The organism is Bacteroides sp. AM10-21B (assembly GCF_003472565.1).
GTDB lineage: Bacteria > Bacteroidota > Bacteroidia > Bacteroidales > Bacteroidaceae > Bacteroides > Bacteroides propionicigenes.
Map to the genome: position 1 here is coordinate 1 of NZ_QRME01000001.1, position 115343 is coordinate 115343.

Consider the following 115343-nt stretch of genomic DNA (forward strand, 5'->3'; position numbering starts at 1 on the left):
AAAACGAATAAAGCCCCCGTATCATCCGATACGGAGGCTTCTTCTAAAACGGCGACTACCTACTCTCCCACTGTTACGCAGTACCATCGGCGTGACCGGGCTTAACTTCTCTGTTCGGAATGGGAAGAGGTGGAACCCCGGTGCTATAGTCACCTGAATAAGGCAGACATGATGTAAAAAAAGAAAAGGAACTGAATGTATATATCCCCCATACAGGGGCAAGACTGAAAGTGAACGGGCAATTAGTAATGCTCGGCTATGACATCGCTGCCTTTACACCTGCATCCTATCAACGTCATCGTCTTTGACGACCCTGAGAAATCTAATCTTGTGGCTGGCTTCGTACTTAGATGCTTTCAGCACTTATCCAATCCCGACTTAGATACCCGGCAATGCACCTGGCGGCACAACCGGTAAACCAGAGGTCAGTCCAACACGGTCCTCTCGTACTAGTGTCAGAGCCACGCAAATTTCATACGCCCACGATAGATAGAGACCGAACTGTCTCACGACGTTCTGAACCCAGCTCGCGTGCCACTTTAATGGGCGAACAGCCCAACCCTTGGGACCTTCTCCAGCCCCAGGATGTGACGAGCCGACATCGAGGTGCCAAACCCCTCCGTCGATATGAGCTCTTGGGAGGGATCAGCCTGTTATCCCCGGAGTACCTTTTATCCTTTGAGCGATGTCCTTTCCATACAGAAACACCGGATCACTATGCTCTAGTTTCCTACCTGATCGACTTGTAAGTCTCCCAGTCAAGCGCCCTTATGCCATTACACTCTACCGACGGTTACCAATCGTCGTGAGGGCACCTTTAGAAGCCTCCGTTACGCTTTTGGAGGCGACCACCCCAGTCAAACTACCCACCAAACAGTGTCCCCGCATCAGCGGGTTAGAACTCAAATAATCAAAGGGCCGTATTTCAACAGCGGCTCCACAAATACTGGCGTACCTGCTTCGAAGCCTCCGGCCTATCCTACACATCAATTACCCAAATTCAATGTTAAGCTATAGTAAAGGTTCACGGGGTCTTTTCGTCCCATCGCGGGTAATCGGCATCTTCACCGATACTACAATTTCACTGAGCTCACGGTTGAGACAGCGTCCAGATCATTACACCATTCGTGCAGGTCGGAACTTACCCGACAAGGAATTTCGCTACCTTAGGACCGTTATAGTTACGGCCGCCGTTTACTGGGGCTTCAATTCAATGCTTCTCTTGCGATGACATCTCCTCTTAACCTTCCAGCACCGGGCAGGTGTCAGGCTGTATACTTCATGTTTCCATTTCGCACAGCCCTGTGTTTTTGTTAAACAGTTGCCTGGACCTATTCTCTGCGCCTCGCCGTTAAACGAGGACCCTTTATCCCGAAGTTACAGGGTCAATTTGCCTAGTTCCTTAACCGTGAATCACTCAAGCGCCTTAGTATATTCAACCCGACTACGTGTGTCCGTTTACGGTACGGGTACCTGAAGGATTAAGTTTAGCGGATTTTCTCGGGAGTATGCTTACATGCACTATCGGATTGTTCTGAAGAACGCTCCGTACTGTCAGGTTCGACTCTGTCTGCGGATTTGCCTGCAAACATCAACATCTACACCCTTTAACCATCTATTCCGTCAGATGGCGGCATTGTCACTGCTCCGTCTCCACGTCACTCCTAAAGGTAGTACCGGAATATTAACCGGTTCTGCCATCGGCCTCGCCGTTCGGCTGAGCCTTAGGACCCGACTAACCCTGATCCGATTAGCGTTGATCAGGAAACCTTAGTCTTTCGGCGAGGGGGTTTCCCACCCCCTTTATCGTTACTTATACCTACATTTGCTTTTCCACACGCTCCAGCAAGGCTCACGCCTCACCTTCAACGCCGAGTGGAATGCTCCCCTACCGATGTTTACACATCCCAAAGCTTCGGTAGAATACTTAATGCCCGATTATTATCCACGCCAAACTCCTCGACTAGTGAGCTGTTACGCACTCTTTAAATGAATGGCTGCTTCCAAGCCAACATCCTAGCTGTCTTAGCAATCTGACTTCGTTAGTTCAACTTAGTATTCATTTCGGGACCTTAGCTGTTGGTCCGGATTGTTCTCCTTTAGGACATGGACCTTAGCACCCATGCCCTCACTCCTGACATAGAACTGACACGCATTCGGAGTTTGTCAAGACTTGATAGGCGGTGAAGCCCTCGCATCTTATCAGTCGCTCTACCTCATGTCAGTATAAGTCAAGGCTGCACCTAAATGCATTTCGGGGAGTACGAGCTATCTCCAAGTTTGATTAGCCTTTCACCCCCACCCTCAAGTCATCCAGAAGCTTTTCAACGCTTATTGGTTCGGTCCTCCAGATGGTGTTACCCATCCTTCAACCTGCTCAAGGGTAGATCACTTGGTTTCGCGTCTACTCCTTCCGACTATACGCCCTGTTCAGACTCGCTTTCGCTTCGGATCCGAATCTGAGATTCTTAACCTTGCCGGAAAAAGTAACTCGTAGGTTCATTATGCAAAAGGCACGCCGTCACCCCAAAAAGGGGCTCCGACCGCTTGTAGGCGCATGGTTTCAGGAACTATTTCACTCTTCTGTTCGAAGTGCTTTTCACCTTTCCTTCACAGTACTGGTTCACTATCGGTCTCTCGGGAGTATTTAGCCTTACCGGATGGTCCCGGCAGATTCACGCAGAATTCCTCGTGCTCCGCGCTACTCAGGATACCACTAGGCTTCGGTTGGCTTCGCATACGCAGCTATCATGCTCTATGGCTGTACTTTCCAGAACATTCTGCTCACCAACTTTCTTGCCACAACGTGGTCCTACAACCCCAACTATGCCGTAACATAGGTGGTTTGGGCTAATCCCCGTTCGCTCGCCACTACTAGGGGAATCATTATTTATTTTCTTTTCCTGCAGGTACTAAGATGTTTCAGTTCCCTGCGTTAGCCTCCAACTTGGTTGGATGATTGGTCTTCAACCAATCGGGTTGTCCCATTCGGAAATCTCCGGATCAAAGGTCATTTGCACCTACCCGAAGCTTATCGCAGCTTATCACGTCCTTCATCGCCTCCGAGAGCCAAGGCATCCGCCATGCGCCCTTGCTTACTTTTAGTCTTACCGACAACGTATGGTCGATATATACTTTCAGCTTTAACTTTACTTTTTTTCAGTTACATCATGTCAAAGATCGTTTTCAATTGGCAATTGGGAATATACAATTGGCAATTAATAGAGTGGAGAATAACGGATTCGAACCGTTGACCCCCTGCGTGCAAAGCAGGTGCTCTAGCCAGCTGAGCTAATCCCCCCTCGTTCGGAGTAGTCCCAGGCAGAGTTGAACTGCCGACCTCTACATTATCAGTGTAGCGCTCTAACCAACTGAGCTATAGGACTGTCAGTCAAACCCTCGCCTTGCGGCTCGGCTTCTTCTTTCTCTTTATATATACAAACAAGTACTCGCAGTACAAGAGGTTCCGATGGAAGTAATTTCTAAAAGAACCAACTTTTTTTTCCGTAGCGTCGCTCCAGAAAGGAGGTGTTCCAGCCGCACCTTCCGGTACGGCTACCTTGTTACGACTTAGCCCCAATCACCAGTTTTACCCTAGGACGCTCCTTGCGGTTACGTACTTCAGGTACCCCCGGCTTTCATGGCTTGACGGGCGGTGTGTACAAGGCCCGGGAACGTATTCACCGCGCCGTGGCTGATGCGCGATTACTAGCGAATCCAGCTTCATGGAGTCGGGTTGCAGACTCCAATCCGAACTGAGAGAGGTTTTTGGGATTAGCATCACATCGCTGTGTAGCTGCCTTCTGTACCCCCCATTGTAACACGTGTGTAGCCCCGGACGTAAGGGCCGTGCTGATTTGACGTCATCCCCACCTTCCTCACATCTTACGACGGCAGTCTCCATAGAGTCCCCAGCATCACCTGATGGTAACTATAGATAAGGGTTGCGCTCGTTATGGCACTTAAGCCGACACCTCACGGCACGAGCTGACGACAACCATGCAGCACCTTCACAGCGGCCCGAAGGCTGGGATGTTTCCACCACATTCCGCTGCAATTCAAGCCCGGGTAAGGTTCCTCGCGTATCATCGAATTAAACCACATGTTCCTCCGCTTGTGCGGGCCCCCGTCAATTCCTTTGAGTTTCACCGTTGCCGGCGTACTCCCCAGGTGGAATACTTAATGCTTTCGCTTGGCCGCTGACATTGTATCGCCAACAGCGAGTATTCATCGTTTACTGTGTGGACTACCAGGGTATCTAATCCTGTTTGATACCCACACTTTCGAGCATCAGCGTCAGTTACACTCCAGTGAGCTGCCTTCGCAATCGGAGTTCTTCGTGATATCTAAGCATTTCACCGCTACACCACGAATTCCGCCCACCTATGCTGCACTCAAGGATACCAGTATCAACTGCAATTTTACGGTTGAGCCGCAAACTTTCACAACTGACTTAATACCCCGCCTACGCTCCCTTTAAACCCAATAAATCCGGATAACGCTCGGATCCTCCGTATTACCGCGGCTGCTGGCACGGAGTTAGCCGATCCTTATTCATACGGTACATGCAAAAAGCCACACGTGGCAAACTTTATTCCCGTATAAAAGAAGTTTACAACCCATAGGGCAGTCATCCTTCACGCTACTTGGCTGGTTCAGACTCTCGTCCATTGACCAATATTCCTCACTGCTGCCTCCCGTAGGAGTTTGGACCGTGTCTCAGTTCCAATGTGGGGGACCTTCCTCTCAGAACCCCTATCCATCGTGGGTTTGGTGGGCCGTTACCCCGCCAACTGCCTAATGGAACGCATCCCCATCGATAACCGGAATCCTTTAATAGTAACCCCATGCGGGGAAACTATGCTATCGGGTATTAATCTTTCTTTCGAAAGGCTATCCCCGAGTTATCGGCAGGTTGGATACGTGTTACTCACCCGTGCGCCGGTCGCCATCGATTGAAGCAAGCTTCAATCATGCTGCCCCTCGACTTGCATGTGTTAAGCCTGTAGCTAGCGTTCATCCTGAGCCAGGATCAAACTCTTCATTGTAAAAGTATTGTTAATCATTCCCGAAGGAATGGTTCTTGCTCTGTTCAGGACGCTCGAATTTAAAAAAGGTTTCAATTACCTGTCTTCATAACCATCTATTGACAATTACAAACAGGTATTGACGGTTCTTTTTATTTTACCCAAGTCTTTCTTGTCGCCAAGAAGACTTGCTCTTGTACTACTTGTATTGTTTATGTAAATCTCTTCAAAGATCGCTTCTTTTTCGGTTGCTCTTCTTTTTCAAAAGCGGATGCAAAGGTAAAGACTTTTAAGTATATCTTCCAAATATTTCCGGAAGTTTTTTTTCTTTTTCTTTTTCTCGTCGTCTCTCTTGCGAAAGGGAGAACAAAGAAAAAGGAATGCCGTTACCGCCCGCTTTGTAAAAAGTGTTTCAATCAACGCTTGCTTTCTTTTTTGAAAGCGGGTGCAAAGGTAAGAACTTTATTTCATATCTTCCAAATAAATCGGAAGTTTTTTTCATTTTTCTTTTCAAAGGAGGAAGTTTCGAAAGAAACAGCCTCAAAGGAAAAGAAAAAAGTAAGGGTTCTTACTCCGTTTCTGTCAGAATGTCAATCTATCGCCGCTCTCGTTCTCGAAAGCGGATGCAAAAGTAGGGGATTTAAAGATATGAGCCAAATATATCTGTCTCTTTTTACAATAAAAAATGAAACTTTTTCGTAACTCGCTGATTGATAAATGTGTTGTAAAGCATATTTTTTTAACGCTGACGGCAACCGAAGAAAGGGCGGCACATTATAATATATGCGGGCGCGTACACATACGCGTACAAACACTAAAATTACGCCTTCACATAGACCACAGACCTGCCGGCGCCACGCATACGTATAACACCGAAACGGACGAACGCTTGCAAATCGGATATTGCACGTCGGTTGGCTACACGGACAAGACGGGCATACTCGGCACGAGTGATGCAGATATTGATATCCAAAAAATCCAGCAGACATTGTTTCCGAGTATCCATATCTCCCACCGCTTTCGGTTTTTCCGAGAAAAAACGTTTATCGGCACGTTCAAGTTTCATCTTGTTGGCTACATAACGTTTGAACTCAACGCTGGGACGAAACTTCACCGTAGACATCTTGATTGACTCAGCACGAATATCTTTCTTCGTCATGGCAGACCGAGTACATTTCAGCGAAGTGCTAAAGAAGCCAAGCCCTTCTATTTCTACCGTATAACCATTGGCCAACTTATCGCCAAGCGCAGTGGAGACGGCCTGCATAATACCCACAATCATGGCATGGGGCATATGTTCCTCACGAAAGACTTGGTCTATGAAGTCCTTACCGGAAATAGTTCCTTTGGAACAGACGCGCGCATGAAGCGGTTTCGGTTCTTCACCCTCCGGGACCGGCGTCTCATAAAAATCATAGTAAACACTCATAAGATTCTATATTTTAGTGATTTATCGAGAACCGGGAAAGACTAACCGCGAATATCGGGAAGACAAACTCTGAAATCGACAGAAATAAAAGACAAAGGTACTAATAATTATCCGTACCACAGCTGTGTTACTTAATTACTTCACCTGTGTTCTTTTCATACAACAGTTGTTGTATGAAAAGAACACAGGTGAAGTAAAATCAGCTTTCTGCATAATGACAATGACTGAACAATACATATAAATAAAGGATAAACATGGCGGTATAAATAAAATTTTAAAACCTTCGTGTGACAAAACCGAAAAACCTTGCGACAGATAGGGAAAATATCAACCTAATTATTTATCTTTGTTAGCTTGAAAAGTTAGCATACAAAAAAGCAATAAGACAATGAAAGATTTCTTGAAATTTACGCTCGCCACCGTAACAGGTATTATCGTATCGAGTGTCGTTTTGTTTTTCATCAGCATTCTCGTAGTTTTCAGTATGGTATCATCTTCGGAATCGGAAACGTTAGTACGTAAAAATTCCGTCATGATGCTGGATTTGAACGGCGCACTGACCGAACGCAGTCAAGAAAACCCGCTGGACTTCCTTATGAAGAATGATTACAAAACCTACGGACTGGACGATATCCTCTCCTCTATCAAAAAAGCAAAGGAGAACGAAGACATAAAAGGCATTTACCTCCAAGCAACCTCACTGAGTGCAGGATTCGCTTCGTTGGAAGAAATCCGCAATGCACTGAAAGATTTCAAGGAATCGGGCAAATTCATCGTGGCTTACGGCGACGCCTATACACAGAGCCTTTATTACCTGTCCAGCGTGGCAGACAAAGTGATGCTGAACCCGAAAGGTATGCTTGAATGGAGAGGACTGGCAGCCACCCCGATGTTTGTCAAGGATTTATTGGAGAAAATAGGCGTGGAGATGCAAGTATTCAAAGTGGGTACATACAAATCCGCAGTAGAACCGTATATCTCTACTGAAATGAGCCCCGCCAACCGCGAGCAAATAAATGCATACCTGTCTTCCATCTGGGGAGAGATTACGGGAGCCGTTGCCGAATCGCGCAACTTGTCCGTAGAGACACTGAACAAGGAAGCCGACCGTATGCTGATGTTCTATCCTGCAGAGGAGAGCGTGAAAAGCGGGTTGGTGGACACCTTAATATATAAGAATGATGTACGTGATTATCTGAAAAGCCGGTTGGGCATTGACAAAGACGACAAGATGCCGGTACTGGGTATTCAAGATATGATAAACGTGAAGAAGAATGTACCCAAAGACAAGAGCGGAAACATAATTGCCGTATATTATGCCTATGGTGAGATTGACGGCGGTTCATCCGCCTCTACCGAAGAGGGCATCAACTCCGAAAAGGTCATCAGAGACTTGCGCAAACTGAAAGATGACGAAAATGTAAAAGCCGTAGTACTGCGTGTGAACTCTCCGGGCGGAAGCGCTTACGGTTCAGAGCAGATATGGTATGCCGTAGAGCAACTGAAAAAAGAGAAGCCGGTAATCGCATCTATGGGCGATTATGCTGCATCAGGCGGTTATTACATTTCCTGCAACGCCGACACCATCGTTGCCGAACCTACCACGCTAACCGGTTCTATCGGCATCTTCGGCATGATGCCCAATGCCAAAGGTCTGACCGGAAAACTCGGTGTGAACTTCGACGTAGTAAAGACAAACCCCTATGCCGACTTCGGCAACCTGACCCGCCCGATGAACGACGGCGAAAAGGGATTGATGCAAATGTACGTAAACAACGGTTATGAACTCTTCCTGACCCGCTGTTCCGACGGACGCGGCATCAGCATGGAAGAGCTGGACAAGATAGCGCAAGGCCGTGTATGGACCGGCAGCACCGCTAAGGAACTGGGACTGGTGGACGAACTGGGCGGTTTGGACAAGGCGCTGGAAATAGCCATCGCCCAATCGGGTGTGGACGCTTACACCATAATGAACTATCCGAAAAAAGAGGGTTTCTTGGAGAACCTGATGAATACAAATCCGGGAAATTACATCAAAGCACGTATGCTGAACGGCAAAATGGGCGATGTGTACCGCCAGTTCAGCATCATTGAGAATTTCGACAAGATAGACCGTATACAGGCACGTGTACCGTTTGAACTGAACATACAATAACTTTAGATGAGAGATGCATCCGTAAAAATACATCATTGGCTATATCCCCTGTCCTGGCTTTACGGGACAGGGGTGTGCTTGCGAAACAAACTCTTTGACTGGGGCTGGCTCCGGTCAAGGAGTTTTGACGTTCCTGTGATATGCGTCGGCAACCTTGCCGTAGGCGGAACGGGCAAGACGCCGCATACGGAGTATCTGATAAAGCTATTACAGAATGAGGGCATAAATGTAGCTACACTGAGCCGCGGCTACAAACGAAAAAGCAAAGGCTACGTACTGGCAACCGCCGAGAGCAGTGTGCGGAAAATCGGTGACGAACCGTATCAGATAAAGAGCAAGTTTCCCAACATACGGGTAGCGGTAGACGAAGACCGCTGTCACGGCATTGAACAGCTACTGAAATTGGAAAATCCCCCTGTGAACGCCATACTGCTGGATGATGCTTTCCAGCATCGCCACGTAAAGGCGGGAATGAATATTCTGCTGACCGACTACCACCGTCTGCTGTGCGATGACGTATTGCTTCCTGCAGGCAGGCTTCGCGAGCCTGCAAGCGGTAAGAACCGCGCACAAATAGTTATCGTCACAAAATGCCCTGACGACATCAAGCCGATAGACTTCAACATCATCACCAAACGGCTGCACCTGTATCCGTATCAGCAATTGTATTTCTCCAGATTCCGCTACGGCTCACTGATGCCGTTGTTCCCCGAGAAGGCGAAAGAAAGATTTTCGTGCACAGGAGACGAGCAGGTACTGCTTGTAACAGGTATCGCCTCCCCTGCCCCACTGGCGGAGGAGGTGAAATCATATACCCCCAACGTCAACCTATTGGAGTTCGGCGACCATCATGATTTCAGCACGAAAGACTTACAACTGATAAAAGAACGGTTTGTACAGTTGGAGGGAAGTAAGAGACTGATTATCACGACAGAGAAGGATGCTACACGATTAAAGGAGCATCCCGCCCTGAACGAGGAGCTGAAACCGTATATTTATGTGCTCCCCATTGAGATTGAGTTTTTGCAAAATCAACAATATATATTTAACCAAAACATTATTGGCTATGTTAGAACGTATTCAAGAAACTGCAACTTATCTGAAAGGTAAGATGCACACGCAGCCTGAGACAGCAATTATCCTCGGAACCGGACTTGGCAGCCTTGCAAGCGAGATTACCGAGAAGTATGAAATAAAATATGAGGATATTCCCAACTTCCCCGTTTCGACGGTAGAGGGACATAGCGGCAAACTGATTTTCGGCAAGCTGGGTGATAAAGATATTTTGGCCATGCAGGGGCGTTTCCATTTCTACGAGGGATATTCCATGAAGGAAGTAACTTTCCCCGTACGTGTGATGCGCGAATTGGGTATCAAAACCTTGTTCGTTTCTAACGCCAGCGGTGGCACGAATCCTGATTTTGAAATCGGCGACTTGATGATTATCACCGATCACATTAACTTCTTCCCCGAACATCCGTTGCACGGCAGGAACATTCCATACGGCCCGCGCTTTCCGGATATGAGCGAAGCATACGACAAAGAACTTATCCGCAAGGCGGATGCCATCGCTGCTGAAAAAGATATCAAGGTGCAGCACGGCGTGTACATCGGCACGCAAGGCCCTACGTTTGAAACTCCGGCGGAATACAAGATGTTCCGTATTCTGGGTGCGGATGCAGTGGGTATGTCTACTGTTCCCGAAGTAATCGTAGCGAACCATTGCGGCATCAAAGTATTCGGCGTATCGGTAATCACGGACTTGGGCGTGGAAGGCAAGATTGTAGAAGTCTCTCACGAAGAGGTGCAGAAAGCCGCAGATGCCGCACAGCCGAAAATGACGGAGATTATGAGGGAATTGATTAACAGAGCGTAAATAAACAGTTGAAAGTTGCTATGCAGTGTAAAGCACGTAATAGCTATTAACTTTCAACTATCAACTAATAAAGAATGGGAACAGAAATAGCAACTCTCGGTGAGTTCGGTCTCATCCGCCATCTGACCGAGGGTATTGAATTAAAGAACAAATCAAGTCAATACGGTATCGGCGACGATGCTGCTGTCCTCTCCTACCCGGCGGACAAAGAGGTGCTGGTCACCACCGATTTATTGTTGGAGGGTGTACATTTCGATTTAACGTATGTACCTTTAAAACATTTGGGATATAAATCTGCCATCGTAAACTTTTCCGATATATATGCCATGAATGGTACACCTCGGCAAATCACCGTTTCGTTGGGTCTGTCCAAGCGTTTCAGCGTAGAAGATATGGAAGAATTGTATGCCGGAGTCCGTCTCGCCTGTGAGGAATATGGAGTGGATATTGTAGGCGGCGACACGTCTTCTTCCTATACAGGGCTCACTATCAGCATCACTTGCATTGGTGAAGGTGAGAAAGGAAAAATTGTTTACCGCAACGGTGCCAAAGAGACTGACCTTATCTGCGTTTCCGGTGACTTAGGCGCAGCCTATATGGGATTACAATTATTGGAACGGGAAAAAAGTGTCCTCAAAGGCGGTGATAAAGATTTACAACCCGACTTCGCAGGCAAAGAGTATCTGCTGGAACGACAACTGAAGCCGGAAGCCCGTCGTGACATTATTCAAAAGTTGGCAGAAGAGGGTATTCTGCCTACTTCCATGATGGACGTTTCCGACGGCCTGTCATCGGAATTGCTGCATATCTGCACGCAAAGCAAAGTTGGTTGCCGCATTTATGAGGAGCATATCCCTATCGACTACCAAACGGCTGTTATGGCAGAGGAATTCAATATGAATCTGACAACTTGCGCCCTCAACGGTGGCGAAGATTACGAGCTCCTGTTCACCGTCCCCATTGCCGACCACGAAAAAGTATCTGAAATAGAAGGTATCAAGCTGATAGGACATATCACTAAACCGGAATTGGGATGCGCCCTTATCACCCGTGACGGACAGGAATTTGAACTGAAAGCACAAGGATGGAATCCACTCAAAGAGGAAACTGAAAATCCGAGTGAGGAACTGTAAAAGTTAGTGCTTACAAATTTTTTCTGCATTTTTTCTAAAGTAATAAACGCTGATACTTAGCTATATAAGCTTTTATCAGCGTTTTTTATTCCTAAACCGCTTGCATAGTCCAAAACTTTCACTACCTTTGCAACCGCAAAAGAGATAGAAATGGTGCCATAGCTCAGTTGGTAGAGCAAAGGACTGAAAATCCTTGTGTCCCCGGTTCGATTCCTGGTGGCACCACTTAGAAGAAAAGCAATTCACAGCAAACTCCTGATTTCCAAACGAAATCGGGAGTTTTTGTTTTCCGGCGGGACGCAAAAAACGGCAATATATTACCGTTTCTGGTGTTCCAAAAGGTGGAGCAAGAAAGGTGGAGCGCGAATCTCCACCGAACAGGATTATTTCTCTCTGATTTGCAGCATTTTGCGTATCAAGAAAGCGTGTATGGTTTTCTACTTTTGTACCACGAATAAAACTGTAGGAACATGAAACGAGACTCATTCAAAGTGCTTTTCTTCATCAAGAAAGCCAAGTTGCTGAAAAACGGAGAAGCCTCCGTGTGTATGCGCATCACGATAAACGGTGCGCGAGTGGAAACCAACATCCGCAAGAGCATCGACCCTGCTCTGTGGAATCAACCGAAGGAGTGTGCCAAAGGCAAGAGCCGCAAGTCCTGCGACTTGAATGCCTATATTGAAGAGGCCAGAATCAAACTGCATGGCATCTTCAACGAATTGGAAAGCGAAGGCATTCCCATCCATGCACGTCTGTTGCAGGAAAAGTTCTTCGGGCAGGACAAAGAGCCGGAGGTTGTCCGCACTCTCATTCAAACCATCCAAGAACATAACGACCAATGCCGTGAACTTGTAGGTAAGGACTATGCCCTGATTACCGTTCGCCGTTATGAAAGCTGCAAACGCTATCTGGCAGAACTTATTAGACTGAAATATGACAAGGAGGATTTGCCGTTGTCAGAGGTCAATAGTGAATTGGTACGTGCCTTTGAGTTCTACCTCAAAACGGAAAAGTCTTGTCAGCAGAATACGGTTATCCGTTATATGAAGTGTCTGAAGAAGATAACCAACCTCGCCCTTGCCAACGAATGGATAACCAAAGACCCGTTCATCGGCATCAAGTTTCATGAGAAAGAGGTTATCCGTGAGTTCTTGACAATGGATGAACTACTCACTATCTATCACAAGGAATTTCCGTTAGAGCGTATCACCATTGTCCGTGATGTCTTTATCTTTGCAGCGTTCACCGGATTAGCATTCATAGACGTGCAACAACTGGCACCGGAACATATCGTGGAAGATTCTAATGGCAACCTATGGATTCGCAAACCTCGCCAAAAGACGAAGAACATGTGTAACATTCCCTTGCTTGACATTCCGATGAAGATTTTGGAGAAATACAAAAGCCATCCTACTTGTCAAAAGAAAAATGTATTGCTCCCAGTCCCATGCAATCAGAAGATGAACAGCTACCTAAAAGAGATTGCTGATTTGTGCATGATAAACAAGACCTTGACCACACATGTAGCCCGGCATTCGTATGCAACTTCTGTTTGCCTTGCCAATGGTGTGAGTATTGAGAATGTGGCGAAAATGCTCGGTCATTCTAACATCAAAATGACACAGCACTATGCTCGTGTACTTGATTCCTCCATTCTGCGTGATATGAATAATGTTAAGTCCGTGATGTCAAAAGTAATGCAATAGGTATGGAAAGAGGAATAATCACAATCAGTAAAAACGGAGTGGTGGGTGCTCCCTCTGCACCTATATGGATGACCCAATTCGAGATAGCCGACTTTTTCGGAGTATTTTCAAGTGTTGTTCGCAAGGCGATTCAGTCAATCTACAAGAACAAGGAACTGAATGAGGTTGAAACGCAGAAGTATATTGGGCAACCGGACGGCATCAGTTATGATGTTTACAACCTTGAAATGGTTGTCGCCGTTGCGTTCAGGATATGCAGTCGAGAAAGTATCCTGTTCAGAAAGTTTGTAGTAAATGAAATCTGCATCACCAAGAAAGAGGCTTCGATAACATTGTTTCTTCCCTGTGGCAGAGGTAACAACCGATGGTATAGTTGAGGTTCATCCCGTCAGGCACTTGTTCCCGATGCTCGGATGCAAAGGTAGCGCATGGTTCAGATGGTAGCGACAAGGTCAAGCGGCAGAGCCGTTTCGGGCAGAATCTTCCTCCTGCGGAGCGTATTCAGCCCGAAAACCTTGCCTCTGCCAACCATACGCAGAAAGGGCATCCAGCAACGGAAACAAGCGACTGACGGGAAATCAGAAGAACGAGAAAAGGAACAGCTTACAGACGAAGCGGAATCTTGATGCTTCATCCGTAAGCCGTTCCTTTTTCTTTTTGTTGTAAGTCCATTGCTGCCGCAAATTATAGGGCAGACGGCAAACTGCGCTCCTTCAAGAAAATCAGATAGCTAATCAAGTTGCCCTCTGTCGGAAGGCGGAGCGGTAGCCGTCATTCAACATCCGTTCGATGTCCGATTCACGGTAAAGGATTTTGCCGCCCAACTGAATATAGGCTATCCTTCCTTCGTTGCGGTAGTATTGAAGCGTTCTTCGGCTTACCTTCAACCGTGCTGACACTTCCTTGTCAGTAAAGAAACGCTCACCGCCCAATGTCTGACGATAGTTGGCGGTCAGACGCTCGTAGCTGTCCAGCAGTCGGTCAAGACTGCCCATGAAGTGGATTATCCACTCGTTGTCTTTATTGATTAACTCATTCATGTTACTTGGATTTAGTGGGATTACTATAGATGGTGGTTAATTTGTCTTGCCCTTGAACTTCGCCTCCTTACGTCTGTCCTCCACAACGGAAACGATACGTTGCACATCTTCGGGACGGTAAAATATCTTGTGGTTTATCTGCGAGTAGGCAAGCGTACCGTTATCCCGCAGTGTTTGCAATGTGCGGGGACTGATGTTGAGCATCTGGCACACATCTTGATTGTCCATCCACTCACTCATTTTCTTTTCGCCGTGCCGCTGGCAGATGGCTTCCATACGGTGGACGAAGCGGTCGAACTTGGCGACCATCGCCTCAAATGTCTTTCTTTCGATAGATACGATTTCCATATACATCATTCTTTACTGTTATTGTTTCTTTTGCCGCAAAGGAATATATAATCCGTTATCCGACAATGGATTTTCCAAAAGTGGCAGCATATTGCGCTGATGTTGTAGTCATTGTCCTATATCGCATTTGAATGGTTCGACAACTTTGTGTATTAAAATGTATATATCAATCTTATCAGTCATACGTCATATCGATTATACATACGTCTGATAAAGCATATTACTGGTCACATATTATTATGGTCAGTTGTATTAACGTATGACCATACATACGTGTTATTATCTAAACTCAAAGGCGACTTTGTAAGGTGTAGTTCTCTTATGAAAGCTTTTTTATCAATCCGTTTCTTACGGATTCTTGTGTTCACTTGAACACAGCAAGGTATGTTTTGGGCAGCTCAAAATACTTCGAGCAGCTCAAAACGCCTTGCCCTTGCAGGAGGCTGAGTTTTCCTCCGAAGTCGGAAAACTTTTCAAACCTGCGGTGCTGCTTTTACGATTTAGATGAATCGGTATTATTCTTTAACCACTCTTTAGCCGCTTCCGTGAGCCTATATTTTTGCTTTGGGTGCTTTGGCTGTTCTGGATACTGCAGTTCAATTGCACCGTCCTCCAACGCAGGGAGGAAATAATTTTCTCGGAATGATGTACGATGTTTGAATCCCATATTTGACATTATTTCATTCATCGTTAGATAGTCTTCACTCATTGAAAAAATTATTTCTTGAACTTGTGCGGTACTTGTCCTGTTTACTTGTCCTGTTATCCTCTCTGTCAGTTTTAAGAGTGTTTGTCTTGAAGTAAGGTCGCTTGAAGGTGACGGTCACGAAACCGCCATCAGAAGCCCAAGTGGGTGCATCCACTCCTTGTGCCCTGCAAGTATTCTCATATAATCATTATCGCAGATTTTTGAAAATACAGCATAATCATGTAAACCGTTCGTTTTTTATATGTGATAAGAAATAATGGCATTTTGTGTATGTGTGTCTTGACATTTTTTGTCAATTTTATTGTCTGAATGAAATATTAGAAGTAACTTTGCACCATAAAATTATTCTACCATGCTTTTCCAAGATAAACTGAAAGAACTGCGAGAATCACATAATCTGCTGCAACGACAGGTTGCAGCAGGAATAAATATGGATACTGCCGTATATTGCAAGATTGAGAAGGGTGACAGACAAGCACGAGAAGAACAGGTGCGTCAACTGGCTCTTTTCTATGGTATTCCATATGAAGAGTTACGTCGTTACTGGCTTGCGGGGAAAGTCTATAGCCTTGTTGAGGAGGAGAAAGACGCAAACGGCATCCTTTATATGGTAGCAGAAGAAATGGGGGAATATGGCAATCATCCTACAAAAATAGAGAATAAATATGGCAAGGATTGAAGATTTTAAGGCATTCGTAGCAAGCTATAAAGAGGCTTGTGAACGTGGGGAGCTTGAAATGGCTTCGGAAGAAACCACACGTACTTGGATTAACCAAATGCTTGCTGTGTTTGGCTGGGATGTAAGAAATACCAATCAAGTATTGCAAGAAGTTCCACTTGAGATTATGGAGCGAGCGGCATTAAATGATATCGGTTCTACAAATACACGTCCTGACTATACGCTAATGAACGGGCGAGTTCGCTTGTTTTTCCTTGATGCGAAAAAACGAACTGTCAATATAAAAGAAGACAAGAGCGTTGCTTTCCAGATTCGTTCATATGGCTGGTCTATCGGTGCAAGTTATTCAGTGGTGACAAACATGGACGAACTGGCGATTTACGATTGTACGACCATGCCTCGCCACACGGATAATGCCGATTTTGCTCGTTTGGTTTACCTGAAAGCGGAAAACTATACGGATAATTTTGATTGTTTCAATCGCTTTTTGGGGCGTGAGGAAACGATAAACAATAGGCTTCGTATGAGATTTGTCGGTAAGGATTCCATCGACAAAAATTTTTCCAAGGCTTTGAATGGCGTGCGGCTCAAACTTGCACAGGCAATCATTGATGGTAACCACCGCACAATCAGTATTGTCGACATTAACCTTTGGACTCAGATAATTCTGAATCGCATATTGTTCATCCGTGTCTGTGAGGCTCGCGGGTTGGAACATGACGGGCTATTGAGGGATTTTGCCGCAACAGACTTTTGGTTACAGTTCAAAAAATCGTCTTATATCGATTTTTACGAGCATTATGATGGCCCGATGTTTACTCGGATTAGGCAGATTCAAGATTTAATTATTGACAATGCTGTCTTTGATGAGCTGTTGTCTTATTTTTACTATCCATCGCCTTATTGCTTTGATGTGATTCCGTTGAGAAGCATCAGTGACATTTACGACCTTTTTCTTGGTTATCATCTGGAATATGATGGCAATGGAATGCTTAAGAATGTATTGAAGTCGGAGTTCAGAAAAAGTAATGGAGCGGTAACAACTCCCGAGTCTATCGTCCATAACACGATAGATTGCACTATTCCCCCCGAATATCTGCAATCGCTTACCAATAAGCAAGTTCTTGACTTGAAATTCTTAGACCCTGCTTGTGGCAGTGGCGTGTTCCTTGTGAACCTTTACGATTATTTGGCAACGCAGATAGAAAACAACATAGAAGGACGAAAAGATGTTTTACCAAATCAATATCTTTATGAAAAGGACGGAAGGAAATACTTGAATATAGAAGGACGAAAACTGATAGTAAACCAATGTTTATATGGAGTTGACATTAATCAGGAGTGCGTTGAAGTGGCAAAGCTCTCGCTATCACTGAAAATAATTGATGGCTTCGAACCGAGCGATTTCGGCAATGCCGGTCTTTATGGTTCACAGATTCTGCACGGAGTGGGGGTGAACATTAAGTGTGGCAATTCACTCGTTGAGCCTGATATTCTGGAGCGCGTTTCTGATATAGCAGAAAATCTTGAAGAATTAGTAGCAACTAATGTTTTCGACTATCAGGCGGCTTTTAGCAATGTTTTCAATCGCGGTGGTTTTGACTACGTTATCGGCAATCCTCCATACGTTGAAGTAAAAAATTACAATGTCGCTTTGCCTTGTATGTCCGCATACATCAAGCAGCGTTATGCTTCGAGTAGGAATGGGAAAATAGACCTTGCCATTCCATTTATTGAACGTGGAATAGAATTGCTGAATGCTCATGGTAGTCTTGGCTACATTGTACAAAAGCGATTCTTCAAGACAGATTACGGCAATGGTATTCGCAAACTGTTGAGCGAAAGACGTTTGCTCCGCACAGTCTATGACTACGCGGAAACAGATTTGTTTGAGGACAGAATAACCTACATTGCCATTGTTGTGTGCGACAAGTCTGCTACAGACAACGATATGATTAAGTACATTAACAGCACCAATAACGAATGTATTGAAATAGCCAAAGAGACGATTACAGAAACTCCATGGTCGTTTGAAAACTACCAGACCACGGCACTGCGGGTAAGACTCGCAAACGAACTGGGAACGTTAGGAGAGGTCTGCAACATCAAGGTTGGTGTGCAAGTGTTATGGGACGAGGCTTTCCACATAGCAGTTGACCACATTGATGAGAATTATATCTACGGAAGTACAGCACTTTGCGGGAAACTGCAAGTGGAGCGTGGAGCTTGCAGGGTGTTGCTTTGCAACGAACACTTTGTGCCGTTGTCTGTTCGTGAAAACATGACCTGCATATTGTTTCCGTATGATGTGACGGATGGCAATGTCCAGCCTGTCCTGTTCTCTGATTACGAACGCCGCTATCCTTTGGCTGGTCGTTATCTGCGAGAGAACCGCACTCTGATTGAAGAGAATGTGCAAACCGTACCTGACCGTTTCCCGACATTAGACCGCGATGAAAACTGGCATTTGTTCACCCGCGCCAATAACCACAACGCTGTTTACAAGAAGCTTTGCATACCCATGACCACGCAGAACCCACAAGCAGCGGTCGTAATGCAAGAGGATGCTTATTGTGACAATGCCAATATGTTCTTTGTGCAGATACCGGAAGTGACAGACGATAAACTGTACGCAATGGCGGCTGTAATCAACTCTACACCGTTTGCCTATTTTGCCAAGTCAATAGCCAATCCACAGCAAGGAGGTTTCTATAAGTTCAATAAACAGTTCCTCGCTCCAGTTCCATTTCCGCGCATGGAATTTATCATGTTCAGAGAACGAATGCAGCAACTCGCAAGAGTGGCACGACGTATTGAAGAAACTAATACGGCAATCACAACCAACATTTCTTCCGCCTCTCGCCTATATCCGTTATTGAACAACCTTTGGAACGAGGTTGATTGTCTGTGTTGTGAGCTCTACGGATTGAACGATTCTGAGAAAGAAATCATCATGTCAACCCCTCGTACCGACCATCACTATGAATAAAGAACTGCAAAACATAATCTCACGCTATACCGAGCAACAACTTTGCTTGGACAGTATTGTTGTTTCGTCTTTCGTCAAGAATAATGCTTTGATTGTCCGTGGCGGATTGCTTGCCAATTACTATCGCAACGATGTGCCGAGCGTTGGCATCAAGTCGATAGAGGATGTTATCAACGTGTTCGAGTTGGCAATCCCCAAAGAAGAGAAAACAAAAAACGGTGCGGTTTATACTCCGAAATACATTCGCGATTACATTCTGGAGAGAGTTGTAGCCACACATAGAAAACCATTGCAAGACTGTCTTGCAATCGATATTGCTTGCGGTTGCGGCTCATTCCTATTTTCACTTGCCGACTATCTGCACACCCATTGCGAATTGTCATATCGTGAAGCAGTACATCGTCTTTACGGTGTGGACGTAAGTGAATTAAGTGTAACGCGCTGCAAAATTCTTCTTTCGTTGGCTGCGTTGCAGAATGACGAGATACTGACGGATGAGGATTTTTGCATCTGTCAGGGCAATTCACTTGATTTTGATTTTGCGGCAATGCCGGGAGTGGCAGAAAACGGTGGTTTTGACATCGTTGTAGGTAATCCGCCGTATGTCCGTGCAAAGCATATTGACGCAGAGTCAAAGGTGTTGCTTTCTCGTTGGCAAGTGGCTCGGTGTGGAAACGCAGACCTCTATCTGCCGTTTTTCGAGATTGCTTGCAACATTCTTCGAGAGGACGGGGTATTGGGCTACATCACGCTCAATTCGTTCTTCAAAAGTGTGAACGCAAGACTATTGCGTGGTTATTTTCGCAGTACGAACGCAGCTCTTGAAGTCGTTGATTTCGGAGACCAACTCATCTTTGGCAAAACGCTTGCCTATACCTGCATTGTTTTAATTGACAAACTGGGTGAGCCTGGAGTATGCTATACAAAAGGACAGATAAACGTTAATGACTTTGCTGAAACACCGGCACACTTCAACCTCATACCATACAGCGACCTTGATGACCATAAAGGTTGGAATCTTAACAACGCTGAAATCCTGCAAAACATTCGCAGGATAGAGAGTGTGGGGCGTCCGCTCGGCGAATTATTCCAAATAAAGAACGGCATTGCAACCCTCGCCAACAATGTTTATATATTCCGTCCTACGCACGAGGACGAGATGTTTTTCTATCTACAGGTTGGAGATATGGAGTTTCCTATTGAAAGAGGAATTTGCCGAGACATCATAAAACCGAACATTCTGCACACAGAAGAAGAAATACCCGACATCATAGAAAAGGTGATATTTCCATACGATGAGAATAATAAAGTTATAGCCGAAGCAGTATTTATGAGCAAATACCCGGAAGCGTACAAGTATCTGTCACTTAATAAAATAAAATTGTCGCAGCGTGATAAAGGAGAAAAGACCTACGAGGCATGGTATGCTTTCGGACGTTCGCAAGCTACTTGTGATCGTGGCCGTAAGCTATTGTTTCCTTACATGACCGACCATCCGCGTTTTGTCTATACTGATAACGAGAATATGCTCATTTATTGTGGCTATGCCATTTTCAGCGAAAACGAAGAAGAGCTCCTTGTGCTGAAACGCATTCTCGAGTCTTCAATTTTTGACTACTATATGCAACACACCGCCAAACCCTATGCCACAGGATACTATTCCTATGCAAAAAATTATGTAAAAGGGTTTGGAATACCTGTACTGAGCAGCAAACAACGTGTAAGTTTGCTTTCGTTACAAGACTCAAAGGACATAAATACTTATGTTAAAGGGTTATATAGCATAAACTATTAAATTCACAAAATATACTACAATAAGAATATTAGATATGGAACAAAAGTCTAATGTACAATATAGAGCAGAAAAAGAATACAAGAACAGCCGTGAAAAGTTCTTTCTTTTGCTGCGTGAGATTATCTCAAATGCTATACATGCTGTATTAATTAGAAAAACTAAAGAGGAAGATTATATTCCCAAACTGAATTTAAACATAGCATTTGATGATTCTCAATGTAAAATTGAGTTATCAGATAATGGCGAAGGGTTCAACGAAAAGAATCGAAAATACTTTGAAGAGTTAGATCGAAGGAATCCAGAAAAGGAAAAACTTAACTTTCATCCTTTAGGGCAAGGACGTTTAGCGATTATTTTTTTTGCTGATTCTGCTGAATACGAAACTGTGTATAAAGATGAAAATGGTAAATTTAACAAGAGAACTATACCGTACCCAAGTACATCAGAAGGTCTTTTTAGTTTTTCTGAATTTGAGGAAGAAAAATCGGGTAATAGTACCTATACAAAATTGACAATTCTAATTAATAAACAACAAACATTTGGTAGAGCTAAAACTTTCTTTAAAAATTATTCAGATTCTAAATCGTTTAAACAATGGTTTATAGAAACATTTTTCCCTTTCATAATAAACAATGAAACACTTGTTGTAAACATCTCCTTAAATGGAGATGAGGTTACTATTAGGAAAAGTAATATAGTAGCAGAAACGATAAGGAAGCCATTTGAATTAACACTTTCAGATGATAATAGGCATTCTTTTTCATTATGGTTGATTAAGAATGATGGAATAATGCATGGTGACAATCCGATTACATGTTTTGCTAGAAATCTAAGGGCAAACTTATCTATAGGCAAATTGAACTATTCTATAGATAATAGAGAGGGTTATACGTTGTATTTAACATCTGATTTTTTTGATGAGTATGTTGATACAAAAGGGGAAAGAATAGATGTCTCATGCGATGATATTACAAGTATCCAGAATAAGATAAATGAAATTCTGAATGAACAATTCAAAATTGTAATCGCGAACAATCAAAAAGTATCTAAGAAGAATTTAAAAGCATTCCAAAAGAAATATCCTTCACTTGAAGCATTTGTCACCGAGGACAGTATTATTGGAGATAAAAATATTGTAAATGAACGAGAAATTATACAATCGGCGATAGATGAAAAAAGCAGAATTGAAAAAAAGTTTTGGAATCAAATTGATAAATCTCCAATAAACGAAGAAGACGAGCGATTTAGTGATTCGGATGAATGCCATAAACTTTTAAATTCAAGTTTGCACATCTATGTAAAACATCGCGAAAGCGTACTTAAGCGATTACATTCACTAATTCAAAAATTTGATAAAAATGGTGAAAGCAAACCAGAATTAGAAAGTACCGTTCACGAGTTATTTATTAATAGAGGAACAACTTTAAGTGATTCTTCTAACATTAACCATTTGCATAATTTGTGGATTCTTGACGATAAATTTACAACTTTCTCAAATAATTTTAAGGCGAAAAGTACTAAATCAGGACAAGCCTTATCCGATGTGTATATTTGGGCAGATGATCCAGAAAAGACAAAACAAATTTTGATATTTGAATTAAAATCAACTACCAAAGCCCATAACGCCGGCGATAAAGAGGAAGGCATGATAGCGCAAGTAAAAAGATATGCGCAAGATTTTTATAATAATCCCGTAAAGGTTATCAATTGGAAGGTAGAGACAAAGCGAGTACAGTATACAGGTATTATATTGGCAAGAAAGACTGATATAGATAAAGAATTAAGTTCCAACAATGTGAGTCGTGGATATTATCAGATTCCGTTTTTAGAAGATTCTTGGTACGGTGATGATGATTTTTCAATAAATAATAGTCCTAAGAACAAAATACCAATAAGAATTGAATTGTATTCTTTTGAGGACATTTACAATTTAGCTAAAAGTAGAAATGATGTATTCTTTAGATTATTAAAGCGAGAATTTGAGTTCCTTGAAGATGACAACTAAAAGATGTAACTATGACAGTAGAAAACAAAATAATACTCTATCAGGACGATGATGAGATAACTCGTGTGTCTGTGCGTTTTACCGATGAAGATTTGTGGTTGACACAAAATCAGTTGGCGGAGATATATTGTACGACAAAGCAGAATATCAGTCAGCACATAGACAACATCCTAAATGATGGAGAATTAGACCCAAATCGAACTGTAAAGGATTTCTTGACAGTTCGGCAAGAAGGTAAACGCCAAGTGCAACGCAGTGTTCTACACTACAACCTTGACATGGTCATCGCTTTGGGCTATCGTGTCCAGTCTCAGGTGGCGACTCGCTTTCGCCGTTGGGCCACCCAACGGCTTCATGAGTATATTCAGAAAGGATTTGTGATGGATGATGAGCGGTTAAAGCAAGGCGGTAATCGGTATTTCCGTGAGTTGCTGCAACGCATCAGGGATATTCGTAGTAGTGAACGCAACTTCTATCAACAGGTTACGGATATTTATGCAACTGCCACGGACTATGACCCACGCGATGAGATGACAAAGATGTTTTTTGCCACTGTGCAGAACAAATTGCATTATGCCGTTCACGAGAATACGGCAGCGGAAGTTATCTACAATCGCGTGGACAATGAAAAGCCATTTGTGGGCATGACGAACTTCAAGGGTAACTATGTGACCAAGGATGACGTGAAGATTGCCAAGAATTATCTGTCGGAGATTGAACTTCAACGTTTGAACTTGCTTGTCTCCGGCTTCTTGGACTTTGCAGAGTTCCAAGCATTGGAAATGAATCCCATGACCATGAAAGATTGGATAGAGGCACTTGACAATCAGATTATCGCTCACAAACGAAAGGTCTTAATTGGCAAGGGGAACATTTCGCATAAGCAAGCGGTTGAGAAGGCAGAAAAGGAGTTTGAAATCTACCGCAAACGTGAAATGGAACTGCTTGAAAGCGATTTTGATAGGGAAATCAAAAGATTGAAAGATAGTAACGACTATGGCTCAAAATAATATTATTATCTTTGAACCAGAAGTCATTCTTTGGCAGAGACGGTTCACGGAATACAATCGTTAAAAAGTGGAAGTATAGGAAGACATGACTCTATACTAATGTTAGGCAGGAATACAATAACCGTCGATTGCGGAAATTAAGTTTCAATAGAATTGCAATGAACATTAAGAGCATATATAATTAAGTATTGCATCTTTTGTTCAAACTGTATTCCACACTTGCTCTGCCTGTTTTAGATGGTATATGAAAATGAAACAGAAATTACAAAGTTAAAAACAATGACGATATCATTTTTACGAGCAAAACATGGTGACTGTATAAACATCCGTCATAATGATAAGAATGTAATTATAGATTCAGGCACGCCAGATTCCGATGCATATTCTTGTTTGATTGATGAAGTAAGAGCACAAGGTCAGCGAGTTGATCTTCTTGTTATAACCCATTATGATTATGACCACATCGGAGGAGTGTTTGCTATGGATTCAGATAATTGGGAAATAGTTGACAACGTGTGGTTCAATTCCGCACAAATGGTAATGCCGACTGTAAATAAAGAAAATTATCTATCTATTCGTCAAGCCAATTCAGTACAGAGCGCTTTGGAAGATTTTCATGTAAAATGGGACAGAGAATTAACACGAGGCAAAGTATTTGAACTAGGGAATAACTGGTTGCTGAAAATCCTATATGGTGGTTGTGACAAAATATTGGATGGGGTGGGAGAATTTCTGTCGTCTCCCAAATGCGACTGGAATGCTACGTTTGAAGAGCTGGAACACTATCTGAATGACAATGTATTAGATACTACAGAAGTCAACGCTTCTTCAATTGTATTGTTACTTACTGATGGCGAGCACAACTATCTATTTCCTGGCGATAGTACGCCCCAAGTCTTATTAGATGCATTATCCGACTATTCTGAGACCAATCCCCTGCGTCTTGATTTGCTAAAGCTCCCTCATCATGGCAGTTACAAGAACATCACACACGAGATTTTGAAAAAAATTATATGCTCGGATTACGTAGTACTCACGAACGGTAAGGTTCATTTTCATCCGAATAAAAAAATGATGCTTAAGGTATTGAACTGGGGACGTCGTACAGATGATAAAATCCGTTTTCATCTTAATTATCACCAAGAGCTAAGTGAAAAGCTAAAAATATCCGAAGCAGAACAGAAAAAGTATAAATTTGAGCTGGATGGACAAACTGAATTTAAAATATAATGCCTGCAAAATAGATGCGAGGGTAGCGGGCCAAGATAGTCATGGGTCAGGATTTTTATACGTCACATCTCCCGGTAGTAAATATAATTATGTTGTCACAGCTAAACACATCCTGTCAGAAGACTCTACTGTAAATCCACAACTATCAGATATCACTGATTTGTCAATTATGGTCGCAGCAGAGGAAGGCTTTGTTACTTTAGAGGTGTATTCTGAAAGTTTGGATGAAAATATATTTTTCCATCCTCGTTGGGATGTTGCCATAATCCGTGTACGAAAATCCTATCTGCCACGAGTTGTCAAGGTCTGGATGAAAAACTATAGCGAGATAAATAAGGAGTGTCTTCTTAAATGTCACGCTTGTCCTAATTTTGGGCGAGATCATTCTATACCTTTTGAGCTAAATTATCATCCTGACGATAAGCATTTGGTACATTGCAATAGCGAGATTAAAAATATCCATCATTATCATGGAATTTCAGGCGGTGGCGTATATCTTGCAGATGCTCCCTATATGGTGAGTGTTATTTCAAAGTATCCCTTTGTTGATTTTGAAATGAACCAGCTTATGCTCGCCCAAGTAGATTGGGACGAGATAAATGAAATGCTTTATGAAAGGAAGTGGCAGAAATTAGGAAGAGGAGCTTCTACTAAAACTCGAATAGCACAGGACAAAACCATCATTGACCTACGAGAGATGAGTGTTAATGGAACGAGATTGAATCTTGATACTGCACTAAAGAATTTGCGCCGCGATATGATTGACGATTGGTTTTTCGACCCATTGCAATATGTGGATTTATGCAATCAAGATTTTGTCCTCGACTATTTTTCGAGCCAAGATGTTCGTGAACATTACAAATTCCAGAAAATGGAAGTGTTATATATTCCTAAGGAATCTTTGGTGCAGCGTAAGGCCATGGTCGGTAATTTTGTTGATCGTTTGCTTTACATTGCTATTGTAAAAAAATTGGCACCGTTGATGGAGGAATATATCTCCTCTCGTGTTTATGCAGCTCGTCTTAATCGTTCTGAGGATAATTCACTTATAGCAAACGGTGTAAATCAGTGGATAAAGATGAATTATCTAATTGACGAATGGCTCGAAAAAGGAGAGGGATGCCTATTCAAGTGCGATGTGGTGAATTATTTTGATAACATATCGCATGCGACGCTTATAGGCTTCTTACGTGAAATTGCAACTGATGCGGATGCTCTCAACGCAATAAAATTGCTTGAGCAAATGTTTTCAGAAATTTCGGACTCCCAAACGAACTGTGGACTTCCACAAAACAGTGACGCATCCTCATTATTGGCGACCTTCTATCTCAGTCATGTTGATATCCAGATTCAGGCACAAGCTATAGAATACTGTCGCTTTATGGATGACATTTATTTTATGGCACCAGATTATTTTAGTGCCCGCAATGTGTTGCAATCGCTCGAAGGTGAATTGCGTCGTCTTAATCTTTGCCTAAACTCCTCTAAGGTGGTTTGTATAACCCTCGAAAACAAAAAGGAGGTCGACGAATTTCGTGAAGGACTGAGTCTATATAATCACACTAATCAAAAGATAAAACAACTCATCAGGAGCGAAGATCTCGGACGACGCGAAAACGGCATCGCTTTATTAGTAAACACTCTTCACGAAATCATGGATTCGTTAAAAAGAAATTCTAAAGAGCATACAAAAGATATACAACGTAAAAAGAAATTCCTTCTCTACATACTTTGTAACTATCCAATTACGCTTGTGTCATATTGGGATTATTTCTATAGGAATATGCTTTTCTTCCTTGACACCTTAAAGGTTGCACCTGTTGATACACCTTTAATTTGTAGGTTGATTTCTTGTGTAAAGCATGATCGGGATTTAGACGATGCCAAACGCATGATTGCAAACATGCTTATGCGTAAGGAGTGCGACATCTATCCTTGGCAGGCATATCATTTTTGGCTGCTCATGGCTCATCTGAAATACAATGATGAACAGTTGGTGAGATATGCTGCTGTAGAATTAGAGCGAAACGACGCCACGCATCGCATAGAAAATGCAGCGATAATAATTTATTTGTGCTCGGTGCGTCCTGCCTACGTGCGAGTTATCATGAATATGCTTGGCAAGCAAAGATTCCATGGTTATATGCAGATAAGGGCGGCATTGATAGCATGTCGTTCCCTTAATCCGGAATCTGTGTCAGGTATGCTACCCGTGAACCTTAAGCCCCTTGCTTCGATGTCAGTGTTCCTGCATCGGAATAAAGAAAAAGAACTCACTCTGATGGGACAAGTTTCATCCTATCTTTTCAAATCCCCCAATAAGAACCTATACACCGATATGTACTCTGGCTTATGAGAAAAGAAAAAGAATATGTGGTAATCTATCTTGATTGTTGTCTTTATGGCTGTGACGTAGCAGACGATCAGCGCATAGTAATCAATTTGACAAGAAATGGGCTCTTCTATCACGACAGAATCATTACGTGTCAGATAACGGAAGTTATCCATTTGCTTTGTAATAATTATGGTGGTATCAGTAGATTTGATTTGCTTGATTTTGAATGTCTAGACCTGCAAATTCGCCAATCCGTGGAGTATTGTGAAGAACAGAATGAGTGCTGGTCTCCACATGAAATGGTTTTGTATTATACTGGTCGGGAACTGCCGTTGCGACCCGAGGAACAACATGAAGAAGCACTTAGACTTATGATAGACTGTTATCAGGAAATGAAAAGGCGAGGAGAAGAAGAATGGCCACGTATTGAGAAAATAGAAATACCCGTAAATCGTGTGCTGTATGATTTAGTCGCTCGTGGCATAGAGTTTCGGAATGATCAACTTGAGGAGTTTTGTCAGGTGCAGCATAAAAAGCTCTATCGTGCCCTAAATCGAATTCAGCTTGATTCCGGTCAGGTGCAGCCGAATTTGGAGGCTTTGTATAATCAATTGAATCTTCCAATTCATTATCTGAAATATGGGAGATTAAAGGCTTTATGTAAGAAATACCCTGAGCTTCAACCATTTCGTGATGCGGAAAAAGCGGAGCGCAATCTTAGGATACTTACATATTTGAGTGCTATAAGGAAGAATCTGAATATAGTCACGCCTGTAGTAAAACCCGTGGGTAGTCGCACATCGCGTATTATTTTGCGTAATCCGTCATTACAAAATATGAGCAAAGAATTTCGTGGACTATTTAACTGCTCCCATCAGACCTTTGTCAATCATAGATATTTGTATGTGGACTACAGTCAGTTTGAAGCAGGTATACTTGCGGGTCTTACGAATAGGAAAGAATTGATATCCCTTTATGAAAAAAACAGGATTTATTCAGAAATTGAGAGAATCGCTAATTGCGATAGATCAGAGGCTAAGATTCTCTTTTACTGTTTTATCTATGGAGGGGTATGCGCTAAGAAACTTAAAGGATTCTTTAATCGTTATTGCTCTGAAGGCGATTTAGAATCACTGGTAAACGCTCCTAAAGTTTCTTCCTTTTTGGGAAACAGCAGAATTCTTAATATGGATACTGATTGCCATAAAATACTTAATCACAGGATTCAAAGCATAGGGTCACTTATATTCAAGCAGGCTTTAATCGATGTCTATAATCGCTATCGTTGGAAAGTAGATCTCGTTCTTCCGCTTCATGATGGAGCTCTGTATAAAATCATAGATGATGAAATTACTGATGAGGATATTTGTCGTATCTATCGTGAGGCATTTCGGAAATATTTTCCCGGCTTATCTCCCTTGGTAAAACCTCAACAATTCTTTCCAGAAGGGGAATAATTACATCATCGCTTAATTCTTTTGGTTTTTCAATCAGAATCACTACCTTTGCTGCGTGAAACCACATGCAGCGATGCGCAGAACGCAGAAGTCCAACGGTGGAGCAATAGGAGGAGATTGCTGTTGAGGCGATTCTGAAAAGTGATGATATAGAGCCGCTTGGGCGTAGATTACGATTCCTGGTGGCACCACTTTTCAAGAAAGAAAAACGATGTAAATCCCTGAATTTCAAAGAAGTTCAGGGATTTTTCTTTTCCAAGAATAGGCAAAATTAGGGATCAACGTAAAAACCTGAGGGATTTTCTTTTTTATGCATACAACATAGTCAGTCTATATAAAAAGAAAATCCCTCAGGTTTTTACGTTGATCCGATAATCTTTATACATATACCGCAAGAAATATCCGATTCACAACAAAGAAAAGACTCATTCATTGAATATAAACGTTCAATGAATGAGTCCTTTTTACCGGTGGAGCTGGAGGGAATCGAACCCTCGTCCAAACGAGGAAATCATAAGCTTTCTACATGCTTATCTTTGCCTAAATTTTCGTGTAACGACAGAACCAAAGCCATCAACCGTTACCTTATCCTCTAAAGTTTCATCCGCACTCCGAGGCAAGTACGAACTATCCCCGATGTAACTGCACCACTTTGCCGGAACGCTTCGGAGCAACAGCTTCCGAGTGATGTCTCGTCCCAACACCTTGTGTCGGGATTAAGCTAATCTACTATGATTCGATTAAGCAGCAAGAGCAAATTGTCTTTCGCCAGATAAAATTTTGAAGACTGAGATTTAAGTGCAAATCAACGACGCACTGCATGCTTACTTACCATTTCTGCCCGCTGTCAAATCCAGTCAACCCCGGATATTTATAACCTGCAGCAGTTATGTGGCGGCAAAGATACGAATTAATTTCCGTATTATAATTCCTGTCCGGCAAATTATTTGTTTCAACGCACGAAACCGATAGTTTCAACCGTATGGAACAAAACTCTCCCATGTCATGGACAATAAATGTCCGTAGTCCGGACAATTTTGTCCTCCTCTGTTTCCGAAAATCCATATCTTTGACACCCGAAGAAAACTATTAAAAGCATACCATACCATGAAGAGATTGATTGTAGCCGCCTTGCTATTGGGCAGTGGCGCATTACTGTCGGCACAGAAAACCATAAAGCTACCGGCACATTACAAGCCGGTGAGAAACGAAATGTACCATAAGGGTTGGATAGACTTCAACAAAAACGGTATCAAAGATACATACGAAGATCCCGCTGCAACGCTCGAAGCCCGCATAGAAAACCTCTTGGAGCAGATGACACTCGAAGAAAAGACCTGTCAAATGGTTACCCTCTACGGCTACAAACGAGTGCTGAAAGACGACCTCCCTACCCCCGAATGGAAACAGATGCTTTGGAAGGACGGCATCGGCGCTATCGACGAGCATCTGAACGGCTTCCGGCAATGGGGACTGCCGCCTTCGGACAATGAAAACGTCTGGCCCGCCTCACGCCATGCCTGGGCACTGAACGAGGTACAACGCTTCTTTGTCGAAGACACCCGCCTCGGTATTCCCGTAGACTTCACCAATGAGGGTATACGCGGCATAGAGAGTTACAAAGCCACCAACTTCCCCACCCAGCTGGGCTTAGGGCACACATGGAACCGAGAACTAATCCGCCAAGTAGGACTTATCACCGGACGAGAGGCACGTATGCTGGGCTATACCAACGTCTACGCTCCCATTCTCGATGTAGGTCGGGACCAACGCTGGGGACGCTACGAAGAAGTCTACGGTGAATCTCCCTACCTCGTTGCCGAACTGGGCATCGAAATGGTACGCGGACTGCAACACAATCATCAGGTAGCCGCCACCGCCAAGCACTTTGCCGCATACAGCAACAACAAGGGAGCGCGTGAAGGTATGTCACGCGTAGATCCGCAAATGTCACCGCGCGAAGTAGAGAATATCCACATCTACCCCTTCAAGCGGGTAATCCGCGAAGCCGGATTATTGGGCGTAATGAGTTCCTACAACGACTACGACGGCATTCCCATACAAGGCAGCTACTACTGGCTGATGACCCGCCTGCGTCAGGAAATGGGATTCCGCGGATATGTAGTTTCGGACAGTGATGCGGTGGAATATCTCTACACCAAGCACAACACCGCCAAAGACATGAAAGAGGCCGTACGCCAAAGTGTGGAGGCAGGACTCAACGTGCGCTGTACATTCCGCTCGCCCGACTCTTTCGTACTTCCGCTACGCGAACTCGTAAAAGAAGGCGGACTGAGCGAAGAGGTTATCAACGACCGCGTGCGCGACATTCTTCGGGTGAAATTCCTTATCGGACTGTTCGACACTCCCTACCAAACCAATCTTGCCGGAGCGGACGAAGAAGTGGAAAAAGAAGCCAATGAAGCCGTTGCCCTGCAGGCATCCCGCGAGTCCGTTGTATTACTGAAAAATGCAGACGGCACACTTCCGTTGAACATCGACCGAATAAAGAAGATTGCCGTTTGCGGTCCGAATGCCGATGAAGAAGGTTATGCTCTGACCCACTACGGGCCACTTGCCGTAGAGGTCACCACGGTTCTCGAAGGAATACGCGAGAAAGTGCAAGGCAAGGCAGAGGTGCTTTACACCAAAGGCTGCGACCTCGTAGATGGACACTGGCCTGAGAGTGAAATTATAGAATACCCCCTCACCCCTGCCGAACAGGCCGAGATAGACCGTGCCGCAGCCAATGCCCGCCAAGCTGATGTGGCAGTAGTGGTATTGGGCGGCGGTCAGCGTACCTGCGGCGAGAACAAGTCACGCACAAGTCTGGAACTTCCGGGACACCAATTAAAGCTACTCCAAGCGGTACAAGCCGTGGGAAAGCCCGTGGTATTGGTATTGATTAACGGCCGTCCGCAGTCCATAAACTGGGCAGACAAGTTTGTACCCGCCATTCTCGAAGCTTGGTATCCGGGGTCCAAAGGCGGCACGGCAATAGCCGACATCCTCTTTGGCGACTATAACCCGGGCGGCAAGCTGACGGTCACTTTTCCCAAGACTGTAGGCCAGATACCGTTCAACTTCCCCTGCAAACCGGCTTCACAGATTGATGGCGGCAAGAATCCCGGACCGGACGGCAATATGTCGCGCGTCAACGGTGCGCTATACCCCTTCGGCTATGGTCTGAGCTACACTGACTTTAAGTATTCCGACCTCGAAATTACTCCCAAAGTAATCACTCCCGATCAGAAAGCCACCGTACGGCTAAAAGTAACCAATACCGGCAAACGTGCAGGCGATGAAGTGGTACAGCTCTATATCCGTGATATCCTAAGCAGCGTCACCACCTACGAAAAGAACCTTGCCGGCTTTGAGCGCATCCACCTGAACCCCGGAGAAACCAAAGAGGTGACTTTCACACTGGACCGCAAGCACCTCGAACTACTGAACGCCGACATGAAGTGGACAGTAGAACCGGGAGAATTCGCCCTTATGGCAGGCGCTTCTTCCGAAGACATCCGCCTGAACGGCATACTCACCGTAGAAGATTATCAAAGCCGTCTGCAAGCACTCGAAAGCCGGAAACCCGTCAGCCCCGTAACGGCAAGTACCGATATGGAAAACGCATCGAAGGTGCTCGACGGAGAAATCAACACCGCTTGGCAAGGCAACAAGGGAGACTATATCACCTTTGCCCTGAAGAACGGAGCCAAAATAGACGAAATATCCATCGCCTTCAAACGTGAGAACAAGCTGCCCGCAGAATTTGAAATACAGCTTTCGGGCGGTGGCGGACAATTCCTGACGGTTTACTCGGGTACTGTCAGCCGGTACGACCAACTCATCTCCTACTCTTTCAAAGGAACGACTGCCAGTGACTTGCGTATTGTAGTGAATGACGACCGCGTAGGAATAGCGGAGGTACTCATTCCAACATTCAACTATTAGTTAATCTTTCGTAAATGGGTTCCGGGAATAAAGAACTTCGTTAACTTTGTTTTTTAATTCACAGTTATAAACAGACAGAGAAATATGAAGAAAAAGATGATATGGCTTGCCGGGCTTTTAATAGCCACAAGCACCTATGCCCAAACGGATGTCAGCACCGGCATAATGCGCGGTAAGGACTACGGAGTAACTTATCTCCTGCCCAAAACCGAAATAGAGATTGTAGTGGAAGCTACCAAACACACGTATATGCCCGGAGAGTTCTGCAAGTATGCAGACCGCTACCTGCGCATGAGCAATGTGTCTGCCGACCCGGATATCTATTGGACCATCGATAAGTTGCAAACACGTGTTACAGGCGTGCCCGACAAAGATAATGTCTACTTCGTCAAGCTGAAAGACAAGACCGTAGCCCCGCTAATGGAACTTACCGAAGACGGCATCGTACGTTCCATCAATATGCCGCTCAGCAACCGCACAATACCGGCAACCAAGATAACCGCTGCCGCACAAGAGATTATAGACCCGCGTAAGTTTCTGACGGAAGAGATACTCATGGCAAGCTCCAGAGCTAAAATGGCGGAGTTGGTAGCCAAAGAAATCTACAACATCCGCGAAAGCAAGAACGCCCTTCTTCGTGGCGAAGCCGACAATATGCCGCAGGACGGAGCACAACTCAGAATCATGCTCGACAACCTGAACCTGCAGGAGCGTGCCATGACAGAAATGTTCTCCGGTACCTTGAAAGAAGAACCTCAGACGTTCACTATCCGTATCACACCTAAAGAAATGAACAACGAAGTGGCTTTCCGCTTTTCCAAGCGATTAGGCGTAGTAGCCAATGATGATTTGGCAGGCGAACCGTATTATATTTCCGTAACTGATATGAAAACTCCCGCCATTCCCGAAGACGACGGTAAAAAGAAAGTAGACGGAATCGCCTACAACGTTCCGGGACGTGCCCATATCACACTGACAGGCAACAACAAAAAATTATTTGACGGTGAACTGCCCATCACGCAGTTCGGTACGATAGAATACCTTGCGCCCGTATTATTCAACAAAAATTCCACTGTGAAAGTGCTGTTCGATACAGCTACAGGCGGGCTGATAAAAGTAGACAGAGAAAACAATTAAAGGGTTAAAAGTTGAGAGTTGAAAGTTTCAACTCTCAACTTTTAACTTTCAACTGCACAAACCCATCCTTCTGCAACTGCGTAATATAAGTCGTGACGCGGGAAGGGTAATCAGATTCATTTTGAAAATGTTCGGCAAGCAGAGTGATTATTTCCTGCACAGTCCGCTGTCCGTCTATCAAAGCCCATACGGCAGTTCCATGCTCTTCCAGTTTCACATGAATATCAGCCGACATACTTTTCGGCAATAAGAAACGCCGCATCCAGTCATATTTAAACCGGGGAAAGGAGAGCACTGCGCACTCCCCTTCCCATTCGGTTGTGATGTGTCCGCACCGGGCGGGAACAACATCCAATAAGTTTACTTTTCCGTTTGTCCCTGACATTATCGTTATCAATCTTTGATGTTGGGTTCTTCCAAACCAAGTCCTTTCTTCTTATCGACAATCTTGAGGATAAATCCCAGCACCAAAGCAGCAACGCCAAGACAGGCAAGCATCACAAGCGGTGCGGTGTAGTCATACGATACGGCAGCCTCTTCCGGAGTAATCACGCCATTCTTCAAGTCAGCAACAAGCTGCGTATTGGTTTTGTCGAGCACCTTTCCGATAAGAAGCGGGAAGAGCCAAAGACCGATATTCTGAACCCAGAAGATAAGCGCATAAGCACTACCTATAATCTTGGCATCAACCAGTTTGGGTACGCTGGGCCATAAAGAAGCGGGAACCAGTGAGAAACTTGCTCCAAGCACCAAGATAGTAAGATAAGCTATCATGACACCTCCTACCGCATTGTCTTTGAATTCCGGAAGTACAAATGCAAAAGTAAGATGGCAAAGCACAAGCAGCATGGAACCAATCATCAGCATCGAAGCCGCCTTACCTTTATGGTCAACATAGTTACCAAGTATCGGGGTTATACCCACAGCCAGCAAGGGGAATACGGCAAACACCGTTTCTGCACTTTGGCGCATATAGCCCATGTAGCAGAAGACAACCAACAATACCCCGGCAAGGGTAAGCAAGCCGTACTTCATGCTTACTTTCTTCATAAAATTACTTGCAAAAGAAGCGCCTGCAACAACCAGCATGATGCAATACTGGAGAATCGTCACCGTATTGGTGGCCCAGAAAGAATCGGAAGGTACTTCCTTGAATACCAGATTGCATTGCAACATATTCACGGCATACTTCTGGAACGGGAATATGGCTGAATAATAGAGCACGCAAAGCAACGCCACCAACCAGAATCCGCTACTTGACAGAATAGTACCGAGGTCGCTTATCTTAAACGGATCGTCCTTCTCCTCAGCCTCACCGGTCTGCGCATCCAGCTTTTTATCCATGAAGAAATAGACAATGAACATGATAAGTGCAATCAGCAACAATACAACGCCAAATGCCACCGAACGGGAAACATCGATAACGCCCCCTAACTTGGCAAATACCGGAGAGAATATCATGCAAGTGGCAACTCCCAAACGGGCAAGGGCCATTTCCGAACCCATGGCAAGAGCCATCTCACGGCCTTTGAACCACTTAACGATACCACGGGATACAGTAATACCCGCCATTTCGACACCACAGCCAAAAATCATGAAACCTATTGCTGCAAACTTGGCTGATGCCGGCATACCTTTATAGAATGGTGAAATGCCCAGTTCGTCAAAACCGGGGATATAGTTCAGATTGTTGGTAAACCAAGTCTGAAGTCCGCTTGTCTGAAAAGCGTCTGTCACCGCATACCAGTTAATGGTGGCACCGACAAGCATCACAGCTCCGGAAAGGATTGCAGTGAAGCGTACTCCCATTTTGTCGAGGATAATACCTGCGAAAATAAGGAAGAACACAAATACATTAAGAAAAGTCTCAGAACCCTGCATCGTACCGAATGCCGTTGAATCCCAACCGCGTGTAGACTGCATCAGGTCTTTAATAGGTGAAAGTATGTCCATAAAGATATATGAACAAAACATGGCGAATGCTAAAAGCAGTAGCACAAACCAGCGCATACCTGCCGAATCGCGTAGCGTCTGGTGAATCTTGTCAGTAGTTGTCATTACAATATTATAATAAATGATTGATTAAATTCGGTTTATATATCATGATGCTATCCGTCATTCAGAGCGTAGCGAAGAATCTCTTCCCTGTGTAAACATCAAGAGAGTAGATTCTTCGCTACGCTCTGAATGACAGATGGTATAATAAATATTAGCTTTTAATAAGTATCCGGTTACAAAAGTAACTAAATATAAAAGACAATAAATAAAAACAGGCAGAATTGCACAATATAAATTGTACAATCCCACCTGTCAAGAAACGAAATAATTTCTCGAATATTAGTTGGCAGCCGGTTCTGCAGCATCCGTAGCCGCCGGAGCTGTTGTTGCAGGAGCCGTTTCAGCCGGTTGTTCAGCTTGCGGAGCAGCCGTACCTACGGGCATATTGTACGGGTTTGTTTTTTCTTCTTGCTGTGCCTGTTCCAGAATTACATCACCGCCCTTGTGAGAAATCGAAGGAATGACGTAAGCGGAAGCAACACTCATCACCACCAAAAATACAGCGAGACCCCATGTTGCCTTTTCCAGAAAGTCAGTAGTCTTGCGTACACCCATGATTTGATTGGATGATGAGAAGCCCGAAGCCAGACCACCGCCTTTGGAATTCTGAATCAACACAATGAAACACATCAGCACGGATGCAATCACCATTAAGATAACTAATAATAAATACATTTTGTTATTTTGATTTAGCGTTAATAATCAATTTCTCCAAAAATCTGATTTGGTCTGCAAAGTAAGCATTTTTTTTTGGATAATTCAAACTTAATTTTTTAATAATTTCAAGTGCTTTATCATATCTTCGCTGTTTAATGTAGATTTTTGCCAAAGTTTCTGTAAAACAGCTGTCATCCATGCCTTCTTCTACGACCTCTTCTTCAAACGATGTTTCTTCTTCCTCGTCCGAAGTTTCCGGTTCTTCCTCAAGACATACCGGTCTTTCAAGCACAGGCATTTCCGTCGATTCGCTCTTATTGATAAAACCGTCTATCAGTTCGTGTCCGCGCAATTTAGGAATTTCTTGCCCATCGGCCGATTCCGAATCAGCCTGTCCGTTGTCTTGCAGCAGATAGGTAGTGTAGTCCATTGCATAATTCAGTTCGGTGGTTTGCGAATGTTCTTCGGGAACAGTTGCCAGAAAAGCATCTATCAAGGAGAGCGTACGGTCTACGCTGGGCTCTTCTTCCAGCACTTTGGAAGAAAGCAACGACGGCTTCCGGGATTTCAGGGTGTAGCGGTCTCCTTCTATCAGATAGAACAATACACGTCTGTCGGCCACATACAATACAGCTTTACGCAGTTCCGCACCGAATGTAATGTCGTGCAGCAAATAGAGGTTCTTGAGGTATAACAGCCGGAGCGACTGGAAATAAGGATAGCGGACCACCAATGTGCGAAGTTCGTACAAGGTGTCCTTATTCAATATTTCAGGATGCTGTATCCATTGTTGCAAATAGGCAGAAGTCATTCCTCGGTTACCAGTTAGCTACGGTTGAATTAAATATTTGTTCCGTGATATCTTTTATCATCTTGCTTATCAAGTCATCCTGTACGTCAGTCAGCAGCAAGGACGAATCGTAAGTCTGGAAGGCGGAGAACTGTTGTTCAAAGTCTTCCTCGTGGTTCGTGTTGTTCACATAACGCACGTTGACAGTCATGGTCAGCTTCACTTTAGAAGAAAAGCCGTCGGCAGCTACAGCCTCGTTATATTGGTTATAACCGGTTATCTCACCATCTATTTCCAAATCACCGTTAGCGTTCACCAGTTGCAGACGCGTCTGTTGGATAAACATATCCTTAAGCTTCTGGTTGAACTCCGTAGTCATGGGAGCGTACACAAATTCAGCACGGTTAGGAAATTCGGCAATCGTGATGGTCTTTACTTTACTGTAATCAATAGAACTTATCGGGGCAAGTCCCATGGAGATGCGGCAGGAAGCTACCACGCACACCAAACCCGCTAACGCTGATACCAGTGTTATTTTCTTAATCCAATCCATATTCTTTTATCTTTCTGTATAGCGTGCGCTCCGATATGTTCAAATCCTTAGCCGCACTTTTGCGTTTTCCGTGATGTTTTTCAAGAGCCTTGCGTATCATCTCCTTCTCCACTTCGTCCAATGAAAGAGACTCTTCTACGTATTCTTCCGTATCCTGAATATCATCATCCACTTCAGAAGCCGGCTTTACGGAAGGATGTATTATGGTAGGCACACCGGCAGCAGGCACAGAAGCCACCACCGCAGGGGCAGGCGTATAGTAAGCGGCAGGCGTTACAGCCTGATTTCCCACAGCCGCCCGTTCGGTCATAATCTCGTGTACCAGTTTCTTCAGTTCGGTTACATCCTGACGCATATCGAAAAGCACCTGATACAATATTTCTCGTTCGCTCTCAAAGCTCTTGCTTTCGTTCTTCACACCAAACAGTGCCGGCAAACGCTGTGCATTGTTTTGTTCGGGCAGATAGTTCTTCAAAATAGAAGCGTTGATTTCACGGTTGGTTTCGATGATGGAAATCTGTTCCGTTATATTCTTCAGCTGACGTACGTTACCGGGCCATGAATATGCCAGCAGCAGTTGCTTGGCATCCTCCGTCAACTGGATGGCAGGCATACGGTACTTCTCGGCGAAGTCCGATGCAAACTTGCGGAACAACAGCACCACGTCCTCTCCACGTTCGCGCAAAGCCGGAACCTGAATGGGCACTGTGTTGAGACGGTAGTACAAATCTTCGCGGAAACGTCCGTCGGCAATAGCCTGCGTAAGATTCACATTGGTAGCGGCTACGATGCGTACATTCGTCTTTTCCACCTTCGACGAACCTACCTTGATAAACTCGCCCGTCTCGAGCACACGAAGCAAACGGGCTTGCGTAGGCATGGGAAGTTCGCCCACTTCATCAAGGAAAATCGTTCCGCCGTCCGCTTCACCGAAGTAACCTTTCCGCTCACCGATGGCACCTGTAAAAGCACCTTTCTCATGACCGAAGAGTTCCGAATCAATCGTACCTTCGGGAATGGCGCCACAGTTTACGGCAATGTATTGTCCATGCTTTCTCCGGCTGTATTGGTGGATTATCTGCGGGAAGCTCTCCTTACCCACACCACTCTCTCCGGTAATCAGCACCGACAAGTCGGTAGGGGCTACCTGAATGGCAATATCAATGGCACGCATCAGTGCCTCGTTATTACCGATGATGCCAAAACGTAATTTTACTTGTTGTATTTCCGCTTTCGTCATACTACAAATCTTCTTCTACACTATCGAGTTTCAGTTTGTCACTGTCGTCACGTCTTTCGTAATATTGTTTCCGCAGAGGGTTGGCGTGTGCTTCCTTCTCGCGCAAGCGGTTACGGAACACGTCGATTGCCACATAGACAGCCTGACGGAAAGAATCTTCGGAAGCGAGTCCCTTTCCCGCAATGTCATAGGCTGTGCCATGCGCAGGTGAAGTACGCACCACCGGAAGTCCCGCTGTATAGTTCACGCCTTCGTCCATTGCCAATGCCTTGAACGGGGCAAGTCCCTGGTCATGGTACATCGCCAGTACGCCGTCAAAATGGGTAAAGTTACCGGAACCCATAAAACCGTCAGCCGGATATGGACCGTAGCACAACATACCTTTGTCCGCCAGTTCTTTAATGGCAGGACTGATTATTTCCTGTTCCTCCGTACCCAGCAGACCTTCATCGCCTGCATGCGGATTCAGAGAAAGTACGGCAATGCGCGGCGCTCCGATACCGAAGTCCTGTTTCAACGAACGGTTGAAGATTACCAGTTTCTCTTGTATCAATTCTTTGGTAATAGTCGATGCAATCTCTCTTACGGGAATATGACCTGTCACCAGCGCCACCCGGAAGTCATCTTTCATCAGAATCATCAAAGCCTTTCTGCCGTCACCCAACTTCTCCTCGATATACTCCGTATGTCCGGGGAAGGAAAACTCTTCCGACTGGATAGTATGCTTGTTGATAGGTGCTGTGACAATAACGTCAATCAGTCCCGCCTTATACTCTTCAATGGCTTTTTCCAAAGCGCCAAGTGCAGCTTTGCCCGCCTCAAGGTCAGGCTTGGAGAACTCCACCTTCACTTCATCGTCCGTACAGTTCACCACGCTCAGACGCTCAGGCGCAGCTTCAGATGCCGAGTTTACAATACTGAAATTGGTCGGCAAATCCAGCGATTTGCGGTGATAGGCGGCTACTTTGGGCGAGCCGTAAATAATCGGAGTGCATAGTTCCAGCATCGTAGGGTCTGAGAACGTTTTCAAAATCACCTCATACCCTACTCCGTTTATGTCTCCCTGAGTGATGCCGACTCTTATTTTATTATCTTCCATTCTTATTTTTCTGTTTTAGTAGAATCTTCTTTTGTTACTGCCAAAGGCATTTCGTTTCCTTCCTGTTTGCTTCCGGGCAACTTAAGCGTATACAATGACGCTTCCATCTGGCGCACCAAGTTACGCTTCAGCTTGTCGGGTGAGTATACAAATATTTCAGATACGATAATACGCTGATTAGCCTTGTCCAAACGGACATGGGAAACGTACGGGCCACCCATAAAGTCACCCTTCACACGCCACAGGCCGCGGGCCTCCAAAGCATATTCGCCTTGCACATTGATAGGACGCACATCCGTCATCAACGAGTCGGTTTCCATGTACATACCTTCTCTCGCACCGGGGATATTGATTTTCATCACAGAGTCGCGCTTATGCACAAAGTACTCTTTCGTAAATGTATCTTTGTCCGTATATGGGTAAGAGTAGATAACGAAGTTCTGGTCTCCGGTAGCCGCATTCGTACCTGCCCAGAAGAAATTTTCTCCCTGTTTGGTTGCGGTCAGTTCACCGGGAACCCATACGTCACAGTCGAACATACTCTTTACTTTCGTAGAAACATAGTCATTATGCTTGTTCTCCAACACTGAAATCTGACGGTTCATCTCGGCACGGGTAAAGAAGTCTACGATTACCTGTCTGTTTTCTTCGACAAACTTCTCGAAAGAGGCTTCGTCCGGTGCTTGGATAGTCAAGATGGATTGCGGAGCGGCATATACGTTTTTCGCATACTTGAACTTGGGCTGCGTGTACAAATCCTTGTTCACCTCCACAATAATAATATTACGGATGAGCTTCAATGTAGAGTCATAATTTGCCGGAGAAGTATACATTATACGGAATGAACGTTCCGACTGGGGCAAGCCCGGTACATCAGAATCAAGTACATTGTAAAGGGCACGACCCGCAGGACGCTCCCACAACCCTTGATCAACCACTACCAAAATTTCATACGCCCGACCGCTGGATGTCGGAGTAAACACACCCTTCTTGCCGTTACCGCACGCCGAAAACAGTGCAAGTATCAGGGCCATACTCAAATAAAACAGGTGTTTCTTCATATATCTATGTATTTTAGTTTTTACAAAGCTACGAAAAAGCCATATAAGCTTGACGCCAAAGTTAATAATTTATATTAATTCTTCTTTATTCTCTTCCTGTTTGGCCGTTGAAAGCATACCGCACGCAGCAAATATATCTTCACCGCGGGAAGCCCGAATCGTAGTAAACAATCCATGCGATGTCAGATAATCGCGAAGCGTCGTCATCGTCTCCATATCGGCGCCCTCCAAATCAACTCCGGGGATAGCATGGAAACGAATCAGGTTGATGCGACAGTCCAACCCGCGCAACAGCTTCAGCAACTCCTTGGCATACAACAACGAATCGTTCACTCCCTTGAAAACAATATACTCGAAGGATAGTCTGCGCTGTTTGCTAAAATCATAGTTTCTTAACAGTTCTACAATCTCGGTAATGGAGAAGGCTTTCTCGGCAGGCATCAGTTCGCGTCGTTGCAAGGGTACGGGCGAGTGCAGGCTGATTGCCAAATGGCAGTCCGATTCTTCAATGAAACGCTGCAACCCCTTACGAAGCCCTACGGAAGAGAGTGTAATCCGTTTCGGGCTCCAACCGTAACCGTAGGAGGCCGTCATCACCTCCAATGCTTTCAGCACCTCGTCAAGATTATCCAGCGGCTCTCCCATACCCATCATAACCACATTGGTCAGCTTGTCGCGTTCGGGCAAAGAATTTATTTGGTTGACAATCTGATTGGCGGTCAAGTTAGCGGTAAAGCCTTGCTTGCCTGTCATGCAGAACTTACAATTCATCTTACACCCCACTTGGGAAGATACGCACAGCGTAGCCCTATCCTCGTCCGGGATGTAAACAGCCTCTACATAATGCCCGTCTCCCACACGATACAGATACTTCACCGTACCGTCTGCAGAGCGCATGGCATCTACCGGCGCTTCACCTCCCACCTCATAGATTTCTTTCAGCAACTCCCTGTGTTTCAACGACAGATTCGTCATTTCGTCTATGGAAGCCACCTTCTTGTCATATAGCCATGAAGCAATCTGTTTGGCCGCAAATCCGGGCATTCCCAGATTCTTCACCACTGTCTTCAGTTCGGTTAATGTAAGCCCTAATAGAGGTTGTTTCATTCTGATTGTCTTTTTACTGATTCAAATACGCTGATGTAACTAATCACATTAAGTTATCTTTTGCAAAGGTAGGAATAAAGTTGCACAAATGAAAAAGCCGTTCGACATTTATCGAACGGCTCTCCCAAGTATTATAACTTTATTCTTCCTTTCTTAGAAATACAGATAGCGATTATCTTTCACATCGGCATTCAGATACAAATCATTGATGAACTGGCCTGCCATACGTGCATGCATATTCTCCAATGTAGCTTCTTCTGTCTTCTGGTCGTAAGTTTCGTTCAGTTTTTCCTTAGCGTAAGGCTGCAGAACGAATACGCCTCCGTTACCCTTAATAGGAGCACTCAGCTTATTCAATTCAGCGATTGAAGCGTAAGCGCCTACCAGCGGTTCGCTACTGCGCAATGCCGGAACGTAAGCCGGAGCAGCAAAAGTTACGTGCTTTACAGAGTCGCTAACGGCGTTCGCCATATTCTTATATTGGTCGAAAGAAGTCGCACCGGCAGCTTTCATTTCAGCCATAATTTTCTCGGCTTTCTTATCACGGAGGATTTCGCTTCTCAGCTGGTCTTTTACCATAGACAACGGACGGTAACCTTCCGGAACAATGCTCGTAACGGCTACTACCATCATATGGTCGCTTTCGCCGCATTCGTACAGACCGGAAACTTCACCGGCTTTCGCTCCAAACGCCCATTTCAAGGCTTCTTTTGTTCCTTTCACACCACCGATGGTATGTTCCGAGCTATACAAATCAGCTCTGTCCAACAGTCTGTAACCGGCATCTTCGGCATTGGCAGCCAGCTTTTCCAACGTATTGTTGGTAGCGATGAACTGGCTGAAGTCATTGTATGCCTTGCTATAAGTTTCCTTGCTGAACTCAACCGGACGCTTGATAACGGCTACTTTATATTTATCTTTCACAGCCTTCTTGTTCATAACTTGAATAATAACGTTTGCCTGACCTAAAGCAAGGTTAGCCAACTCGTTCTGACCCAAAGTCGTGATAGCTGTGATATACTTCAGGTTGTCACCGTCCACCTGAGCGCCTTCGTAGTTGGCAGAAGAAATCCAAGTCGATTCACCTGTCTGACCGTACTTCTTGGCAATTTCCGCAAAGTCAGCTCCACCCTTGATGGCTGTATAGATACTGTCCGCCAAAGTCTTGGTCTTGTCAGCGTCTTCAGCTGCAATCTGAATCTGACGGTACTGGATAGAGTCGGCCATAGCGGTAGCAGCCAATTTCTTGAAAGAGTTGATTGTATTGTCCGATGCATTATAGTAAGGACCGTAAACACCGCCTACCTTCACAGAATCCAAACGGGCAACAACATCAGAAGGCAGCGCTTTGTCTGTATAATACAAGTCAACATATTGCTGGGTAGAACCGGTTGAGCGGATAAAGTTTGCATAGTCGGAAGAAGTCTCTACCAATTGTGCAGTGTATTCTTCCACTTCTTTTTGAATATCCGCTTTGTCTTCCGGACTTGCAGTAACCTGTACATCGATATACTTGATACTGCGGGTTTCCACATATTGTCTGAATTGTTCTTTCTTCTTGTCATAGGCCTCTTTCAGGTCAGATTCCTTGATAACGATTGTAGAATCTACAATAGAGGAATAAGGAACGGCTGCCAGCAACAGGTCAGACTGGTCTGCGCGTGCATTGAAAGCATCTTCCGCTTCAACGGGGTTAGAGAAGAGAGACTTTGTAATCAAAGCCTGGTATTTTTCTTGCAGGCGAGCCTGTACGAGCGACTTCTCTACAAAAGCCCAGAAGTTGTACATAGAGTTGTAGTACTCTGCATATTGAGCCGGCATTTGAGCCTTGTTCATTTTAGAGTAATCCACCAAGAACTTCTTCAGCATATCTTTGTCGAAAGCGCCGGTCTGCGGATTGCGGAACGGAGTCTGTTGCAGCATCGGATGTACACCGGCATCAATAATAGCCTGAAGTTCAGCCTTAGAAACAGTCAAGCCCAGTTTTGCAGCTTCGTTCTCAATTAATTTATTGTTTACGTATGCTCTCCATACTTCGTCTTTAATCTGATTGGTTTGTTCATCGCTCAAAGCGTTCAAGCCACTGGAAAATTTCACGACTTCCGTATATTCCTCTACCAATGCTTGAAAATCCTGAGCGGAAATTGTTTCCCCGTTCACTTCACCTACATCTTGTGACTGGTGCGGCTGAAGTACTTTCCACGCGTCTCCCGCGATGAAGGCAAACAGCGCCAAACCAATAACAATCACCAATAAGGGCCCTTTAGACCGAATGTTTTGTAATGTTGCCATTTTAGTTAATATGAATTATTTGTTTATTATTATTTTCTTTCCAAAGTTCATTTTAGCGCACGAAGATACAAAAAATGCTAATACGCATCTATTTATTCTTTAAAAATTTACGCTGAAACGAAATTATTCCGTGACTTTCAACCGCACTAACTCTATTTTAGTGGCTGTCACCTTAATTATCTTGAACTGATATTCGTCGATAACGACCACTTCATGCAACTTCGGGAAGCTTTGATAACGGTTCAGTATCAGCCCGCCTATCGTAAGGTATTCATCCGATTCCGGCAGTTCGAGATTGAATGTTTCGTTTACTTTCTCTATTTCAAGGCGTGCGGACAATACATATTCATGTTCGTCTATTTGCTTGCAGATGTAAGAAGTGTTATCGTGCTCGTCCTCAATATCGCCGAATATTTCCTCCACCAAGTCTTCCAAAGAGACGATGCCGGATGTACCGCCGAATTCATCTACAACGACAGCAATCGTCTTCTTCTGTTGCATAAAGAGTTTCATCAGCTTGTGCGCCGCCATCGTTTCGGGCACAATGGGTACTTCCTTGACGTTGTTTCTCCAGTCTGCCGGGTTTCTGAACATCTCGGAGGAGTGGATATAGCCGATTACATTATCTATATTGCCGTCATATACAATAATCTTGGAGATGCCCGATTCCACAAACAAGTTTCTCAAGTCCTCAAGCGAAGCGGTCACATCCACAGCCACCACTTCCGTACGGGGAACTATGCAGTCGCGTATCTTTATGTTGGAAAAATCAAGCGCATTCTGAAATATTTTCACTTCCGCATCCAGTTCCTCCTCATTGGTGGCGTTCTCTATGCCCGACTGGACAAAATAGTCCAAATCCACTTTACCGAATGCCTTGTCGGACGCTTCCTTGTTTATCTTCATGCCAAACAGGCGCAAGAAGAGATAGGACAACCCGGAAGCGAACTTTGATACAGGAAACAAAACGACGTAACAGATAAACAAAGGAACCGCAAAGACCCGCAACATCAGGTTCGGATTAATCTTGAACAAGGTCTTTGGCAGGAACTCACCCGTCACAAGGATGATAAGCGTGGATATGACAGTCTGCACCAACACCATAATAAAATGATTCTCAATCATTCCTGCCAGCAGACTCACCTCAATAATCTGTGCCATGAGGATACCGTAGATGACCAGTGCTATGTTATTCCCCACCAGCATGGTGGAGATAAAATTATTCGGGTTGCGGAAGAAGCAAGAAAGGATGCTCGACGTGACACCCGGCTTCCGTTCCATTTCAAAACGAAGCTTATCCACGGAAACAAAAGCAATCTCCATACCCGAGAAGAAGGCGGAGAAAGCCATGGTTATTAACAGGTAAATAATAGTATCCATTATATCATTTGATGCTGTCTGTTCTCAACGTATCGGAAGGAGCGGCGCTATCCTCGTCTACATAAAAGATGCCTTCCGTCTTAAAGAAACGGTATTTTGTCAATTGTTCATTCGATTCAAAGCCAATGGCATAGATTATCTGGTCGGGTTGTTCTATGCGCACCCGCCTGTCGGAGTACACGCGCTTTTTGTTCTGGTCCCAGTACAACAGTTCGGTGTCAAACTTCTCGCCTTTCAGGTTTTGTATGTGCACATTCCCCATCAGTTTCCACAGCTCTTTCTTATTATAATAATAGGCCGTATCGGCTTTGATGCTGGCTTCCGTATGGAATACGGAATCGAATTTCTCCAAATAAATACCTTTCTCGAACGCCCAATAAGGCGGGTTCTTACGGTCGTAAATCAGCCATTCCGCCGTGTTGACACGATAACGGGTGATACCCGAGTCGGAAATCAGTGTTGTAACCCCCTTGGTATCCATAACCGGCAACGAATCACGCTCGGTAATGGCAGCTCCCATTTCTTTTTTGCGTCCGGAACAGGAAGAAAATAAAAGAAGCATAACCATCACCCCAAGGGCAATGGTTATGCTCATATGCTTATGTTCGACAACGTTGGGTTGTAGCGACATATTCTTATCTGATGGTTGTAGACTCACCAATCCAACCGCCAATCGTGATACGGTCACCGGCTTTGTAACCCAACATAAAGAGGTCTTTGGCCTGCGGAGTATGACGTGCATAGGTTGAAATCAGTTCATTTACTTTATCTGTAACGCTCGGGTCTACGGCTTTGGCGCGTTGCAGTTTGTCGATAACTACATAGTAAGTACATCTGTTCAATGCAGGTTCGTCACTCCAGTTGGGGTTTGAACCATACATTTGAGCCAACAAGATATAAGGTTCACCGTAGCTTTCGTTGAAGCTGATAGCCTTCTGGGCATAAGTTCTTGCCTGAGACAGTTTCTTTGCCTGCCACAAAGCGGCTGCGGTAGCATAAGCCATTTCAGCTTTCTTCGAGTTGTCGGTTTCCATACCCAGCGCTTCATCGAAGTACTTCACGGCAGTATCATAGTCGCCTTTCTTATAGTACATATAGGCTACACCTACAGCTGCATCGGCACTCGGATTAACGCGATACAAATAGTCGGAAGCCTTAAAGTATGCTTCGCTTTCATTACACTTCATCATCTTCAAGATAGTGATAGTTTTCTTCAAGAAAGCGGAGTCTGATTTGTTTTCTTCAACTTTCGGACCATAAATATTCTGCAAAGACTCACAATCGGCTACACCGCTGTTTACGAACATAGCTACCAAGTTATCCTTGATTGTTTGCAGAACCGCCTTTTTCTTAGGATTGTTTTCGGCTGCGATAGCATCGTCAGCATACTGTGAAGCGTTGATATAATCCTGGAAGAATTGGTCTGTATGGTTTGTATCCGCCTTTACTTTCTGCATGGACACATCAATGAAATAGTGCAGTACGGCACCGTCCGATTCACCCTTGGCAGTCTCAGCCGATTCTTTCAGCCAAGCATAAGCCTGATTCAAATCCGGAGCCGGTGAATATTGCAGATAATCCACAGCTTTCGTACCCAGTGCAGAAGCTACACTCGGCACACCCTTCATTTTCGTAGCAAACTCAGGAATGTACTTCATTTTCTGGTCATGTACAGCCATCAGCTCATCAAACAGCTTCTTATACTCGGCAGAATTACGATCCTTAATCTGGCTCATCAAGCCTACGAGGATCTTCTGCGCATCGGTATAAGTGTAATATCTCAGCGTCGGACAATCTTTCAGAACTTCCATACAAGGAGCGTAGGCGTCCTTATAGTTTTTCGCTCTTACCGCCTCATGCGAGATACTACTGTTGGCATTACAATCACTTTGTGCGAAAGTGCTGGTTGCTCCACCCGAAAGGAGCAAAACAGCGACAAGCGTTTTAATTTTCATTGTATTTAATTTTTAGTTGTTATATTGTCTATTTTCACCACTCAACATCAATCAACTTTCCGTTTGAAGAACCAGCGTTCATTAAAGGTCACCCCTACACAGACGCGCAATGTATTTTCATTGAGAAATGCAGCTGTCTTCCCTTCGGTTCTTACGTATTGGGCCGAGAGGCTCAATACGGAGCGCGTACGCGGAATAGGAAGTCCGAAACCGGCAGTCACTCCATATTCGCTGGCAGCACGCATACCGTTTATTTTGTAATAGGGTTGGGAATAATAAGCTCCCAAACGATATTTCACATGAGCCAGATAGCTTCTTCCCAACGGATTAGGAAGGAACTCAGCTCCCAAAGCTATCTTTGTACGATTGCAGAAAGCGTTTTTCGCATTCATGTAAGTCACCGAACTCCATTTCTGGAAAGTAAAATCGGCTCCTACCGTCAGACGCTTATCATACACATAGCTAAGACCCACGCCCAAACTCATCGGACTACCGAAAGTTGCAACCGTATCCCGGCTGTTTATCGTCATACCCGTATTGCTGTCGCCCAACTGGTCTTGCACATACGAGTCGTTGCTCAAATCGTGTCCCGGAGAGAACACCACTCCCAATGTAGCTTCATGCTTCTTGCCGAACGACTGCGTGTACTGTGCCCCGATGTCCAGCTTATAGCTTTGTATGGACGTGCCCGTCTGCGTAGTCAGCGGCAAAGTGGACGAGTTATTCGGGAATGTCATAGCCCTTGTGTGTGTTATATCTCCCCAAAGATACGAAATGTTCGCACCAACGGAAAGATTTTTAAATATTTTAAATCCGGCTCCCAAATATAACTGGTGCAATCCGCCGTCTCCATAATACTGCAATGCGCTGGATTGGGAAGGATATTCAGAATCTTCCCTGTACTCCGCCATACTATATCCCACATTCGAATAAGGCAGCAATCCCAAGCTCATGGCTGCCCATTTGCCCAAGCGAAATTGCATTGTAATGTAGTCGAAACTGGAGTTTTTGGCATTTTGTTTCACCGTACCGTTACTAAAGTTCGTATTCTGCAGGGAGATACCGCCGTCAAAAATAAAAGTAAGCGAATCTATCGCCGTATAGGATGCCGGATTTGCGAAATTTACTTGGTATTTATCCCGTAATCCGTATGCAATACCACCCATGGCTTTGCTATTACCTGAACCTTGGTCTGCCAATTGTCCGTATCCATATCGTGTATAGGGAGAATTCGTATTATTTTGAGCGATTGCCGCTCCGGACAACATCATGAGCAAGAACACCAAGAGTGTTTGTCTATATCCTATCATTATTATAGTTTAAAATTCGATTTAATCCTTTCAATACTAAAAATCTGTCTGCAAAGATGATACTTTTTAAGTTTGTATCAAAAGAAAATTCATCACCGCCCGTTAAAAAAACCAAAAGTTCAGGATATTTATGCTTCATAGCCATTATGTAGCCCGAAATTTCATACTCCATACCTTTCAGTACTCCTTCGCGCATTGCCGTATCGGTATCCTTACCCAACGACAGGCGTCGTCCTTCGCGGCACACCAGCGGAAGCCTTCCCGTAAACTCGTGGAGTGCCTTGAAGCGCATTTGCACACCCGGCGAGATGTTTCCGCCGTGATAGCGGCCGGCGGCATCAATGAACTCGTAGGTGATGCAGGTTCCGGCGTCTATCACCAGAATATCCTTCCCCGGAAATTGTTCATAAGCCCCCACCACAGCTGCCATACGGTCGTACCCCAATGTCTCGGGAGTTTCGTAAAGATTATCTACCGGAAGCGGCGTTTTTTCATTCAGCCGCAACAAGGGGATGGAGAGCTGTTCCAATCGCGCTGACACCCGTTCGTTCAAGTCTATAACGGTAGCTACAATCGCCTTTTCCACCGTATACTCGGCACAGATACCCGGCAGACTGTCAAGCGTTTGATTGGAATCATAGAACACTTCTACGATGTCCTTATTTTTAAATACCGCCACCTTTGCAACGGTATTTCCTATATCGATAATAAGGTTCATTCAGCATGTTTTTAAAGCGATGCAAAGATAGTGTTTTTTTTCGTTTATTTTCCCTTATGTTTACATACTTTTCCCCTTTATTTACAAAGCATTCATCTATATTTACAAAGCATTCATCTATATTTACAAGCATTTTCCTTATATATAATCGCGCATAAATAATAAACCACGCTCAATATTCAGGATTCGGGCGCACGCGCTAAATCTTTTCTTTTTTTATCGAAAAATCGCCGTTATTATAAAGAGGGGGGTATACCCTCCCCGTACACACGGCGATTTTTATCGAAAAGAAATAAGTTTTTCCGTTAGATTGGAAAAAGATTTCCACCACAGTGAAAATCTTTTTTGATGTACATTAAAAAACTTTTTGAACATAGTAAAGAAACAGGCTGAACCCGGCACAAAAAAAACAAAAGGAGCTTCCGTAATAATTGCCATTCTAAGATTTTAAGCGTATCTTTGTAACGAATTACAAGATACAAACTCGATTCAAATCAGTGGTAATAAGTAAGTGTTGAAATTTAATTTATATCAAGAGCATCTGTCATTCAGAGCGTAGAGAAGAATCTCTTCTCTGTGTATACATCAAGAGAGTAGATTCTTCGCTACGCTCTGAATGACAGATAGTATAAACTAATTATGCGAATTCACTTTAAAACAAAAACAAATGAAATTGTACTCGCTAACTTTCTGTTTTTCCATCTTCCTTCTCCTCTGCCCGCCTGCCGCCCGGGCACAGGAATCCACGAAAAACGCCCCTGACTCCATACGCATCAGCCTGCTGACGTGCGCTTCGGGCGAAGAAATATATTCCCTTTTCGGACATACAGCCATACGATACGAGAACTATACACGCGGTATCGACGCCGTATTCAACTACGGCATATTCAACTTCAACGCACCGAACTTTATTCTCCGCTTTGCCCTCGGCGAAACAGACTACCAGCTGGGTGCCGGCAATTACGAACGTTTTGCCGCAGAATATTATTACCTGGAGCGCGATGTCTGGCAGCAAGAACTGAATCTCACCTCCAAGGAGAAAGAGAAACTGGTGGCCTTGCTCGAAGAGAATTACCGCCCCGAAAACCGGGTATATCGCTACAACTTCTTTTACGACAACTGCGCCACGCGTCCTCGCGACCTGATAGAGAAATCCATTGACGGCACGCTGCAATATGCTGACAATATGACCGATGCAAACACCGGAACATCCTTTCGCGACTTATTGCACAAATACAGCGAAGGACATCCCTGGTCACGCTTCGGCATGGATTTATGTATGGGCAGCCAAGCTGACAAAGCCATCAACCGCAGACTGATGATGTTTGTCCCTTTCTATGTACAAGAGTACTTCAACCGGGCCCGAATTACAGACAACGGAGGACAGTCGCGCCCACTGGTGCTCAACGAGGAGAAGATTATAACAACCGGAAGCGGAGAAGCCGAACAACCCCTCAACGATTTCACCCCCATGCAGGCCGCCTTGTTCCTGTTCATACTGACCGCAGCCGCCACCATCTACGGCATACGCCGGAGAAAGACGCTTTGGGGAATTGACCTCGTCCTGTTCTTCGCCGCCGGAGTGGCGGGATGTATTTTGGCATTCCTCGCCTTGTTTTCCCAGCACCCTGCCGTCAGCCCCAATTATCTGCTGTTTGTATTCCACCCGCTTCACCTTTTATGCCTGCCATGTATGCTAAACAGGGTGCGAAAAAGGAAAAGAAGCCGCTATATGCTGGCAAACTTCATAGTTTTAACACTTTTTATATTGCTTTGGCTCGTAATACCGCAAAGATTTCCGTTAGCTGTGTTACCTTTGGCACTTTGTTTGCTGATACGTTCTGCAAGCAACCTAATTCTCACATACGATAAGAAAAAATAATGAAAAAAGGACTGATAACTTCCATACTCGCACTGACATTCAGCAGCCTGCAAGCCCAGCCGCTACCACCCTCTCCCAAGTTGGTGGTGACGCTGACTATTGACCAACTGCGCACGGACTATATGGAAGCGTTCTCGTCATTGTATGGAGAAAAAGGCTTCAAACGGCTGTTACGGGAGGGCAGGGTCTTCCGCCAAGCGGAATATTCCTTCAATGTTGCTGACCGCGCTTCGGCCATTGCCGCTTTGTACACGGGCACTACACCATCCATGAACGGCATCATTGCCGAACGCTGGTTTGACCCGAAAACCCTGCGCCCGAAGAATTGTGTAGACGACTCCGCCTTCATGGGTAACTATACCGACCAGAACACCGCTCCTACACAACTGCTGACTTCCACCTTTGCCGACGAGCTTAAAATAGCCACTAAAAACGCCGCATTGGTGTATGCCGTCGCCCCTTTCCGCGATGCCGCCGTACTATCGGCAGGACATAGCGGCAACGGCGCCTTCTGGCTGAACCACAAGACCGGCAAATGGTGCGGAACCACCTATTACGGCGAATATCCCTGGTGGCTGAGCCAGTACAACGACGGGCAGTCACCCGACTTCCGCATCAAGGAAATGGAGTGGAATCCCCTCCACCCCATCACAAGCTATACATTCCTGCCCGAATGGCGCACTATCCCTTTCAAATATAAATTTGAATTGGAAAAAGACAACAAATACCGCCGTCTGATAACCAGCCCGCTCATCAACGATGAGGTAAACCGTGTGACAGAGGATTTGCTGGATAAAAGCAATATCGGCAAGGATGAAATAACCGACTTGCTTGCAATCACCTACTACGCAGGAAACTACAACCACCGCAGCACGCAAGAGTGCGCCATGGAGATGCAAGACACCTATGCACGCTTAGACCGCAGCATCGCTCGTCTGCTGGATATGCTGGAAAGCAAGGTGGGTCTGCAGAACGTGCTCCTGTGCATCGTCTCTACGGGATATACCGACCCGGACGGGGCGGACATCGGCATCTACCGCATCCCCGGCGGCGAATTCTACCTGAACCGCTGCGCCACTTTGCTGAATATGTATCTGATGGCTACTTACGGCGAAGGGCAATATGTAGAGGGTTTTTATAACCAACAGATATATCTCAATCGTAAATTAATAGAAGAGAAGCAGTTGAACCTTGCCGAAGTTCAGCAAAAGTCGGCAGAGTTTCTGGTACAATTCAGCGGGGTAAACAAAGTATATTCCGCTTATCATCTGCTTTTGGGTTCTTGGTCGCCACAGATAGACCGCATACGCAACGGTTTTCACCGCCATCGCTCCGGCGACTTGATTATCGAAGTCCTTCCGGGATGGACTGTCATGCAGGAAAACGGCAATGACAACCGTGTGGTGCGCGCTGCCGCCGTACCCGCCCCCCTTATTCTTCTTAGCAAAGGAATAAAGCCGGAAACCATCCGCATACCGGTCACCGTAGACCGTGTCGCCCCTACCCTGTCGAGTGCGATGCGCATCCGCGCCCCCAACGCGTGCACAGCCACTCCCCTCAATTACTGATAAAGGCTCGCTACAGAGGGCGCAAAGTTTTACAAAGCCCCTAAAATAATCTGTGTAACTTTACGTTATCTGTTGCAAAATCAGTAACTTTGCACGTCTTTTAAACTTAGTAAATAATAATAAAACAAATACATAATGGGATTTAATGAAATTTTAAGCTCGATTTTCGGCAACAAAGCCACCCGCGACATGAAGGAAATAAAACCGTGGGTAGACAAAGTAAAAGCCGCTTATCCGGAAGTAGCCGCATTGGACAACGATGCCCTGCGTGCCAAGACAGAAGAACTGAAAGCATACATCCGCAACTCGGCAACAGAACAACGCGCCAAAGTAGAAGAACTGAAAGCAAGCGTTGAAAGCACCGAACTGGAAGAACGCGAAGAACTCTTCGCCCAGATAGACAAGATAGAAAAGGAAATACTGGATATTTACGAAAAGGCATTGGACGAGGTTCTGCCCGTCGCCTTCTCTATCGTGAAGGAAACAGCCAAGCGTTTCTCCGAAAATGAGGAAATCATAGTAACCGCTACGGACTTTGACCGCCATCTGGCCGCTACCAAAGACTTTGTACGCATCGAGGGTGACAAAGCCATTTACCAGAACCACTGGATGGCAGGCGGCAACGATACTTTGTGGAACATGGTACACTACGACGTACAGTTGTTCGGTGGCGTGGTACTGCACAAAGGCAAGATTGCGGAAATGGCAACCGGTGAAGGTAAGACCCTGGTGGCCACCCTGCCCGTATTCCTCAACGCACTGACCGGAAACGGCGTGCACGTAGTAACCGTGAACGACTATCTGGCAAAACGTGACTCCGAATGGATGGGCCCGCTCTATATGTTCCACGGCTTGAGCGTGGATTGCATCGACAGACACCAACCCAACTCCGACGCACGCCGCCAGGCTTATCTTGCCGACATCACTTTCGGTACGAACAACGAATTCGGTTTCGACTACCTGCGTGACAATATGGCTATCAGCCCGAAAGACCTTGTACAGCGTCAGCACAATTATGCCATCGTCGATGAGGTAGACTCGGTATTGATTGACGACGCCCGTACTCCGCTGATTATCTCCGGTCCGGTTCCCAAAGGCGACGACCAGCTCTTCGAGCAACTCCGTCCGCAAGTGGAACGTCTGGTAGAAGCACAAAAGAAGCTGGCTACGCAATACCTTGCCGATGCCAAACGCCTGATTGCTTCGGATGACAAGAAAGAACAGGAAGAGGGCTTCCTTGCCCTGTACCGCAGCCACAAGTGCTTGCCCAAGAACAAGGCGCTGATTAAGTTCCTCAGCGAGCAAGGCATCAAAGCCGGTATGCTCAAGACCGAGGAAATCTACATGGAGCAGAACAACAAGCGTATGCACGAGGTTACCGACCCGCTGTATTTCGTGATTGAAGAAAAACTGAACAGCGTAGACCTGACCGACAAGGGCGTAGACCTGATTAGCGGCAACTCTGAAGACCCCACGTTCTTCGTGCTTCCCGACATCACCGCCCAACTCTCCGAACTGGAAAATGAAAAGGAACTGACAGACGAGGAACGCCTTGCCAAGAAAGATGCCCTTATGACAAACTTCGCCATCAAGAGCGAGCGTGTACATACCATCAACCAGTTGCTGAAGGCTTACACCATGTTCGAGAAAGACGACGAATATGTAGTAATCGACGGCCAGGTGAAGATTGTGGACGAACAGACCGGACGTATCATGGAGGGCCGCCGCTACTCCGACGGTTTGCACCAGGCCATCGAAGCCAAAGAAGGCGTGAAGGTGGAAGCCGCCACACAGACCTTTGCCACGATTACCTTGCAGAATTACTTCCGTATGTATCACAAGCTGTCCGGTATGACCGGTACCGCCGAAACGGAAGCGGGCGAACTTTGGGACATCTACAAACTGGATGTAGTCGTTATCCCGACCAACCGCCCCATTGCCCGTAATGACATGAACGACCGCGTTTACAAAACCAAACGCGAAAAATATAAAGCCGTCATCGAAGAGATTGAGAAGATGGTAGAAGCCGGACGCCCCGTCTTGGTGGGTACTACTTCCGTTGAAATCTCCGAAATGCTGAGTAAGATGTTGACCATGCGCAAGATTGAGCACAACGTGCTGAATGCGAAGCTGCACCAGAAAGAAGCCGACATCGTCGCCAAAGCCGGTTTGAGCTGCGCCGTAACCATCGCCACCAACATGGCGGGCCGTGGTACGGACATCAAGCTGAGCCCGGAAGTAAAAGCTGCGGGCGGTCTTGCCATTATCGGTACGGAGCGTCACGAGTCACGTCGTGTAGACCGCCAGTTGCGTGGTCGTGCCGGACGTCAGGGCGACCCCGGTTCATCCGTATTCTTCGTATCATTGGAAGACGACCTGATGCGTCTGTTCTCTTCCGACCGTATTGCCGGCGTCATGGACAAGCTCGGTTTCAAGGAAGGCGAAATGATTGAGCACAGCATGATTTCCAAGTCTATCGAACGCGCACAGAAGAAAGTGGAGGAAAACAACTTCGGTATCCGTAAACGTTTGTTGGAGTACGATGACGTCATGAACAAACAGCGTACCGTAGTCTACACCAAACGTCGCCACGCTCTGATGGGCGAACGTATCGGTATGGATATCGTGAACATGATTTGGGACCGCTGCGTCAACGCCATCGAAGCTCCCACTTACGAGGACTGCAAAATGGATCTTCTCCAGACGCTTGCCATGGAAACTCCGTTCACCGAAGAGGGATTCCGCAACGAGAAGAAAGAGAAGCTGGCCGACAAGGCTTTCGACGCCGCCATGGAACTCTTCAAACGCAAGACCGAACGTATGGCGCAAATCGCTTACCCGGTTATCAAGCAAGTGTACGAGAACCAAGGACATATGTACGAAAACATCCTGATTCCCATCACGGACGGCAAACGTATGTACAACATATCCTGCAACCTGAAAGCCGCTTATGACAGCGAATGCAAGGAAGTGGTGAAAGCCTTCGAGAAGTCTATCCTGCTACACGTCATCGACGAAGCATGGAAGGAAAACCTGCGCGAGCTGGACGACTTGAAGCACTCCGTACAGAACGCCAGCTACGAACAGAAAGACCCGTTGTTGATTTACAAGCTGGAGTCAGTGAACCTGTTCGATACGATGGTAGACAAGATAAACAATCAGACCGTTTCTATCCTGATGCGAGGACAGATTCCTGTACAGGAACCGCAGGAAGTTCGCCAAGCCGCTCCCGAACAACGGCAGGACTTAAGCAAGTACCGCGAACAAAAGCAAGACTTGAACGATCCGAACCAACAGGCCGCCGCCCAACAGGATACGCGCGAACAACAGAAGCGCGAGCCTATCCGTGTTGAAAAGACAGTGGGACGTAATGACCCTTGTCCTTGCGGAAGCGGCAAGAAGTACAAGAATTGCCACGGAAGAAATGCGTAAGATAGCTGTTAGAATCTCTTCTCTGCATACAAGAGAAGAGATTCTTCGTCACAAGCTCCTCTGAATGACTGAATGATAGGGCTTTTACATTTTGGCACATCCTCTTTTATTTATTCAAGTAAAAGATTACTTTTGTTTTCAGAACAAAGAATTAAGGCTATGACTAAATACTCTCATTATCTGTTACTGTCTTGCCTGCTACTTCTGGCAGGCTGCCAAAGCGTTGAACAGCTTTCCATCGACTATATGATGCCCGCAGACGTCAGCTTCCCGGCAAGCCTGAAACGAGTGGCCATCGTAAACAATATGCCCGAAGTACCCGAAAACAAGCCCATCCTTGCCAAAGAAAAGAAGAAAGACGACTTTGAAATAGCCCGGAAGGTAGACTATTACAACGGTGATGCAGCTATCACCACCGAGTCGCTCGCCCAGTCCCTTGCCAACGAGAACTACTTCAACGAAGTGGTTATCTGTGACTCCGCCCTGCGCGCCCGCGACATAACTCCGCGTGAAGGAGTGTTATCGCAGGAAGAAGTGAACCGGTTGATACATAATCTGGATGTGGACTTCCTCATCGCGCTGGAAAACGTACAGATATGCACAACCCGCAAAATAAAATATATGCGCGACTGGGGCATCTACTACGGAACAGTGGACGCCAAGATATACCCCACCGTCAGAGTCTATCTGCCCAACCGTAGCACTCCTATGGTTACTATCAGTAGCAAGGACAGCATCTTTTGGGAAGAAACCGGGAACGGACCGTTTGTACAGACCCACCTCATCAGCGAGGAAGATGTAATAAAACAAGCCTCCGAGTTTGCCGGAACCATACCCGTAAAGAAGTTGCTGCCTTATTGGAAAACAGCCAACCGATACCTCTTTTGCGGCGGTTCTGTAAATATGCGTGACGCCGCTGTGTACGTCAGGGAAAATAAATGGGACACAGCCATTGAATTGTGGAAACAGACCTATGCCTCCAAGAAAGGAAAGAAAAAGATGCAGGCGGCTTATAATCTGGCAGTGGGCTACGAAATGCAGGACAACATAATCGAAGCTGCCGACTGGGCGCTGAAAGCCCAAGCCGAAGCTCGCATTGTGGACGGCGTGGATAAAAAAGATTTGACTCACCTCACCCAGTCCGACCTCCCCTACTACGTCCTTACAACCCTCTACGTATCCGAATTAGAGAAACGAAAAGAAGGCTTATCCCGCCTAAATATGCAAATGCAGCGATTCAATAATGACTAAATAGACGGTGTTCTCTTTTTTTTCAGTATTAATTAATCAATTATTAATTATTTTCTCTACCTTTGAACATCCATTTAGTAAAGAAAAGCAATTATGAAACTCAGTCAATCGGCATTATCTCTCCTCGAAGAAACTATCAAGCGGGCAATCGGCAAATACACTTGCGGTTGTGAACAAACCATCGTTACGGATATTCATCTGCAAGCCAACCAAAATTCGGGCGAATTCTTCCTATTCGATGATGATGACCAAGAACTTGCCAATGCCACCATTGAAGAATGGATGACTTACGAAAACGATGATTTCTACGAAAATATAGAGCGTATCTTAAGTAGCCTGCTCTGCAACATGAAGAATCAAGGCATCTTCGACAAGCTGACCATCATGAAACCTTTCTCCTTCGTACTGGTAGATGACGACAAAGAAACCATAGCCGAACTTTTACTGTTGGATGATGACACCTTGCTGGTAAACGAAGAATTACTGAAAGGATTGGATGAGGAGTTGGACGCTTTCCTGAAAGATTTATTGGAGAAATAACGAATAATACAACCCAAATAAAAAAGGTCCGGACTTTGATTGAAGTCCGGACCTTTTCTTTTATATCAGAGGTGTGTGTTACGCTTTCTTCAAAGCGGCGATACTTTCCTTCAGTGAGTTGATGATGCTCTCTGCATCCGCCTGCTTCTTGCGTTCCATCTCAATAACGGCAGCGGGAGCATTATTCACAAACTTCTCGTTGCCGAGCTTCTTCAAGACACCTTGCAAGAAACCTTCCTTATGCTTCAGTTCGGCTTCCATACGGGCTATCTCGGCTTCTACATCAATCATATTGCCCAAAGGAACGGCGTATTCCGTTGTACCCACCATGAAAGCGGCGGCACCGTCAGCCTTAGCCTCAACTACGGTTACGGCAGAGAGGTTACACATCTTCATAATGACAGCATCGAAAGCCGCTACCGGGTTCTCACCGACAATCTGCAGCTCCAAAGCCTCTTTTTGGGCAATGTTCTTCTGCAAACGGATGGAGCGTACGTTACTGATAACTTCTTTCACCACTTCAAAACGAACAAGCAAATCTTTGCAAACCGCAGTGTCTATCGTCATTCTGTCCACCATCAGACTGATGTGTTCTTCTTCAATCTCCTCCTCCGTACGGTCATAGAGATGTTGCCAGATTTCCTCTGTAATGAATGGCATAAAGGGGTGCAACAAGTGCAGCAAGTTATCGAAGAAACGCAATGTACAGTCATGGATGTAACCGGAGATACCCTCACCATAGGCCGGCTTGATGATTTCCAAATACCAAGAAGAAAACTCATCCCAGAACAGCTTATAGATTGCCATCAAGGCCTCACTCAGGCGATATTTGCTGAAAAGGTCGGCCACTTCGGCAGCCACTTCATTCTGTTTGGATTCAAACCATTCGGCAGCTAAGCGCGCAGCTTCGGGAACCGGCTTGGTATCGTCTACCCTCCAACCCTTCACCAGACGGAAAGCGTTCCATATCTTATTGTTGAAGTTACGTCCCTGTTCGCAAAGCGCATCGTCAAAAAGGATGTCATTGCCGGCAGGAGCCGAAAGCATCATACCCATACGTACACCGTCGGCACCGTAGGTAGCTATCAAGTCCAGCGGGTCGGGTGAGTTGCCGAGCGACTTGGACATCTTGCGTCCCAGTTTGTCACGAACGATACCCGTGAAGTAGACGTTCTTGAACGGCATCTTGCCTTCGTATTCATAACCCGCCATAATCATGCGCGCCACCCAGAAGAAAATGATGTCCGGACCCGTCACGAGGTCACTGGTGGGATAATAATAGTTGATTTCTTCGTTACCCGGATTCAGGATACCGTCGAACAAAGAGATGGGCCACAGCCAAGAAGAGAACCAAGTGTCGAGACAGTCCTCGTCCTGACGCAAATCCTCCGGTTTAAGGGCAGGATTTCCGGTCTTTTCCCGTGCCAGCTTCAAAGCCTCTTCGGGAGTGGCGGCTACCACATATCCGCCTTCCGGCAGGAAGTAAGCGGGAATACGGTGTCCCCACCATAACTGGCGGCTGATGCACCAGTCTTTGATGTTCTCCAACCAGTTCTTATACGTGTTCTTATATTTGGCAGGATAGAATTTCAACTCATCGTTCATTACCGGAGGCAGGGCCATATCGGCAAAGTGCTGCATCTTGAGGAACCATTGCATGGAGAGCTTCGGCTCGATTGCCACGTTGGTACGTTCGGAGAAGCCCACCTTGTTGGTGTAGGCTTCCACCTTTTCCAACAGTCCGGCACTCTGCAAGTCTTTCTCTATCTGTTCGCGTACATCGAAGCGATCCATACCGACATAGAGTTCGGCAGCTTCGCTCAGTGTACCGTTGTCATTGAAAATGTCGATAGTAGGCAGGTTGTATTTCTCGCCCAGCATATAGTCATTGACGTCGTGTGCAGGGGTTACCTTCAGACAACCCGTACCGAACTCCACGTCTACATAATCATCCTGAATAACGGGGATAACACGGTTCACCAACGGCACAATCACTTTCTTGCCCTTCAACCACTGGTTCTTCGGGTCGGCAGGATTGATGCACATCGCCGTATCGCCCATGATTGTTTCGGGGCGTGTAGTAGCCACTACGGCATAACGCTTACCGGAAGCATCGCGGTGAACGACTTCTCCCTCGACTCCCGTCTCACCGGACATATCATCATCGGCAACGTAATATCTCAGGTAATACAGCTTGCTATGTTCTTCCTTGTAGACAACCTCCTCGTCGCTGAGGGCGGTAAGGGCTTTCGGGTCCCAGTTCACCATACGCACGCCGCGATAAATCAGCCCTTTGTTGTAGAGGTCTACAAATACTTTGAGCACGCTTTCGCTGCGTTTCTCGTCCATGGTAAAGGCAGTACGGTCCCAGTCGCAGGAAGCACCCAGCTTGCGAAGCTGTTTCAGGATGATGCCGCCGTGCTCGTCCGTCCATTCCCAAGCGTGCTTGAGGAATTCATCGCGGGTCAGGTCTGTTTTCTTGATGCCCTGTGCGGCAAGTTTGTTCACAACTTTGGCCTCAGTGGCAATGGAAGCGTGGTCCGTACCCGGAACCCAACAGGCATTTTTGCCTTCCATACGGGCACGACGTACAAGGATATCTTGAATGGTATTATTAAGCATGTGTCCCATGTGGAGCACACCGGTGACGTTGGGGGGCGGGATGACGATGGTGTAGGGCTCACGACCATCGGGTTTAGAACTGAATAATTTGTGGTCCAACCAATACTGGTACCACTTTCCCTCTACGTCAGCGGGATTGTACTTACTTGCTAATTCCATGTTTCTAAAATCTATATTTTGTTATAATGGGCGCAAAATTAATAAATTAATAGCTTTATCCGGCAAAAGCAATGAAAAGAATTGTATACCTTTGCTCTACAAATGATGATTTTACACGGAGTTTCCGGAACAAGCACGCAGTACCGCACGAGTTTCAACAAACAAAACCGGGAGTTTCAACGCATGAAACTGAAAGTACCAAAGGCTTGTACCCGGAATGAAGTCCTAAGAACATAGAGAATGATGAAACGCAGCCTAACAATATCGGGAATAAGAATCAAGAGCAGTTCATTGCTTTTGATATTTTTTTTGCTGCTTGTGTGGTGTGTACAGATGGTGCCCGGCTGGGGAGACATCTATGCCAAGCACGTATATCCGTTTATCGCGCAAGGGCTTTCTTCTTTCTCATGCCTTGTCCCGTTTGCCATCGGCGACCTGTTCATTGCGCTAAGCATTGCCGGTGTACTTCTCTACCCCGTCTATGCGCGTTGCATCCGCAAACAGAAGTGGAAACACATCTTGCTGGAAGATGTAAAGTACCTTTTGTGGGTGTACGTATGGTTCTATCTGGCATGGGGGCTGAACTACTCGCAAAAGAACTTTTACGAACGGACACACATCCCTTATACCGCCTACACCCCTGATATTTTTCAAAAATTTACGGACAATTATATCGAGAACCTGAATAATTCCTACACCGGCCTTACGTCTATCAACAAGGAATCGGTTCGTAGCGAAAGCGTACGGGCATACCATCAAATCAGTGATTCCTTAGGTGTGCATCGCCCCTTTCATCCATCGCCCCGCGTAAAGACCATGTTGTTCACTCCGTTGATTTCCATGGTAGGCGTCACAGGCAGCATGGGACCTTTCTTCTGCGAGTTTACCTTGAACGGAGATTTACTTCCCGTACAATATCCCGCTACCTATGCCCATGAACTTGCCCACTTGTTAGGTATCACCAGTGAGGCGGAAGCTAACTTCTATGCCTACCAAGTATGTACACGTTCGCAGATACAAGGTATCCGCTTCAGCGGTTATCTCTCTATACTGCCGCACGTGCTGGGCAATGCCCGCCGACTTATGGACGAAGAAAAATACACACAACTCCTCCGGCGCATACGTCCGGAGATTATCGAACTGGCTAAGAAGAACAGTGAGTACTGGATGAAGAAGTATAACCCCATAATCGGTGACATCCAGAACCTTATATATGACTTATACCTGAAAGGGAACAAGATAGAAAGCGGACGGAAAAACTATTCGGAAGTGATAGGACTGCTGATTTCGTATGACAACAAACCTGTAAACAATAAGAGTCGGGAGTTAACTCCTGATTCACTTTAATACTTAAACTGTAATATCAAAATAATGTCTACAAGAAAAGAACAAATGGAAGCCTTCGGCCGCTTCCTCGACATACTCGACGAACTGCGGGTAAAATGTCCTTGGGACAAGAAGCAGACGAATGAAAGCCTGCGTCCCAACACCATTGAAGAGACTTATGAACTTTGTGACGCCCTGATGCGCGATGACAAGCAGGACATCTGCAAGGAGTTGGGAGACGTACTGCTCCACGTAGCTTTCTATGCCAAGATTGGTTCGGAAACCGGAGATTTTGACATAAAAGATGTCTGCGACCGCCTTTGCGAGAAACTCATCTTCCGCCATCCCCACGTATTTGGCGATGTGAAAGCTGAGACTGCCGGACAAGTATCCGAGAACTGGGAACAGCTGAAGCTCAAAGAGAAAGGCGGCAACAAAACCGTGCTAAGCGGTGTGCCAGCCGCCCTTCCCTCGCTCATCAAGGCATACCGCATTCAGGATAAAGCCCGCAATGTCGGGTTCGACTGGGAAGAACGCGAACAGGTATGGGATAAGGTGAAAGAAGAAATACAGGAATTCCAAGCAGAAGTAGCCCATATGGACAAGCAGAAAGCGGAAGAAGAGTTCGGAGATGTGATGTTCAGTCTCATCAACGCCGCACGCCTGTACAAAATAAATCCGGACAATGCACTGGAACATACCAATCAGAAGTTTATCCGCCGCTTCAACTATGTAGAAGCGCACAGCATCAAAGAAGGAAAAAACCTGCACGATATGACGCTGGCAGAAATGGACAAACTATGGGAAGAAGCCAAAGCATTGGAGAATAAAAAATAGACTATCTGTTTGACCCAAACAGATAGTCTATCAGACCTCAACACATCATCCGTTTCATGCAAACAGATGATGTGTTTTTATTTCTTGCCCGATTGGCGTTTCGGAGCCCTGTCTTTATTGTCGCCGTTATGGCGCATACCTTTCAGCAAGTCCCGATGGAAACGCATTTCAGCCTTCTGCACCAGATAGAGTTTCTTGGCGGACAATATCTTCTTGAACCTTCCAAAATAAGATTTGTCCAAATGGTCGGAAGCGATACGCGCATCGTACACTCCTTCCATTATTGCGTTATATTGGGCTTCAGTAGTCTTTTCGTCTTTTCCCTGACGAATCAAACTCCATGCTTTATCGTTTTGTTCTTTCTTCTTGTCCTGCAATTCAAAGTAAAGGGGGAAAAACTTAGCCGCCTCTTCCTTTGTCAGCCCGGCTTTCTCTGTAATATATGCTTTCTGCTTGGCACGAAACTCGGTGGGAGACAAATGTTGGTCGCATCCGTCCGCAGCCCGGAGTACCGGTGCGAAACTGCACATCATAACTAATAAAACAATCAGCTTTTTCATTTATTTTTCAATCAGTTAAAGTTGTCCATAAGTCATTCTGCACCGGAATCGGCCAGATAGACATACAATGAATAATCATCAAGCATGGAGTTGTCCACCGCCATATTGATATATTCCATTTCTGTTTCCGCTTCATCGGCAGCCATACGGTCTGTTTCATCCGGCGTATGGTTGGAGGAAGCCACGCGGATTATCAACGCCGCGCCTACAAACATAGCCGCCATATACACCCACGGTTTTACTCTTTCCCACATCGTAACCTCTTTCTTCTCGAAAGCGGGTTTCTCCTTTTCGGGAAGCCGGTTCATAACCTCCGAAGTGAAGCTCTCAAAATACCCTTCGGGAACGTGGAAAGCATTTTCCCTCCCTATCTTCCTGAGTATGTTATCTTCTTCTTTCATAAGCTCTTCTCCTCTCTGTTTGGTTAGACATTTTTTCACGTTAAAGGTTTAATCATCTTCTCCCAATATCTTCTCTATTTTTTTCACCGCATGATGATAGGATGCTTTCAAAGCCCCCACCGAAGTACCGAAGATATCGGACATTTGCTCGTATTTCATTTCTTGGTAGTACTTCAGGTTGAACACCATACGCTGCTTTTCGGGCAATGTGAGCAAAGCCTTCTGCAAAGCCATTTGAACCTTGTCGCCCGAGAAGTAAGGATCGCTCTCCAACTTCTGAAGAGCATCGGCTTCGGGGTCGTCCAACGAAACGGTATTGGCAGCCCTCTGTTTGTTCAGGAAAGTGAGGCACTCGTTCAGGGCAATACGATAGAGCCAGGTAGAAAGCTTGGCCTCTGCCCGGAAGTAATCAATATTGACCCATGCCTTGATAAAGGTATTCTGAAGCAAGTCGTTGGCATCCTCATGTGAAAGTACCATGCGCCGGATTTGCCAGTATAACTGTTCACTGTATTGTGCAACAATCATCTCGAATCCCCGCTTCTGCGTACTCTCCTCTTGAAGAAGCGCCAACACTTCGCGTTCATTATAAGAAGAATTCATATATTCTATTCACATTTATAGCTTTCGGGAAGCAAAGATAGTAAAAGTTTAATTCACACCGATATGCAAAGCGTTTCTTTAGCAAGCTGCGTATCCGGAAAGACTGCGCGAGCCTCATCCAGCAATACCTGCTCATCATCATAGCGGGCCGAGAAATGACCTATCAGCAATTTCTTCACTTCCGCGTCACGGGCTATTTGCGCGGCTTGCGAGGCAGTGGTATGGAATGTTTCTTTGGCGCGCGGGGCGGCATCTTCGGCAAAAGTGGCTTCATGGAAAAGCAAATCCACCCCCTTTATCTGCTCCGTTATAGAGGGAAGATAAATCGTGTCCGAACAATAGGCATAGCGACGCGGAGCTGCCGAAGGACGGGTGAGACGGGCATTGGGTATTACCTCTCCTTCCGGTGTGATGTAGTCTGCACCGTTCTTAATGCGGTTCAGTTCGTACACCGGCACGTGGTAGAAGTCTGCCATATCACGCAGGATATGGTTGGGACGCGGCTTCTCGGCAAACAGGAACCCGCAACAAGGCAAGCGGTGACGCAAAGGAATGGTGGTCACCGTCAGCGAACGGTCTTCGTAAATCAAGGCAGCTTCTTTCGTTCCGAACTCATGGAAGAATATCTTGTAAGTCATCTGATGGTTGAAAAAAGCAAGCATCGGAGTAAGAAGCTCTTCCAGTCCTTTAGGGGAATGGATATGCAAGTCCGCCGTACGTCCCAAGAGATTAAGCGTAGATATAAGTCCCAGCAACCCGAAACAGTGATCACCATGCAGGTGGGAAATAAAGATACGGTTCAGACGCGAGAACTTGAGACGTGACTTCCTGAATTGCAGCTGTGCACCTTCACCGCAGTCTATCATAAACAATTTATCACGTAAGTTCACTACCTGCGAAGTAGGAAAATGGCGGGTGGTGGGCAATGCCGAACCGGAGCCAAGAATATGTAGTTCAAATTTCTCCATGATGATGCAAAGATAAGGGTATTCATCACAACTCCCAAAAAGAAAGGGTACTTGTGTTTACCACAAGTACCCTTCATCTTATTTATATATAGAAGTAATTACTTCTTTCCGGCTTCCATTTGCTCTTTCAAAGCTGCCAGAGCATCGATGTCACCCAGAGTTGTAGAAGCGGCCTGGTTTTGGATTGAAGCGGGAGCTTCTTCTCTCTTACCGGTAGACTTCTTAGCTGCCTTCTTCTCAGCTCTTTCTTCCGCCTTGGCTACATCTTCGAAAATACGGCTGTGAGACAGGATGATACGCTTAGCGTCCTTGTTGAACTCGATAACTTTGAATTCGAGTTTCTCGTCCAACTGAGCTTGTGAGCCATCTTCCTTAACGAGGTGTTTCGGAGTAGCGAAACCTTCTACACCATAAGGCAGAGCAACTACTGCACCCTTATCCAACATTTCGATGATAGTACCTTCGTGTACTGAACCTACTGTAAATACAGTTTCGAATACATCCCAAGGATTCTCTTCGAGCTGCTTGTGACCCAAGCTCAAACGACGGTTTTCTTTGTCGATTTCCAGAACCTGTACGTCGATGTCTGCACCAATCTGAGTGAATTCAGAAGGATGTTTAACCTTCTTAGTCCAAGACAGGTCAGAGATGTGAATCAATCCGTCAACACCTTCTTCGATTTCTACGAATACACCGAAGTTAGTGAAGTTGCGAACCTTAGCTGTGTGCTTAGAAGCGATAGGATATTTTTCTTCGATAGTTTCCCAAGGATCAGCTTTCAGCTGCTTGATACCCAAAGACATCTTACGTTCTTCGCGGTCCAAAGTCAGAACTACTGCTTCAACTTCGTCACCTACCTTCATGAAGTCTTGTGCAGAACGCAAGTGTTGTGACCAAGACATTTCAGATACGTGAATCAAACCTTCAACGCCCGGAGCGATTTCGATGAATGCACCGTAGTCAGCCATAACGACTACTTTGCCCTTCACGTGGTCGCCTACCTTCAAGTTCGGGTCGAGAGCGTCCCAAGGATGCGGAGTAAGCTGTTTCAAGCCGAGAGCGATACGCTTCTTCTCATCGTCGAAGTCAAGGATAACAACGTTGAGCTTCTGGTCGAGTTCAACCACTTCTTTCGGATCGCTAACGCGGCCCCAAGAAAGGTCTGTGATGTGAATCAAACCGTCTACGCCGCCCAGGTCGATAAATACGCCATAGGAAGTGATATTCTTAACGGTACCTTCGAGAACTTGTCCTTTTTCGAGTTTACCGATGATTTCTTTCTTCTGTTGTTCCAGTTCAGCTTCGATAAGAGCCTTGTGAGATACAACGACATTCTTGAATTCCTGATTGATTTTAACAACCTTGAATTCCATAGTTTTGCCAACGAATACATCGTAGTCGCGGATAGGCTTAACGTCGATTTGAGAACCCGGCAAGAATGCTTCGATACCGAATACGTCAACAATCATACCACCCTTAGTGCGGCACTTGATGTAACCCTTGATAATTTCTTCATTTTCCAAAGCTGCGTTAACGCGATCCCAAGAACGGGTAGCACGAGCTTTGCGGTGAGACAGAACCAACTGTCCTTTTTTGTCTTCCTGATTTTCGATGTATACTTCTACAGTATCACCAATTTTCAAATCAGGATTGTAGCGGAATTCATTCAAAGGAATGATACCGTCTGATTTGTAACCGATGTTCACAACTACTTCACGCTTGTTCATTGCGATTACGGTTCCGTCAACTACCTCGCGGTCGTTAACTTTGTTCAGCGTGTTGTCATACGCTTGTTCCAGTTCTTCGTGGCTTGCACTGGCTACTGATTCGCCGTTTTCGTAAGCATCCCAGTTGAAGTCTTCAATGGGAGCGACATTTTTTAAATTTTCCATTAATAAATAAATTGTTTAACTCGTTAATTAAGTGAGACTTTATGTTTACTCATATTAAATCGGGCGCAAAGATAGGAGTATTTTCTTGAATGACAAAAAGTTCTTTCTGAAAATATCCGTTCTTTACGCCCGATTTCCAAAGATTTATACCTTATATATATTAGGAATTCTCTTTGATATATGCCAAAGCCGCTCCGATAGCCGTGCGATATTCCGCATAGGGCGGGATGTGGAAACGGACATGGTAGATGCTTTCCATTTTCGGGAACACTTCCCTACATTGCGGCAGTTGGGTAAGATTGCCTATCAGCACAAAGTCCTTCACCGGACTGTTCAAAGCGGAAAGGACAGCCGCACCGCCTATCGTCTGGAGTACGGTATAAATGATGCCGCAGGCTATGTCTTCCTGCGAAGCATTACTGTCGGCCTTTCCGAACAATGAGGCAGTGGCAGACACGGGTAAATCGGGCAATGCATTGTTGCAGATGTCACCGATTTGCAGATTGACACGGGTCACATCGCCTTTTGCAGCCAAATCAGCCACCTGATGAATGTCGTGCGTTTTGAGCAACAAGCGCGAAAGTCCTTGCAAAGTTCCTCCGCCGATGCCCATACCGCCGATATGCTGGATTTCATCCCCGTTGATTTTCACAAAGGATGTACCTGTTCCCATGCTGACAACCATCAATTGGTCTATGTCCGTAGCATGGCGCGCACCCAGCCCGTTGGCTATGAACTCATCCGTCTTGCGGGTGGGAAGCCCGTAAAGCGGACTGTCCACAAATGCACTGCCCACACCGGTCAGCATCACCTGCTCTACATCAGACAACTGAATTCCGTTATCATAGATATACTTGCCGAACGCTCCGAACAGGGAAGTCACCGGGTCTGCCGCCGTTATGAACATCGGAGACTGTATCTGCCCCTTATTGATTCCAACGATTTTAGTGGTACTTCCACCTACGTCTATACCTATTACGATTCCCATAACCTTAAATTTTTGCGACAAAGATAAAGTATAAATTCCTATAATCTCCCATTTCTGTTTACCTATTGAATAACTCAAACGTAAACTTGACTCCTACTTCCTGATACTTCCAGTTTGCAAAGCTCGCAAAAACGCCAAAGTCGAAGATATGCGTACCGATGCCATATCCGACTTCAAGATAGGGATTCAAGTGAGGAACAACCAAAGCATTCAGATACAAACGCTCATTCAGTACATACTGGGTATACTTCTTCAAGTGACGCAGCAAGAGGAAGGGCGCTTCGTACGTGAAATGCCCGCGAACATACTTACGGGACGAGTTGTACCAGCGTCCGTCGAGCAACTGAAATACTCCGCCGATTTCATCATTCCAACCGACAGGAAGATTGGAGCGTGCCAAATTGGCGAAATCCACAAAATAGAGTTCCTTCTGATTCGTAAAAGCTCCCCAACCAAAGCGGTAATAAATGTCACGCATCAGTCCCAAAGGAATGTTGTGCTGGAAGTCCACTTCTATGCGTTCGTACTTTCCGGTGCTGTTCATAACCCCACTGATACCACGTTCCCAGTCCACAGAAACTGTAGGGTATTTGGAATGAAGATTAATTTTACGATCACCACTCATGTAATAATACTGACCGGGAGTCCACGTGACTCGTACACGAGGTGCAAAGCTGTTATAACTGTGACGGAACTTTTTCAGAATTGAAGGGTCAAAACCCGGATAAATGGGCGAGATGCCTGTTGACATCACATTCGGAGTATCGGGATAGACAAGAACAAACTTTGAACGCTCCACTTCCGTACGCCGATGCAAAGAAAGTCCCACGTCCAAGGTCAGCCCGTTTACAATCTCCCAGCTATGGCGTATCTGTAAATATAAATCCTTGAAATAATCCAAATGAATCTGGTCAAAATCGAAGATGCTGTCGGGAATAGCTTTCAGGTCATCCAGCACATCACTGCTATAAATACGGTTACCATTACCCACACTGACGTGCAGGGCCGCGCGTTTGCGAGGCCAGTAATCGAAATCAGAATTGATTGACCAATAAAACTCTTTCCGCTTGAAGTTATAACCTAACTTGGGGACGACACGCAACAAGCGATCTCCCGTAAACAAACGGTTGTATTTAAACTCCTGGCGATAGGAGAAACCGTTGCTACCGCTATAACTTAACAACAAAGGGTTGATGATAGGCGAGCAACGCACACTTCCCATCTTGGCAAGGTCTACGGTATACCGGCTGACCAACGCATCCCCTATCTGCCCCCAAAACTCCAGCCGCTTGTTTTTGGGCTTCCGCTTATAAAGAAGTGTATCACGGCGCAAAAAGAAATCCTCATACAACTTCTGCTCATGCGAAGTCAACGGAATGGGACGCAAAGTATTGAAATAGGCCGTGTCACGCTGATAGGCGTTCGTATCCGTCAAAAGGGTATAAGACTCGGACAAATCGTATTTGCTCTTAAGCCTATTCCGCTTGACTGCAGCTGCAGGAGCATGCTGACGAATATCTTTATAGTTGAGCATTGCCGTATAGCTGCCGTCCACCACATTACCCAGCAAACGGAAAGTGGCATCGACATTGAAATGAACGGGCAAGAACTCGTCGCTGCTTCCCACCTTGCCCAACTTCACCAGATTATTAAAGCGAAGCAATTCGGAACGCCCCGAAAAACGTATTTCACGCACGCTCCATACGTTATCACTGACAATCATATAGCCACCCACAAGCTGAAAACTCTTACTCTTCGGCATAAAACGAATACGAAACTCACGGTTATGCACTTCACCCATTATGGAGTCTACATAATAAGTGTAGTACTTCTTGGCATTGGCTGCCAACGGAGACAGAAGTTTATCATATAATAAGGTGGAAGAATAAATATTGATATGAAAGTATTCGAGCAAACGACCGTCTAACTCCCAAAGTTCGGAAGTAGTACCTACACTTGCCTTCACCTTCTGGTCGTAAATATCAGGGGCGGTATAGTGCAGTTCGCTGTGTGTTTCCATCATATACTCCCGCACACCTTTCTTCATGCGAAACATGGAAGGGATAAAGCGAAGCAAACGATTCTTCTTACGGATATTCGCCCAACCCTTTATATAGAGCTCCGCCTTATACTCATCGACAATGCGCTCATAAAAAGGCGCAAAGAAGATGACTTTGTCCATAATGGAATCCGCATAAGCTCTCTGCCCTGCATACGACCGGGGAACAGCTGTAGCACCCGCCTTCTGCAAACTTGCACACAAGAGACAGACTCCTATCCATATGCATATTAGATGTTTCAACCGCAATATCGTCTTATGTGGGAACAAATATAGAAAAAAAGTAATAACTTCCACTTAAATTCTATTTTCATTTTACGAAGCTAAAAAAGGCCCTAAAAAGCATAATTTCGAAGCACACCCCTCTTTTTTAGGGGGTAATTCTTCAAAAAACATATAAAAATCCAAGATTACCCCCTAAAGAATAGGGGGTAATTCAGAAAAAACATATAATTTTGCACCCAACAACCAACAAAAGAAGAGACTAATATGTCAAAAATGAGATTTTTTGCTTTGCAAGAGCTCGCCAATCGTCGCCCTCTTGAAGTCATCACCCCTTCAAACAAGTTGTCCGATTACTACGGCAGCCACGTTTTCGACCGTAAAAAGATGCAGGAATACCTGCCTAAAGAAGCTTTCAAAGCCGTTACAGACGCTATTGAAAAAGGCACTCCCATCAGCCGGGAAATGGCCGACTTAATAGCAAACGGAATGAAAAGCTGGGCCAAGTCCCTGAATGTTACTCACTACACGCATTGGTTCCAACCCCTGACGGACGGAACAGCCGAAAAACATGACGGCTTCATCGAGTTCGGAGAAGACGGAGATGTCATTGAACGCTTTTCCGGGAAGTTGCTTATCCAGCAAGAACCGGACGCCTCTTCTTTCCCCAACGGTGGTATCCGTAATACATTCGAAGCACGCGGATATACGGCATGGGACGTGTCTTCACCGGCCTTCGTCGTGGAAACCACGCTTTGTATTCCAACCATTTTCATCTCTTATACCGGTGAGGCGCTGGACTATAAAACTCCCTTGCTCAAAGCACTCGCAGCAGTAGACAAAGCAGCGACGGACGTCTGCCAGCTTTTTGACAAAAACATAACACGCGTATATACCAATTTGGGCTGGGAACAGGAATATTTCCTCGTAGACTCCGCACTCTACAACGCACGTCCGGATTTATGTCTGACAGGACGTACATTAATGGGGCACTCGTCAGCCAAAGACCAACAGTTGGAAGACCACTATTTCGGTTCTATCCCACCACGTGTGACAGCTTTTATGAAAGAGCTGGAAATAGAATGCCACAAACTGGGCATCCCCGTCAAAACACGCCACAACGAGGTAGCCCCCAACCAATTTGAGTTGGCTCCCATCTTTGAAAACGCCAATCTCGCCAATGACCACAACCAGTTGGTTATGGACTTGATGAAACGCATTGCCCGCAAACACAACTTCGCCGTACTACTGCACGAGAAACCATACAGCGGCGTGAACGGTTCGGGTAAACACAACAACTGGTCGCTTTGCACTGATACGGGAATAAATCTCTTTGCTCCGGGGAAAAACCCGAAAGGTAATATGTTATTCCTTACATTCCTTGTGAATGTACTGATGATGGTATATAAAAACCAAGACCTGCTTCGCGCTTCCATTGCAAGTGCGGGAAACAGCTATCGTCTGGGTGCCAATGAAGCTCCTCCCGCTATTTTGTCCATTTTTTTGGGTAAGCAATTATCTTCTATCCTCGACGAAATAGCCCGTCAGGTAAGCAACAGCAAAATGACAGCCGAAGAAAAGACGACTCTTAAACTGGGTATCGGACGTATTCCTGAGATACTATTGGATACGACAGACCGTAACCGTACCTCCCCCTTCGCTTTCACCGGCAATCGCTTTGAGTTCCGCGCCGCCGGCTCATCTGCCAACTGCGCAGCTGCCATGATTGCCATCAATGCAGCAATGGCCAATCAGCTGAACGAGTTCAAAGTTTCCATTGAAAAACTAATGGAAGAAGGTGTCGGCAAGGATGAAGCCATCTTCCGCATATTGAAAGAAACCATCATCGCTTCCGAACCTATCCGGTTTGAAGGAGACGGTTATTCCGAGCAATGGAAACAAGAAGCTGCCACCCGCGGATTGACAAACATCTGCCATGTGCCGGAAGCCCTGATGCGCTATATGGACAATCAAGCCCGCTCCGTACTTATCGGTGAACGTATCTTCAATGAAACTGAATTAGCCTGTCGCCTTGAAGTAGAGTTAGAAAAATACACCATGAAGGTGCAAATTGAAAGCCGTGTTTTGGGCGACCTTGCCATTAACCATATCGTTCCGACTGCGGTCATTTATCAGAACCGCTTACTGGAAAATCTGCGAGGACTACGCGAGACATTCCCCCCCGAAGAATATGAAATTCTTAGCGCTGACCGCAAAGAACTGATACGTGAAATATCTCACCGCGTGACAGCTATCAAGATGCAGGTACGCGAAATGACGGAAGCACGCAAAGTAGCCAATCATATGGACAATTATAAAGACAAAGCCTTTGCATACGAAGAAACTGTACGTCCGTATCTGGAAAGTATTCGTGAACATATTGACAATCTTGAAATGGAAATAGACGATGAGATATGGCCATTGCCGAAATACAGGGAACTGTTATTCACTAAATGATAATTTAGCGGCTTTGCCGCTAAATTAATTATGAATGATGAATTGGCGGTACTGTCATGCCGAATAACAATTCATCATTCATAAGCCCTTTATTGCAATTTTTTGATACAAATGTGCCGTTTTTAATTTTTTCTTTTTACATTTGTGCTGTACAACACAGTTTTGCAGCATTTATGGTAAAAATAAACTTATCTGATATTAATGTTCCGGAGTTGATTCCCGATATATGGTCACCCCTGAATGAAGAACAGCGAGAATTCCTCGCTAACCATTTTACGCTCCAGAATTATAAAAAGAACGAGATTATTCATTGTGAAGGTGAGACACCCACTAATCTGATGTGTCTACTGAATGGAAAAGTCAAAATCTATAAAGATGGTGTAGGCGGAAGAAGCCAGATTATCCGAATGATTAAGCCAACCGAATACTTTGGATACCGTCCTTATTTCGCAAAAGCGGATTATGTGACCGCAGCCTGCGCTTTTGAACCTTCATTGGTATGCCTGATACCAATGACAGCCATTATGACATTGTTATCACAAAACAATGAATTAGCAATGTTTTTTATCAGGCAATTATCCATAGACCTCGGCATTGCCGACGAGCGTACCGTAAACCTCACCCAAAAACATATTCGCGGACGTTTGGCTGAGTCTCTTATTTTCCTCAAAGAAAGTTATGGTTTGGAAGAAGACGGTTCTACATTAAGCATCTACTTGTCTCGTGAAGATTTGGCCAATCTTTCCAACATGACGACGTCCAATGCTATCCGTACGCTTTCACAGTTTGCAACGGAACGCCTGATTACCATTGACGGACGAAAGATTAAGATTATTGATGAAGAAAAACTGAAGAAGATAAGTAAAATAGGCTAAATGAAGAATGAAGAATGAAGAATTAAGAATTTAGGCTGCGCAATAAATAAATGTAGTATAACAAATATTATTGCGCAGCCTAAATTCTTAATTCTTCATTTTAACTTAGCAAGAATCTCTCTGCCTCAATAGCTGCCATACACCCTGTAGCCGCTGCCGTAATGGCTTGACGATAGTGAGGATCGGCAACATCTCCTGCAGCAAAGACTCCGGGAACCTTTGTACGGGGAGTGCCGGGAGCTGTCAGAATATAACCTGTTTCATCCGTATCAACATAAGGTTTGAAAATATCAGAATTAGGCTTATGACCGATAGCCAAGAAGAAACCATCGATTGCCAAGTCGTAGCGTTGTTCATCCGGTTCACCCATACGTTTCACCAAGTGCACGCCTTCCACACCATTATCTCCGTACAGTCCTACCGCATTGTGTTCAAACAAGACTTCAATCTTCTCGTTGTTCATAACACGTTCCTGCATAATCTTGGAAGCACGTAAGAATGGCTTACGCACAATCAGATATACCTTGCTTGCCAAGCCTGCCAAATAAGAGGCTTCCTCACAAGCTGTATCTCCACCTCCAACTACTGCCACCACTTTCTTACGATAGAAGAAACCGTCGCAAGTAGCACAAGCGCTGACACCCATACCGGCATACTTTTTCTCGTCTTCCAATCCTAAATATTTGGCAGCCGCTCCGGTTGCAATGATAATGGTTTGCGCCTCGATAACCTTCTCTTCGTCAATAGTTATCTTATACGGAGCTTGACTCAAGTCGGCAGCCGTAGCCACACCGAAACGCAAATCTGTGCCGAAGCGCTCGGCCTGTTTACGCAAATCTTCCATCATCTGCGTACCGTTAATACCTTCCGGATAACCGGGGAAATTCTCAATATCGGTTGTGGTAGTCAACTGACCACCGGGTTGCAAGCCCTCATACAGGACGGGAGAAAGGTTAGCACGCGCAGCATAAATAGCCGCTGTATATCCGGCAGGACCGGAACCTATAATTAAACATTTTACTTTTTCTGCTTCCATATTATTATTCTGTTATAAATAGTACATTTCATCATCTTAAATCAATTATTTCAGCCGTAGGATATGCTTTCTTATCAAATACAAAAAGGCCGTCATCATATTTTTTTCCTGTTTGATAGGAATTTATAAGCACCAATACTGCATCTTTACTCCCCCTCTGAACCATACTAAGCCTCAAAGGACGAAAAGAGCGTTTCTCTATATACAAGATAATACATTGTATATCTTGATCCCGTTTGGTAGCGGTCATCACTACTTTGTAGGTTGTATTATCCGAAGCATTACCTATTTTAGCCACTTTCAATTTATAGTCTTTCTTATAGAGGGACAACCATGCATAAGGATTAATACCCTGCAATTCTTCCGGAGTAGGTTCGGAAACATTGACTTCATCACTGGAAGCCAGATAACTCCATTGCGTACGTCCATCAAACCACGTCGTCATACCTTCTGTTTCCAACAGGAATTTGTCATCCTTCAGGCAAATGGAACCATTCGAGTTTCCTTCAGGTGCACGAACCGAAAAAGTCAGTTTTATCCCATTTTCTTTGCGGAAAGCATCCGCCACACGATCAAGTATATCTTTGGCATCCGACTGTTGCGCAGCTACGGGCAAAACCAAACCAAGCATCCAAAAAGTAAACAAAAAGCTTTTGATTTTCATGTAATTCAAACGTTGGTTTATTACAAATTGTTCAAACGCGCTTCCAAATCCGTTATGTCCGCACAGAACACTTCACGCGCCTTACTACCCTGTGCCGGACCTACAATTCCCGCTTTTTCCAACTGATCCATAATACGTCCCGCACGGTTATAACCAATAGCAAACTTACGCTGGATAAGTGAAGTGGAACCCTGCTGTTGATAAACAATCAGTTGGGCAGCGTCTTCAAACAATGGGTCAAGGCGCCCCATGTCCACATCACCCAAGTCACCGCCTGCGTTCTCGTCTACATACTCAGGCAGATAAAATGCCGTAGGATAACCTTGCTGACGGGCTATAAACTTCGTAATCTCCGCAACTTCCGGTGTATCAATAAATGCACACTGCACACGAACAGGATCTGCGCCTTGCAAGAACAGCATATCACCGCGACCTATCAACTGGTTAGCTCCCGGTCTGTCAAGGATAGTGCGGGAGTCCACCATAGCCGATACTCGGAAAGCAATACGTGCCGGGAAGTTAGCTTTAATCGTACCCGTAATAATATTTGTCGTAGGACGCTGTGTAGCGATAATCATGTGTATGCCAACGGCACGCGCCAACTGGGCGATACGGGCAATGGGCAATTCCACATCTTTACCGGCTGTCATAATCAGGTCACCGAACTCATCTATCACCACTACGATATACGGCATGAACTTATGCCCTTTTTCCGGATTCAGACGGCGATTGATAAACTTTTCATTGTATTCTTTAATATTACGTACATGTGCAGCCTTCAACAGATCGTAGCGTGTATCCATTTCAATACAGATAGAGTTCAAAGTCTGAACAACCTTGGTTACATCCGTTATAATGGCGTCCTCACCGTCGGGCAGTTTGGCAAGGAAATGATGTTCAATCACCGAATAGATACTGAATTCCACTTTCTTCGGGTCTACCAGCACGAACTTCAGTTCTGCGGGATGTTTCTTATATAACAAGGAAGTAATGATAGCATTCAGTCCTACAGACTTACCCTGACCGGTAGCACCGGCAACGAGCACGTGCGGCATTTTGCACAAATCCACCATAAAGACTTCATTGGTAATAGTCTTGCCCAGCGCAATCGGCAAATCGTACGTAGATTCCTGAAACTTCTTGCTGCCGATAATGCTCTGCCCGGAAACAATCTTCGGATTGGAGTTAGGAACTTCAATACCAATTGTTCCTTTTCCCGGTATCGGAGCAATGATACGGATGCCCAAGGCAGAAAGGCTAAGAGCAATATCATCTTCCAAACCGCGTATCTTAGAAATACGGACACCTTGTTCCGGTGTTATTTCATACAACGTCACCGTAGGACCAACCGTAGCCTTAATAGTACTGATTTCGATGCCGAAGCTACGCAGTGTATTGATAATCTTATCCTTATTAGCGTTTTGTTCTGCCATATCAATCGTAGGTTCGGCATTATCATAATGCTTCATCAAATCGATTGTAGGATAATGATAGTTTTCCAAATCAAGACAAGGATTATACGGTTCTATCTCCGGACCGCGATATTCTTCATCTTCCACTGTTTCCACTTCAAAAACAGGTTCATTGCTTCCTTGCTGCACCGAAGGCGGAATGGCGGAAGTTATATCCGGAGACGGAGTTTCAATCGTCATCAGCACTTCGCCTTCCTCATTGGCTGTTGTGGCTTTATCCTTTGCCACTTCTCCTAAATCGAGCGTTATCTCATGGCTATCCTCATCATCCTCTTCCTCTTTACCGGATTCATCCGGTTTCTGAGCTGGTCCCTCTTTTTCCACATCAGAGGATGTTTCAGCCACAGTCTGCGGCTTCTTTCCTTTCACTGTCCAAGAGTCCGTAAACTCTTCCGGCGCTTCACCGGATTCGCTTTCTTTCTTTTCATTATGTTTCAGAAAGCTAAGGCTAAAGAGTTTCCTCAACCAGATTACAGTACGTGCGCTCAGATAAATAAGGAAACAGATGGCAGTAACCAGCAATATCATCCATACACCCGGTACCCCAACCTGAGACACCAGCCAATTGCTGACATTATACCCATGCATACCGCCCAAATAAAGGAAAGAGTCTTTATATTGGTCCACAAACACGAAACCAAAGAATACCGAGAACCAGACCAACAGCAACGAGCATCCAATAAACCACTTCCATAAACGTACCACACGGACACGCATCAGTTTTAATCCAGCCACGGCCAAGAATACCAAAATAAAGAAAGATGATATGCCAAAGCATTCGTTTATTAAATAACTGGCAAGCTGTGCCCCACGTGAACCGGCATAGTTCTTCACCCCATTATGCGTAGAAATCAAATCCTGCGTATTACCGGAATCTATAATACTTTGATCCGCCGCTCCTGTAAAGAAGAAAGACGAAAAGGCCAGCAACAGGTAAACCGAGAAGATTACCAGTATCAGACCGACAACAAAATGGACGGTTTCATTCTTTAAAACAGCGGCTATCTTTCCGAAAAGAGAAAGAGAGCGTTCCGTATCTTTGATTGTATTTTTCTTGACCATAAAATCTATTCCGCTAATATCCGTATAATGACGCAAAAGTAACAAAAAAAAGCTTATGCAGTAATGCTTTCAAACCTTTTTCGTACCTTTGCGTTTCAAATCAAGAAGATATGAAAAAAGAAAGTCAAGTGATATTCGACCGTAATGTTGTGGAATTCGTAACCGTAGCTGCCGAGTTCTGCAAGTTCTTGGAACAGACGGAAACCATGAAACGTTCCGTCTTCGTCGATACATCCTTAAAAATACTTCCTTTGCTTTATCTCAAAGCTTCCATGCTACCCAAGTGCGAAACGATAGGCGATGAAGCCCTCGAGACATTTGTAACAGAGGAAACGTACGAAATACTCCGCATGAATCTGGCAGGTATTCTCGCCGAGAAAGACGACTACCTTGATGTATTTGTATCGGACATGAAATACAGTGACCAACCTATCACAAGAAACATTTCCGAAGACTTGGCCGACATCTATCAAGACATCAGAGACTTTATCTTCGTATTCCAGCTGGGGCTTAATGAAACAATGAACGACTCGCTCGCCGTCTGCCAAGAACATTTTACCCTATACTGGGGACAAAAGTTAGTGAATACTTTGCGTGCCCTGCATGACGTAAGATACAACCAACCGGAAGAGGAAGACAATAAAGAGGAAGAGGAATAAACTGTAAACTATGATTATCAAAAGAAGTATAGATAAAGAAGAAGTAAAGGAAATGCCCAAAGCTGTCTTTCCGGGGGAGATACATATAGTACAAACCCCTCAGGAGGCAGAACGTGCGGTGGCTTATTTAAAAAGATGTTCCATACTGGGCATTGACAGCGAGACACGCCCTTCCTTCACCAAGGGGCAATCTCACAAGGTAGCCTTACTGCAAATTTCATCGGAAGAGCACTGTTTCCTTTTCCGTCTCAATCTCACCGGGCTGACTCTTCCGATTATCATGCTGCTCGAAAATCCCGGCGTAACCAAAGTCGGTCTCTCCTTGCGTGACGACTTCATGATGCTGCACAAACGTGCCCCATTTGAACAACGCGCCTGTGTCGAGTTACAAGAATATGTCCGCACATTCGGTATCCAAGATAAAAGCCTGCAAAAAATCTATGCGATTCTTTTTAATGAAAAGATATCAAAAAGCCAGCGTCTGTCTAATTGGGAAGCCGAAGCGCTGACACCGTCCCAACAGCAATATGCAGCCACCGATGCGTGGGCTTGCCTAAACATATACAACCGGTTGCAGGAACTGAAGCGTACCGGTGATTTTGAAATGGCAACCGAAGAGAGTTGCCACACAACCACATTATAGCATTACCACATCTTAATTATAATTTATGTATAAAGTATATCTAAAGTCCGGCAAAGAAGAATCATTAAAACGTTTCCACCCTTGGGTATTTTCCGGTGCTATTGCACATTTCGACGGAGAGCCAGAAGAAGGAGAAGTTGTCGAAATCTATACATCCAAGAAAGAATTTATAGCTAAAGGACATTTTCAGATTGGCAGTATTGCTGTTCGCGTACTTAGCTTCCGTCAAGATGAAACCATCGATACCGACTTTTGGAAACGTAAGCTTAGTATAGCCTACGATATGCGACGCAGCATTGGCATTGCCGAGAGCCCCACCAACAACACTTACCGTCTGGTACATGGTGAGGGGGACAACCTGCCCGGACTCGTGATTGACATCTATGCCCGTACAGCCGTTATGCAGGCACATTCCGCCGGTATGCACCTCGACCGTATGGCAATAGCCGATGCGTTAACCGAGGTTATGGGTGATAAGATTGACAATATCTACTATAAATCCGAAACAACTCTCCCATTCAAAGCCGACCTTTATCCTGAGAATGGTTTTCTGAAAGGTGGAAGTACTGATAATATCGCTATGGAATACGGCTTAAAATTCCATATCGACTGGTTGAAAGGTCAGAAAACAGGTTTCTTTGTGGACCAACGAGAAAACCGTTCATTGCTGGAACGCTATGCCAATGGTCGCAGCGTACTGAATATGTTCTGCTATACCGGCGGATTCTCGGTCTATGCCATGCGCGGCAATGCCAAACTGGTACATTCCGTAGACAGCTCAGCCAAGGCCATTGACCTGACGAATAAGAATATTGAATTGAATTTCCCCGGTGATAGCCGCCATGCCGCCTATGCAGAAGATGCCTTTAAGTACCTTGACCGCATGGGCGACCAATACGACCTTATCGTTCTGGACCCGCCGGCATTTGCCAAGCACCGCGACGCATTGCGCAATGCCCTGCAAGGATACCGCAAACTGAACGTCAAGGCTTTTGAGAAAATCAAACCGGGTGGCATACTTTTCACTTTCTCTTGTTCGCAAGCCGTCAGCAAAGAGAATTTCCGTACAGCTGTATTCACCGCAGCTGCCATGTCCGGTCGCAGCGTACGCATTCTGCACCAACTGACGCAACCTGCCGACCATCCCGTAAGCATCTACCACCCCGAAGGAGAATACCTGAAAGGGCTTGTTTTATATGTAGAATAAACACCAAAATATTAAATCATGTTAATACAAAGAAGAAAAACATCAAAGCATTATGTTGTATAACATAAAACCCATTATCTTTGCACTGTGTTTTTCATGGTATTAGATTTAAGGTTAATAAAGATTGGCTGTCTGGGATAGATAGCCTTCTTTTTTTATATACACTTCTTGTTTTTCTGCCTGTTGCGTCGTACATTTGCACCTATTACACAATTCAACAATATTCAAAAAAGCTAATATTATGAGCATCAAATTCCGACTCACAGCTATGCAGTTTCTCCAATTCTTTATTTGGGGAGCATGGCTTATCTCATTAGGCGGCTATATGGGCGGTACATTACATTTTGAAGGCGGCCAGATTGGCGCAATCTTTGCAACCATGGGAATCGCTTCGCTTATCATGCCCGGACTCATGGGAATTATCGCCGACAAATGGGTAAATGCCGAACGTCTTTACGGCATACTCCATCTTATCGGTGCCGGTGCTCTGATTTATGCATCCACTGCCACTACATACAGTCATATGTATTGGGCAATGCTACTCAATATGCTTGTATATATGCCCACACTGTCATTGGCCAATACAGTTTCGTACAATGCACTGGAACAATATAAACTCGACCTGATAAAAGACTTCCCACCGATACGGGTATGGGGAACGGTAGGTTTCATTTGCGCCATGTGGGCTGTAGACCTTACCGGATTCAAAACTGGTCCCGCACAACTCTATGTAGCGGCTATTTCAGCAATCATCTTAGGACTTTATGCCTTTTCTCTTCCCGGTTGCCCACCAGCCCGCAGTGAAGGAAAAACGATGCTCTCCGCTTTTGGACTTGATGCATTGGTACTTTTCAAACGTAAGAAGATGGCAATTTTCTTCTTGTTCTCCATGTTGTTAGGTGCAGCGCTGCAAATTACAAATACTTATGGAGACTTATTCTTAAGTTCGTTTGCTTCTATTCCTCAATATGCAGACTCTTTCGGAGTAAAGCACTCTGTAATTTTACTCTCCATTTCCCAAATGAGCGAGACGTTATTCATTCTCGCTATTCCGTTCTTCCTGAAACATTTCGGAATAAAACGTGTTATGCTCATCAGTATGTTTGCCTGGGTATTCCGTTTCGGATTGTTTGGTTTAGGAGACCCTGGCAGCGGGTTGTGGATGCTAATCCTTTCCATGATTGTATATGGCATGGCTTTTGACTTTTTCAATGTCTCTGGTTCACTATTCACTGAAATGGAAGCCCATCCAAGTATTCGTGCCAGCGCACAGGGGCTCTTTTTTATGATGACAAACGGATTGGGAGCAATCATAGGCGGATATGCCAGTGGTGCCGTAGTAGACGCATTCTCTGTATATGCTCCCGGTGGCGGTTTGATAAGTCGTGAGTGGACGCCTGTATGGCTCATATTCGCAGGTTATGCCTTAGTTATTGGAATATTATTCGGAATCGTATTCCGTTATAAGCATACTACGGAAAAAGAAACCGACAAGGTGGTAGAATAATAGAATGAACAAAAAGAAGATTGAACTGCAAGTATTGAATATTTCAAATAGCCAGGCGCAGGTTGGTGCCTATGCTATGGTATTGGGCGAAGTAAATGGCCCACGACAATTGCCGGTCATTATTGGCAGTGCCGAAGCACAATCCATGATGATTGAGATGAGAGGTATTATTCCGCCCCGCCCGCTAACACATACACTGTTTGCTTCCATCCTCAAAGCACTGGGAGTTAATTTATTGCGTGTACTCATCTATAAAGTAGACAATGGAGTATTCTATTGCTATCTCTACATGAAGGCAGAAGAAACAATCCTTCGTATTGATGCACGTACCAGCGATGCCGTGGCCCTTGCCTTGCGCATGAATGCTCCAATCTTCATATACGATGACATACTGGAAGCCGAATGCCTGAAAACAGAACATAGCATCACTATAAATGAGAACGAAGACAATACAGGCAATACTGCACCCCAAAAGACTTTGGAGCAGTTGAAAGTCGCCCTTCAAAAAGCCATAGACGAGGAAGATTACGAACGCGCCGCCCAACTGAGGGACATTATCAATCAACACAAAAAACAATAAACAATCATGCATGTATTCTATACTCCCGACATACAATTGCAAGCCGAGTTGCCCGAAGAAGAAGCCGCTCATGCTATCCGCGTATTAAGATTGCAAACCGGTGACGAAGTAATGCTAACCGATGGTAAAGGGTACTTCTATCGCGCAGAAATTGGTACTGCAACGAATAAGCGCTGTCTTGTCAACATACTCGAAACCATTCACCAAGAACCATTATGGAACGGGCATCTGCACATCGCAATGGCTCCCACCAAGAACATGGATCGTACGGAGTGGTTTGCGGAGAAAGCTACTGAAATAGGTTTTGATGAACTCACTTTTCTTAACTGCCGTTTCTCAGAGCGCAAAATAATCAAGACCGAACGTATTGCTAAAATACTGATTTCCGCCATCAAGCAATCCCTAAAAGCACGCTTGCCACAACTGAATGAAATGACTGATTTTAATAAATTCGTCAGCCAGCCTTTCAAAGGCCGCAAATTCATTGCACATTGCTATGAAGGCAACAAACCTTTATTGAAAGATATTATCCGGAAAGGAGAAGACGCATTGGTACTGATTGGACCGGAAGGTGACTTCAGCGAAGAAGAAGTGAAAAAAGCCATTGAAAACGGTTTCGAGCCTATTAGTCTTGGACGTTCCCGATTGCGTACTGAAACGGCAGCGCTTGTAGCCTGCCATATATTGAACTTACAAAATCAATAATACGATATGAAAAAAAGTATTTTCTTCTATTTACTCCCCGTCCTGCTGATAGTGCTGTGTCTGGGTTCATGTAATGAAACTGCCCCAAAAACAGAATATACCCATGTAATCCCTGCCAATGCCACTGAAGTAGCGGCACTCAACATAAAGAGCATTATCAATAAAGCCGGACTGAACCATTCAGACAACCAAGCCGCCTTGCAAAAACTGTTGGGCCTGCTTCTCGAAAGCAAGAATACCAACCTGAAAAAAGAAGTGGAAACCTTGCTGAATAATCCCGCAGAAAGTGGAATAGACTGGAACGCTCCGGTTTACCTATTCGAGGCTCCTACCCTGCACAACACAGCAATCACCTTAAAGATTACCGATCTGGAAAAGTTTGAAGCCATACTTAAAATACTTGTTCAAGAACAACTATGCACCGCTCCGGTAAAAGCCAAAGGTTATCAGAGTACCGAAATAAAAGATGCCGGAATACTGCTTGCCTACAATAACGGTACGCTGCTCGGAGTGTATGGTGGCAGTTCGGAACAACTACAGAAATTACAACCGGCTATCACCGCCCTTATGCAGCAAACCGCAGACAAGAGCATCCATACAAATAAATATTTTACTCCGATGATGCAGCAAAAGGGAGATATACGTTTGTTGGCAACTCCCGATGCTCTTCCAATGGATGTTCGCGGTGTGCTGAACTGGCCGCACGGCACACAACTGCTGGGTTATGTACTGTTTGAGAATGGACGCATATACGCCACTTTACAAAGTGCCGACTTCAAAGGAGATACCAAAGAAAACAACCAGCCATTCCACCCCAAAAACTCACGAGAGTTACAGAAAGCCATGATGAGCATGATACACGGAAGGCCTTTCAATATCTCATTGACCAGCGATGAGCTGCTCACATTGAGCAATCTCCGCGTGCTTATGGAATATGCATCAGACGAACCGGAAATCAATATCCTCTATCAGTTAATCATGAAAATTGAAGAATTGAACCTGCGGGGAGACAAGAACCGGACAAACTTCACAATTGTTCTGAGCGAAAAGAACGAGAATGCCCTAAAACAACTAGTTGACTTTGCCAAGTTATTTGCAGGAATGTAATTAGCGGCCAGCGTTTAGTGATTAGTGTTCAGCACACTTAATGCGTAATTAATAATTTGTAATTAATGAACCACATTCATTTACAACAAACCCTGCCTCAGGTCTTTGCCGACCGTGACACCATTACTTCACAGATATGGCATCAAGACATCGTTTTCAGCAAGGGGAAACGTTATTTGATAGAAGCAGGCTCAGGGACCGGAAAATCGTCTTTATGCAGTTATATCTACGGGTATCGCCGCGACTATCAGGGTATCATCAATTTTGACGAACAAAACATCCGTTCATTCTCTGTTGACGAATGGACAGATATACGAAAAAATTCGCTCAGTATCCTTTTTCAGGAACTCCGTATCTTTCCGGAACTGACCGCTCTCGAGAATATCCTATTAAAGAATCGCTTGACCAACTACAAGAAGAAAAAAGAAATTCTCGCTCTTTTTGAAGCAATCGGCATTCCCGATAAAATCAATGAAAGAGCCGGTAAACTTTCTTTTGGGCAACAGCAACGTGTCGCTTTTATCCGTAGCCTTTGCCAACCGTTTGACTTTATCTTCTTGGACGAACCTATCAGCCATTTAGATGATGAAAACAGTGCCATAATGGGACGTTTACTCATAGAAGAAGCCGAAGAACAAGGTGCCGGAATTATTGTAACATCCATTGGAAAGCACTTGGAGCTTAAGTACGATGAAACCCTCCGTCTATAATCCATAAATCATAATTCAAAATCATGAACAAACTTGTTTGGAAACTTCTCCGCCAACATATCAGTGTAGGTCAGCTGACCGGATTTTTCCTCGCCAACCTCTTTGGTATGATGATTGTATTACTGAGTATACAATTCTATCGGGACACACTCCCTATCTTTACGCAGGGAGACAGCTTCATGAAGAAGAATTACATCATCGCCACCAAAAGAATCAGTACACTCGGCAGCTTTACCGGAAAAAGCAATACTTTCTCCCCAAAAGAAATCGAGGAGATGAAAGAGCAACCTTTCACCGAAAGCGTGGGAGCTTTCACCCCCTCCTTATTCAAAGTGTCCGCTGGCTTGGGAATGCAGGAAGCCGGAATACACCTTTCCACCGAAATGTTTTTTGAGTCTGTACCCGACGAGTATGTAGATGTAAATCTGGACAAATGGCACTTTGATGAAACCTCTCCGATTATACCTATTATCATCCCCCGTAATTACCTGAATCTATATAACTTCGGTTTTGCACAAAGCCGAAGCCTGCCTAAGCTCTCCGAAGGCCTCATGAATCTGATACAAATGGATATCATGTTACGGGGCAACGGACGTACAGAACAATTCAAAGGCAAGATTGTAGGCTTCTCCAACCGCCTGAATACAATTCTTGTCCCACAAACATTTATGGACTGGGCAAACAAGAGTTTTGCTCCCGGCAAAGAAGCCCAACCTTCCCGCCTCATCGTTGAAGTAAAGAACCCTACCGACACAGCCATCAGCAACTATTTCCAACAGAACCGTTACGAAACCGAAGGCGATAGTCTGGATGCCGGAAAAACGACTTATTTCCTGCGTCTCATTACCGGTATTGTCATGGGAGTAGGATTATTCATCAGCATTTTATCCTTTTACATCCTGATGCTAAGCATTTTCTTACTGTTACAAAAGAATACCGTAAAACTGGAGAACCTGCTTCTGATAGGATACAGCCCGAACCGCGTAGCACTTCCCTACAATATTCTGACAATCGTTTTGAATCTGTCAGTATTGTTATTGTCTGTCAGCGGGGTAGCATGGATACGCAGTTACTATACAGAAATTATCAGCACGCTCTTTCCACAATTGGAAACAGAATCGTTGCTTCCATGTTGGATAACAGGTAGTGTTCTGTTCCTCGTAGTATCTTTACTGAATGTTATGATGATACATAAAAAAGTTACGAGCATTTGGAAAGGAAGAAAGGCATAAGCCAACCTGACCGCTGATGTAACAGATTCATTTCTTACACTCTAACCATACATTCGTTAGATATAATCCCCTATCATCAGCTTCATTTTGTATTTTTACAAGTAATAAAACCTCGTTTTCCAATTGCGGGCCGAAGAGCCTCCAACTGCGGGCCCGGCAGCACGCAACTGCCAACCGGAGAGCCCGCAGTTGGAAAACGAGGTTTAGTTACAAGCATATCGGCATTTTGCCATAGCCATATCGACATTTACAATGAGGCTAACGGAGAAATGTTATTGTACTTTCACATTAGCAACAAATTCATTTATAACGAATTCTTTCAAATCTCTCATTTTCTCTCCGTTGATACTGATATTTTCAAAGATTATATCCTTCACCATACCGTCCGGGCTTAATCCCTGAATCAGCGAACGATTCTCACCAACACCTGTATAGGTGATATTACGGAATGTGACGCCTTCGATGCCGCTGCCGGGTTGTCTGTCGTACTTAGGATTGAAACGTACTTTGACATAGAAAAGGCGACCTTCCTGAATACTCTCTACACGGACATCCTCGAACAGGACGTTACGTACCCGGTTTTTATCACCACAGTCTACTGCCATACATCCCTGATACATCGGATCATCCTCATCGTGCTCCAAAATATCAATATTACGGAAAGTCAGGTTCTCAATAACCTCGCCCGTCGACGAGTCCGGATTTCCATGACCTCCTACATTAACAGGGTGCGCAACATCCGCCCATAAAACAGAGTTCTGTACGGTAATATCGCTCGAACCGCCCCACCAATTCCAACGATGATTATAGAGCGCGACACAATCATCGCTTGTACGCAGGAAAACGTTATCAACAAAGACCTTACGACAACACATCAGGTCAATGCCGTCACTCCAGCCTCTACAACTAAAAGTTTTCAAGTTACGGATTACTATCTCCGAAGAACCGCCGCCGAACACCGTATAATGTTCGGGGTTTACAACCGTAATTCCATCAATCAACACATTTTTGGAATCGGTTATTTCAATGCCGCGGACAGGATGGTCTAATATTCCGCGACCTATAATACGCACATTCTCAGCATTATCTACCAGAAGTTTAGCTTTCAACACTGCACCCGGAGCCAAATAGGCTGTAGTATTGCTTGGTATGCGTATCTGATTATTGGGCAAATCTTTCGGACGATGTACACCCGGACCAAAGAACATAATGCCTTTTGCTTCCTTTGAGTAGACCTCTTCTTCCATAGGATTAGCGAAAAGATGCAAATTGTGCAAACGGTCTCCGTCAAACTCTATTGAAAGGTTTTGAGGCTTATCCAAAGTGAAAAAGACAGTATTCTGTACTTGCCTGTAAACTACCTTATTATTCAAGGGGCGGATGGCAACCTCACGTACTGTACCATTATTCTTTTTTACCATTACTTCTACCGGACTCCCCATATCAAACTGCACCATAGAAGCATCTTGCGGCTTATCCAAATCTACCTGTACTTTATATTCAAACAAGTCCTGCCACTCTCCACCGGGTATACGGACACGCACCGTATAGTCATCATTGTGAGGCAGTCCTGTATGTAATCCCTCCGGATAGGTTTTCAACTGTGCCTGTACAACTACGCCGCAATTTATCAGTACAAACAATATGAATAATAGTTTCCGTTTCATTGCATATCTCTGTCTATAACTTTGTCTTCTCCGTCACGCTCTTTTCTATCTTATACGTTTTTCCGTTCAATGTGATGGTGCAAGCACCCGAAGCCGTACAGTACCATCCGTCCGCTCCTTTTTCAAGCAATACGCTCACCGGAACATTCGCCTTGACAACCACTGCAGGAGTTTGCAACAGCGTACCATTCCCTAAAAAGAGTGTACAATCTTCTCCTTTCCGATTACTCCACAAAGCGTAGGTGGCCGAGGCTTTCATACCATTGTTCATCGAACAAAGATGCGCCGCACTGTCTGAAGACAGGATATAGTCGGTGCGCCCGCTTTTCTGTGTTACACAAATTCCAACATGGCTGCCCGGCTGTCCGCACTTCACTTCCGGAAAAGTAACGGAGGTAATCTGTTCGGCTTCTTTCACTGTTGAAGGTTCATAAACCGCCACGAAAGGACGATTCCATGCTTCTCCTTCCTGACGGGCAACAAAGGTTAATGTGGGCTGCTCCTTAATATTGTAAGGCATACCCGGAGTACGGCTAAGCCCCTCTGTCATAGGACTAAGAGCTGAAAACACCGTACGGTTTTCCTCTCCTTTCATCCACATATTCATTCGGATATCATCTTTATCGGGCATCTTAATTGTAAAGACGGCCTTTACATCTTCGCCTGTCCGGGCACACTTCTTGTCGAACAGATAAGAATAGGCATACAGATGGGCCCCGGCAAATGCAAGTTCCTCAGTAGGCCTCAGGTTTAAATCTGTGCCGTCGGCTGCCGTCAAGGTCATCTCTTGTCCCAGATTATGATAGAAATAATCGTGCATCTTGTCTCCGCCAAGCTCTTTGCGGCTACGGAAAACATCTATATAGTAGCCCGTTTCGGGACCGGTGGTGACAATACTCATCATACGTATCTGGTCTGCACGGCTTTCCGGTTCACGAAAATAGACATCACTATACGTAACGGAAGGGAACTTATCTTTCACCGCCACAGCTGCAGAAGATGCCGGAAAACAGGAAAGCAATTCGAACGAATGGTTGCTCTTCATCACCGGATAACTGGAAATACCGTCTACGCATACAGTGTTGTGACTGGGAAACTGAGAGTAGTATTCAGCATAATCCAGTCCGCTGTAAAGGTACAAGCCGATGCCGGCATCAGGCCCCAACACATACCCTTTGCCATAAAGTTCCATTGAAATGCCGTTGGCGTGCATATGATTGCCATCACTGGCATTCAAAGATATCATCAGGCTATTGCGTGGATTCATGCCATTACGTTGTACCAGCCACGACACGTTTGGAGCGTAGAACAAAGGAGACACATAATCTTCTATTTTACCGGCATTGACATCCGACCTTAGTTCCAAGGGTTTATCGTCGAAAAAAGCATTGACGGAAACACGTACCTTTTCTTTCGCCGTATTCTTGCCGGCATCAGGATTAAGGCATTTCAGCAAAGCGGTGAAATACTTCTCCTGTTCTTCTTTGCCATTGGCTTGGGCGTTTTCAATCATCCGGACAACGGGTGTGGTTTTCAGATACCCCGGATGTGTATCTCCAAAGCCGCATATCATTCTGTTGGGAAACAAATACTGGGGAGTAGCTGCAACAGCCTTGGGAAGTACCGGTAATTCTTTCGTTAAGTCACAATGCAAATTACGGTCGAAGATGTTCGTAAAATTAGCATAGTCATTCATAACTACGCCACTATAACCGGGACATTCCGCCCAAATGCCCGTATGAGGGTCGTACCCGTAGTCGGCAAGTTTTTTCAAACTCCACTGGCGGATACTGGATTGGTTGAGCACATAGTCTATATAATAGCCTCGCCCTTTGCCATCGGCATAATGGTTATCATCTTCGAGCACTATGCCAATGTCCATGATATAGCGCGCCTGCATCAGATTCCAATTATTATGGGGTACTCCATTGGCTATGATGTTGTCCGCCCACTTCTTGAAAGCTCCGGCATAGATATTCATCTTATCGGCATAGTGAACGGCCAGATACCCATGCAGGAAATCATAAAGAGGAACAATCTCATAAAGAATATCTTCATGGATTACTTCAAACGAACTCATGCCAACCAGTGTCTGCTGATGACCATAATTTGCATCAACAGGGACATTGCGATAATAGATGCCCTGCATATAGGTGTCGAACACTCCGGCAGCCAACCGGGCATATTGTTCTTCATCGGTCAGCCAATAAAGAAAAGCTGCATCACGGGCAATTCCCATAATCTCACGATTCAAGCTTTCAATGTTACGCCCTGTCTTGGAAGGATGGACTTTCTCCAAAGGGCGACCGGGTAGAGAGTTGTTATGGAAAGTAATATTACCGTCTTTATCATCGTCATAAGGAACGATATCCGCCAGTTTGGGGCGACCATGGGTGGCAAATGTGCCGCGTGTCCCGGTAAAACGCACCGTAGGAACGGGTGCCTTCGCTCCACCGGCATGGTCGAAACTTTCACCTTTTATATATACATCGGTGGCGTGCGAGTTCCAGTACATGGCAAGACGTGACAAGAGCCAGTCCGGTTGCGCCTCTGTCAGCCGGGTATAGGTATCCGTCTTTTCTTTCAGCTTATTGAAGACCTCTCTTGCCCATGATTCATTCTTAATCAAGTCACGGGTGGCCTGCTTCCCATCGGCAGTCGTCAGATAGCGGGGATGCTCCCGGGAAAGTTTCAGAGTACGGGTATCAATTTGTGCTTGTAATGCTGTAACTGCCGATAACAGTAATAGTAATATAGCTTTTCTCATCTTGTAATCGTTTTGAAAAGGAATACGCACAACTCGCCTTTCACACTCAATAACCAAGAGATTTTTAGCATCCCTCCTATTCCAGAACAGAACTATCTATGCTGGCTCATATACTCTTTCGGTGACATTCCGTATTTCTCACGGAAAGAACTGGAAAAATGAGACAGATTAGTATATCCTGTAGCATAAGCAATCTCCGAAATAGTAAGCTTTTGGTCTTGTGCCAATAGAGCGGCCGCCTGCTGTAAACGTATATTCTTAATAAAATCGCGGGTAGAAAGATTGGTCAGTTCCTTCAACTTACGATGCACGTGTACACGGCTTAATCCTACTTCGGAAGCAAGCATTTCAACGTTCAGCGCAGGGTCGTCCAAATGCTCGTTCACCACCTTCATAATCTTACCCATCAATATCTCGTCACTGGACTTCATGGTGATTTTTTCCATCTTATCCTCTTGCTGCTGTGCCCCGCTGAATTTATTACGCAATAATTTGCGGTTGGCAATCAGATTGGCGATAGTCTTTTTCAATAACTCTGTATTGAATGGCTTCACCATATAAGCATCTGCCCCGGTTTCCATTCCTTCCAACGTATCTTCCGGCTTGGATTTGGCTGTCAGTAAGATTACGGGGACATGGTTCACGTTCGTGTTCAACTTTATCTTGCGACACAGAGTCAACCCGTCCATTTCAGGCATCATAACATCCGAAATAACCAAGTCGGGGGTATCACGCAGAACCAAATCATACGCTTCCTTACCGTTACTGCAAGTTTCGACTTTATACTCATCTGATAATTCTGCTTTCAGGTATGCCTTAATCTCGTCCTCGTCTTCCACAACCAATACCCGCAAGCGTGTCTTTGCCTTAATAGCGGCCTTAGGCTCTTCCTCTTCTTCTATTAACTCTTCTTCCAGTTTCGCTAAAACAGGTTTATCTACAGTGTGGTATATCACGTTTTCCGCATCCACCGTTTCCAACTCATCGGTACGCAAGTGAGCCGACCCTAATGGTATGCGTATGATAAAGCGGCTGCCGGGAGCATCCTCTCTATTTTCTGCAAGTATTTCGCCATGATGCAATTGAACCAACGAACGGGATAAATGCAAACCAATACCGGTACCAAAATTAGACTTCGTTACATCATTATCTATCTGATAGAAGCGTTCGAAGATTCGTTCTATCTTATTCCGGTCAATACCGATGCCGCTATCTGTTATGGCAATCTCAAAGTACTCGCGTAGTGCGTCCTTACGCGCCATGTCATGACCGGTTGCCAGACTGACCTGTATCTCGCCCTCTTCCGGAGTATATTTAAAAGCATTAGATAGAATATTCATCAGTACTTTATCAAAATTATTCAAGTCTATCCATACCTTCAGTTGAGGCATCATATGCTCAAAAGTAAAATGAATATTCTTTTTACGCGCCATATACTCAAATGTCTGCATCAGGTCATCGATGAATCCCACCATATCGGTCTCACGAAATTTCAGAAACATCTGCCCTTTGTCTAACTTACGGATATCCATCAACTGATTAATCAGCCGAAGGATGCGCTGAGAATTACGATAAATCATTAAGTATGTCTTATGTAACTCTGAGTCTTTCTTATCCGCCAACAATTTTTCCAAAGGATTAATAATAAGCGTCATAGGAGTTCTTATCTCATGAGAAATGTTGATAAAGAACTGTAACTTCGCTTCATTGAGCTGCTCTGCATGTTCACGCTTCATGATTTCACGACGATGCCGCATACGCGATAAGATATAGTTGACAATACCCAACACCAACAATCCAAACAAAGCTGCATAAAAACAATACGCCCACCATGTTTGATACCAGGGAGGGGTTATCAGAATCTTGATTGTACGCACTTCCGAGTAATTGCCATAATTAAGTGCGCGTACCCGGAAAGTATATTTACCGGGCGGCAAATTATTATAGGTCACACGATTTACTCCCGGTTCTGTACTAAGCCACTGAGAGCCTAATTCATCAATTTTATATTGGTAAGATATCTGCTCAGGGTTGTTGTACTGCAATGTGGAAAAGATAATGCTGAATGTATTATCCAAATAAGACAACCGGAACAGATTGGCTTCTTGCACCGATGTATGGATTATGGGGTCTCCGTTTGAAAGACTGTTTTTATGTATCGGCTGATTAAATACGTAAAAGTCCGTTATCCATACATTCGTTTCTTTGGAGGTATTTCCTATGCTTCCGGGAGAGAAACAAGTGATACCGTTGATACCACCAAAATATATCTTTCCATTCTTGTCCGTATAGAAAGCGCCGTGCATAAATTCATTGCCCTGCAAACCATCTCCCGAATAGTAATTAATAAAACGGTTATTTTGTACATCATACCGGCTGATTCCCATATAAGTGCTAATCCAAATATCATGCCGGAAGTCTTCACTAAGCCCGCATATCACATTGTTTGGCAATCCGTTTGCCATTGCAAACCTTTCCAACTCATTCGTTGTCTTATCAAAACTGTACAACCCATCCGTAGTACCGGCCCAAATCTTACCCGAATGGTCCTCTTGAATAACATACCCCACACATCCGGAAATCAAAGTGTTGACCTTTTTATAATTAATAAAACTCTCCGTTGACGGATTAAAACAACTTACTCCTTTATAATGTCCCAACCATATCAGCCCTTCACTATCACAAAATATATAATTCACCCAATCGTTGACAAGCTCATTCCGCTTCAAGTCATCGGTTTCATCTTTAGAAGATTCATAATGTTTTAACTTTCCGGTCTTCAAGTTATATTGATAAAAGCCGGAACCTAATGTCCCGATATATAGATTCTTCTGTTTGTCTTCAGTTATCGAAAATATTTTTTCATTATCAATAGGTAAAGAATAGTCACATTCTCCGGTTTTCCGATTAAACCTTGCAACTCCCCGCGTATAAGAACCAAGCCATAAGTTCTTATCCGTATCCTCATAAATACACATTATCGTATTAGCAACAGAATGGGCGGAACTCCCCGGCTGATAGTGTCTCAACCTCTTCCCGTTTGCATCCAACTCGTATATACCTTCATTATCTGCACCAACCCATAAATGACCGTTACTGTCTTGAAAAATAGACATAACACAGCCTTGTCCTATAGGATTATAGTAAATAGACTTGCTACCATAATATTCAAAAGGATTATCTTGTTTCGGTATCAAGACTACCCCTTTTTGAAATAGCCCTAACCACAAATTCTTATCCTTATCTTCCAACACTGTATGAATCTTTCCTTCCGAAAAGTCCATTGGGGCAGAATTAATAGTATAGTCTTCCAACTGTTCTTTTGCAGAATTATACATTTTCAGTCCCTGCCCGTCAGTACCAACCAGCAATTGCCCGCTCACCAATGACATACAATAAACGGACAGTGGACCGTCTCCTGTATAAGGAACCGGAATAAAGTTGTTTTCCTGCCTATTGTAACGTGACAGACCTTGCTTCTGAGTCCCTACAAAAAGATTCCCTTCCTTATCTTCTATTATGGCGGCAACATTATTGTCATTGAGGGTTGGATATTTAAATACACGCACTTCTTTCGTTGCAGGCATATAACAAATCAGGCCGTTTCCATACGTTCCTATCCAAATATTATAATAAGAATCTTCATAAAAACAAGATTGAAAATTGTAATTCGACTGCTTTAAAAGATTATCTACAGAAACTGCCTGCTTTTGCTGTTCATCCAAACGAAACATTCCCTGCCCGGTAGTTGTCATCCAGATTTCTCCATTATGCAATTCCTGCATCTGCGTTATATGTGGAAAAACCCGCTTACCCGCACGAAACATTGGAATCTCCAAAAAACTATCCGTTTCACGATCATACTTCATTAACCCATCAATACACCCCACCAGCAGATTACGTCGACTATCCTCAAACAAAGTACGTACATAATTATTCCTGATAGAAGATGAATCAGCTGAAATATGCCGGTAATTGGTGAAGCGCAAACCATCAAACTTATTTAACCCATATTCAGTTGTGACCCAAATAAAGCCTTGTTTATCCTGAAATATCTGATTAATTAAGCTACTGGATAAGCCCATATCTGTAGTATACACTTTTCCCGTCTGTGCTTCACTGTATTGAGCTATACAACACAAACATACTACAAGTACTTTCCAAACGCATCTTTTCATAGTCTTTCTTTTTTATTAGATACAAAAGTCTGACAAAGATAAACAAAAAGCAGGTTTATTCGATACATATGTAACTTTTGTGATAAAAAAACTTCATGGCTCCACCGTAAAAAAGAATTAATTTTAATTATTTTTATTGCAAAAAAATCCATTTACAACCACCACGCCTTATTGATGTAACATACACAAAAAAGAATGTAACACAGTTGCAAGAGTATGTTACAAAAAATAAAATATAAGTATCATCTATACCCTACCATATTACAAATGCTAACTAACTTTGCCTATGTCAGAAAGTTGAGGATATACACCTCATTTCTTTAGTCATTTAAAATATAAAATAAATGTTTAACTAAAACGATAGCATATGAAAACATAAAAAGAACCTTAATGAACTTATACTTTGATTTAACATTTTTATTCAATTTAAACCTTGTTTTTTTATGAAATGCACAACTTATTATTTTAGGTCCTTAGGGCTATTGTTATTACTTTGCCTGATACCTCTGTGGAGTGTCGCTCAGAATATCACGGTAAAGGGTATTGTAAAAGATAATTTCGGTGAACCGGTTATTGGCGCCAACGTTACGGAAAAAGGAACAACCAATGGTATGATAACCGATTTGGATGGAAACTTTTCGTTAACAGTACAGAAAAATGCGACCTTAGTAATTTCTTATATCGGATATATAACACAAGAAATTGCCGTTAAAGGAAATGCAAACCTCAACATTACATTAAAAGAAGACTCCAAAGCATTGGAAGAAGTAGTCGTTATCGGTTACGGTACAGCGAGAAAATCAGACGTAACAGGTTCTATCGCATCAGTAGGAGGCGACAAACTGCGTGAAATGCCGGCAACAAACATTACATACGCTCTACAAAATCGTATAGCCGGTGTGGACATGGCACAGACTTCTTCACAACCGGGCGCTACTATGCAAATCCGAATTCGTGGTACCCGTTCTCTAACGGCTTCCAACGATCCGTTAGTAGTATTGGATGGTATTCCTTTTATGGGGAATCTTTCTGATATCAACCCCGGCGATATCAAAAGTATGGATATCTTGAAAGATGCTTCTTCCACAGCTATCTATGGTTCACGTGGTGCCAATGGTGTTATTTTGATTACCACAAACAAAGGAGCACAAGGTACACCAGCCAAATTCACATACAATGGCTATGTCGGTGCAAAATCCGTATTCTCAAAATACCCGATGATGGATGGAAAGAAGTTTGCCGAAATGCGTAAGTATGCCGGCAAATTTGATAATTCGTTAGATGAATCGGACGATGTTAACACAGATTGGCAGGATTTAATGTATCGTACCGGTATGGTAACAAGCCACGATGTCAGCGTAGCAGGAGGTACAAATCAAGGAAGCTACAGTTTCGGAGCTGCCTACTACAAAGACCAAGGGGTTATTCCTACACAGAATTATACGCGTTACTCTTTACGTGGTTCATTTGATCAAGGGGTAGGTAAGTACTTCCGTTTCGGATTAACAACCAACTCCAACTATAATGTAACAAAAGGTTCTAATATCGGTTTGTATAATGTATTGGCAAACTCTCCTATTGCTAATCCGTACAATGAGGATGGAAGCCTGAAGAGAACAGTAAAAATAAACAGCCAAGATGAATACTTTGTTGTAACACGTGATATTGTAGAAAGTTTGGAAGATACTTGGCTGAACGAACAGAAAGGCTTCGGTACTTATAACAACCTTTTTGCCGAAATACAATGTCCATGGGTAAAAGGATTAAAATATCGTGTCAATTTAGGTCTGAACTACCGTTCTACCAAAGGTGGTACTTTCACTGGTGAGGGCGTAAACAGCACAACAGAAGATACTCCTTCTACCGCATCATTAACCCACTCTGAAACAACAAACTGGGCTATAGAAAACTTGATAACTTATGACCGTACATTCGGTAAACATCAATTGAATATAGTAGGAATGTACTCAGCCGAAGAAACTGTTTATACCAAATCAAATATTGCAGCACGTGATATTCCGGCAGAGTACTTACAATATTACAATTTAGGTCGTGCAGAAGGTACAATTACCGTTAATCCAGATAATTGGGATTATCAGAAAAGCGGACTGATGTCTTGGATGGGACGTGCCATGTATACTTATGACAATCGCTATATGTTAATGGCAACTGTTCGTGCTGATGCTTCTTCACGTTTGGCAAAAGGTCATCAATGGCATACATATCCGGCTGTATCTGCCGGTTGGAATATCGGTCAGGAATCATTTATGGATGATATTGAATGGCTGGATATTCTTAAAGTGCGCGTAGGATACGGACAAACCTCCAATCAGGCTGTAAGTCCATATTCCACATGGGGAAAATTATCCACTCGTCCTTATAACTTCGGACCAACAGGTTATGCTACCGGTTATTATGTATCTGCATTGCCCAATTACAATTTAGGTTGGGAATACTCTTCTACCTGGAACTTCGGTTTGGATTTCACATTATTCGGCGGTCGCTTATCAGGAACATTAGAATACTATATACAAAAAACATCTGATTTGCTGCAGAACGTTAATCTTCCTGCAACTTCCGGTGTAAGCAGCTATGTAGGCAACGTAGGAAAAACTCAAAACAAAGGCGTCGAACTCACCTTAAACGGAACAATACTTGACAATTATAATGGTTGGACATGGGATGCCAGCCTTAACTTATCAGCCAATCGCAATGAATTGACCGAATTGGCATCCGGAGCAGAACGCGATGAAGCCAATAACTGGTTTGTAGGTCATCCCGTTGATGTAATCTACGATTATGAAAAGATTGGCTTATGGCAAGAAGGTGACCCTTATCTTGCAATTTTAGAACCGGGTGGAAATGTAGGTATGATCAAAGTTAAATATACCGGTGAATATAATGAAGATGGGACTCCCGCTCGTAAAATCGGACCGGATGACCGCCAAATTATCAGTATGGAACCCAAATTTACGGGTGGTTTCAGTACGCGTGTTGCGTATAAAGGATTCGATTTGAATGTTATTACAGCATTCAAGTGTGGCGGTAAACTTATCAGTACATTACACCATGCTAACGGTTACCTGAATATGTTGACTGGTCGTCGTGGTCAAGTAGATGTAGACTATTGGACAGAAGAAAACACTAATGCCAAATATCCAAAACCAGGTGGTATTCAAAGTGGTGACAACCCTAAATATGGTAGTACTTTAGGATATTTTGACGCTTCATACTGGAAAGTCCGTAATATCTCTTTAGGCTATAATTTCGATCAACAGAAATGGCTGAAAAATTTCGGCATCCAAAGTTTACGTGCTTATGTATCTATACAGAACCCGTTCGTAATATGCTCTCCATTCCATAAAGAAACCGGTTTGGATCCGGAAACCAACTCTTACGGTAATGAAAACGTAGCTGTTACAAGTGGCATTCAGAGTCGTTTCCTTACAGTGGGAACCAATTCTCCTTCCACACGTAATTATTTATTCGGCATTAACTTGACATTCTAATTTAGCTTTAAAACTATGAAACCAATATTTACTAATATAAGAGTTCTGGGAACTACGGCATTAGCCTTGATCTTTGCAACTTCTTGCTCAGATATTTTAGACGAACAGCCACGTAGTATTTATGAACCAACCTTCTTCCAAACAGAAAGAGGTGTAGAAGGCGGTATTACTTCTATGTATGCACACTTACGTTACATCTATGGGCAAGCTTACTATTACAATTCTTGCCTGACAGGAACAGATGAAGCGACTTATGCCCAGTCGGCTGACGGCAATTTTAAAGATGCCGATTTATCGGGTGTAGGAAGTCTGACAGCAAGCAGTAGCCGTTCAGACGTGTTATGGGGAACAGCCTTTTCAAATATCAACACGGCTAACGGCGTTATTGAGAACGGCTCCAAAGTAGGTGTTTCAGACGCTCTTCTTGCAGAAGCACACTTCTTCCGCGGTATGGATTATTTCTTATTAGTACAGACATTTGGCGGCGTGCCATTGGATTTGGGTGCAGGTGAGTTAAAATTCAACATCTCTACCTCACGCACTTCCGTACGTAACACTGTTCCCGAAGTGTACACTAAAGCGATTTTTCCTGATTTAAAAACAGCTGTCACTAATCTACCGGAGAAGCCTCGTGTAACAGGTGGAGTCGCTAAAACAGTAGCACGCTTATACCTGTCAAAAGCATATCTGACCTATGGCTGGTGGTTGGAAAACCCCAATAACATCCCCACATATCCGGAATGTAATCGTACAGATCCTGACGGGCATGATGCTGCATGGTACTATCAGCAAGCATATGATATTGCAACTGAAGCAATTGACAATCCCGGAGCATATGGTTTGATGGAGAGTTTCTATCAAGTCAATGCAGGACCATACGACCGAAACAAAGAAATCTTACTGTATGCTGATCATACCCAAGAAGATGAATATTACAACGGCGGTAGCTTGACGTATGGTAGCGGTGGAGCTCCTGATAATTTTGCCGGTTGGATGATGAATTGGAACTATACGGATATTCAGGCCAAAGATAAAGACGGTAAAACTATTTCACCGGTAATTCGCGTTGCCGAACAAGCTTATGGTCGCCCGTGGACACGTATGGCTCCTCCTCACAGTGTATTTACACATACTTTTAAAGACAAAACAAAAGATTCCCGCTACGATGGAACATTTACAACAGTTTACCGCGGTAACTGGTCTACAAACGGAAACGAATGGACAAGTGTTACAGGAGCTAACGGCATTGCAGTAGCCGAGGGAGAACCGTTATTGACTTTCCTTTCTGAAGATGATCCTGATATCAAATATCCAGAGAAAGGAGCAGGAGATAGTAATACCGGGGCTGGAGTTATAGCAGGACGTGCTGATTATGTAATGGGTCCCAGTGCAATCAGTCGTCGCGTATATCCGGGACTTTGGAAACTCGGTCCTTATCGTACTGACAACGGTACCGGTGTCGGTCAACCTAATGCCGGTAGTACACGTCCGTACAATATTGCCAAGTTTTCTGAGCTCTATTTGATTGCAGCAGAAGCTGCAGTAAAAGGCGCAACGACTAAACCTAATAAAAGTGCACGTGAGTTAGTCAACGTTTTACGTGATCGTGCAGGCAAATGGACATTCAGCAATGCAGAGAAAGAAGAAAAGGATTTGGATTATGGTTCTGATTTGACAAATGACACCCCAACAACAATTGATATCAACTATATCCTTGATGAACGTTCACGTGAATTCTTCGGTGAAGGTTATCGTTGGTTCGACCTTGTACGTACACAAAAATGGAATGAGTATGCTGACACTTACCAAATTTGTGGAAACGACAAAGGGGACCGTGAAGTCAAGACTTATACACGTACCATCAAGCCCGGACATTACCTGCGTCCTATTCCACAAGGACAGCTTGACGGTATGGAAATGACCCCTGAAGAGAAAAAGAACTATCAAAATCCTGAATATAGATAATTTATCTTTTTAAGATAAGTTCGCAATAGGTATTCATCGAAGCCGCTTGTAGATGTTCTAAAGTATCTGCAAGCGGCTTTTTATAAATATTAATATTATGAGAAATAGCATTTTTTGTATTATTTTGTTTTTAGCAAGTATGTGTTGGCAGCTACCACTAAAAGCTGCAGAACGTTTTATAACAAATGACGCTGTCGGCTTTCAATGGATACAAGAAAAAAAATCTTATCCTATACTGATAGATAACGAGGAATATAAAGGGGTACTCCGTGCCATTACTAATCTACAAACAGACGCACAAACAGTGACCAACGTCAAACCCCAAATCACAAGTTCTGTAACCGAAAAACGACTGTTGATTATTGGTTCTATCAATCGTAGCAACTGGATAAAACGGCTAATAGCATCAGGAAAAATCTCAGCCAATGAGTTAAAAGGAAAACGTGAAAAGTATATCCTATGTACCGTCAAACAACCATTCGAAGGAGTAGAGGAAGCTGTAGTGATTGCAGGTAGTGATAAAAGAGGTACTATTTATGGCATCTATGAGTTATCTTCACAAATGGGCGTATCTCCCTGGTACTATTGGGCGGATGTACCTGTGCAACATAAAAATAACATCTCAATACTCCCGGGAAGTTATACAGATGGTGAGCCTGCCATAGAATATAGAGGTATTTTCTTGAATGACGAGTGGCCCTCACTCGGGAATTGGGCACAGAAAACATTCGGCGGATTTAACAGTCAGTTTTATGAAAAAGTATTTGAACTCATACTTCGTCTGAAAGGTAATTTCATGTGGCCTGCCATGTGGGCCAGCGCTTTCTATGATGATGATATACAAAATGGAGTTTTAGCTGATGAAATGGGAATCGTAATGGGTACTTCCCACCATGAGCCTATGGGGCTAGCACAACAAGACTGGAAACGTCGCGGGACAGGCGCATGGGACTATACCCAAAACACTGCCACACTTCAAAATTTCTGGACAGAAGGTATAGAACGTTGCAAAAATTGGGAATCCGTAATTACCATAGGTATGCGTGGAGATGGAGATATGCCTATGAGCGAAAATGCCAATATTAACTTATTACAAAACATAGTCAAAGAGCAACGCAAAATTATCACTAAAGTTACAGGTAGAAAGGCTTCTGATATACCTCAGGTATGGGCTCTATATAAGGAGGTACAAGATTATTATGACAACGGCATGCGCGTTCCCGATGACATAACATTATTACTTTGTGATGATAATTGGGGCAATGTAAGAAAGCTACCTTCATTAACAGAAAAGCCTCGCAAGGGCGGCTATGGAATGTATTACCATTTTGACTACGTAGGAGGTCCAAGAAACTACAAATGGTTAAACTGCAACCAAGTAGAGCGTGTATGGGAACAAATGAACCTCTGTTATGAATACGGTGTGAGAAAGCTCTGGATTGTAAATGTAGGTGACCTTAAACCCATGGAATACCCTATTCAGTTCTTCCTAGACATGGCTTGGCAACCTAAAGCGTTCAATCCTAACAATATTTTTGATCACACCATAAGTTTTGCTGCACAGCAATTTGGCAATAAATATGCCGAAGAAATAGCAGATATTATTAAACTTTACAGCAAATATGCCCGTAGAGTGACTCCCGAGCTTCTAAATGCAAACACATATCAGTTCAATTATGACGAGTGGAACACTGTTGTAGAAGAGTGGAATAATCTAGAACTACGAGCTTTAAGAGTTTATCAAAATCTCGATCCTCATTGGTACGATGCTTACGAAGAACTTGTCCTATTCCCCATTCAGGCTATGCAGAATGTCTACGAAATGTATTACTCTGTAGCAATGAATGCCAAGGTAGAATCTCCTGCCGAAATCAACTATTGGGCACAGCGTGTCGAAAAATTATACAAAAGAGATTCATTACTCTGTGCTCATTATAATTATGAAATTGCAAATGGGAAATGGAATCATATAATGGATCAGGTGCATATCGGATACACCAATTGGCAACAGCCAGAAACACAAGTAATGCCTAAAGTGAGAAAATCTCAAGACACCGTTTACCTCTGCCACAAGGAAACAGACGGATATATTTCTATAGAAGCAGGTAATTTTAAGGTCAACCATAAAGTTAGTGTCATTCCCGACCTTGGCAAGACAGAATGTGCTATCACCACTTTGCCAGCTTCCATAACCCCAAACAATGCCTATGTAGAATACGAACTTGAAACAATGTCTTCAGGCAAGGCAAAACTAAGTATACTACTTGCCCCTACTCTCAATTTCAATGCTAATAAAGGGCTACGCTTTGCCATTAGTATAGACGGTGGTCAAGAACAGATTGTCAATTTTAACGGTCATTACGATGGGAGGCTCGGCCCTTGGCAAGCTGCCAGCATCATAAAAACAGATATGGAAGCAGATTTTGGTCAAGCCGGCAGACATACTCTCCGCTTCAGATTTGTAGATTCAGGAATCGTAATGGAAAAAATACTTATAGACTTCGGTGGTCTAAAGCCAACATACCTTGGAGCACCTTCTTCTAAACTTATTAAATAGATACCCATATGAAAAACATTAAAACACTTAGTATTATTCTTTTTTCCATACTGACATTTTCAGCATGCAGCACTCCTGAACCTGTAGAACAGGATGGAACTATGCTTTGGCTTGCAAACGGACGCAGCTACGAAGATGTTCTTAACTCTGTCGTAACTAAGATAGATAGCAGCCTTACTAAAGAAGAGTATCACATTTATGATGCTGATGGCAAACGCTATATCAGTGGTGGTTCCCAATCTGCCATTCGTTACGGAGTCTATGCACTACAAAGAGCAGAAGTTCTCGGCAAAGCAGATACAGGACTGGATATTCACGAAAAGCCATATTACGAATACCGTATTCTCAATCACTGGGATAATCTTGATGATACTGTAGAAAGAGGTTATGCCGGACTATCCATGTGGGAATGGACTGCAGAAGAGATTCCTGTAAAGAGAATTCATCATTATGGTGAGCTCTGCGCCTCTGTGGGACTAAACGGTGCTGTGCTCAATAATGTTAATGCCAATCCTCACATACTTGATAAAGAACATATTAAAAGAGTATCTCAAATTGCCAATATTCTCAGAGAGTATGGAATAACCACTTATCTCTCAATAAAATGGACAAGTCCTATCACTCTCAGCGGGTTAAAATCAGGAGATCCCCTTGATTTAAAAGTTCGCCAATGGTGGAAAGATAAAGCTGCTGAGATATATGCTGCCATTCCCGACTTTGGCGGTTTCCTTGTAAAAGCAAATTCTGAAGGACAAGCCGGACCGCAAGATTATGGCAGAACCCATGCCGATGGTGCAAATATGCTTGCAGAAGCAGTGGCTCCCTACGGTGGAATTATCATGTGGAGAGCTTTTGTATATAGTCCTACCAGTAGTGACAGGGCTAACCAAGCGGTGGAAGAATTCAAATCTCTTGACGGACAATTTGCAGATAATGTTATTATTCAAATCAAAAACGGTCCTATTGACTTTCAACCGCGTGAACCTTTCAGTCCATTATTCGGACAGCTATACAAAACTCCCATGATGATGGAATTTCAAATCACCCAAGAATATCTTGGTTTCTCTAATCATCTTGTCTATCATGGTACTACTTATGAAGAAAGCCTTGACAGTGATACTTACAGAGATGGAAAAGGTTCTACTGTAGCTAAAATGGTGAAAGCTATTGCAGGGGTTGCAAATACCGGTCAAGATCCTAATTTCTGCGGCTATATTTTTGCCCAATCCAATTGGTATGCATTCGGTCGTTTAGCATGGAATCCTACGTTAAGTGCCGAACAGATTGCGGACGAATGGGTACACCAAACTTTCATCCGACCTAAAGGAATGACCTTCCAAGCCTATGAACAAAAGTTTCTTATCCCTGTCAAAGATATAATGATGAGTTCCCGCGAAACAGCCGTAAATTACATGATGCCACTTGGTTTCCATCATATATTCGGTGGATCACACTATGGACCGGGACCATGGGAAAGCAGTATAAGACCGGATTGGTCACCTGTATTCTATCACAAAGCCGACAAAGACGGAGTAGGATTTGACCGTACTCGTAATGGTTCTGCTAATGTAGACCAATACCATGAACCGCTCGCCTCACAATTCAACTCTCTCAAAACCTGTCCTGAGAATCTACTTCTTTGGTTTCATCATATTCCATGGGACTATAAACTCTCTTCTGGAAGAGAACTTTGGGACGAAATATGCCTGCATTATGACAAAGGAATCTCACAAGTTGAAAAGTACCAAGAAACGTGGGCAAGTCTCAAACCTTATATCAGTAAGACAATATTTGATGAAGTTACCCTAAAATTAGATATTCAGAAAAATGATGCAGAATGGTGGAGAGATGCTTGTATAGGCTATTTCCAGACTTTCTCCAACAAAGAACTTCCCACAGGTGTGAGACCTCTAAAAACTCCGATCGATTCTCTAATAAAAAGTAGAGTAAAATCCAATCGTTATGGTATGCCTTACCATGATGAAAATCATAAGCCTATCATTATCAAACGTCTGTAAAAATGTTTCACCCACGTATAGAAAAACTCTGTACGTGGGTGAAATTCATTCAGCAATCCTTTATCAAAATAAAAGTTTGTTCTTATAAAAGTGTTTTGTGTTTGTATAACTTACCTATTATATTTCAAAATCCTGAAATTTCTCTTATACCCTATTCTAATAGTTTCTTTATAAACTCTTTCGGCTGATAATCACGATCAAACAGCAAAGCATAATCCTTACGCCCTCTCACCGGAAAACCATTCTTCCAAGAATCTCCGTCACTCACACCCCAAGCTGTCACACGGCTCACAATATCAGAATGTTTAATAAATAAGTCCATGAACTCAGACATACGACTATTCCATTGTTGGGAAACACTATCGGGCAAAGACTCCGGATAAGGATTCAACATCTTTTTGTAAGCTACTGTATCAGATACATTGGCAGTGCGCTTTAAAGTTGGCAAAGCAGTCATATCCCATTCTGTTATCATTACTTTAGCACCAGTAGAAGCATAAGCAACCATGCTTTCCTCGAAATCTTTCAAAGAAGGATAGTCAAGACCTACATGTCCCTGCATTCCGATAGCATCCACACGGAGACCTTTAGATTTCATGTCATTTACTAAATTTACGACAGTTTCGCGTTTTCCGGCTTCATGCATATTATAGTCATTATAATATAACTCTGCTTCAGGATCAGCCTCATGAGCATATTGGAAAGCAAGAGGTATAAATTCTTCACCTAAAATCTCATAAAACTTGCTCTTACGATAAGATCCATCCTCAAGAATTGCTTCATTCACAACATCCCAACCCTTAACACGTCCTTTATAACGGCTAACTATAGTTGTTATATGGTCCTTCAACCGTTGCTTCAACACTTCTGAAGATACATTTTTTCCATCCTTGTCAACACAGAACCAAGGAGCAAGTTGAGAATGCCAAACCAAACAATGACCGATGATGTACATTCCGTTGTCTTCACCGAACTTTACAAACTCATCCGCTTGACTGAAATCATAACGATTCTCCTCCGGATGAATCACTTGGCATTTCATACAATTCTCCGCCACAACCGAATTGAAATGGCGCTTCACAATCTTAACAGCCGCAGTATCTATACCGGAAGATTGTTTTGTATTCAAAGCAACACCTATCAAGAATTTGTCGCCCAACACTTCTTTCAAAGAAGCTTCATTTTCCGTTGTTACACGTGTAGCACAAGAACTTAGAGCCAAACCTGCCAACAATACTAATAACGTTTTTTTGTTGTTCATGCTTTTTTGTTTAATGATTATAAAATATAAATATGAAAAATTGAAAATAAATTATTACCAATTATCCGTCCGAAAAGGTGAAGCTAACAATCCTTCCTTATTGCACAAATTAGCATCCTCCGGATTGTTACTCCAAGCATAACGTACTGCAACAGGATTCTTCACAATCTTACTACTTACAATAACCTTATTACCTCGTATCACGGCATCTGCCCATACAAACTTTTGATCTTCACCTGCAATCGCAAAATGTCTCAGAGTTTTCCCTTCTTTACAAATCAGTCCACGACCGATTTCTGTAAAAGTCAAGATTATCTTATCACCTTCCACTTTCATTTCTTTATATAGAGGCCCCGAACCAGTAATTTTCTCTCCATACACAAGCTTACGAGCACCCAAGAAAAGCCGCTGTGCAACCACCTTTTTGTTTAATGGATGTATATCATTCCACTCACCCACATCATAAGTAACCGCCAAAGAAGTGTAAGGTACATTCAATGCCGTTTTTAATTGAGCCTCGCGTATCCTCGCCCAGCCACTATCGGAAGGGCTATCATTCTTTTCCATAAAATTAGGTAACTGTACCAATAAGAAAGGCATATCAGGCATATTCCAAAGCTCCCGCCAATCCTTAATCAAAGCTTCCAATAAAGAAGCATATATTTGCGGACGTCCGGTATTACTTTCACCCTGATACCATATAGTTCCTTTCACCTGATAATTACTAATTGGATAGATCATACCACTGTAAAGCCCAGAACCTGCCTTATTCAAATTCTTTAGTCTATCGGCATATTTTACAACTTCATTCTGATTAATGCCTATCTTATATTTCCAAGTGCCGGTAAGTTCTATTTCCGCATCATCTCCTACAATTTTATAGTTCTTACCTTTGACGAAACCGCCATTTGCAGAATTCGCAGTAAGCCTTACAGTTATCACATTTTTGCCTTCTGTCAGAACTCCTGCCGGAATATCATACTTACGTGGAGGATAAGTATAGGAAGTAAAACCTACAAAAGTACCGTTGACGAAAATGGAATCACTGTCAACCAGTGTCCCCATATAAAGGCGTGCATGTCTTCCCACCATAGATTCGGGGACACTAAAGGTTTTCCTATACCATACAGTACCTCTTGTATGGATACCATTTTCCCGCCAATACCCTGGAACTTCCATTGTAGCCCAGTCCATATCATCCATATTTTTCTGTTGCCATTTACCAGCTCCTTTATCTTGCTTTGCTAATCTCATACTATCCAAAGCAGCCTTATCAAAAACTAATTCAGGAAACATTTTTAAGTTTTTCTGACTCACCCAGCTTTCTATGGCCGAACCACCCAAACTAGACACCAGCATTCCTACAGGCACTTTATATCTATCATATGCTTCCTGAGCAAAGAAGTAAGCTAATGATGTCCAATTCAACACATCGGAAGCAACAGCTGAATGCCAACCGGCATTACCTGCAATATCTTCCTTCAACCCTCCTACAGAATTCTGAGTAGGTACCTTATAATGCCGTATCATATGGTTGTTCGACACATTAATTTCAGGGAACATCTCTGTAAGACGCGCAATAGGAGTTTCCTGATTAGATTGACCGGAACAAAGCCAAACATCTCCCACCAAAACATCGCGAATCACACGTTCATTCACTTCCAAAAGGAAAGGTCCCCCGGCCTTCTGCGGTGGCAAAAGAACCTGCCAACTTCCCGTTGCATCGGTCTCTGTATTATAATGTTTTCCCTGAAAACGTACAGTTACTTTCTCTCCGGGAGAAGCCCAACCCCATATTTTTAATTCCACATCACGTTGTAATACCATTCTATCACTTACCAGACGAGGAAGTCGAACTTTAGCTGAAAGCGGCAATAGAACAGTAAAGGATAAGAAAATAAGGCAAACAATTAACAAAAATCTTTTCATACTCTAAGTCGGATTATTGATTGTGTCAAAATTACACAATCCCTCCTAAACGAGAGAAAAAATATGTTACGCTTTTTTTCACTAAAATTACAATATCATTCATAGTGTTACCTTTTCTTTTCCTTATGTAACAAACGACAAATACAACATCATATCAAGCCTTCAAACGACATAAAGTACCATTATACAATGACTACAAATCACAGCTATCCATTTTCAAAAATCCCGTTCGATTCTAAGAACTATAATATAATCGGCAGTACTCAGAAGCTCCACAAAACCCCCAAAAACAAGATGCATAATGCAGTGTGACGATTAATGTAACATATAAGACAAAAGATGTAACATACAATAAGCTTTGTGATACATATTCTAAAGCAAATTAAAAAGCAGTTATCTACCTTTGTAAAGTTTCATAAAGACAGCTTATTTGAAAACCGTATGAAGAGATTAATTTCATTTTTAATTTTAAGTTACCTTACCATTGGATGCATCATTGCACAACACAGTAGTTTGCAAAAACAGGGCACTGCTACTCAACTTGTTGTAAATGGTTCTCCTTTCCTTATATTAGGAGGCGAGCTGGGTAATTCATCAGCGGCTTGCACACAAGACATAGAACGTATTTTCCCGAAATTAGAAAAAATGGGATTAAATACAGTATTAGTTCCCGCTTATTGGGATTTAATAGAACCGATTGAAGGTAATTTTGATTTCACACTTACGGATAAAGTCCTGCAACAAGCACGCCAGAACAATCTGAAAATTGTCTTTTTATGGTTTGGCGCTTGGAAGAATTCAATGAGTTGTTATGCTCCTTTATGGTTTAAAAAAAACTACAAAAAATATCCACGTGCATACACTCAAAATGGAAAACCACTTGAAATAGCCAGTGCTTTTTCTGCAACTGTGCAAGATGCCGATCACCGAGCATTCTCCAAATGGATGCAACATATAGCCGCTGCCGACAAAGAAGAAGGTACAGTGATTATGATACAAATAGAAAATGAAATCGGCATGCTGGAAGATGCACGCGATTATTCACGCGAAGCCAATAAAGCATTTAATGCCCCCATACCTGCAGAATTCATGACCTATTTACAAAAAAACAAAAAAACACTTCACCCGCAAATGCTAAAGAAATGGGAAAGTCAAGGATGCAAGAAACAGGGTAATTGGCAGGAAGTATTCGGAGCTGATATTTATACCGATGAGATTTTTATGGCATGGCACTATGCCAAATATGTGGAACGACTGGCACAGACTGCCCGCTCCACATATAATATCCCGTTATATGTCAATGCAGCAATGAATAGCCGTGGACGTAAACCGGGCGAATACCCTTCAGCAGGCCCATTAGCGCATTTAATTGATGTATGGCATTGTGGAGCGCCGAGTATTGATATTCTTGCCCCTGACTTGTACGATGATGGGTTCAAGAACTGGGTAGCACAATATAAATTGCACAACAATCCTCTTTTCATTCCTGAAATACGTCTGACAGACAATAACGGTGTACGCGCCTTCTACATACTCGGTGAACATGACGCCATTGGCATCAGCCCTTTCTCCATAGAAGACGGTAGCGAATTACCTACCGCCCCCTTGGTACAAAGCTATGCCAAACTAAAGGAGTTGACACCCCTGATTACCCGCTATCAGGGTAAGGATGTGATGAAAGGATTACTTTTTGACAAAACAGACAAAGAACGTATTTTTACGGACAACGACCTCACCATAACTGCTCGCCACTACTTCACCCTACCTTGGGACTCGCGCGCCACCGACGGCAGTATCTGGCCCGAAGGAGGAGGTATCCTTATAAGACTATCTATAAATGAATATATCTTAGCCGGTAGCGGTATTGTTTTGGAATTTGCCAAGACCACGGAAAAACAAGCCGCTGAAAGCCATAAGCAGTTGGGCGAAGACGGATTTGCCTTGGGCAACGAATATGCACAAAACAAGACAACCACCTTCCGTGGGAAGCGGTGTGGCATAGGATATATAGACGAAGTGACAGTGGACAAAACCGGAAAGTTCCGCTATATCCGTCGGCTTAATGGCGACCAAGATCATCAGGGACGCCATGTACGTATCTCTGTAGGAGAATTCAAGATACTGCACATACAGCTGTACGAGTATCAGTAAGCAATCCGGATAGAATGAATGAATTACCTGTAAACATAGATATACAATAAAAAATAGAATGATGAAAAGTTTGGTTTATGATAAAATTAGGTTAGGAGTAGCAGTGTTACTTTGCCTTTGCACTTCCTCATGGGTAGATGCAAAGGTAAAGTTGCCTGCTTTAATTTCAGACGGAATGGTACTGCAACGTGAGCGACCTGTCAAAGTATGGGGTACAGCAGACGCAGGCGAATACATTACCGTAAAGTTACTGAGAAAAAGCTATCATGCTACTGCTGATGCCAACGGACATTGGAGTATCGCACTGCCACCGCTGAAAGCCGGTGGACCTTACCAAATGCAAATCAATGACATCAAACTGAATAACATATTAATAGGTGATGTATGGCTTTGTTCGGGGCAATCAAACATGGAACTCCCAGTAAAACGAGTGATGGATATGTTTGCCCAAGAAATCCTCAGTTACAACAATGAAAAAATTCGCCATATCATTATTCCTAAAGAATACAATTTCCATACGCCACAAGAAGAATTATCTTCAACAAGTTGGAAAGCGCTGACACAAGAAAATGTTATGGATTTTTCCGCTCTTGCTTACTTTTTCGCCAAGGAGATGTACGAAAAGACTGGTATACCTATAGGACTTATCAACTCCAGTTGGGGAGGTACACCGGTAGAGGCATGGATTAGCGAAGACGGATTAAAAGAGTTTCCTTTATACGTCAATACCAAACGTCTGTATGAAGACGATGCCCACTGCACTCACATCAAGAAACTTGAGGGAGAAAGCTTCTACCGTTGGAACCTGTCACTCTATCGTGGCGACGCGGGATTACACGAATCGACGCCTTGGTATGCAACCGATTATGATGACCACAATTGGCAAACAGTAAATATGTTCTCGACATCATGGGGGAATAATGGTCTAAACCCTATTGGCGGTTCACATTGGCTGCGCCAAAATATAGAAATACCACAAGCATGGACTGGTAAAGAAGCGACATTACGTTTGGGATGTATTGTCGATGCTGATTCTGTATATGTCAATGGAATTTTTGTCGGAACCACCGGTTATCAGTATCCACCCCGTATCTACCGGATACCTGCCGGTGTATTAAAATCCGGAGAAAACAATATAACCGTACGCATTATCAGTAACGGTGGTCAGCCGAACTTCGTACAAGAAAAGCCATACAAGATAATCTGTGACAACGAAGAAATTAATCTGAAACAGGAATGGAAATATCGATTAGGAGCTCCCATGCCGCCCTCTCCGGATATGATGTTCTTCTGTTACAAACCGGTATGTTTGTACAATGCCATGATAGCTCCACTGCAAAACTATTCCATACGGGGCGTACTGTGGTATCAAGGCGAATCAAACGTAGCACGTCGAAATGAATATACAAAACTTTTGACAGCCATGATTGCTGACTGGCGTCATACATTCAATCAACCGAAACTGCCTTTCTATATTGTAGAATTGGCAGACTTTCTATCAAAAGATGATATCGGCGGCCGCAAAGCTTGGGCGGAAATGCGTCAAGAACAAGCCAAAGCTGCTTCTGCCAATCAGGACACTTATCTCATACAAAACAGCGATTTAGGAGAATGGAATGATATCCATCCGCTTGATAAAAAGACTTTAGGAAAACGTATTGCCGAAAGCGCTTTAAATAGTATGAAACGATAATACGCAAACTCTTGAAATGATTAAACCTATAAAGAATAAAAAAATGAATACACTTAACCAAAAAGTGTCCATGGTCGAAAAAATCGGCTATAGCCTCGGAGATTGTTCTGCGAACTTTGTGTTCCAGATGATGATGATTTACCAAACTAAGTTTTATACAGACGTATTCGGTCTGGAAGGAGCCGTTGCCGGTAGCGTAATGCTGTTAGCACGTATTGTAGATGCCTTTGTAGATCCCACGGTAGGTATTCTGTCAGACCGTACAAAATCTAAATGGGGTAAATACCGTCCATGGGTACTTTGGACGGCTCTGCCATTCATGGTATTTTATATTTTGGCATTCTACAATCCGGGAATCGAGGACAAAGGACTTGTAGCTCTGTACGCTACAATCTCTTACACTTTATTGATGACCTTGTATTCATTCAATAATACTCCTTATGCTTCATTGGGAGGTGTCATGACCAGTGATATTAAAGAACGTAATAGCATTACCAGTATCCGCTTTGTGGCAGCCACTATCGCACAATTTATTGTACAAGGTTTAACTCTGCCGTTGGTCAGCAAGTTTGCCGGTGAATCGGGAGATAAGGGACATGGATGGCTTTGTACAGTTTCATTATTCGCAGCTATCGGTCTAATATTCCTCTTTATAACTTTCTTCTCTGCACGTGAAAGGATTACACCGCCAACCAATCAGAAAACAGATACCAAACAGGATATTAAAGATGTCTTCAAGAGTATACCGTGGCGAGCCATGTTCATCTTGACACTATTCATATTCACTACTCTTGCCATGTGGGGAAGTGCAATGAACTACTATTTTGAAAATTATGTAGACGCCGGTGCGCTTTATGCTTTCCTCGACAAAATAGGATTAGTGGCAACCAAAGCCGGAGATGGAATAGGATATACTATATTAAATGCTTTTGGATTGATAGTTAGCAGTCCGGACAAGGCATATGAAGTAGGTTTCGGTGTATTCAATATGTTAGGGGCATTAGTTCAATTCTTTGGTGTAATCTTACTATCCAGTTTCCTCGCAAACCGTTACGGAAAGAAACGTGTATTTATCATATGCTTGGCACTAACCGCATTGTTCACAGCTTTCTTCTACTTCCCTAACGAAACAGATGTGGAAACAATGTTCGTACTGAATTTCCTCAAAAGCCTTGCATATGCCCCGACAGTACCCTTACTTTGGGCCATGATTGCCGATGTAGCCGATCACTCGGAATACGTCAACTACCGACGTGCCACAGGTTTCGTCTTTGCCGGTGTTGTCTTTGCCCTGAAAGCCGGTTTAGGTATCGGTGGTGCCATACTGGGATTCCTCCTGTCTGGTTTCGGTTATGTTTCAGGAGCGGGTACAGAACAAACGACTTCCGCCATACATGGTATTGTACTTTCATCCAGTTTGATTCCTGCAGCAACATTCTTCGTAGGTGTTATTGCACTATACTTCTACCCTATCACCAAAGAGTATAACGAACATATGCAAGCTGAATTGAAAGAACGGAGAAGTAAAGCTGATTATTGAAAGTTAACCGCTAAATAACATATCATGAAGCTCAAACACATACTTTTATTTATTGTGGCTGCAATACTTGCTGCATGCAGTAGTGAAAAGAGAGTAGCAACAGAACCGTCTTTAAAAGAAGCATTTGGTAATAAATTCCTTATAGGAGTAGCATTAAATGCACGACAGGTAGCCGGCAAAGACAGTGCAGCAACAAAGCTTATAAAACAGCATTTTAATTCTATCGTTGCAGAGGACTGCATGAAGAGTGTAAACATTCATCCTGAAGAGGATAGATATAATTTCGATGCCGCCGATTCCATAGTAGAGTATGGCGAAAAGAATGAAATGACCGTTATCGGTCACTGTCTCGTGTGGCACTCTCAGCTAGCTCCCTGGTTCTGTGTAGACAAGGAAGGAAAGAACGTCTCGCCCGAAGTTCTGAAGCAGCGGTTGAAAGACCACATTACAACAATTGTCAGCCGCTATAAGGGGCGTATCAAAAGTTGGGATGTAGTGAATGAAGCAATAGAAACCGACGGTTCATACCGAAAAAGTAAGTTTTATGAAATCTTAGGTGAGGAGTATGTTCCTCTTGCATTCCAGTATGCTCATGAAGCCGACCCGGATGCCGAACTCTACTACAACGATTTCGGTATGCACCATCCCGGA

At 44.2% G+C, this 115343-nt stretch carries 78 protein-coding genes, 3 tRNA genes, 3 rRNA genes and 1 other RNA gene (1 of these 85 running past the window's edge); 43 read left to right on the top strand and 42 right to left on the bottom strand.

The window, feature by feature from the left end; all coding sequences use genetic code 11:
- Positions 1–46: 46 nt before the first annotated feature.
- The 6 genes from rrf to DW121_RS00040 all read right to left on the bottom strand — a co-directional run bounded on the left by rrf (position 47) and on the right by DW121_RS00040 (position 6456).
- Positions 47–157 (bottom strand): 5S ribosomal RNA (rrf, locus tag DW121_RS00005).
- Between the two features lie 65 nt (positions 158–222).
- Positions 223–3105, bottom strand: a 23S ribosomal RNA gene (locus DW121_RS00010).
- A gap of 122 nt (positions 3106–3227) precedes the next feature.
- Positions 3228–3301, bottom strand: a tRNA-Ala gene (locus DW121_RS00015).
- Positions 3302–3312: 11 nt separating this feature from the next.
- Positions 3313–3386 (bottom strand) — tRNA-Ile (locus DW121_RS00020).
- Positions 3387–3521: 135 nt separating this feature from the next.
- Positions 3522–5048 (bottom strand): 16S ribosomal RNA (locus DW121_RS00025).
- Together the 16S, 23S and 5S rRNA genes with 2 tRNA genes alongside form the textbook arrangement of a ribosomal RNA operon.
- 799 nt (positions 5049–5847) lie before the next feature.
- Entirely contained in the window at positions 5848–6456 is a 609-nt protein-coding gene (locus tag DW121_RS00040) for an HU family DNA-binding protein (RefSeq protein ID WP_117712863.1), read from the bottom strand.
- 388 nt (positions 6457–6844) lie between these two features.
- On the opposite strand from DW121_RS00040, the gene sppA reads away from it, so the two are divergent.
- The 7 genes from sppA (at position 6845) to DW121_RS00080 (ending at position 13703) form a co-directional block, all read left to right on the top strand.
- Positions 6845–8611: a signal peptide peptidase SppA gene (gene sppA, locus DW121_RS00045; protein ID WP_118322578.1), complete on the top strand. Its 1767-nt coding sequence runs from the start codon at positions 6845–6847 to the stop codon at positions 8609–8611.
- Between the two features lie 6 nt (positions 8612–8617).
- Positions 8618–9721 (top strand): tetraacyldisaccharide 4'-kinase, encoded by a 1104-nt coding sequence (lpxK, locus tag DW121_RS00050; protein WP_118322581.1) that lies wholly within the window; start codon positions 8618–8620, stop codon positions 9719–9721.
- On the top strand, positions 9678–10487 hold the full coding sequence (locus DW121_RS00055) for a purine-nucleoside phosphorylase (protein WP_118322916.1): 810 nt from the start codon (positions 9678–9680) through the stop codon (positions 10485–10487). Before lpxK ends, DW121_RS00055 begins: the two co-directional genes overlap by 44 nt.
- A 74-nt stretch (positions 10488–10561) precedes the next feature.
- Positions 10562–11620, top strand: coding sequence for a thiamine-phosphate kinase (gene thiL, locus DW121_RS00060; RefSeq protein WP_118322584.1), 1059 nt, complete (start codon positions 10562–10564; stop codon positions 11618–11620).
- A gap of 152 nt (positions 11621–11772) precedes the next feature.
- A tRNA-Phe gene (locus tag DW121_RS00065) sits at positions 11773–11845 on the top strand.
- Between the two features lie 245 nt (positions 11846–12090).
- A complete protein-coding gene (locus DW121_RS00075; protein ID WP_118322590.1) occupies positions 12091–13326 on the top strand; it encodes a site-specific integrase in 1236 nt (411 codons plus the stop codon).
- 2 nt (positions 13327–13328) lie between these two features.
- The gene (locus DW121_RS00080) at positions 13329–13703 is read left to right on the top strand and encodes a hypothetical protein (RefSeq protein ID WP_118322593.1); all 375 of its coding nucleotides are present in this window, start codon (positions 13329–13331) and stop codon (positions 13701–13703) included.
- 56 nt (positions 13704–13759) lie between these two features.
- On the opposite strand, the gene DW121_RS15510 is transcribed toward DW121_RS00080, so the two are convergent.
- From DW121_RS15510 to DW121_RS00095, 4 genes are all read right to left on the bottom strand, one after another.
- Positions 13760–13960, bottom strand: a complete 201-nt coding sequence (locus DW121_RS15510) for a hypothetical protein (RefSeq protein ID WP_147399656.1) — start codon at positions 13958–13960, stop codon at positions 13760–13762.
- A gap of 100 nt (positions 13961–14060) precedes the next feature.
- Positions 14061–14366, bottom strand: a complete 306-nt coding sequence (locus tag DW121_RS00085; protein ID WP_118322596.1) for a helix-turn-helix domain-containing protein — start codon at positions 14364–14366, stop codon at positions 14061–14063.
- Between the two features lie 36 nt (positions 14367–14402).
- On the bottom strand, positions 14403–14714 hold the full coding sequence (locus DW121_RS00090; protein WP_118322917.1) for a helix-turn-helix domain-containing protein: 312 nt from the start codon (positions 14712–14714) through the stop codon (positions 14403–14405).
- 493 nt (positions 14715–15207) lie between these two features.
- A complete protein-coding gene (locus DW121_RS00095) occupies positions 15208–15492 on the bottom strand; it encodes a Fic family protein (protein WP_410492035.1) in 285 nt (94 codons plus the stop codon).
- Positions 15493–15775: 283 nt separating this feature from the next.
- Between DW121_RS00095 and DW121_RS00100 the strand changes: the two genes are divergently transcribed.
- The 8 genes from DW121_RS00100 to DW121_RS00135 all read left to right on the top strand — a co-directional run bounded on the left by DW121_RS00100 (position 15776) and on the right by DW121_RS00135 (position 28923).
- Positions 15776–16102 carry a helix-turn-helix domain-containing protein gene (locus DW121_RS00100; protein ID WP_002562180.1) on the top strand — a complete coding sequence of 109 codons (327 nt, stop codon included), beginning with the start codon at positions 15776–15778 and terminating at the stop codon, positions 16100–16102.
- Positions 16089–19091 (top strand): Eco57I restriction-modification methylase domain-containing protein, encoded by a 3003-nt coding sequence (locus DW121_RS00105; protein ID WP_118322600.1) that lies wholly within the window; start codon positions 16089–16091, stop codon positions 19089–19091. The genes DW121_RS00100 and DW121_RS00105 overlap by 14 nt, the downstream gene beginning before the upstream one ends.
- Complete coding sequence (locus DW121_RS00110) at positions 19084–20886, top strand: Eco57I restriction-modification methylase domain-containing protein (RefSeq protein WP_118322603.1); 1803 nt, start codon at positions 19084–19086, stop codon at positions 20884–20886. Before DW121_RS00105 ends, DW121_RS00110 begins: the two co-directional genes overlap by 8 nt.
- A 34-nt stretch (positions 20887–20920) precedes the next feature.
- Positions 20921–22891: an ATP-binding protein gene (locus DW121_RS00115; protein ID WP_118322605.1), complete on the top strand. Its 1971-nt coding sequence runs from the start codon at positions 20921–20923 to the stop codon at positions 22889–22891.
- A gap of 11 nt (positions 22892–22902) precedes the next feature.
- Complete coding sequence (locus DW121_RS00120; RefSeq protein ID WP_118322607.1) at positions 22903–23901, top strand: virulence RhuM family protein; 999 nt, start codon at positions 22903–22905, stop codon at positions 23899–23901.
- A 279-nt stretch (positions 23902–24180) separates the two neighbouring features.
- Entirely contained in the window at positions 24181–25131 is a 951-nt protein-coding gene (locus DW121_RS00125) for a ComEC/Rec2 family competence protein (RefSeq protein WP_158573906.1), read from the top strand.
- The gene (locus DW121_RS00130; protein ID WP_118322611.1) at positions 25106–27487 is read left to right on the top strand and encodes an RNA-directed DNA polymerase; all 2382 of its coding nucleotides are present in this window, start codon (positions 25106–25108) and stop codon (positions 27485–27487) included. The genes DW121_RS00125 and DW121_RS00130 overlap by 26 nt, the downstream gene beginning before the upstream one ends.
- The gene (locus tag DW121_RS00135) at positions 27484–28923 is read left to right on the top strand and encodes a DNA polymerase (RefSeq protein WP_118322614.1); all 1440 of its coding nucleotides are present in this window, start codon (positions 27484–27486) and stop codon (positions 28921–28923) included. Before DW121_RS00130 ends, DW121_RS00135 begins: the two co-directional genes overlap by 4 nt.
- Before the next feature lie 468 nt (positions 28924–29391).
- Here the strand turns inward: DW121_RS00135 and ssrA are convergent.
- Positions 29392–29788: a transfer-messenger RNA gene (ssrA, locus tag DW121_RS00140) on the bottom strand.
- A gap of 242 nt (positions 29789–30030) precedes the next feature.
- Between ssrA and DW121_RS00145 the strand changes: the two genes are divergently transcribed.
- Together DW121_RS00145 and DW121_RS00150 are read left to right on the top strand one after the other, a co-directional pair.
- Positions 30031–32874 (top strand): beta-glucosidase, encoded by a 2844-nt coding sequence (locus tag DW121_RS00145; RefSeq protein ID WP_118322617.1) that lies wholly within the window; start codon positions 30031–30033, stop codon positions 32872–32874.
- Between the two features lie 84 nt (positions 32875–32958).
- Positions 32959–34011, top strand: coding sequence for a DUF4831 family protein (locus DW121_RS00150; RefSeq protein WP_117712882.1), 1053 nt, complete (start codon positions 32959–32961; stop codon positions 34009–34011).
- A 34-nt stretch (positions 34012–34045) separates the two neighbouring features.
- Here the strand turns inward: DW121_RS00150 and DW121_RS00155 are convergent, their stop codons facing one another.
- The 15 genes from DW121_RS00155 to DW121_RS00225 form a co-directional block, all read right to left on the bottom strand.
- On the bottom strand, positions 34046–34396 hold the full coding sequence (locus DW121_RS00155; RefSeq protein ID WP_117712883.1) for a PqqD family protein: 351 nt from the start codon (positions 34394–34396) through the stop codon (positions 34046–34048).
- 8 nt (positions 34397–34404) lie between these two features.
- Positions 34405–36069 (bottom strand): MFS transporter, encoded by a 1665-nt coding sequence (locus DW121_RS00160; protein ID WP_117712884.1) that lies wholly within the window; start codon positions 36067–36069, stop codon positions 34405–34407.
- Positions 36070–36348: 279 nt separating this feature from the next.
- The gene (secG, locus tag DW121_RS00165; protein ID WP_118322619.1) at positions 36349–36744 is read right to left on the bottom strand and encodes a preprotein translocase subunit SecG; all 396 of its coding nucleotides are present in this window, start codon (positions 36742–36744) and stop codon (positions 36349–36351) included.
- Between the two features lie 4 nt (positions 36745–36748).
- Positions 36749–37537 carry a tetratricopeptide repeat protein gene (locus DW121_RS00170; protein ID WP_118322622.1) on the bottom strand — a complete coding sequence of 263 codons (789 nt, stop codon included), beginning with the start codon at positions 37535–37537 and terminating at the stop codon, positions 36749–36751.
- A gap of 7 nt (positions 37538–37544) precedes the next feature.
- Positions 37545–38069, bottom strand: a complete 525-nt coding sequence (locus DW121_RS00175; RefSeq protein ID WP_117712887.1) for an LptE family protein — start codon at positions 38067–38069, stop codon at positions 37545–37547.
- Positions 38056–39309 (bottom strand): sigma-54 interaction domain-containing protein, encoded by a 1254-nt coding sequence (locus tag DW121_RS00180; protein ID WP_117712888.1) that lies wholly within the window; start codon positions 39307–39309, stop codon positions 38056–38058. The genes DW121_RS00175 and DW121_RS00180 overlap by 14 nt, the downstream gene beginning before the upstream one ends.
- 1 nt (position 39310) lies before the next feature.
- Positions 39311–40408 carry a 4-hydroxythreonine-4-phosphate dehydrogenase PdxA gene (pdxA, locus tag DW121_RS00185; protein WP_117712889.1) on the bottom strand — a complete coding sequence of 366 codons (1098 nt, stop codon included), beginning with the start codon at positions 40406–40408 and terminating at the stop codon, positions 39311–39313.
- 2 nt (positions 40409–40410) lie between these two features.
- Positions 40411–41469 (bottom strand): DUF4837 family protein, encoded by a 1059-nt coding sequence (locus tag DW121_RS00190; protein ID WP_117712890.1) that lies wholly within the window; start codon positions 41467–41469, stop codon positions 40411–40413.
- A gap of 69 nt (positions 41470–41538) precedes the next feature.
- Entirely contained in the window at positions 41539–42576 is a 1038-nt protein-coding gene (gene rlmN, locus DW121_RS00195) for a 23S rRNA (adenine(2503)-C(2))-methyltransferase RlmN (protein WP_117712891.1), read from the bottom strand.
- A gap of 153 nt (positions 42577–42729) precedes the next feature.
- The gene (locus DW121_RS00200) at positions 42730–44868 is read right to left on the bottom strand and encodes a peptidylprolyl isomerase (protein ID WP_118322625.1); all 2139 of its coding nucleotides are present in this window, start codon (positions 44866–44868) and stop codon (positions 42730–42732) included.
- A 123-nt stretch (positions 44869–44991) separates the two neighbouring features.
- Positions 44992–46248 (bottom strand): hemolysin family protein, encoded by a 1257-nt coding sequence (locus DW121_RS00205; RefSeq protein ID WP_117712893.1) that lies wholly within the window; start codon positions 46246–46248, stop codon positions 44992–44994.
- Positions 46249–46252: 4 nt separating this feature from the next.
- Positions 46253–46879, bottom strand: a complete 627-nt coding sequence (gene lptC / locus DW121_RS00210; RefSeq protein ID WP_117712894.1) for an LPS export ABC transporter periplasmic protein LptC — start codon at positions 46877–46879, stop codon at positions 46253–46255.
- A 4-nt stretch (positions 46880–46883) separates the two neighbouring features.
- Positions 46884–48203 (bottom strand): tetratricopeptide repeat protein, encoded by a 1320-nt coding sequence (locus DW121_RS00215; RefSeq protein WP_118322628.1) that lies wholly within the window; start codon positions 48201–48203, stop codon positions 46884–46886.
- Between the two features lie 47 nt (positions 48204–48250).
- Complete coding sequence (locus DW121_RS00220) at positions 48251–49513, bottom strand: hypothetical protein (RefSeq protein ID WP_117712896.1); 1263 nt, start codon at positions 49511–49513, stop codon at positions 48251–48253.
- Positions 49500–50231, bottom strand: coding sequence for a type III pantothenate kinase (locus DW121_RS00225; RefSeq protein WP_118322630.1), 732 nt, complete (start codon positions 50229–50231; stop codon positions 49500–49502). The genes DW121_RS00220 and DW121_RS00225 overlap by 14 nt, the downstream gene beginning before the upstream one ends.
- 667 nt (positions 50232–50898) lie before the next feature.
- Here DW121_RS00225 and DW121_RS00230 point away from each other — a divergent pair.
- The 5 genes from DW121_RS00230 to DW121_RS00250 all read left to right on the top strand — a co-directional run bounded on the left by DW121_RS00230 (position 50899) and on the right by DW121_RS00250 (position 58904).
- Positions 50899–52113 carry a DUF4105 domain-containing protein gene (locus DW121_RS00230; protein ID WP_118322632.1) on the top strand — a complete coding sequence of 405 codons (1215 nt, stop codon included), beginning with the start codon at positions 50899–50901 and terminating at the stop codon, positions 52111–52113.
- Positions 52113–53681, top strand: coding sequence for an alkaline phosphatase family protein (locus DW121_RS00235; RefSeq protein ID WP_118322635.1), 1569 nt, complete (start codon positions 52113–52115; stop codon positions 53679–53681). The genes DW121_RS00230 and DW121_RS00235 overlap by 1 nt, the downstream gene beginning before the upstream one ends.
- 135 nt (positions 53682–53816) lie before the next feature.
- Positions 53817–57113, top strand: coding sequence for a preprotein translocase subunit SecA (gene secA / locus DW121_RS00240; protein WP_118322638.1), 3297 nt, complete (start codon positions 53817–53819; stop codon positions 57111–57113).
- A gap of 159 nt (positions 57114–57272) precedes the next feature.
- Positions 57273–58364 carry a DUF6340 family protein gene (locus DW121_RS00245; protein WP_117712901.1) on the top strand — a complete coding sequence of 364 codons (1092 nt, stop codon included), beginning with the start codon at positions 57273–57275 and terminating at the stop codon, positions 58362–58364.
- Between the two features lie 93 nt (positions 58365–58457).
- Positions 58458–58904, top strand: a complete 447-nt coding sequence (locus DW121_RS00250; protein WP_117712902.1) for a hypothetical protein — start codon at positions 58458–58460, stop codon at positions 58902–58904.
- A gap of 78 nt (positions 58905–58982) precedes the next feature.
- Here the strand turns inward: DW121_RS00250 and DW121_RS00255 are convergent, their stop codons facing one another.
- Positions 58983–61685, bottom strand: coding sequence for a valine--tRNA ligase (locus DW121_RS00255; RefSeq protein ID WP_118322641.1), 2703 nt, complete (start codon positions 61683–61685; stop codon positions 58983–58985).
- 243 nt (positions 61686–61928) lie between these two features.
- On the opposite strand from DW121_RS00255, the gene DW121_RS00260 reads away from it, so the two are divergent.
- Positions 61929–63032, top strand: a complete 1104-nt coding sequence (locus DW121_RS00260) for a DUF3810 domain-containing protein (RefSeq protein WP_118322918.1) — start codon at positions 61929–61931, stop codon at positions 63030–63032.
- Between the two features lie 21 nt (positions 63033–63053).
- The gene (mazG, locus tag DW121_RS00265; protein WP_118322644.1) at positions 63054–63848 is read left to right on the top strand and encodes a nucleoside triphosphate pyrophosphohydrolase; all 795 of its coding nucleotides are present in this window, start codon (positions 63054–63056) and stop codon (positions 63846–63848) included.
- 77 nt (positions 63849–63925) lie between these two features.
- Here mazG and DW121_RS00270 read toward each other — a convergent pair whose 3' ends face one another.
- The 7 genes from DW121_RS00270 to DW121_RS00300 all read right to left on the bottom strand — a co-directional run bounded on the left by DW121_RS00270 (position 63926) and on the right by DW121_RS00300 (position 71571).
- Positions 63926–64408, bottom strand: coding sequence for a hypothetical protein (locus tag DW121_RS00270; protein WP_117712905.1), 483 nt, complete (start codon positions 64406–64408; stop codon positions 63926–63928).
- Positions 64409–64440: 32 nt separating this feature from the next.
- Complete coding sequence (locus DW121_RS00275; protein WP_117712906.1) at positions 64441–64809, bottom strand: hypothetical protein; 369 nt, start codon at positions 64807–64809, stop codon at positions 64441–64443.
- Positions 64810–64857: 48 nt separating this feature from the next.
- A complete protein-coding gene (locus tag DW121_RS00280) occupies positions 64858–65412 on the bottom strand; it encodes an RNA polymerase sigma factor (protein ID WP_117712907.1) in 555 nt (184 codons plus the stop codon).
- A gap of 53 nt (positions 65413–65465) precedes the next feature.
- Entirely contained in the window at positions 65466–66380 is a 915-nt protein-coding gene (locus DW121_RS00285) for a ribonuclease Z (RefSeq protein ID WP_118322647.1), read from the bottom strand.
- 98 nt (positions 66381–66478) lie between these two features.
- Positions 66479–68272, bottom strand: coding sequence for a 30S ribosomal protein S1 (rpsA, locus tag DW121_RS00290; RefSeq protein WP_117712909.1), 1794 nt, complete (start codon positions 68270–68272; stop codon positions 66479–66481).
- Positions 68273–68432: 160 nt separating this feature from the next.
- The gene (gene coaW, locus DW121_RS00295; protein WP_117712910.1) at positions 68433–69260 is read right to left on the bottom strand and encodes a type II pantothenate kinase; all 828 of its coding nucleotides are present in this window, start codon (positions 69258–69260) and stop codon (positions 68433–68435) included.
- Positions 69261–69318: 58 nt separating this feature from the next.
- A complete protein-coding gene (locus DW121_RS00300) occupies positions 69319–71571 on the bottom strand; it encodes a DUF5686 family protein (RefSeq protein WP_187119994.1) in 2253 nt (750 codons plus the stop codon).
- Between the two features lie 237 nt (positions 71572–71808).
- On the opposite strand from DW121_RS00300, the gene DW121_RS00305 reads away from it, so the two are divergent.
- Together DW121_RS00305 and DW121_RS00310 are read left to right on the top strand one after the other, a co-directional pair.
- Positions 71809–73998, top strand: a complete 2190-nt coding sequence (locus DW121_RS00305) for a glutamine synthetase III (protein ID WP_118322653.1) — start codon at positions 71809–71811, stop codon at positions 73996–73998.
- A gap of 173 nt (positions 73999–74171) precedes the next feature.
- Complete coding sequence (locus DW121_RS00310; protein WP_117712913.1) at positions 74172–74873, top strand: Crp/Fnr family transcriptional regulator; 702 nt, start codon at positions 74172–74174, stop codon at positions 74871–74873.
- A 100-nt stretch (positions 74874–74973) separates the two neighbouring features.
- Here DW121_RS00310 and trxB read toward each other — a convergent pair whose 3' ends face one another.
- From trxB to DW121_RS00325, 3 genes are read right to left on the bottom strand one after another with little or no spacing between them, the layout of a single operon-like run.
- Complete coding sequence (gene trxB, locus DW121_RS00315; protein WP_118322656.1) at positions 74974–75909, bottom strand: thioredoxin-disulfide reductase; 936 nt, start codon at positions 75907–75909, stop codon at positions 74974–74976.
- A gap of 31 nt (positions 75910–75940) precedes the next feature.
- Entirely contained in the window at positions 75941–76573 is a 633-nt protein-coding gene (locus tag DW121_RS00320; protein WP_117712915.1) for a LolA-like putative outer membrane lipoprotein chaperone, read from the bottom strand.
- Between the two features lie 20 nt (positions 76574–76593).
- The gene (locus tag DW121_RS00325) at positions 76594–79107 is read right to left on the bottom strand and encodes an FtsK/SpoIIIE family DNA translocase (protein WP_117712916.1); all 2514 of its coding nucleotides are present in this window, start codon (positions 79105–79107) and stop codon (positions 76594–76596) included.
- A 110-nt stretch (positions 79108–79217) separates the two neighbouring features.
- On the opposite strand from DW121_RS00325, the gene DW121_RS00330 reads away from it, so the two are divergent.
- The 9 genes from DW121_RS00330 (at position 79218) to DW121_RS00370 (ending at position 87457) form a co-directional block, all read left to right on the top strand.
- Positions 79218–79766, top strand: coding sequence for a DUF5063 domain-containing protein (locus DW121_RS00330; protein ID WP_117712917.1), 549 nt, complete (start codon positions 79218–79220; stop codon positions 79764–79766).
- Positions 79767–79776: 10 nt separating this feature from the next.
- Entirely contained in the window at positions 79777–80409 is a 633-nt protein-coding gene (locus DW121_RS00335; RefSeq protein WP_117712918.1) for a 3'-5' exonuclease, read from the top strand.
- A gap of 25 nt (positions 80410–80434) precedes the next feature.
- A complete protein-coding gene (locus tag DW121_RS00340; protein WP_118322659.1) occupies positions 80435–81616 on the top strand; it encodes a class I SAM-dependent rRNA methyltransferase in 1182 nt (393 codons plus the stop codon).
- 241 nt (positions 81617–81857) lie between these two features.
- A complete protein-coding gene (locus DW121_RS00345; protein ID WP_117712920.1) occupies positions 81858–83123 on the top strand; it encodes a nucleoside permease in 1266 nt (421 codons plus the stop codon).
- 4 nt (positions 83124–83127) lie between these two features.
- A complete protein-coding gene (locus tag DW121_RS00350; protein ID WP_118322662.1) occupies positions 83128–83703 on the top strand; it encodes a bifunctional nuclease family protein in 576 nt (191 codons plus the stop codon).
- Positions 83704–83709: 6 nt separating this feature from the next.
- Positions 83710–84408: a 16S rRNA (uracil(1498)-N(3))-methyltransferase gene (locus DW121_RS00355; RefSeq protein WP_117712922.1), complete on the top strand. Its 699-nt coding sequence runs from the start codon at positions 83710–83712 to the stop codon at positions 84406–84408.
- A gap of 6 nt (positions 84409–84414) precedes the next feature.
- A complete protein-coding gene (locus DW121_RS00360; protein WP_118322665.1) occupies positions 84415–85515 on the top strand; it encodes a DUF4836 family protein in 1101 nt (366 codons plus the stop codon).
- 65 nt (positions 85516–85580) lie between these two features.
- Positions 85581–86225 (top strand): ATP-binding cassette domain-containing protein, encoded by a 645-nt coding sequence (locus DW121_RS00365; RefSeq protein ID WP_117712924.1) that lies wholly within the window; start codon positions 85581–85583, stop codon positions 86223–86225.
- 23 nt (positions 86226–86248) lie between these two features.
- Positions 86249–87457, top strand: coding sequence for an ABC transporter permease (locus tag DW121_RS00370; RefSeq protein WP_118322668.1), 1209 nt, complete (start codon positions 86249–86251; stop codon positions 87455–87457).
- A 272-nt stretch (positions 87458–87729) separates the two neighbouring features.
- On the opposite strand, the gene DW121_RS00375 is transcribed toward DW121_RS00370, so the two are convergent.
- The 3 genes from DW121_RS00375 to DW121_RS00385 form a co-directional block, all read right to left on the bottom strand.
- Positions 87730–89124 carry a glycosyl hydrolase family 28 protein gene (locus DW121_RS00375; RefSeq protein WP_118322671.1) on the bottom strand — a complete coding sequence of 465 codons (1395 nt, stop codon included), beginning with the start codon at positions 89122–89124 and terminating at the stop codon, positions 87730–87732.
- 13 nt (positions 89125–89137) lie between these two features.
- The gene (locus DW121_RS00380) at positions 89138–91891 is read right to left on the bottom strand and encodes a heparinase II/III family protein (RefSeq protein WP_118322674.1); all 2754 of its coding nucleotides are present in this window, start codon (positions 91889–91891) and stop codon (positions 89138–89140) included.
- Positions 91892–91983: 92 nt separating this feature from the next.
- Positions 91984–96069: a two-component regulator propeller domain-containing protein gene (locus DW121_RS00385; RefSeq protein WP_118322679.1), complete on the bottom strand. Its 4086-nt coding sequence runs from the start codon at positions 96067–96069 to the stop codon at positions 91984–91986.
- A 443-nt stretch (positions 96070–96512) separates the two neighbouring features.
- On the opposite strand from DW121_RS00385, the gene DW121_RS00390 reads away from it, so the two are divergent.
- From DW121_RS00390 to DW121_RS00405, 4 genes are all read left to right on the top strand, one after another.
- A complete protein-coding gene (locus tag DW121_RS00390) occupies positions 96513–99578 on the top strand; it encodes a SusC/RagA family TonB-linked outer membrane protein (RefSeq protein WP_117712929.1) in 3066 nt (1021 codons plus the stop codon).
- Positions 99579–99593: 15 nt separating this feature from the next.
- The gene (locus DW121_RS00395) at positions 99594–101543 is read left to right on the top strand and encodes a RagB/SusD family nutrient uptake outer membrane protein (RefSeq protein WP_117712930.1); all 1950 of its coding nucleotides are present in this window, start codon (positions 99594–99596) and stop codon (positions 101541–101543) included.
- A gap of 97 nt (positions 101544–101640) precedes the next feature.
- The gene (locus tag DW121_RS00400; protein ID WP_118322682.1) at positions 101641–104100 is read left to right on the top strand and encodes a glycosyl hydrolase 115 family protein; all 2460 of its coding nucleotides are present in this window, start codon (positions 101641–101643) and stop codon (positions 104098–104100) included.
- Between the two features lie 8 nt (positions 104101–104108).
- A complete protein-coding gene (locus DW121_RS00405) occupies positions 104109–106118 on the top strand; it encodes an alpha-glucuronidase (protein ID WP_117712932.1) in 2010 nt (669 codons plus the stop codon).
- A gap of 151 nt (positions 106119–106269) precedes the next feature.
- On the opposite strand, the gene DW121_RS00410 is transcribed toward DW121_RS00405, so the two are convergent.
- Both DW121_RS00410 and DW121_RS00415 read right to left on the bottom strand, forming a co-directional pair.
- On the bottom strand, positions 106270–107379 hold the full coding sequence (locus DW121_RS00410; RefSeq protein ID WP_187119986.1) for an endo-1,4-beta-xylanase: 1110 nt from the start codon (positions 107377–107379) through the stop codon (positions 106270–106272).
- Between the two features lie 54 nt (positions 107380–107433).
- Positions 107434–109308, bottom strand: a complete 1875-nt coding sequence (locus tag DW121_RS00415; protein ID WP_118322685.1) for a sialate O-acetylesterase — start codon at positions 109306–109308, stop codon at positions 107434–107436.
- 441 nt (positions 109309–109749) lie between these two features.
- On the opposite strand from DW121_RS00415, the gene DW121_RS00420 reads away from it, so the two are divergent.
- The 4 genes from DW121_RS00420 to DW121_RS00435 form a co-directional block, all read left to right on the top strand.
- Positions 109750–111459, top strand: coding sequence for a DUF5597 domain-containing protein (locus DW121_RS00420; RefSeq protein ID WP_117711234.1), 1710 nt, complete (start codon positions 109750–109752; stop codon positions 111457–111459).
- Positions 111460–111520: 61 nt separating this feature from the next.
- Positions 111521–113152, top strand: a complete 1632-nt coding sequence (locus DW121_RS00425; RefSeq protein ID WP_118322920.1) for a sialate O-acetylesterase — start codon at positions 111521–111523, stop codon at positions 113150–113152.
- A 43-nt stretch (positions 113153–113195) separates the two neighbouring features.
- Positions 113196–114692 (top strand): MFS transporter, encoded by a 1497-nt coding sequence (locus DW121_RS00430; protein ID WP_117711254.1) that lies wholly within the window; start codon positions 113196–113198, stop codon positions 114690–114692.
- A gap of 24 nt (positions 114693–114716) precedes the next feature.
- Positions 114717–115343: the start of an endo-1,4-beta-xylanase gene (locus DW121_RS00435; protein ID WP_118322688.1), read on the top strand. Its footprint extends 2139 nt past the window's final position; the window shows 627 of its 2766 coding nt (coding positions 1–627); it begins with the start codon at positions 114717–114719; its stop codon lies off the right edge, out of view.

Coding starts and splice junctions, on each gene's coding strand:
- DW121_RS00080 (WP_118322593.1), top strand. CDS start 13,329: ATGGAAAGAGGAATAATCACAATCAGTAAAAACGGAGTGGTGGGTGCT.
- rpsA (WP_117712909.1), bottom strand. CDS start 68,272: ATGGAAAATTTAAAAAATGTCGCTCCCATTGAAGACTTCAACTGGGAT.
- DW121_RS00090 (WP_118322917.1), bottom strand. CDS start 14,714: ATGGAAATCGTATCTATCGAAAGAAAGACATTTGAGGCGATGGTCGCC.
- DW121_RS00430 (WP_117711254.1), top strand. CDS start 113,196: ATGAATACACTTAACCAAAAAGTGTCCATGGTCGAAAAAATCGGCTAT.
- DW121_RS00395 (WP_117712930.1), top strand. CDS start 99,594: ATGAAACCAATATTTACTAATATAAGAGTTCTGGGAACTACGGCATTA.
- DW121_RS00220 (WP_117712896.1), bottom strand. CDS start 49,513: ATGATAGGATATAGACAAACACTCTTGGTGTTCTTGCTCATGATGTTG.
- DW121_RS00250 (WP_117712902.1), top strand. CDS start 58,458: ATGAAACTCAGTCAATCGGCATTATCTCTCCTCGAAGAAACTATCAAG.
- coaW (WP_117712910.1), bottom strand. CDS start 69,260: ATGGGAATCGTAATAGGTATAGACGTAGGTGGAAGTACCACTAAAATC.
- secG (WP_118322619.1), bottom strand. CDS start 36,744: ATGTATTTATTATTAGTTATCTTAATGGTGATTGCATCCGTGCTGATG.
- DW121_RS00130 (WP_118322611.1), top strand. CDS start 25,106: ATGGACAAACTGAATTTAAAATATAATGCCTGCAAAATAGATGCGAGG.
- DW121_RS00325 (WP_117712916.1), bottom strand. CDS start 79,107: ATGGTCAAGAAAAATACAATCAAAGATACGGAACGCTCTCTTTCTCTT.
- DW121_RS00405 (WP_117712932.1), top strand. CDS start 104,109: ATGAAAAACATTAAAACACTTAGTATTATTCTTTTTTCCATACTGACA.
- DW121_RS00125 (WP_158573906.1), top strand. CDS start 24,181: ATGACGATATCATTTTTACGAGCAAAACATGGTGACTGTATAAACATC.
- DW121_RS00235 (WP_118322635.1), top strand. CDS start 52,113: ATGAAAAAAGGACTGATAACTTCCATACTCGCACTGACATTCAGCAGC.
- thiL (WP_118322584.1), top strand. CDS start 10,562: ATGGGAACAGAAATAGCAACTCTCGGTGAGTTCGGTCTCATCCGCCAT.
- DW121_RS00390 (WP_117712929.1), top strand. CDS start 96,513: ATGAAATGCACAACTTATTATTTTAGGTCCTTAGGGCTATTGTTATTA.
- DW121_RS00225 (WP_118322630.1), bottom strand. CDS start 50,231: ATGAACCTTATTATCGATATAGGAAATACCGTTGCAAAGGTGGCGGTA.
- DW121_RS00380 (WP_118322674.1), bottom strand. CDS start 91,891: ATGAGAAAAGCTATATTACTATTACTGTTATCGGCAGTTACAGCATTA.
- DW121_RS00285 (WP_118322647.1), bottom strand. CDS start 66,380: ATGGAGAAATTTGAACTACATATTCTTGGCTCCGGTTCGGCATTGCCC.
- DW121_RS00145 (WP_118322617.1), top strand. CDS start 30,031: ATGAAGAGATTGATTGTAGCCGCCTTGCTATTGGGCAGTGGCGCATTA.
- lpxK (WP_118322581.1), top strand. CDS start 8,618: ATGAGAGATGCATCCGTAAAAATACATCATTGGCTATATCCCCTGTCC.
- DW121_RS00135 (WP_118322614.1), top strand. CDS start 27,484: ATGAGAAAAGAAAAAGAATATGTGGTAATCTATCTTGATTGTTGTCTT.
- DW121_RS00345 (WP_117712920.1), top strand. CDS start 81,858: ATGAGCATCAAATTCCGACTCACAGCTATGCAGTTTCTCCAATTCTTT.
- DW121_RS00200 (WP_118322625.1), bottom strand. CDS start 44,868: ATGGCAACATTACAAAACATTCGGTCTAAAGGGCCCTTATTGGTGATT.
- DW121_RS00110 (WP_118322603.1), top strand. CDS start 19,084: ATGAATAAAGAACTGCAAAACATAATCTCACGCTATACCGAGCAACAA.
- DW121_RS00355 (WP_117712922.1), top strand. CDS start 83,710: ATGCATGTATTCTATACTCCCGACATACAATTGCAAGCCGAGTTGCCC.
- DW121_RS00230 (WP_118322632.1), top strand. CDS start 50,899: ATGAAATTGTACTCGCTAACTTTCTGTTTTTCCATCTTCCTTCTCCTC.
- DW121_RS00420 (WP_117711234.1), top strand. CDS start 109,750: ATGAAGAGATTAATTTCATTTTTAATTTTAAGTTACCTTACCATTGGA.
- DW121_RS00215 (WP_118322628.1), bottom strand. CDS start 48,203: ATGAAAATTAAAACGCTTGTCGCTGTTTTGCTCCTTTCGGGTGGAGCA.
- DW121_RS00205 (WP_117712893.1), bottom strand. CDS start 46,248: ATGGATACTATTATTTACCTGTTAATAACCATGGCTTTCTCCGCCTTC.
- DW121_RS00400 (WP_118322682.1), top strand. CDS start 101,641: ATGAGAAATAGCATTTTTTGTATTATTTTGTTTTTAGCAAGTATGTGT.
- DW121_RS00330 (WP_117712917.1), top strand. CDS start 79,218: ATGAAAAAAGAAAGTCAAGTGATATTCGACCGTAATGTTGTGGAATTC.
- DW121_RS15510 (WP_147399656.1), bottom strand. CDS start 13,960: ATGAAGCATCAAGATTCCGCTTCGTCTGTAAGCTGTTCCTTTTCTCGT.
- DW121_RS00375 (WP_118322671.1), bottom strand. CDS start 89,124: ATGAAACGGAAACTATTATTCATATTGTTTGTACTGATAAATTGCGGC.
- DW121_RS00155 (WP_117712883.1), bottom strand. CDS start 34,396: ATGTCAGGGACAAACGGAAAAGTAAACTTATTGGATGTTGTTCCCGCC.
- secA (WP_118322638.1), top strand. CDS start 53,817: ATGGGATTTAATGAAATTTTAAGCTCGATTTTCGGCAACAAAGCCACC.
- DW121_RS00160 (WP_117712884.1), bottom strand. CDS start 36,069: ATGACAACTACTGACAAGATTCACCAGACGCTACGCGATTCGGCAGGT.
- DW121_RS00175 (WP_117712887.1), bottom strand. CDS start 38,069: ATGGATTGGATTAAGAAAATAACACTGGTATCAGCGTTAGCGGGTTTG.
- rlmN (WP_117712891.1), bottom strand. CDS start 42,576: ATGAAACAACCTCTATTAGGGCTTACATTAACCGAACTGAAGACAGTG.
- lptC (WP_117712894.1), bottom strand. CDS start 46,879: ATGTCGCTACAACCCAACGTTGTCGAACATAAGCATATGAGCATAACC.
- DW121_RS00365 (WP_117712924.1), top strand. CDS start 85,581: ATGAACCACATTCATTTACAACAAACCCTGCCTCAGGTCTTTGCCGAC.
- DW121_RS00055 (WP_118322916.1), top strand. CDS start 9,678: ATGTTAGAACGTATTCAAGAAACTGCAACTTATCTGAAAGGTAAGATG.
- sppA (WP_118322578.1), top strand. CDS start 6,845: ATGAAAGATTTCTTGAAATTTACGCTCGCCACCGTAACAGGTATTATC.
- DW121_RS00105 (WP_118322600.1), top strand. CDS start 16,089: ATGGCAAGGATTGAAGATTTTAAGGCATTCGTAGCAAGCTATAAAGAG.
- DW121_RS00360 (WP_118322665.1), top strand. CDS start 84,415: ATGAAAAAAAGTATTTTCTTCTATTTACTCCCCGTCCTGCTGATAGTG.
- DW121_RS00075 (WP_118322590.1), top strand. CDS start 12,091: ATGAAACGAGACTCATTCAAAGTGCTTTTCTTCATCAAGAAAGCCAAG.
- DW121_RS00280 (WP_117712907.1), bottom strand. CDS start 65,412: ATGAATTCTTCTTATAATGAACGCGAAGTGTTGGCGCTTCTTCAAGAG.
- pdxA (WP_117712889.1), bottom strand. CDS start 40,408: ATGGAAGATAATAAAATAAGAGTCGGCATCACTCAGGGAGACATAAAC.
- DW121_RS00270 (WP_117712905.1), bottom strand. CDS start 64,408: ATGAAAAAGCTGATTGTTTTATTAGTTATGATGTGCAGTTTCGCACCG.
- DW121_RS00415 (WP_118322685.1), bottom strand. CDS start 109,308: ATGAAAAGATTTTTGTTAATTGTTTGCCTTATTTTCTTATCCTTTACT.
- DW121_RS00150 (WP_117712882.1), top strand. CDS start 32,959: ATGAAGAAAAAGATGATATGGCTTGCCGGGCTTTTAATAGCCACAAGC.
- DW121_RS00350 (WP_118322662.1), top strand. CDS start 83,128: ATGAACAAAAAGAAGATTGAACTGCAAGTATTGAATATTTCAAATAGC.
- DW121_RS00040 (WP_117712863.1), bottom strand. CDS start 6,456: ATGAGTGTTTACTATGATTTTTATGAGACGCCGGTCCCGGAGGGTGAA.
- DW121_RS00120 (WP_118322607.1), top strand. CDS start 22,903: ATGACAGTAGAAAACAAAATAATACTCTATCAGGACGATGATGAGATA.
- DW121_RS00370 (WP_118322668.1), top strand. CDS start 86,249: ATGAACAAACTTGTTTGGAAACTTCTCCGCCAACATATCAGTGTAGGT.
- DW121_RS00115 (WP_118322605.1), top strand. CDS start 20,921: ATGGAACAAAAGTCTAATGTACAATATAGAGCAGAAAAAGAATACAAG.
- DW121_RS00335 (WP_117712918.1), top strand. CDS start 79,777: ATGATTATCAAAAGAAGTATAGATAAAGAAGAAGTAAAGGAAATGCCC.
- DW121_RS00410 (WP_187119986.1), bottom strand. CDS start 107,379: ATGAACAACAAAAAAACGTTATTAGTATTGTTGGCAGGTTTGGCTCTA.
- DW121_RS00100 (WP_002562180.1), top strand. CDS start 15,776: ATGCTTTTCCAAGATAAACTGAAAGAACTGCGAGAATCACATAATCTG.
- DW121_RS00385 (WP_118322679.1), bottom strand. CDS start 96,069: ATGAAAAGATGCGTTTGGAAAGTACTTGTAGTATGTTTGTGTTGTATA.
- DW121_RS00275 (WP_117712906.1), bottom strand. CDS start 64,809: ATGAAAGAAGAAGATAACATACTCAGGAAGATAGGGAGGGAAAATGCT.
- DW121_RS00255 (WP_118322641.1), bottom strand. CDS start 61,685: ATGGAATTAGCAAGTAAGTACAATCCCGCTGACGTAGAGGGAAAGTGG.
- DW121_RS00305 (WP_118322653.1), top strand. CDS start 71,809: ATGTCAAAAATGAGATTTTTTGCTTTGCAAGAGCTCGCCAATCGTCGC.
- DW121_RS00320 (WP_117712915.1), bottom strand. CDS start 76,573: ATGAAAATCAAAAGCTTTTTGTTTACTTTTTGGATGCTTGGTTTGGTT.
- DW121_RS00260 (WP_118322918.1), top strand. CDS start 61,929: ATGAAACGCAGCCTAACAATATCGGGAATAAGAATCAAGAGCAGTTCA.
- DW121_RS00245 (WP_117712901.1), top strand. CDS start 57,273: ATGACTAAATACTCTCATTATCTGTTACTGTCTTGCCTGCTACTTCTG.
- DW121_RS00340 (WP_118322659.1), top strand. CDS start 80,435: ATGTATAAAGTATATCTAAAGTCCGGCAAAGAAGAATCATTAAAACGT.
- trxB (WP_118322656.1), bottom strand. CDS start 75,909: ATGGAAGCAGAAAAAGTAAAATGTTTAATTATAGGTTCCGGTCCTGCC.
- DW121_RS00310 (WP_117712913.1), top strand. CDS start 74,172: ATGGTAAAAATAAACTTATCTGATATTAATGTTCCGGAGTTGATTCCC.
- DW121_RS00425 (WP_118322920.1), top strand. CDS start 111,521: ATGAAAAGTTTGGTTTATGATAAAATTAGGTTAGGAGTAGCAGTGTTA.
- DW121_RS00085 (WP_118322596.1), bottom strand. CDS start 14,366: ATGAATGAGTTAATCAATAAAGACAACGAGTGGATAATCCACTTCATG.
- DW121_RS00190 (WP_117712890.1), bottom strand. CDS start 41,469: ATGAAGAAACACCTGTTTTATTTGAGTATGGCCCTGATACTTGCACTG.
- DW121_RS00180 (WP_117712888.1), bottom strand. CDS start 39,309: ATGACGAAAGCGGAAATACAACAAGTAAAATTACGTTTTGGCATCATC.
- DW121_RS00170 (WP_118322622.1), bottom strand. CDS start 37,537: ATGACTTCTGCCTATTTGCAACAATGGATACAGCATCCTGAAATATTG.